Annotated in this window: 104 protein-coding genes (2 of these 104 running past the window's edge); 45 read left to right on the top strand and 59 right to left on the bottom strand. The window is 42.2% G+C overall.

Annotated features, from left to right (window positions below; all coding sequences use genetic code 11):
- On the top strand, nt 1-48 hold the final stretch of the coding sequence (lepB, locus tag BLU33_RS23290; RefSeq protein ID WP_091379138.1) for a signal peptidase I. The gene continues 1,062 nt to the left of window position 1, outside the view; only the last 48 of its 1,110 coding nucleotides appear in the window; the start codon falls outside the window, past its left edge; its stop codon occupies nt 46-48.
- A gap of 94 nt (nt 49-142) precedes the next feature.
- On the opposite strand, the gene BLU33_RS23285 is transcribed toward lepB, so the two are convergent.
- The 6 genes from BLU33_RS23285 to BLU33_RS23260 form a co-directional block, all read right to left on the bottom strand.
- Complete coding sequence (locus BLU33_RS23285) at nt 143-865, bottom strand: peptidoglycan DD-metalloendopeptidase family protein (RefSeq protein ID WP_091379135.1); 723 nt, start codon at nt 863-865, stop codon at nt 143-145.
- Nucleotides 866-878: 13 nt separating this feature from the next.
- On the bottom strand, nt 879-1,253 hold the full coding sequence (gene rbfA / locus BLU33_RS23280; protein ID WP_091379132.1) for a 30S ribosome-binding factor RbfA: 375 nt from the start codon (nt 1,251-1,253) through the stop codon (nt 879-881).
- 126 nt (nt 1,254-1,379) lie between these two features.
- The gene (locus BLU33_RS23275; RefSeq protein WP_091379130.1) at nt 1,380-2,606 is read right to left on the bottom strand and encodes an ABC transporter permease; all 1,227 of its coding nucleotides are present in this window, start codon (nt 2,604-2,606) and stop codon (nt 1,380-1,382) included.
- A 12-nt stretch (nt 2,607-2,618) separates the two neighbouring features.
- Nucleotides 2,619-3,248 carry an MBL fold metallo-hydrolase gene (locus BLU33_RS23270; protein WP_394331786.1) on the bottom strand — a complete coding sequence of 210 codons (630 nt, stop codon included), beginning with the start codon at nt 3,246-3,248 and terminating at the stop codon, nt 2,619-2,621.
- Nucleotides 3,249-3,538: 290 nt separating this feature from the next.
- On the bottom strand, nt 3,539-3,739 hold the full coding sequence (locus BLU33_RS23265) for a hypothetical protein (RefSeq protein ID WP_091379124.1): 201 nt from the start codon (nt 3,737-3,739) through the stop codon (nt 3,539-3,541).
- A 53-nt stretch (nt 3,740-3,792) separates the two neighbouring features.
- Nucleotides 3,793-5,268: a recombinase family protein gene (locus BLU33_RS23260; RefSeq protein ID WP_091379122.1), complete on the bottom strand. Its 1,476-nt coding sequence runs from the start codon at nt 5,266-5,268 to the stop codon at nt 3,793-3,795.
- A 181-nt stretch (nt 5,269-5,449) separates the two neighbouring features.
- Between BLU33_RS23260 and BLU33_RS23255 the strand changes: the two genes are divergently transcribed.
- The 3 genes from BLU33_RS23255 to BLU33_RS23250 all read left to right on the top strand — a co-directional run bounded on the left by BLU33_RS23255 (nt 5,450) and on the right by BLU33_RS23250 (nt 7,227).
- Nucleotides 5,450-6,067 carry a hypothetical protein gene (locus BLU33_RS23255; RefSeq protein ID WP_091379118.1) on the top strand — a complete coding sequence of 206 codons (618 nt, stop codon included), beginning with the start codon at nt 5,450-5,452 and terminating at the stop codon, nt 6,065-6,067.
- 98 nt (nt 6,068-6,165) lie between these two features.
- Nucleotides 6,166-6,345, top strand: a complete 180-nt coding sequence (locus tag BLU33_RS25245) for a hypothetical protein (protein WP_157682340.1) — start codon at nt 6,166-6,168, stop codon at nt 6,343-6,345.
- An 18-nt stretch (nt 6,346-6,363) separates the two neighbouring features.
- Nucleotides 6,364-7,227 (top strand): hypothetical protein, encoded by an 864-nt coding sequence (locus BLU33_RS23250; RefSeq protein ID WP_091379115.1) that lies wholly within the window; start codon nt 6,364-6,366, stop codon nt 7,225-7,227.
- Between the two features lie 198 nt (nt 7,228-7,425).
- On the opposite strand, the gene BLU33_RS23245 is transcribed toward BLU33_RS23250, so the two are convergent.
- The 5 genes from BLU33_RS23245 to BLU33_RS23225 form a co-directional block, all read right to left on the bottom strand.
- On the bottom strand, nt 7,426-8,487 hold the full coding sequence (locus tag BLU33_RS23245; RefSeq protein ID WP_091379113.1) for a serine/threonine-protein kinase: 1,062 nt from the start codon (nt 8,485-8,487) through the stop codon (nt 7,426-7,428).
- A gap of 3 nt (nt 8,488-8,490) precedes the next feature.
- Nucleotides 8,491-8,955 (bottom strand): hypothetical protein, encoded by a 465-nt coding sequence (locus tag BLU33_RS23240; protein ID WP_091379110.1) that lies wholly within the window; start codon nt 8,953-8,955, stop codon nt 8,491-8,493.
- A gap of 66 nt (nt 8,956-9,021) precedes the next feature.
- Nucleotides 9,022-10,353, bottom strand: a complete 1,332-nt coding sequence (locus tag BLU33_RS25435) for a HesA/MoeB/ThiF family protein (protein WP_197684535.1) — start codon at nt 10,351-10,353, stop codon at nt 9,022-9,024.
- Nucleotides 10,350-10,691 carry a hypothetical protein gene (locus BLU33_RS23230; RefSeq protein ID WP_091379108.1) on the bottom strand — a complete coding sequence of 114 codons (342 nt, stop codon included), beginning with the start codon at nt 10,689-10,691 and terminating at the stop codon, nt 10,350-10,352. The genes BLU33_RS25435 and BLU33_RS23230 overlap by 4 nt, the downstream gene beginning before the upstream one ends.
- Nucleotide 10,692: 1 nt before the next feature.
- Nucleotides 10,693-11,367 carry a multiubiquitin domain-containing protein gene (locus BLU33_RS23225; RefSeq protein ID WP_091379106.1) on the bottom strand — a complete coding sequence of 225 codons (675 nt, stop codon included), beginning with the start codon at nt 11,365-11,367 and terminating at the stop codon, nt 10,693-10,695.
- Nucleotides 11,368-11,559: 192 nt separating this feature from the next.
- Between BLU33_RS23225 and BLU33_RS23220 the strand changes: the two genes are divergently transcribed.
- Nucleotides 11,560-11,913: a helix-turn-helix domain-containing protein gene (locus tag BLU33_RS23220; protein WP_091379103.1), complete on the top strand. Its 354-nt coding sequence runs from the start codon at nt 11,560-11,562 to the stop codon at nt 11,911-11,913.
- Between the two features lie 255 nt (nt 11,914-12,168).
- Here the strand turns inward: BLU33_RS23220 and BLU33_RS23215 are convergent, their stop codons facing one another.
- The 3 genes from BLU33_RS23215 to BLU33_RS23205 form a co-directional block, all read right to left on the bottom strand.
- On the bottom strand, nt 12,169-12,738 hold the full coding sequence (locus BLU33_RS23215; RefSeq protein ID WP_157682338.1) for a TetR/AcrR family transcriptional regulator: 570 nt from the start codon (nt 12,736-12,738) through the stop codon (nt 12,169-12,171).
- A 485-nt stretch (nt 12,739-13,223) separates the two neighbouring features.
- Nucleotides 13,224-14,060, bottom strand: coding sequence for a hypothetical protein (locus tag BLU33_RS23210; protein ID WP_157682336.1), 837 nt, complete (start codon nt 14,058-14,060; stop codon nt 13,224-13,226).
- Between the two features lie 198 nt (nt 14,061-14,258).
- On the bottom strand, nt 14,259-16,169 hold the full coding sequence (locus tag BLU33_RS23205) for a thiol-activated cytolysin family protein (protein ID WP_157682334.1): 1,911 nt from the start codon (nt 16,167-16,169) through the stop codon (nt 14,259-14,261).
- 373 nt (nt 16,170-16,542) lie between these two features.
- Here BLU33_RS23205 and BLU33_RS23195 point away from each other — a divergent pair, with 373 nt between their 5' ends.
- A complete protein-coding gene (locus tag BLU33_RS23195) occupies nt 16,543-17,310 on the top strand; it encodes a TapB family protein (RefSeq protein WP_091379088.1) in 768 nt (255 codons plus the stop codon).
- Nucleotides 17,311-17,446: 136 nt separating this feature from the next.
- Entirely contained in the window at nt 17,447-18,103 is a 657-nt protein-coding gene (locus BLU33_RS23190; protein WP_091379086.1) for a TapB family protein, read from the top strand.
- Nucleotides 18,104-18,127: 24 nt separating this feature from the next.
- Here the strand turns inward: BLU33_RS23190 and BLU33_RS23185 are convergent, their stop codons facing one another.
- Both BLU33_RS23185 and BLU33_RS23180 read right to left on the bottom strand, forming a co-directional pair.
- Entirely contained in the window at nt 18,128-18,763 is a 636-nt protein-coding gene (locus BLU33_RS23185; protein ID WP_091379084.1) for a response regulator, read from the bottom strand.
- A gap of 114 nt (nt 18,764-18,877) precedes the next feature.
- A complete protein-coding gene (locus BLU33_RS23180; protein WP_091379081.1) occupies nt 18,878-21,952 on the bottom strand; it encodes a sensor histidine kinase in 3,075 nt (1,024 codons plus the stop codon).
- Between the two features lie 516 nt (nt 21,953-22,468).
- Between BLU33_RS23180 and BLU33_RS23175 the strand changes: the two genes are divergently transcribed.
- The 3 genes from BLU33_RS23175 to BLU33_RS23165 all read left to right on the top strand — a co-directional run bounded on the left by BLU33_RS23175 (nt 22,469) and on the right by BLU33_RS23165 (nt 25,575).
- Entirely contained in the window at nt 22,469-23,260 is a 792-nt protein-coding gene (locus BLU33_RS23175; RefSeq protein ID WP_091379078.1) for an AraC family transcriptional regulator, read from the top strand.
- 76 nt (nt 23,261-23,336) lie between these two features.
- Nucleotides 23,337-25,220, top strand: a complete 1,884-nt coding sequence (locus BLU33_RS23170; RefSeq protein WP_091379075.1) for a M3 family metallopeptidase — start codon at nt 23,337-23,339, stop codon at nt 25,218-25,220.
- 127 nt (nt 25,221-25,347) lie between these two features.
- Nucleotides 25,348-25,575: a BRO family protein gene (locus BLU33_RS23165; protein ID WP_091379073.1), complete on the top strand. Its 228-nt coding sequence runs from the start codon at nt 25,348-25,350 to the stop codon at nt 25,573-25,575.
- A 34-nt stretch (nt 25,576-25,609) separates the two neighbouring features.
- On the opposite strand, the gene BLU33_RS23160 is transcribed toward BLU33_RS23165, so the two are convergent.
- The gene (locus BLU33_RS23160; RefSeq protein ID WP_232009347.1) at nt 25,610-26,602 is read right to left on the bottom strand and encodes a polysaccharide deacetylase family protein; all 993 of its coding nucleotides are present in this window, start codon (nt 26,600-26,602) and stop codon (nt 25,610-25,612) included.
- Between the two features lie 369 nt (nt 26,603-26,971).
- On the opposite strand from BLU33_RS23160, the gene BLU33_RS23150 reads away from it, so the two are divergent.
- Nucleotides 26,972-27,688: a pyridoxine 5'-phosphate synthase gene (locus BLU33_RS23150; protein ID WP_091379068.1), complete on the top strand. Its 717-nt coding sequence runs from the start codon at nt 26,972-26,974 to the stop codon at nt 27,686-27,688.
- Between the two features lie 290 nt (nt 27,689-27,978).
- On the opposite strand, the gene BLU33_RS23145 is transcribed toward BLU33_RS23150, so the two are convergent.
- A complete protein-coding gene (locus BLU33_RS23145) occupies nt 27,979-31,389 on the bottom strand; it encodes a gliding motility-associated C-terminal domain-containing protein (RefSeq protein WP_091379065.1) in 3,411 nt (1,136 codons plus the stop codon).
- A gap of 158 nt (nt 31,390-31,547) precedes the next feature.
- On the opposite strand from BLU33_RS23145, the gene gcvP reads away from it, so the two are divergent.
- Entirely contained in the window at nt 31,548-34,457 is a 2,910-nt protein-coding gene (gene gcvP, locus BLU33_RS23140; RefSeq protein WP_091379062.1) for an aminomethyl-transferring glycine dehydrogenase, read from the top strand.
- Between the two features lie 383 nt (nt 34,458-34,840).
- Nucleotides 34,841-35,260, top strand: coding sequence for a response regulator (locus tag BLU33_RS23135; RefSeq protein ID WP_091379060.1), 420 nt, complete (start codon nt 34,841-34,843; stop codon nt 35,258-35,260).
- Here the strand turns inward: BLU33_RS23135 and BLU33_RS23130 are convergent.
- The gene (locus BLU33_RS23130) at nt 35,257-36,027 is read right to left on the bottom strand and encodes an MBL fold metallo-hydrolase (protein WP_091379057.1); all 771 of its coding nucleotides are present in this window, start codon (nt 36,025-36,027) and stop codon (nt 35,257-35,259) included. The two genes, BLU33_RS23135 and BLU33_RS23130, sit on opposite strands and share 4 nt — an antisense overlap.
- A gap of 502 nt (nt 36,028-36,529) precedes the next feature.
- On the opposite strand from BLU33_RS23130, the gene recJ reads away from it, so the two are divergent.
- The 3 genes from recJ to BLU33_RS23115 all read left to right on the top strand — a co-directional run bounded on the left by recJ (nt 36,530) and on the right by BLU33_RS23115 (nt 40,579).
- On the top strand, nt 36,530-38,227 hold the full coding sequence (recJ, locus tag BLU33_RS23125) for a single-stranded-DNA-specific exonuclease RecJ (protein WP_091379054.1): 1,698 nt from the start codon (nt 36,530-36,532) through the stop codon (nt 38,225-38,227).
- Between the two features lie 84 nt (nt 38,228-38,311).
- Nucleotides 38,312-39,052: an LPS export ABC transporter ATP-binding protein gene (lptB, locus tag BLU33_RS23120; protein ID WP_091379052.1), complete on the top strand. Its 741-nt coding sequence runs from the start codon at nt 38,312-38,314 to the stop codon at nt 39,050-39,052.
- Between the two features lie 6 nt (nt 39,053-39,058).
- Entirely contained in the window at nt 39,059-40,579 is a 1,521-nt protein-coding gene (locus tag BLU33_RS23115) for a GH3 auxin-responsive promoter family protein (protein WP_091379048.1), read from the top strand.
- A 219-nt stretch (nt 40,580-40,798) separates the two neighbouring features.
- Here the strand turns inward: BLU33_RS23115 and pfkA are convergent, their stop codons facing one another.
- The 5 genes from pfkA to BLU33_RS23090 all read right to left on the bottom strand — a co-directional run bounded on the left by pfkA (nt 40,799) and on the right by BLU33_RS23090 (nt 46,207).
- Nucleotides 40,799-41,776, bottom strand: coding sequence for a 6-phosphofructokinase (gene pfkA / locus BLU33_RS23110; protein WP_091379045.1), 978 nt, complete (start codon nt 41,774-41,776; stop codon nt 40,799-40,801).
- 329 nt (nt 41,777-42,105) lie between these two features.
- Nucleotides 42,106-42,702, bottom strand: a complete 597-nt coding sequence (locus BLU33_RS23105; RefSeq protein WP_091379044.1) for an HD domain-containing protein — start codon at nt 42,700-42,702, stop codon at nt 42,106-42,108.
- A gap of 454 nt (nt 42,703-43,156) precedes the next feature.
- Nucleotides 43,157-44,866 carry a protein-disulfide reductase DsbD family protein gene (locus BLU33_RS23100; RefSeq protein WP_091379041.1) on the bottom strand — a complete coding sequence of 570 codons (1,710 nt, stop codon included), beginning with the start codon at nt 44,864-44,866 and terminating at the stop codon, nt 43,157-43,159.
- A gap of 13 nt (nt 44,867-44,879) precedes the next feature.
- A complete protein-coding gene (locus BLU33_RS23095) occupies nt 44,880-45,332 on the bottom strand; it encodes a protein-disulfide reductase DsbD N-terminal domain-containing protein (protein ID WP_091380933.1) in 453 nt (150 codons plus the stop codon).
- A 194-nt stretch (nt 45,333-45,526) separates the two neighbouring features.
- Nucleotides 45,527-46,207, bottom strand: a complete 681-nt coding sequence (locus BLU33_RS23090; protein WP_232009346.1) for a biotin--[acetyl-CoA-carboxylase] ligase — start codon at nt 46,205-46,207, stop codon at nt 45,527-45,529.
- 141 nt (nt 46,208-46,348) lie between these two features.
- Here BLU33_RS23090 and rsfS point away from each other — a divergent pair, with 141 nt between their 5' ends.
- The 3 genes from rsfS (at nt 46,349) to BLU33_RS23075 (ending at nt 49,636) form a co-directional block, all read left to right on the top strand.
- Nucleotides 46,349-46,723: a ribosome silencing factor gene (gene rsfS, locus BLU33_RS23085; protein WP_091379036.1), complete on the top strand. Its 375-nt coding sequence runs from the start codon at nt 46,349-46,351 to the stop codon at nt 46,721-46,723.
- A 64-nt stretch (nt 46,724-46,787) separates the two neighbouring features.
- On the top strand, nt 46,788-48,908 hold the full coding sequence (ftsH, locus tag BLU33_RS23080; protein WP_091379034.1) for an ATP-dependent zinc metalloprotease FtsH: 2,121 nt from the start codon (nt 46,788-46,790) through the stop codon (nt 48,906-48,908).
- An 89-nt stretch (nt 48,909-48,997) separates the two neighbouring features.
- Nucleotides 48,998-49,636, top strand: a complete 639-nt coding sequence (locus BLU33_RS23075; protein WP_091379031.1) for a LutC/YkgG family protein — start codon at nt 48,998-49,000, stop codon at nt 49,634-49,636.
- Nucleotides 49,637-49,730: 94 nt separating this feature from the next.
- Here the strand turns inward: BLU33_RS23075 and BLU33_RS23070 are convergent, their stop codons facing one another.
- Nucleotides 49,731-50,168, bottom strand: coding sequence for a cupin domain-containing protein (locus BLU33_RS23070; RefSeq protein WP_091379029.1), 438 nt, complete (start codon nt 50,166-50,168; stop codon nt 49,731-49,733).
- Nucleotides 50,169-50,395: 227 nt separating this feature from the next.
- Here BLU33_RS23070 and BLU33_RS23065 point away from each other — a divergent pair, with 227 nt between their 5' ends.
- The 5 genes from BLU33_RS23065 (at nt 50,396) to BLU33_RS23040 (ending at nt 55,526) form a co-directional block, all read left to right on the top strand.
- Nucleotides 50,396-51,259: a hypothetical protein gene (locus BLU33_RS23065; RefSeq protein WP_091379026.1), complete on the top strand. Its 864-nt coding sequence runs from the start codon at nt 50,396-50,398 to the stop codon at nt 51,257-51,259.
- A gap of 158 nt (nt 51,260-51,417) precedes the next feature.
- On the top strand, nt 51,418-52,341 hold the full coding sequence (locus BLU33_RS23060; RefSeq protein WP_091379023.1) for a hypothetical protein: 924 nt from the start codon (nt 51,418-51,420) through the stop codon (nt 52,339-52,341).
- Nucleotides 52,342-52,993: 652 nt separating this feature from the next.
- Nucleotides 52,994-53,812, top strand: coding sequence for a sensor histidine kinase (locus BLU33_RS23050; protein WP_091379017.1), 819 nt, complete (start codon nt 52,994-52,996; stop codon nt 53,810-53,812).
- Nucleotides 53,784-54,425 carry a response regulator transcription factor gene (locus BLU33_RS23045; RefSeq protein ID WP_091379014.1) on the top strand — a complete coding sequence of 214 codons (642 nt, stop codon included), beginning with the start codon at nt 53,784-53,786 and terminating at the stop codon, nt 54,423-54,425. Before BLU33_RS23050 ends, BLU33_RS23045 begins: the two co-directional genes overlap by 29 nt.
- A 30-nt stretch (nt 54,426-54,455) precedes the next feature.
- Nucleotides 54,456-55,526, top strand: coding sequence for a PA0069 family radical SAM protein (locus BLU33_RS23040; RefSeq protein ID WP_172829288.1), 1,071 nt, complete (start codon nt 54,456-54,458; stop codon nt 55,524-55,526).
- 441 nt (nt 55,527-55,967) lie between these two features.
- Here BLU33_RS23040 and rpiB read toward each other — a convergent pair whose 3' ends face one another.
- The 10 genes from rpiB to BLU33_RS22990 form a co-directional block, all read right to left on the bottom strand.
- On the bottom strand, nt 55,968-56,405 hold the full coding sequence (gene rpiB, locus BLU33_RS23035) for a ribose 5-phosphate isomerase B (protein WP_091379008.1): 438 nt from the start codon (nt 56,403-56,405) through the stop codon (nt 55,968-55,970).
- Nucleotides 56,406-56,849: 444 nt separating this feature from the next.
- On the bottom strand, nt 56,850-57,719 hold the full coding sequence (tatC, locus tag BLU33_RS23030) for a twin-arginine translocase subunit TatC (protein WP_091379005.1): 870 nt from the start codon (nt 57,717-57,719) through the stop codon (nt 56,850-56,852).
- A gap of 62 nt (nt 57,720-57,781) precedes the next feature.
- The gene (gene accC, locus BLU33_RS23025; protein WP_091379004.1) at nt 57,782-59,122 is read right to left on the bottom strand and encodes an acetyl-CoA carboxylase biotin carboxylase subunit; all 1,341 of its coding nucleotides are present in this window, start codon (nt 59,120-59,122) and stop codon (nt 57,782-57,784) included.
- A 152-nt stretch (nt 59,123-59,274) separates the two neighbouring features.
- On the bottom strand, nt 59,275-59,745 hold the full coding sequence (accB, locus tag BLU33_RS23020) for an acetyl-CoA carboxylase biotin carboxyl carrier protein (RefSeq protein WP_091379001.1): 471 nt from the start codon (nt 59,743-59,745) through the stop codon (nt 59,275-59,277).
- A 203-nt stretch (nt 59,746-59,948) separates the two neighbouring features.
- Nucleotides 59,949-60,947, bottom strand: coding sequence for a beta-ketoacyl-ACP synthase III (locus tag BLU33_RS23015; protein WP_091378999.1), 999 nt, complete (start codon nt 60,945-60,947; stop codon nt 59,949-59,951).
- A 12-nt stretch (nt 60,948-60,959) separates the two neighbouring features.
- Nucleotides 60,960-61,895, bottom strand: a complete 936-nt coding sequence (plsX, locus tag BLU33_RS23010) for a phosphate acyltransferase PlsX (RefSeq protein ID WP_091378996.1) — start codon at nt 61,893-61,895, stop codon at nt 60,960-60,962.
- A gap of 14 nt (nt 61,896-61,909) precedes the next feature.
- Entirely contained in the window at nt 61,910-62,101 is a 192-nt protein-coding gene (gene rpmF, locus BLU33_RS23005) for a 50S ribosomal protein L32 (protein ID WP_091378993.1), read from the bottom strand.
- Between the two features lie 16 nt (nt 62,102-62,117).
- Nucleotides 62,118-62,636, bottom strand: a complete 519-nt coding sequence (locus BLU33_RS23000) for a YceD family protein (protein WP_091378991.1) — start codon at nt 62,634-62,636, stop codon at nt 62,118-62,120.
- Nucleotides 62,637-63,051: 415 nt separating this feature from the next.
- Nucleotides 63,052-63,678, bottom strand: a complete 627-nt coding sequence (locus tag BLU33_RS22995) for a hypothetical protein (protein WP_091378988.1) — start codon at nt 63,676-63,678, stop codon at nt 63,052-63,054.
- A 187-nt stretch (nt 63,679-63,865) separates the two neighbouring features.
- The gene (locus BLU33_RS22990) at nt 63,866-65,572 is read right to left on the bottom strand and encodes an NHL domain-containing protein (RefSeq protein WP_091378985.1); all 1,707 of its coding nucleotides are present in this window, start codon (nt 65,570-65,572) and stop codon (nt 63,866-63,868) included.
- Between the two features lie 462 nt (nt 65,573-66,034).
- Here BLU33_RS22990 and BLU33_RS22985 point away from each other — a divergent pair, with 462 nt between their 5' ends.
- Complete coding sequence (locus tag BLU33_RS22985) at nt 66,035-66,307, top strand: DUF4242 domain-containing protein (RefSeq protein WP_091378983.1); 273 nt, start codon at nt 66,035-66,037, stop codon at nt 66,305-66,307.
- A gap of 415 nt (nt 66,308-66,722) precedes the next feature.
- Here BLU33_RS22985 and pdxA read toward each other — a convergent pair whose 3' ends face one another.
- Entirely contained in the window at nt 66,723-67,778 is a 1,056-nt protein-coding gene (gene pdxA / locus BLU33_RS22980) for a 4-hydroxythreonine-4-phosphate dehydrogenase PdxA (protein ID WP_091378980.1), read from the bottom strand.
- A 186-nt stretch (nt 67,779-67,964) separates the two neighbouring features.
- Here pdxA and rsmA point away from each other — a divergent pair, with 186 nt between their 5' ends.
- The 4 genes from rsmA (at nt 67,965) to BLU33_RS22960 (ending at nt 72,438) form a co-directional block, all read left to right on the top strand.
- On the top strand, nt 67,965-68,744 hold the full coding sequence (gene rsmA, locus BLU33_RS22975) for a 16S rRNA (adenine(1518)-N(6)/adenine(1519)-N(6))-dimethyltransferase RsmA (RefSeq protein WP_091378977.1): 780 nt from the start codon (nt 67,965-67,967) through the stop codon (nt 68,742-68,744).
- Nucleotides 68,745-68,766: 22 nt separating this feature from the next.
- On the top strand, nt 68,767-69,309 hold the full coding sequence (locus tag BLU33_RS22970; RefSeq protein ID WP_091378974.1) for an SMI1/KNR4 family protein: 543 nt from the start codon (nt 68,767-68,769) through the stop codon (nt 69,307-69,309).
- 65 nt (nt 69,310-69,374) lie between these two features.
- Entirely contained in the window at nt 69,375-71,795 is a 2,421-nt protein-coding gene (locus BLU33_RS22965; RefSeq protein WP_091378973.1) for an ABC transporter permease, read from the top strand.
- 19 nt (nt 71,796-71,814) lie between these two features.
- Entirely contained in the window at nt 71,815-72,438 is a 624-nt protein-coding gene (locus tag BLU33_RS22960; RefSeq protein ID WP_091378970.1) for a hypothetical protein, read from the top strand.
- Nucleotides 72,439-72,679: 241 nt separating this feature from the next.
- Here the strand turns inward: BLU33_RS22960 and BLU33_RS22955 are convergent, their stop codons facing one another.
- Nucleotides 72,680-73,234 carry a hypothetical protein gene (locus BLU33_RS22955; RefSeq protein WP_091378968.1) on the bottom strand — a complete coding sequence of 185 codons (555 nt, stop codon included), beginning with the start codon at nt 73,232-73,234 and terminating at the stop codon, nt 72,680-72,682.
- 92 nt (nt 73,235-73,326) lie between these two features.
- Complete coding sequence (locus BLU33_RS22950; RefSeq protein WP_091378965.1) at nt 73,327-74,106, bottom strand: hypothetical protein; 780 nt, start codon at nt 74,104-74,106, stop codon at nt 73,327-73,329.
- A gap of 128 nt (nt 74,107-74,234) precedes the next feature.
- On the opposite strand from BLU33_RS22950, the gene BLU33_RS22945 reads away from it, so the two are divergent.
- The 4 genes from BLU33_RS22945 to BLU33_RS22930 all read left to right on the top strand — a co-directional run bounded on the left by BLU33_RS22945 (nt 74,235) and on the right by BLU33_RS22930 (nt 77,032).
- A complete protein-coding gene (locus BLU33_RS22945; RefSeq protein ID WP_091378962.1) occupies nt 74,235-75,164 on the top strand; it encodes an NAD(P)-dependent oxidoreductase in 930 nt (309 codons plus the stop codon).
- 302 nt (nt 75,165-75,466) lie between these two features.
- Nucleotides 75,467-75,940, top strand: coding sequence for a transcription elongation factor GreA (gene greA, locus BLU33_RS22940; RefSeq protein ID WP_091378960.1), 474 nt, complete (start codon nt 75,467-75,469; stop codon nt 75,938-75,940).
- A gap of 105 nt (nt 75,941-76,045) precedes the next feature.
- A complete protein-coding gene (locus BLU33_RS22935; RefSeq protein ID WP_091378957.1) occupies nt 76,046-76,447 on the top strand; it encodes an HIT family protein in 402 nt (133 codons plus the stop codon).
- A 93-nt stretch (nt 76,448-76,540) separates the two neighbouring features.
- The gene (locus BLU33_RS22930) at nt 76,541-77,032 is read left to right on the top strand and encodes a cytidine deaminase family protein (protein ID WP_091378954.1); all 492 of its coding nucleotides are present in this window, start codon (nt 76,541-76,543) and stop codon (nt 77,030-77,032) included.
- A gap of 209 nt (nt 77,033-77,241) precedes the next feature.
- Here the strand turns inward: BLU33_RS22930 and BLU33_RS22925 are convergent, their stop codons facing one another.
- From BLU33_RS22925 to tilS, 7 genes are all read right to left on the bottom strand, one after another.
- Nucleotides 77,242-78,549, bottom strand: coding sequence for a carbohydrate porin (locus tag BLU33_RS22925; RefSeq protein ID WP_091378951.1), 1,308 nt, complete (start codon nt 78,547-78,549; stop codon nt 77,242-77,244).
- A 19-nt stretch (nt 78,550-78,568) separates the two neighbouring features.
- On the bottom strand, nt 78,569-81,283 hold the full coding sequence (mgtA, locus tag BLU33_RS22920) for a magnesium-translocating P-type ATPase (RefSeq protein WP_091378949.1): 2,715 nt from the start codon (nt 81,281-81,283) through the stop codon (nt 78,569-78,571).
- 164 nt (nt 81,284-81,447) lie between these two features.
- Complete coding sequence (locus BLU33_RS22915; RefSeq protein ID WP_091378945.1) at nt 81,448-81,864, bottom strand: Fur family transcriptional regulator; 417 nt, start codon at nt 81,862-81,864, stop codon at nt 81,448-81,450.
- Between the two features lie 163 nt (nt 81,865-82,027).
- Nucleotides 82,028-82,666: an HD domain-containing protein gene (locus tag BLU33_RS22910; protein WP_394331800.1), complete on the bottom strand. Its 639-nt coding sequence runs from the start codon at nt 82,664-82,666 to the stop codon at nt 82,028-82,030.
- On the bottom strand, nt 82,662-82,967 hold the full coding sequence (locus BLU33_RS22905) for a helix-turn-helix domain-containing protein (protein WP_232009345.1): 306 nt from the start codon (nt 82,965-82,967) through the stop codon (nt 82,662-82,664). The genes BLU33_RS22910 and BLU33_RS22905 overlap by 5 nt, the downstream gene beginning before the upstream one ends.
- A 101-nt stretch (nt 82,968-83,068) precedes the next feature.
- Nucleotides 83,069-83,548, bottom strand: a complete 480-nt coding sequence (locus BLU33_RS22900) for a hypothetical protein (RefSeq protein ID WP_172829287.1) — start codon at nt 83,546-83,548, stop codon at nt 83,069-83,071.
- Nucleotides 83,549-83,638: 90 nt separating this feature from the next.
- Entirely contained in the window at nt 83,639-84,973 is a 1,335-nt protein-coding gene (tilS, locus tag BLU33_RS22895; RefSeq protein WP_091378938.1) for a tRNA lysidine(34) synthetase TilS, read from the bottom strand.
- Nucleotides 84,974-85,024: 51 nt separating this feature from the next.
- On the opposite strand from tilS, the gene BLU33_RS22890 reads away from it, so the two are divergent.
- On the top strand, nt 85,025-87,529 hold the full coding sequence (locus BLU33_RS22890) for an OstA-like protein (RefSeq protein ID WP_157682332.1): 2,505 nt from the start codon (nt 85,025-85,027) through the stop codon (nt 87,527-87,529).
- A 116-nt stretch (nt 87,530-87,645) separates the two neighbouring features.
- On the opposite strand, the gene BLU33_RS22885 is transcribed toward BLU33_RS22890, so the two are convergent.
- Nucleotides 87,646-88,224: a non-canonical purine NTP diphosphatase gene (locus BLU33_RS22885; RefSeq protein ID WP_091378930.1), complete on the bottom strand. Its 579-nt coding sequence runs from the start codon at nt 88,222-88,224 to the stop codon at nt 87,646-87,648.
- Between the two features lie 146 nt (nt 88,225-88,370).
- The gene (locus BLU33_RS22880; RefSeq protein WP_157682330.1) at nt 88,371-88,934 is read right to left on the bottom strand and encodes a hypothetical protein; all 564 of its coding nucleotides are present in this window, start codon (nt 88,932-88,934) and stop codon (nt 88,371-88,373) included.
- A gap of 177 nt (nt 88,935-89,111) precedes the next feature.
- On the opposite strand from BLU33_RS22880, the gene BLU33_RS22875 reads away from it, so the two are divergent.
- The 4 genes from BLU33_RS22875 to BLU33_RS22860 all read left to right on the top strand — a co-directional run bounded on the left by BLU33_RS22875 (nt 89,112) and on the right by BLU33_RS22860 (nt 94,803).
- Complete coding sequence (locus BLU33_RS22875) at nt 89,112-90,527, top strand: peptidylprolyl isomerase (protein WP_091378925.1); 1,416 nt, start codon at nt 89,112-89,114, stop codon at nt 90,525-90,527.
- 6 nt (nt 90,528-90,533) lie between these two features.
- Entirely contained in the window at nt 90,534-91,496 is a 963-nt protein-coding gene (locus BLU33_RS22870; RefSeq protein ID WP_091378922.1) for an AAA family ATPase, read from the top strand.
- 133 nt (nt 91,497-91,629) lie between these two features.
- Nucleotides 91,630-93,720 (top strand): S41 family peptidase, encoded by a 2,091-nt coding sequence (locus tag BLU33_RS22865; RefSeq protein ID WP_157682329.1) that lies wholly within the window; start codon nt 91,630-91,632, stop codon nt 93,718-93,720.
- A 24-nt stretch (nt 93,721-93,744) separates the two neighbouring features.
- Complete coding sequence (locus tag BLU33_RS22860; protein WP_091378915.1) at nt 93,745-94,803, top strand: LIC11966 family surface protein; 1,059 nt, start codon at nt 93,745-93,747, stop codon at nt 94,801-94,803.
- A gap of 92 nt (nt 94,804-94,895) precedes the next feature.
- Here the strand turns inward: BLU33_RS22860 and BLU33_RS22855 are convergent, their stop codons facing one another.
- The 6 genes from BLU33_RS22855 to mutL form a co-directional block, all read right to left on the bottom strand.
- Nucleotides 94,896-95,768, bottom strand: coding sequence for a nuclear transport factor 2 family protein (locus BLU33_RS22855; protein ID WP_091378912.1), 873 nt, complete (start codon nt 95,766-95,768; stop codon nt 94,896-94,898).
- An 85-nt stretch (nt 95,769-95,853) separates the two neighbouring features.
- Entirely contained in the window at nt 95,854-97,314 is a 1,461-nt protein-coding gene (gene cysS, locus BLU33_RS22850) for a cysteine--tRNA ligase (RefSeq protein WP_091378910.1), read from the bottom strand.
- Between the two features lie 195 nt (nt 97,315-97,509).
- A complete protein-coding gene (locus BLU33_RS22845; protein WP_091378908.1) occupies nt 97,510-98,625 on the bottom strand; it encodes an endonuclease/exonuclease/phosphatase family protein in 1,116 nt (371 codons plus the stop codon).
- Nucleotides 98,615-99,490, bottom strand: a complete 876-nt coding sequence (locus BLU33_RS22840) for a rhomboid family intramembrane serine protease (RefSeq protein ID WP_091378905.1) — start codon at nt 99,488-99,490, stop codon at nt 98,615-98,617. The genes BLU33_RS22845 and BLU33_RS22840 overlap by 11 nt, the downstream gene beginning before the upstream one ends.
- 13 nt (nt 99,491-99,503) lie before the next feature.
- Nucleotides 99,504-100,202, bottom strand: coding sequence for a rhomboid family intramembrane serine protease (locus BLU33_RS22835; protein ID WP_091378903.1), 699 nt, complete (start codon nt 100,200-100,202; stop codon nt 99,504-99,506).
- Between the two features lie 37 nt (nt 100,203-100,239).
- Nucleotides 100,240-102,096, bottom strand: coding sequence for a DNA mismatch repair endonuclease MutL (gene mutL, locus BLU33_RS22830; RefSeq protein WP_091378900.1), 1,857 nt, complete (start codon nt 102,094-102,096; stop codon nt 100,240-100,242).
- A 140-nt stretch (nt 102,097-102,236) separates the two neighbouring features.
- On the opposite strand from mutL, the gene BLU33_RS22825 reads away from it, so the two are divergent.
- The 4 genes from BLU33_RS22825 (at nt 102,237) to BLU33_RS22810 (ending at nt 107,553) form a co-directional block, all read left to right on the top strand.
- The gene (locus tag BLU33_RS22825) at nt 102,237-103,874 is read left to right on the top strand and encodes an amidohydrolase (RefSeq protein WP_091378897.1); all 1,638 of its coding nucleotides are present in this window, start codon (nt 102,237-102,239) and stop codon (nt 103,872-103,874) included.
- Nucleotides 103,861-105,684, top strand: coding sequence for a serine hydrolase domain-containing protein (locus BLU33_RS22820; RefSeq protein ID WP_091378895.1), 1,824 nt, complete (start codon nt 103,861-103,863; stop codon nt 105,682-105,684). The genes BLU33_RS22825 and BLU33_RS22820 overlap by 14 nt, the downstream gene beginning before the upstream one ends.
- Before the next feature lie 177 nt (nt 105,685-105,861).
- Complete coding sequence (gene bshA, locus BLU33_RS22815; protein WP_091378892.1) at nt 105,862-107,013, top strand: N-acetyl-alpha-D-glucosaminyl L-malate synthase BshA; 1,152 nt, start codon at nt 105,862-105,864, stop codon at nt 107,011-107,013.
- A 57-nt stretch (nt 107,014-107,070) separates the two neighbouring features.
- On the top strand, nt 107,071-107,553 hold the full coding sequence (locus tag BLU33_RS22810) for a lipocalin family protein (protein ID WP_091378888.1): 483 nt from the start codon (nt 107,071-107,073) through the stop codon (nt 107,551-107,553).
- A gap of 221 nt (nt 107,554-107,774) precedes the next feature.
- Here the strand turns inward: BLU33_RS22810 and hisS are convergent, their stop codons facing one another.
- Entirely contained in the window at nt 107,775-109,313 is a 1,539-nt protein-coding gene (gene hisS / locus BLU33_RS22805; RefSeq protein WP_091378885.1) for a histidine--tRNA ligase, read from the bottom strand.
- A 247-nt stretch (nt 109,314-109,560) separates the two neighbouring features.
- On the opposite strand from hisS, the gene BLU33_RS22800 reads away from it, so the two are divergent.
- Together BLU33_RS22800 and BLU33_RS22795 are read left to right on the top strand one after the other, a co-directional pair.
- Nucleotides 109,561-110,079 (top strand): GNAT family N-acetyltransferase, encoded by a 519-nt coding sequence (locus tag BLU33_RS22800; protein ID WP_091378881.1) that lies wholly within the window; start codon nt 109,561-109,563, stop codon nt 110,077-110,079.
- A gap of 729 nt (nt 110,080-110,808) precedes the next feature.
- Nucleotides 110,809-111,309: a GNAT family N-acetyltransferase gene (locus BLU33_RS22795; protein ID WP_157682327.1), complete on the top strand. Its 501-nt coding sequence runs from the start codon at nt 110,809-110,811 to the stop codon at nt 111,307-111,309.
- On the opposite strand, the gene BLU33_RS22790 is transcribed toward BLU33_RS22795, so the two are convergent.
- The 4 genes from BLU33_RS22790 to fumC all read right to left on the bottom strand — a co-directional run bounded on the left by BLU33_RS22790 (nt 111,290) and on the right by fumC (nt 114,630).
- Complete coding sequence (locus BLU33_RS22790; protein WP_091378873.1) at nt 111,290-111,727, bottom strand: low molecular weight protein-tyrosine-phosphatase; 438 nt, start codon at nt 111,725-111,727, stop codon at nt 111,290-111,292. The two genes, BLU33_RS22795 and BLU33_RS22790, sit on opposite strands and share 20 nt — an antisense overlap.
- 108 nt (nt 111,728-111,835) lie before the next feature.
- Nucleotides 111,836-112,630, bottom strand: a complete 795-nt coding sequence (locus BLU33_RS22785; RefSeq protein ID WP_091378870.1) for a S1/P1 nuclease — start codon at nt 112,628-112,630, stop codon at nt 111,836-111,838.
- 3 nt (nt 112,631-112,633) lie between these two features.
- On the bottom strand, nt 112,634-113,158 hold the full coding sequence (locus tag BLU33_RS22780) for a fumarate hydratase (protein ID WP_157682325.1): 525 nt from the start codon (nt 113,156-113,158) through the stop codon (nt 112,634-112,636).
- 74 nt (nt 113,159-113,232) lie between these two features.
- Nucleotides 113,233-114,630: a class II fumarate hydratase gene (gene fumC / locus BLU33_RS22775; protein WP_091378863.1), complete on the bottom strand. Its 1,398-nt coding sequence runs from the start codon at nt 114,628-114,630 to the stop codon at nt 113,233-113,235.
- Between the two features lie 125 nt (nt 114,631-114,755).
- On the opposite strand from fumC, the gene BLU33_RS22770 reads away from it, so the two are divergent.
- Nucleotides 114,756-114,989 (top strand): hypothetical protein, encoded by a 234-nt coding sequence (locus BLU33_RS22770; RefSeq protein ID WP_091378859.1) that lies wholly within the window; start codon nt 114,756-114,758, stop codon nt 114,987-114,989.
- A 64-nt stretch (nt 114,990-115,053) separates the two neighbouring features.
- Here BLU33_RS22770 and BLU33_RS22765 read toward each other — a convergent pair whose 3' ends face one another.
- Nucleotides 115,054-115,343 carry the 3' portion of a MarR family winged helix-turn-helix transcriptional regulator gene (locus tag BLU33_RS22765; RefSeq protein ID WP_091378857.1) on the bottom strand. 214 nt of this gene lie beyond the right edge of the window, so 290 of the gene's 504 nt are visible here — the last part of the coding sequence; the start codon falls outside the window, past its right edge; it ends in the stop codon at nt 115,054-115,056.

Genomic DNA, 115,343 nt, shown 5'->3' with positions numbered 1-115,343 from the left:
TTCTTACAAAATATCCGCTGGAACAGGATTTTCAGGGGGATAAATTAACCCGAATCCTCCTGATTGTCATCCTGAACGTAGTGAAGGAACTTCTGTGACTTGCATTTTCGCCATACAAGGCGAAGAAGATCCTTCACTACGTTCAGGATGACAAGGTGGTTAAAATAATTCCATTAGAGAATCTTAACAAAATATCCGGGTCAGGAATATTTTGCAGGTACTTATCTTTTTCTGATTTTTTACAGGCGCCGAAATAGTCACCGGCCTTACCCTCCATGTCCAACATGAGTTGAAAATGGAGATGTGGCGGCCAGTTACCATTCTCATGAACTTCACCTAAATTAGCAATCTGTTGCCCCGATTCAATTCGTTGCCCAACGGTTAATCCAACCAAATTAGTGCGACTCAGGTGCCCGTACAGGCTGTATAGCGTTAATCCGTCGAGGTTATGGGTGAGAATGATAGTCGGCCCATAATCACCGAAATTATCATTGTCCTGAAAACTGTGGATGGTGCCTGCTAGTGGTGCATAAACCGGCGTTCCTGCATCGCCCCAAATATCAACCCCTAAATGCAGGTTGCGGCGTTCTTCGCCGGTGGTATCAAATTGTGTACGGTTATCGTAAATGGTACGCAACTCCATATAACCGCCAATGCCATAGCGGCAATTATTGTCGGCCAGTTTTTGGTTTACCCAGGCACAAAACCTATCGGTATTATCAAGGATATCGATACTTAGTTCTTTGTTGGCTGATGTAAGTTCAAGCTTCAGCAGGCGGTCGGTATCGGTATCAATATCAACAACCTTGCTAATTGTTTGCGGGTGATCTTTAAGCCAGGCCGATAAACGGGCGGATGCATCCATAAAGCGGTATTAACTATTCCTCAACATCTTTCTGACGTTCCTCTTTGCTGATCTTATCGAAGATCTTATCCATACGCTCAACGTATTCGCTGGTATCATCAATAAAAAACTCCAGTTGAGGGATGATGCGTACCTGGTCTTTAATACGTGCGCCCAATTTATAGCGTATTTCTGAGGAATGCAGTTTTATGGTTTGTAAAGCCAGCTGGTTATTGGTACTGTTAAAAAAGCTCAGGAATATGCGTGCAATGGCCAGATCGGGTGTTACCCTAACTTTTGTGATGGTTACCATTGTATTGGGCAGGTAGTTGTTTCCTTCGCGCTGAAATATAGTTGCCAGGTCCTGTTGAATTACTCCGGCGAATTTTTGCTGACGTTTCGATTCCATGTTATTATTGGTTAAAGGCCAAAGGTAAATGTCAAAGGTAATAGTTTAAATCAACCTCCCTAAGATAATTATATTAAACGCTTTTTGTTTTATTCCGATGAATTTTTAGCCTTTCAGCTTTCACCTCTATAAATCATGCTTTATTTCATCAAGCCCTTTAATGCTTAGCCGGGCGCTAATGCCTGAAGCAATTACCGCTATAATACCGACGGTTAAAAATACCAGCCCAAAGTCCGATACCCTGATCTGTACCGGGTAAGCATCTATTACCTCCATTTGTCCGCCCATTTTTACGAAACCGTAATGCTGTTGTAAAAGGCAGAATATTAAACCCACAACAATACCCGTCACGCAGCCAATAACCGAGATCATCATCCCCTCAAAAAAGAAGATGCCCTGTATCAGCTTTTTACCTGCGCCTAAACTTGATAGTATGGCGATATCCTTACGCTTATCAATCACCAGCATGGTAAGCGAGCCAATGATGTTGAATATGGCTATGATGAGCACAAAAACCAGGATCATGAAGATGAACCAGCGCTCATAATTTAATGTTTTGTACAACTCGGTGTTTTGCTGTATGCGGTTTTTAACCGTGAAGTTTTTACCAATATGATCTATAATAGCCTGCTGTGCCGCGTCAACATCCCGTAGGTTTTTATAGTTGATCTCGATAGAAGATACATTCGTTGGCTGATCCAGCAGATCACGGGCAAAAACCATAGGGGTGACCATAATGTCGTCAAAATCCTGCTGAATACTAAACACGCCCGAGGGCATAATATCACGCACTATAAATTCGTTGAGCGGGTTGGTGCCGCCCATGCTATTGCGGTTGGGGGCGTATACCTGCAATGGCGTTTGCTCGTCATTAATATTTACCGACAGCGTGCCTGCTATAGTGCCACCAATAACGGCATAATTTTGCCCTTCAGCCTTTAGGGTGAAGGAGCCATCCTCAATAGTGCTATCGAGTTTGCGGTTCTTCAAAAAATCGTCGCTAACACCTTTTATAGTGCCGATAAACGTTTTGCTACCATATTTTAAAAGGGCCTTTTCCTGCAATACTTCGGTGTAGGAAAATATCTTAGGATCTTTTTTCAGCTCGTTAAAGTAGGCTGTGTTGGGGTTGAATGTTTTACCGAAGCGCGTTTCCACCTTAATCTCGGGCGTAAAATTGCTGTACAGGTTCAGGATCACCTTTTCAAAGCCATTGAATACCGACAGGATAATGATCAGCGCCGCACTGCCAATAAACACCCCCAGCATGGATATGCCCGAGATGATATTAATGGCGTTCATCTTTTTGCGCGAAAAGAGATACCGTTTGGCTATGTAAACAGAAGTATTCAAGTGGCTGCTAAGTTAGAAAAAGGGATTGGTTTCCTTCTCATAAGCGATCGTAGTTTCGGGGCCATGACCGGGGTATACCGTGCAGTCGCCCGGCAGGGTGAACAGCTTTTCCTCGATGTTTTTGATGAGCAGGGCATGGTTACCGCCCGGCAGGTCGCTGCGGCCAATGCTGCCGCGGAACAACACATCGCCACCCACCAGTATATTATCGGCACGATTATAAAAGCACAGGTGCGCAGGCGAATGGCCCGGAGCGAAGATCAGTTCCAGCGTGGTATTACCAAAGCTAACGGTACCTGTTTCGGGCAAATACACTTCGGGCAGAGGTGAAGGATCATAACGGAAACCCATTGCCGGGGCATAGGCCACAACCGCGTCCATAATCTCCTGCTCGCCGATGTTGAACTGCGGCTTAAGGCCATACTGATCGAACACAAACTTATTGCCCAGCACATGATCGATATGGCAATGCGTATTGAGCAGCAGCACAGGCGTAAGTTTATTATCGCGAATGAAATTCACCACCGCGTTTTGCTCCGCAGCCGTATACATCCCCGGGTCGATAATAGCGCACTCGCCGGTTTCATCGTATAGTATATAGGTATTCTCCTGGTATGGGTTGTTATTGAAAACTTGTAACATGCACAAAGCTACACAAAAGGGGTTAGTAGCCAAAGGAGGTTGTGAGCTGCGGTTTGGACGAGGGTTCGAATCCCTCCGGCTCCACTAGGGGAGATACTCAATCATGAGTATCTCCCTTTTTTGTCATCATAATTATCTGATTGAAAGTGCATTATCTTGTAAAGATAGCCAGAAAGAAGGTGTTCGATAATTTCTTTTAATATTGTTTCCAATTGCCAAAAACCACACTCTGGCTAGTTAAAAGAGATTTTGGTGTTCGATATCCCCTTAGGTGCGAATTTGTCAAAACGTCAAATCGCACTCTCAGCGGCTTCGTACTCGGCTACCTTGCTGTAAGTTCTTGCCAATAGGTAAAGAAAATCCAAAATAATCGCAGCTTGTTCTTCATTCACCTGAATCCCGTTTCGTCTTAATAAGTTGACAGCCTGATCTGGTGATACTTTCCTACTTGAAAAAACCGCTGGTAATCTTTTTTTATGTTGTTCCATCATATGTGTTAAATTTATTGGGAGAAGTAATTGGCCTCATTGATTAAGAGATATACTTACGAATTGTAAGTTTTATAGTCGAAAATTTTAGAAAGGGCTTTATTGATAATAATACTATCAATATTTCTTTCACTTAAATTTATGGAGGATGGCTTAAGAAGGTCGATCATAAATCGTTTGCCGTAAATGTCCTGATGTTTATAAGATTGAAAAACGTTTGAGGCTGTATACATCCATTCGGTTTGGTTACTATCACTCTCAGTTAATATTGCAGTAACTAGATTTAGCCGTTCATTTAAGCTATTTATATTTTGTTTATAATCCTGTTTTAAACAATCAAAATCCTCATCATCGATTTTTCCCGTAACCAGCAAATGCCTTGATTTTGCCAGCAACATCTCCTGCTTGTAAATATCGTCGGTGATTGCTTTACTACTATCCATGTGAGCCTTTCGCACTGAAAAGATATTTTCATCTTGCAGTATTAGGCTAAACAAATCATAGGTTTCAGAACGAAGATGAATTTTCTTCAAATGTTCTTCATATGCTTTATCTAATTTATCAGCTCTAAATCTACCTTTACACCTGGATGTTGAACAATGGTAATAACCATATTTTGAAGTTTTACCTTGAGAAAAGCTTCCTAAGAAACGCCGGCTGCAATATGGACATATCAAAAATCCACGTAATGGAAACAAATGATTTTGACTTATCTTTTTTGATCTATCCCGCTGCTTTATACTATTGAGACATTGAACTTTGCTGAATAGATTTTCAGAGATAAGAGGGGCATGAACGCCTTTAACCAATAGCATATCCTCAGTTTTATTTGCCGGTACTGTTACAATACCACAATACATTGGATTATGCAGAACTTTCCAAAAATTATTTCTGCTGCAATGAAAGCCGTTGTGGTTTGCCATTTTTCTAACCTGGTTCATGGTATAAATACCTTTCGCCATTTGCTCAAATGACCATTTAACATGACTGGCTTCCGGTTGCTTTGGAACAATAAATTTTCTTCCGTCAGGACCAGTAGTATTAATATAACCTACTGGTGCTTTACCAGGCCAACGGCCCATTTTCCTGGCTCTTCGCATACCATCAGAACAATTCTTTCCTCTCCTGCTATTCTCTGCCTCGGACATAGATAAATTTATTGCCAGCAAAACGATACTTTCCGGAATATCAATATCAATTGGCTGATTAATAGCCATAGCACGCACATTGAGCTTCTTCAAAATCCCAAGTGTTTGATAGGCGTATTCAATATTTCGACTAAAACGGTCCCAATTAAGAAACAAAATTTTTTCCGGAGGCCGTCGCTTGTTTTTCTTAATTGTCTTAATAAGTTTGGTCCATTCGGGCCGGTTAAAATCCTTGGCGGAGTAATCTTCCCGGAATATGCTTTTGACTTTGAGATGATTTATTTCACAATATTGGAGCAAACGCGCTTCCTGTTCAATAAGAGAATATCCCGTCTTTTTTTGTTCATCCGTACTAACGCGGACATATAAATAGGCTGATTGCATGATGGATAAGTTTTAATTTTATCCAATTTAACCATTTGAGATTATTTAGTCTTTAACTATGGATCCATAGTTAATGGAGTTTATAATTTATGCTTACTATATAAACTTCAAACATGATATCACTAGATATCGATGAAATTAATTTAAATAACTAACTTCATATACACTAAGCTTTATCACTATGCACTTTAAACTCACAGAAGAAATCATTAAACTAAGTGTTTCCAAATATTGGGAAATCGCAAAAAACGAATGGGATTTTGATTATGCTTACCAGAGTGAAGAATTTCAGACTTGTCTTTGTGGCCATTATCCGATTAAGAATATATGCGTAATTAAAAACGATAAAAATGGCAACGAGACTGAAGTGGGTAACTGCTGCATCAATAAATTTTTAGGAATAGAAAAAGGCAATAAAATATTTGATTCCATTAACCGGTTAAAAGATGATATTTCTAAAAGCCTTAGCGCAGAGGTTTTGGAATATCTTTTTGAAAAAAATGTGATTACGGAATTTGAATATGAATTTTATTCGGACACTTTGCGTAAAAGGGTTTTATCCGAAAAGCAAATGAGCATTCGTGAAAAGATCAACAAGAAATTCCTTGATTTCACCAGCTATGAAACAAATACATTTTTAAACAGGATCAATATGGTGTTGAAATGGTCGGAGGACAATAAGTGGTTTGACAGGAAGTTTGTCGATTCTTTAAAACGGGATTGTGAAAGAAAAGGAACTTTGTCGGAAAAACAATCTTCCGCTTTGGAAAATATTATTAAGAAAATGAAAATCCAGTAATTAGATTGTCAAATGCTAATTATATCAAACAAAAAATAGATTTCATGCTTGCTATATTTAGCATTTCTTTTTATATTTGATTTATAATTGGAGGGAACATGGAACCAATAATGAGTTTTGAGGGTTACCAGGTAATTGAAAACACAAAAAAATCTAATGATTTGCTAAATAGCTTTTACGAGCAACTTGGCTATACTGTGTCCGATCCTCACCAACAAAAGACCGCAGAAGTTAATTCCGTTCAGGAATCTCCTAAACCTGCATCGGGCAATCGTTAATCCCTTTTCTGCCGGTTAATGAATATAGCTTTAGGAGCGTTAATCATTTTATTGCTGCTGTTACCAGCTCTTTTTTTCCGAATTGGAATCACTTTTTGGAGGTTCTCAGATAAAACCAGCCAGGCTGCGTCAACATTTTCTGGTGAACTAGCCCGAAGAAACTTTATCAATATCCTGTCCAAGCTCAATTTTTCAGAAACGCTTTTCTTTTTTTCAATTGTGCCGCTAGTACAACATTTGATTTCTGTTTGTGTAATAGACTGGTGGGGCAGGGAAATTGATTTTAGATTGCTGCTGAATATCTTTTCCAGTCAAAAAGATATTATCAGCGATAATTCCCTCTTTGATAAGGAACTCACTTCTTTTCTCTGGTATATTCTTTGGGAAACGTTTTTTGGCTTTTTGGCCGGGCTTGTGGTAACCCAATGCTTTATCTGGTTTCCTTCCCTTAATTTTATGCTGATTGGGGAAAACATGTACCTCCGGTTATTTACAGGCCTGCTATTAGAACCTTCCAAACGTGCGCAGGTAGACCTTGTGCTGGTTGATGTGGTTTCTGAAACCAAAGAAGTTACTGTAATCTACTCCGGCATTCTTGAGAAATTCGATACCGTACCGGACAAAAATGAGCTGGCTTACATCACTTTGAGCGGTACAAGAAGAAGGGATCTGCGTAAAAACAGCCAGGTGATTGAATTGGCAAATAGTGGCGTTAAAACGACTACCTACGAAAATGACAGTGGTGATATGATAATTATTCCTGGCAAATACTTTACTATCCCTGGCAGTAAAATTGCTAATGTCAACGTTACCTATATTGACATTCAGACAACGACAGATCCTAATGGGGCTCCCGTGCAGGTATTGGTGCCGATCAACTGAAACAGCGGTTATTTTTTTTTCAGCTTAACGTAGCCATTCTTTTGGATTACCCTTTCAAATTTTTTCTCAAAGACATCCGGGCTGGTTTTATTTAGGTACACGCCATAATAATGACCGCTCAGCAAGTTTTCCGAACGATTCCTCGCGGACAAGCTATGGCCGGTTTTAGACGGTTGACGCTTCATCATTTATAATTAATTATAAATTCTTATCGTTAAGGGCTTGCTTTACTAACGCAAAAGCCTCGTCGTGGTTTATCTTTTTACGACAATAAGCGTTAATCTGTTGAGCTTTATTCAAGGTTTTTGTCGTTAAAACGCTTGAATTATCCAAATCTATACGACTTGTCTTCACTAAATAGAATTTGCCATCCTTTTCACATGTCCATTCTAACTCATGATCACTTGGGCTAAACTGCCAGTCATAGGGCACATCCAGCCCCGCCAAATCATTCAGGAAATCCAACACAGATTCGTAGCGGTTAGCAGGGTCGATCTCTAATGCTTTGCGAATATAATTTTTCAACCGCTGCGGTATATGCGGGTGATAATGAGTCCTGTCGGGAAATTTCCCTTTAAGCACGGCAGCTTTAAAAAGGTCATCCCCGAAAGCCCCCTCGATAATGAATGGCTTAAGCTGTCGCTTAAATTCCTGGTTCCCGTTGCACATCCGGTACACCGTCAGCCCCGCCTGGTAAATATCAGTTTGGTGAGTAATTTTTTCCGACCTGAAATTTTCCGGTGCCTGAGTCCAATAATAGAACATTTCCGCTGCGGCAAATCCCTGGAGATCCAGATATTTTGCTAGTCCAAAGTCGGTCAGCGTAGCATCATCTGATGTGGAAAGAAGTATATTATTGGGTTTAACATCGCAATGGACGAGGTTCTTAGAATGGATATGATGCAGCCCGCTTAAAAAATCAATGCTATAACGTATAATTTCGGTAAGGCTTAAAAATCTTTGATCAATCAGTTGGTTGATAGAGCCTTGCTCGTAATCGGGCATGGTTATATAAATATGATCATCATCCTGGCAGGCATATTGGATAGGAACAATGTTCGCATGAGCAGAGGCATATAATATTTTTGCTTCCTTGAAAAAATTATCCGGCCCCGCCAAGTCGGCTTTCTTTATCTTTTTAACAACGATCACGGCATCAAGCTGGTAATCATGCGCCCTGAAAACTTCAGAGTTCTTTCCCTGCTCGCTGATATTCATCAGTTTTTTAAAATGCAGGCTGGTATTGGTATAGTCAAGCATGGATCAATTATTAACAGCCAATGCCGTAAGTATACATTCCCTATGTTCTTTGCCGAGGGACTGCCAATCTATTATTCCTGGGTAGTTCTCATGCCCGTCTATCATCCGGGAAATTGTACCATCCGCCGAAATACCTAGCCGAGCCGCAATGGAAACCTTTGTCCCGGTAAAATATTTTTCAACCTTGCTACTGGCAAGCATCTCTTGTATAACCCCTTCAATCATTACCCTATTGATATCGGGCCCCTGGTAACCGGAATATTCCGTCAGTTTGATTCCCGCACGTACTATAGCATATTCACCTAAAATATCCAGGAAGGTTTTTCTAACATATTTGAGCTTTTGCGGAACGTTAAAAGAAACGGGGATGACCAAGTCCTGGTTAATGGTACTTATACTTCCTTCATTATCATCGACAATGGAATATAATACTTTGTGCGGCGTAACTCGGATGCCAATAAGGCGCATATTAAAAGCATTTAGGTAATAGGCGAACAATGATAATTAAAATCCAACATATTACCTAAATAAACTTTACAGGGATTGATAGGCGGGAACGCCGCTTTGACTGAGGGGAAAATGGTCGCATGCCTCCTCCGGCAAAAATTTTAAACGGTGGCTCGGCACCAGCGTTCCCTTGTCTCCGTCATAAGATAAATAATTATTTCCCATTCCCTGTGAAGTCCAGCCTGTTATTAACTCCACAACTATCCCGACGGCAGTCGATGCCAGGGTGCCGTTTGGCCAAACTACCTGCGGCCGGATGCCCGCCTGTCCGTATTTGGCTGCTTCTTTACCGAGTTTTTCCTCAGTCACAAACTGCAGGCAGCGCATACAAGGCCAGCCTGGAATTGAAGTAATCACCTGGCCCGAGATGTGGCTTTTACCCGCTTCATCCACATGTACATCCATACCTATATCGATATACGGGATCAGGTACCTTCTGCATTCCGCCTCCAACTCAGCCCTCGAGGCATAATCATCCACGCAGCCGACAACAATATCACAAGTTTGCATTGCTTCCGCATAATCCTGCCAACGGCCATCATAACATTCAACGGCCACACCGGGAAGTATCTTTTTAAAAAGCCGTTTGGCAATCCTGGTTTTTAGCGTGCGTCGCAAGATATCCATAAACCATGCGCCGATCAGCCTATTCAGGTTTGATTCTTCGGCGTGGTCCCCATCAAAAATAGCCGGGTTTAAAATTCCGATATGTGCAAACTGCTGGGCAACATGTGATCCGCCGCCACCAAGCCCTACGATTGCTACACGAACCTGGCCGAAAAGAAACTGAGATTCGGGCCCAAGAAACGATTGGCGGCTATATTTGTCACCAAATTTGTGTAACCTTTTTCCGGGGTAGTGAAAGACCATGGGCTTGCCGATTACGGAAATGCATTCAGGTGCTGTCACAAGCGAACCGCCCGGTAATTGTAAGCGGACGAAAAACGAGTTTTTACTCAGGATCAGGTAACCATGGGTCGCCGTTGGATTAGCATGGACGAGGCTTTGCACGACGCCGGGAATGCCGTTTTTATCTGCTTCGCTGGGTGCAGGCACCCCTTTGTGATTATGAAGGTGGACATATACACTCCCGGAGTTATGGGTTATCACTTGTTCCATGGCATCGCGGATCGCCGCCCCGCTAAAACGTGCCCCTACCGAACGATCATAGATATAGTGGTCGTCCTTAACGGGAGAATAGCTATTTATCCAGATTATCATTCGACCGCCTATAATCTTATGAGTGGTATAAAGAAATCCTACTCTTTCCCCGGCAAACTCATGAGGCCTTTTCAGGTCGGCAAGCACTTTTTCATAAAGTGGCCCGGGCATCTTTACATGGACTTTTAGTTTTTTCATTGTTTAAAAGCTTTAAGGTGTACCAGTAACATTTCTTTAAATTTCAAATCGGCCGGTGTCTGCCAGGAAATACCGTACCAGGTTCTGCCCAATATCCTAACCGTGGCATTCCAGTTCAGCCCTGCATTACATCCTGCCAACTTCTCTGATAAATAAAGCCTTGATTGGTACCCGTCCTTCAGCATCGGGCATAATAGCGCATCTACTTCAGATGGCTTACAATTAGCAGGCATCTGTAATTTTTCAATGAGGATATAAGAATAGCCCCCTTCATCCGCTGCGCGTAATGAAGGGGCTATTGTTTTCAATTCCTCAATATCTTGTGGTGCAAATTCCATATTATGATGAGGTACCGTCCTTTACCCGGCTTAAAAATTGTTCGCCGCCCTTGATACAAATTACCGCATCGTTTTTAAGTGGGACCGGTTTATTGCCAATAAGCTCATCCAGCTCGTAGCCGGGTGTTACCTCGCCTACTTTCTTTATTTCCGCTACTGTACGTTCACCCGGTTCGATCAGGCGGTCTATGCGGTCCACTTTAATAGTTACCAGTTGAACATGCTCCGTTTTTGTAAAGAAATGTTCTATTCCCGGCCGGGCAAGATCAACCAGGGTATCGTCGCCAACCAGTTCGTCTTCCCATGGTTTCTTAATAGCCAGGTACAATAAGCCATTGGTTCCGGTCATTGCCAGTTGACGTACTTCAGCACCTGTAATGTATTGTTTGTCCCATTCATATTCCTTGCCGTTAATAATTATGGGCAATACATACTTCAGGTAAAATTTTTCAATACCAGGCCTGGCCAGATCAATCCGGTCATCATCGGCTACCGGCTCGTCTTCCCACGGCTTTTCAATACCGAGAAAAACACGCGCCCCCTCACCGGCACCGACCAGTTTTTTCACCTGCAACCCGGTGACATACTGATCTGACCAGTCAAATTCTTTTCCCTCAATCTTGAGCGGAAGTTTGTTTTCGGCTGGTCGTTGACCCGCCCCTTCTAAATTTTCCATGTTGTGAATTATTAATTTTTTGACAAATATATATTGCTTTGCTAAATATATCAAGCATTGCTTATTATTTTGCTTGTTATTTTTAGCAAGTGCTTGATTTTTAAGCTAATTATTTTTAACTTTGCTTGATATCGTGCTAATTTCAATTAGCACTTGCATTATTATTTAAGATTATATTAACTTTGCAGTCATATGACAGAAAGCACAAAGACGCTCGGAGGCATCTTGCGAGAAGCAAGAGACCTCAAAAAATTATCCTTACGGGAAGTAGAAGTGCAGAGCGGCATTTCCAATGCTTACCTGAGTCAACTGGAAAATGACAAGATCAAAAAACCCTCTGCCAATACCCTTTACAAGCTTTCAGAGTTATTCCATATTACGTTCGATGACCTGATGGTGGCGGCCGGTATTGTGGAACAGGGTAAAGAGGAACGAAAACGGCCTGTGCACTACGCTTTTAACTCGGACGACCTGACTCCAGAGGAAGAGCAGGCACTGATCGATTATTTAAAATTTTTAAGATACCAGCAAAAGGATGCTAAATGACCAGAAAAAAAAGGAAATTGATAAAATTGCCTTTGATGCATTAAAAAAAAGCGGTGCCCTTGGGCTGTTACCTACACCGGTCGACAGGATAGTACAGTACGCAGAATTGCGGGTGAACTCCCATATTGACCTGAGTAACGTTCCCTCCCACTTCCTGGCCAAGTTTGGCTTGGCACTGCAACGCGCTGTTATAAAGGTAAGAGGCGCATTAGTCAGAAATGACCGTGTGATTCTGCTGGATAATGAACAAAGCACTCAGCGCAAAAATTTTGTAAAGCTACATGAAACCGGGCATGAGTCCAACATACCAGACACTTTCAACCCGGTCATGACCGTTTGCAAGTAAACGGCCAATTGAGTTGGATCGTTCACCGCAGGGATTTCATTTTGTTCCTGTGCCTTTTGGATAAGTTCTTTTAATATTGCGATCGTCCCTGCCCTCGCAGCAGTGACGAACTGGTTCAACCGGGGGCTGTTGTTAGCAAGCTCAGTAATGGAATTAACCACGAAGCAGCCACTTACCGGCATACCTGCCGCGCTATCTTCCTGTAACACGCACTCAAACAGTGCCCTGAGTGCCTTTAAGGCGGACGGCGAACTCTTTATATTTTGACCGAGTTTCGTCTGTTCAGTTTCCATGTAATATTGGAGCGTTTCAAAGAATAAAGACTCTTTACCGCCAAATGAATTATAGATACTCGATGTACCCAGCCCGGTAGCCTTTTCCAGGTCGCGGGTGGAGGTACCATTAAACCCTTTTTTCCAGAACAATTCCATCGCATTTTTCAATGCTTTTTCCTTATCAAATAATTGAACACGTGGCATAAAACTTGATTTAATGTAACAATCGCTACAAATATAAAAAACAAAATTTATATTTGGAGATACGAATGATACCCTCGATAGCATCAACAATTGTCCAGGTTTTCACTTATCACACCGGTTGATTACACTTAAAATAAAACACACGTCATAATTTCAGCGAGTGATGAATTATAACGTGCGTTTAATCGATGATCCTGGGGTTGTAACAAAACCGAACATTCTGTTGTTCGGTTTTGAGCAGATCAGAAAAAGCCCGGCAACATAATCCCTGATAAATATGTTTAATCCTCACCGGATGTTCACAAATTTTGCTTTTGAAAACTATAGCGCAGCCTTATTCCTGCCAAAAGTTTTAGGTCCTGTATAAATCCGTTCGTTCTGATTGGCTCCAAGTGTACAGGTAACATACCGTATGTACGGCTTTTTGGGACTATTGAAATACTAACGAATAAGGGCGTTTGGTCAATTTAAATATTGACAATAGATTAAAATGCCAAACTAATTTTCCCCTTCTCGGAACTTCCGACATTTTTTTCCGAAACAATGTCTTTGCAGGTAGAAAGCACCGCATTTAAAAGCTCATCAGTAGTGCCATAATGCACAACATCAATTGTGGATGTTCCCGACGAGTTGAATTTTTTATTGATACTTTTTATGCCGGACATGTTATTTATTTCAGTAGAAAGAGAATTAAAGCTTGAAAAGCCTATCCCTGTAATACTGATAGCGGTTTTCATGGTTTTACCTATATTGGCAAGCCCGCGGGCAGAAGAATCTGATTTGCTTTTAGCGCTGTCAGCAGCGCTTAAAGGATGCAGCCGGTGGTTGATATTTACCATAGTAACAGTTAGCATGGTATGTATATTTTTAAGGGATAGCTTCACCGCTTTTGTTGAGTTCCTTACCCTGATAAGTGCTGATGGAATCTTGAACGGGTGGCCTTTAAGATCTTTGGTAACATTTGCAGACATGTCAGAACTGGACGCTACCAGGGCCTGGCCATTAGTATTTAATGTGGTTAACTGAAGGTTGAAAGTGGTTAGCTGTTTCTCGATGCCGTTATTGTCCATATTTACTTTTTTAGTAACAATAACCTGCTGTTCAATAGCATTAAGCTGGGTTGATAACTGGTTTGTTTGGTCGTAAACATTATAACAGTTGGTAACATACGCATCTACTTCAGGAAGGCCCAGATCATCACTTGGCCGGGTTAGATTATTCGGGTCATTAGTTTTTACAATAGCTGGTGGCGTTATGGGCGATGTGGTAGCAGCAGTAACCGGCGGGGTAGTTTGCGAATAACCCTCGGTAATAAACAGCATAAAAATAAAAGTTAAATATAAAAAGCAGCAGGGCCTGGTTCTCATTTAAGTAAATGCTAAATTGGTGAAATACATCATCTATTGATAATATTCAGAGAAGCTGCCTTATTTATGTAAGGCGGCTTCTCTGGATCATTTTTTGTAAATAATGATCGGGATCAAACTTTTGTTATACTATGATCTACCAATATTATTTTTTTATTGTCGTGGTTTAAATGTACCATCAAAATAAAGGGTTCCCTCTGTACTGTCCTGGGTTAATACAAGCACATCCGGCCCCTTACCGCCCCAAGTGATCTTTTGTGTTAACCCGCCGGCAAAATTGAGTGTCAAAACAACTGTTGATATACCCCAGGTATCATGCCCATTGGGATAAATATGAAAATGGACCAATCCGCCATTTTTGACAAAGAAGTCCATTGTTGGGTTACCTTTTAAACCCAAAAAATTCGTTAAATAATTATTAAAGGTCAGCGGATCTTGATGGCTAACACCTCCATTAAAGGTTATATTGAGCGGCCCCGTTTTGTAGGCCAAAAGAAATGGTTCGCCATTATTTACTGTCTGGGGTGGATTGTTATCGTACCCATTATAGCCATTATTTGAACCTGCATTGCCCGAATATACAATTACATGATAGTGTGTGTCATCGTCTTTATTTTCTCCCGGTAATTGACTGGTTGTATAAGTTATATAGGCACTTTGTAGTATGGCAGCATTATCATTGGGCACACAGTTACGTTCGTGAAAATCGTCAGTGTTGCTGTACGACCCGAGCACATCATCAGCCATATCATAAAAAGAGTAAGAAATTGGCTGGGCGGTTTGCCAGGTAACATTTCTGAATACATTTTGGATCTCTTTTTCAAGATCTTTCCGGTTAAACTGCAACGTGGTTTTGCCCGGGCCGCCAACTACATAACAATTTATGGTACTTGAAACATTTTTATCAGACGATACTGCGTTAAGGTCAACATTTGCACTCGTGCCAAAACCGCTGTAACTTGCCTTGAAAGTTTCAGCGTCCTTTGAAGAATTCATAGTATAGGTAAAATTCGCTAAAACGCGTACGCCATAACTTACACGACCCATTACCATCAGGTTTTTTGTGTTCTCAACGTTGGGGTCAATAAAATAGCCGCTATCGGGCGGTACAACACGTATGGTATACAATATTTTAGTGGCATCAATGGTTACATTTACCGTATTCGACTCGCTGGAAGTGGCATAAGAGGCGCTTACTGTAACGCCCGCGTAGCTACCCCCTCCGCTGATCTGGAGAGCTGCAGCCGTAGCATCACTTGTTTCATAACTGGTTGAATTAAAGCTAAAAGTGCCCGCCGGCCCCTTTAATTCATTTTGAAGTTTATCAACAGCTGTATATACTTTTTCATAGTTAGGATTTGAAATATTTACAAACGGGTTATCGTTGGGTTTTAAGTTCGAATTATCTATCATTAATCCTAACACATGCTGCGCTCCTATAAAAGGTTTTGGGTTGCCGCTAAAAAAATCGTCGAACTTATAAAATGCCCCGGGATAAATGAGGCCTGCCATTGAGGCGGCATCGGCACTTAAAAAATTGGGGCTGTTGGCCGTAAGCGAAACTGTTGAAGATGCGCAATCCCATTCTCCCCCTTTTTTGTCGGTGCTCTTTTCTTTGTGTTCGCTTCCTTTTTTTGTATGCGCCTTATAGGTGGTCGGGGCATTGCCGCCAAATTTGGGGTTCTTCACAAGTTTAATTGTGATCCCGTTAATGTGCATTTTTGCAGTATCGTCAAATCCGTTATCATGTGAAGCCTTTCTTTTGGCATGTTTACTTGTACCCTCATAAGCGGGATCACCCAACCCAAGGGGCTTTACCGTAAGATGCTGTACATTTCCATATAGTACCGGCGTTGTTTTCTCGACAGGTTTTTTTGTAATAGCGGGTGCAGTTGTTTGGGTAGATGCCGGTACTGTTGTTATAACAGGCTTTGCTGCGGGCCTTTTTACCTGGGCATTTGCACAAAAGGTACAAACTAACAATGGTATCATCAGGTAATAAAATTGGGGGCGATGGCTGATATGAAAGCGATCGTGTTTGGTTTTGAGGTTCATGTTTTTCATTTTGATAAGTGATTTTCAAAGGTTTAATAGAAGCATCGTGCCCCGCTTTTTTTATTGCAAGGATATACGGGATGGTGCATGTTATTTATTAGTTAAATTTTACCTGATTAAAATTACTGCCGATAGCGCAGCCGGTCAATCACCAAATCGGGGGTTTTTAAATTCACAATATCAGCGCATTAAAATGAGGCCTGTGGATTGACGTTAAATCAAATAGTGTAATATAAAATGCTAAACAAACCTGTTGGTTACAGGCGATATGTTTCCCGTAATAAGATCAATTATTTCCATCTAAATAAAAACGCTTATCCCCCGATTGGGTGATTGACACAGATCGGCTTATGTAATAGTTTTGTTATATAAACAAAAAACCATGAAAAAATTTGTAGCTCTTTTTGCCTGCTTTTTAGTAACCGGCCAGTTGTTTGCCCAGGATTGTTCTCAATATATGTATATGCAAAAGAACAAGACCATTGAGATGACGGCCTTCAATAATAAAAATGAAATGACCTTTAGATCAGTTACAAAGGTTTCTGATGTGAGTACTGCAAACGGGGTAACTACTGCAAACGTTGCTGCAGAGGCATATGATAAAAATGGGGAATTGATCAACTCATCAAACGCGGTTTATAAATGCGATGGCGGGGTAATGATGATGGACATGAGCGTTAATACACAGCAGCAGTCTCAACAACCGGCCCAGCCAAATGCCAAAGTAAATTTTAAAGTAATTAACCAGGGCTATATGGAATATCCATCAGGGATGCAAGTTGGTGATCATTTAAAAGATGCCACCAGCCAAATGGAAATAGACATGAATAATGGTATGACAAGTGTTATGACCATTCAAATTACCGATAGGATAATTGCTGGAAAGGAAAATGTTACCACTCCCGCCGGAAGCTGGAATTGCTTTAAAATAACCTATAAAACTACATCTTCAACAACCTTTAAAGGCGCTCATGCCGACACTATTAATAATGCGATGAGCGCCTTTGCCAAACTAAAAGCCAAATTAGGGAACTTAGGACCAAAAATGGCTTCAAATACTTCTGAAACTACCGTATGGTATGCCCCCGGTTTTGGCCTGGTGAAAATGCAGAGCAAAACTTTTGTAATGGAACTCACGGCACTCAGGTAAATTTATCGCTTATAAAATTAGCTATGCCGCTTATCGGTAACGCTTTAGTTTGATGTTCAGCAAAAATTATATCCCCCGTTTGCGGTATTGACGGCTGTTGGAGTTTGTAATAGCTTTGTTATAAAAACCAAACCCCATGAAAAAAATTATATTCATCATCGCCCTACTTTTAATAACCTCAAGGATGCTGGCACAGGATTGTTCCCAGTATATGTATATGAAAAAAAACAAGGTTATTGAATCAACCTGTTATAACGAGAAAGGCGAAGTTTTACGGAAAGTGGTTTCAACGGTTGTTAACGTAACCACAATAAACGGGACAACCACTGCAAACGTTAGTACGAAATATTTTGATAAAAACGGAAAGCCCAACGGGGAAAAAAGTATTTCCTACAAATGTAATGGTGGTTCATTTATAATGGACATGGGTGATAATAGCCCCCAGCAGGGCAACGCTAATATTAAATTCACCGCCAGTTCCATGGAATATCCGTCAGGGATGAAGGTTGGCGACCGTTTAAAGAGTGTTACCTCACAAGTGGAAGAGAAAATTGGTGGTGTCTCAAGTGTTGCTACTTCTCAAATTGAAAGGACGGTTGTTGCTAAAGAAAACGTCACCACACCCGCCGGAACCTGGAATTGTTTTAAAATAGTTAATAAAACTACCACTACTATTAAAGGTTATAAAATGGCTCCGTTCACCGCTGAAACTACGGAGTGGTATGTCCCCAATTTTGGTATAGTAAAGGTTCAGGTTATTGGTTTGACAACGGAAATTACCGCTCTCAGGTAAGGTGAGGCTATAGTGGAATCAGCTTTAAACCACCCTGTTTTTTAAAGCTTTTGCAACGGCTTCTGATTGGTTATGCACATGAAGCTTCTCATAAATATTACGGATGTGGCTTTTTACAGTTTCAAAACTGATATTGAGTGATCCTGCTATCATTTTGTAGCTAAATCCCTTTACCAGGCCGTTCAGTATTTCTTTTTCACGTACCGTCAGATCATATTTTTCAATCGTGCCTGAACTGTTTTGAGCTAAATGCTCTAACAACATACGTGCAATATTAGCGCTTAATGGCGCTCCGCCTTCTAATGATTCCGCAATAGCGCCGAATAATTTCTCAAAGCAATGTTTTTTGAGTAAATATCCCGAGGCACCGGCGCAAATAGCCGCAATTACATTTTTATTATCGTCAAAAACGGTAAGCATAATTATCTTCACTTCTGTATCAACCTGCCTGATCAGTTGAACTGCTTCAATACCATTTCTCCCGGGCATATCAATATCCATCAAAATAACCTGCGGCTTTAAAGTTTGAAGATCGTTTATGACATTTGTACAATTTTGGAAGGCCCCGGCACAGGTATAATTATCAGATGTGTTAAGGAGTTGCACAAGCGCTTCGCATAAGTCCGTATTGTCCTCGTATATCAAAACGCCTGTTTTCATTAAATTTCTTTTTAGTATTTCGCCTTTTAATGAGGGCTGCTATCCAAACAATAATTAGGATAATCATGGGCGACCATAATAAGTTAAATGTAAACAGATTATTATTATTTACAGCTACCGAAATCGGGGGATATGGAAACTTAAAGACACCAGCGTTCCTTTGTTTTCGTCACTTTCAATATAAAGATCAGCTCCCATTTTTTTTGCCCGCTGCCCCATGTTATAAAGCCCATTACCCGACGAAACAGCATTTATATTAAACCCTTTGCCATTATCGCTGATGGTTAATTTGCAAACGCTCTTATGCCTTGTTAAACAAATTTGTATGAAGGTGCATCCGGAGTATTTTGAAGCATTGCAAATAGCTTCTTTAAAAATAAGATACAACTCTTTCCTTGAGACCATTCCTATTTTTAGATGTTCTATTTCCGGGTCAATACTGAAATCGTAAGGAATACACTGGGCCTCGAGCACTTCAGAGAGGTATTCACGGGCTTTCATTAAAAAATTATCCAGGCCATCGTTCCTGGTATTGATGGACCAGACAATATCTGATAAAGCATCCAGGGTTCTTTCCGATTTGTCGCTTATTTTTTGTAATAATTCACTACTGCTGCGCTTATCTGTACTTATTTTTTGTAATGCTATTTTACTGAATATGTTGATGCTGCTTAAAGTTGAACCAATATCATCATGCAGATCACGGGCTATATTATCACGTAATTGCAAACGCATTTTAAACTGGTTCATGTTATACCTGTAAATGATATATATTATACTTAAAACTAATACACAAAGTGATAAATAAAACCACCATCGATGCCAGAACGGAGGGTTTACAATTAATACAAGCTTAGTAGGTGTATTATTCCATATACCTTCGTTATTACATGCTTTTACATTAAATACATAGGTGCCTTCATCCAGATTAGCGTAAGAAACATAGCGGCGAGAACCGGCAATATTCCAACTTTTATCAAGCCCGTCCATTTTATAAGCATATTTATTAAGCCTTGACTGCGTATAATTAAGTGCTACATACTCAAAAGAAAAATAGTTTTGGTTGTAGTTAAGCCTAATGGTTTCCCCTTTGTGTATAGTGTAATCCTTATCAAAAATACGTAAGTCTGTTATTGATACTTCGGGCGGATGCGTATTTTTCACAAAGTTAGCCGGGTTAAAGCTATAAATGCAGCCCTTGGATGCTATTGATATATTGCTGTTATCGTCAATAACTATTGAAGTTAGCCCGTCCGGACTTTGAATGCCATCTTTTTTATTAAATTGAGTTATTTTTCTATCAGGTATATGAAATTTAACTGCTCCTGCATTGGTCAACAGCCAAAGGTTGTTTTGTTTATCGCCAACTATAGTTGAAACAGACATCGACGGCAGGCCATCATTAACAGTTATAATCTGTGGGTTTTTAAATTGTGTATTGGTTGCCCACAAGCCATAATAATCGGTACCTATCCATAAATCTTTATCTTTTTTATATAATTCATTAATAGTAAGGTCTGAAACAAGTTTGTTTATATTATTCCATGTGATTTTTTCAAAACGTCCCGTATTGGTATGTAATAAAATTAATCCTGTGTGCATGCCGCCTATTAACAGGCTGTCCTTTGATAATTCACAAAATGCACGTATCTCATTTATTTTAGACTCCGGCCCCATTGTATTATAATGATAAGAAATGAACTTTCTTGCTTCCGGGTCAAACCTGAAAATGCCATTGCTATGTGTTCCTATCCATATCCTGTTTTCATTATCGATGTATAAAATATAGATGCTGCTTTTAATATCAGGCGATTTAAATATCTCGGCTTGAAGGGGGTGATTTCTGTTATTAACATTTTCAGAAACCTTAACCAGCATATTTTTTACACTTAACCATGTTGCCCCACTTTTATCCTTGAGGATATTAAATACGGCAAAATTGGCTGGCAGCCCTAACACTTTACTGTAATCTTGTATAAAACCCTTTTTTTGATCGTACATGAACAACCCTTCATACATACCCATCCACCACAAACCATCTTTTTCTTTAAGCATGGTTAATGGTGCAAAGTGCGTGTATATAAGGCCTGTATCCGTTTTTAACTGGTATGTTGTTTTTGATAAATGAACATAGTGCGGATCATATTTAACTATCCCATTTTCTGTACCGATCCAAAAGGTACCCGACTTATCGCGAAATAAGGATATTACCGCACCGGATATTCTACTTTCACCTGCCCACTCAACCGGGTAATTGATAAACTTGTTTTTTGAAGGGCAAAAAATGGTAAGTCCGCCTTCCTTATTGGCGAGCCATATATTCCCATTTTCATCCTGAAGCAGGTCGGATATTATTTTATAAGGTAAGAAATGAAGATCATCTGTTTTATAAAACCAGGTTTTAATCTTCTCTGTTTTTGTATTAAACCGTAAAAGGCCGGCATCCCAGGTGCCTATCCAAAGATTACCCTGGTTATCCAGTAACGATTTGCTAAAGCTCAGTGGGGCGTTTTTATCCCCCTGCGGAAACGTTGGCAGGTCGGGACGATAATACTTACAAACTCCGGTTAATTTGGAATAACAATAGAATCCATTCCTTGTTGTTACATATAAATGGCCATTATGATCATCAGTTAATGAGTTAATAAACGTACTTTTTTCAAAGCCGGGGACTTTTGTCCAGTGGTAGTTGTTTTTGTTGAATTGAAATAAACCTGAAGCCGTTCCTACCCAAAAAATAGAATCATTTTTCTTTAGTATCGTATTTACCTTTAATCCGTAACAGTTAAAATTTTTTATATTTTGGGTATTGATATCAATCCTGCTCAGTCCTCCGTCTGATCCGATCCATAAATTATTTTTCTCGGGATAAAGACATTCGATCTGATTGCCTGTTAAGGTGGATGAATCTCCGGGGAAATTCCTGAACGCTTTAAAGCTGTAGCCATCATATCTAAAAAGCCCTTCCTTTGTCCCAAACCAAAGAAATCCATTACTGTCCTGGTTTATGCTTAATATGCAATCGTTGGTAAGCCCTTCTTCCTGTACCTTTTCTATATGCAGGTTACTAATGTCCTGCGCATTTAGCTGATGGGGTACAATAAACAGTAAAAAAATGATAATAATATAATGTAAGAAACAGGTTGTATTGTGATTTAATAAGGAATATCTTATTTCGCCCGTTTTCATTTGAGGGGTTTATTGAAACACAGCATGGCGAATATAACTATAATAGCTTATTAATGTGTAGTTTAATTCTATTCAGACAAACTAGACAGCCCGCATTTATCTGGGATTTTGTATTTAAAAAACAAAATCCGCGAAATTTCGGTGAAGTTTCGCAGATTTCGACGACTAATAGCAGCCCGTAGCGGAAATATTGATTTAAATTATTTAAAATTTACTCTGTCAAAAAATTCGAAAAGAGGTAAAAGGGGTGTGTATAAAGCATCATTCGCTCCACAAAATTATCCCGAATACGAGGCCCCTTTCGGAGACCATACAAGGACGTAAAGCGCCAACTTCACGTCAATCCGATGTAGATGATGAAAAACAGGATAAGAAATTAATCCGGAGCATTTTCTACAAAATCATTTTTATTATAGAAATTTAGAAAGCAAATTTCAGAACGGTGGTCCGCATTGCGAACTACAAAGAAATACGCTTATGCCGCAACGTTTATCGATCTTATATGTCTTTTAACATATGGAAAGATACTCAACATTTTTTGGCTTCAATCATTTCACTAAAGCAATAAACGGGTGCAATATATCACTGACTACTTATCCCGATAACAGCGAATATGAGGATTGGCATTCACACTCAAAATGCAGTATAGGTCTTTTAATTGAAGGCACTTACACGGAAGATTTACGTGACAGGCGATTAATAAGGAGACCGGGAGATATTAAATTCATTCATAAAGGCGAACAGCACAGGTGTTATGATTTTTCACCCGGCACAAAAAAAATAAATTTGGACCTTTCTGACGCTCAGTTGAAAGAAGTGGGTTTTAGCGAAGATAAATTGTGCAAGCTAATCCATTCATCGCCCTATTTTAAGTTCGTTCTTACACGCCTTTATCAGGAGGTGGTTAATAATAACCTCGAAACACCTGCATCTGCTTCAATTATCTTGCACAGCTTTTTTAACACAAAACAGTTATCAGTTGTCGAAAAACTTCCTCCAAAATGGATCAAGAGTTTAATTGAATTATTGCATGATGCACCACAAACAAACTTTACATTAAATGAGATGTCTCATATGCTGGGCGTACATCCTACCACAATTTCCAGGGCATTTTCCCAATATTTTTCCACCACTTTGAGCAGATACTTACAAATGATCAAGGTGGATAAAGCACTCGTGCTTGTAAGGTCTTCCCACCTATCCCTAACAGAGATCGCCTATGCATGTGGTTTCGCCGATCAAGCGCACTTTACAAGAACGTTCAAGGAGATGACAGGCATACTTCCAAAAAACTTTAGGAAAATTTGATGCTTACCGGAAATGCTAATCTCATTCAATTTTCAACGATCAGTTAAAAGTAGATTTGTGTTGCAAATAGTTTGTTATGAGGGGTTTTCCATTTAAAGGTGCCACATTAGTTTTAATTACTTTCTTATTGATAGGTGAAAGCTGTATGGCTCAAAATTTCGATCCATTTGAAGGAAAGTCCTCTCAGTACCAGCTGAATTTATTCAGGTACTTTACAACTCCTAAGGAAGAGTCAAATACCCTCAATGTTTTATTAGACAGTGTAAAGAAATTTGAAAACAATACCGCGTGGGATTTGCCTGTACTTGCTGAACGTTTAGATCAGTATGAACATTTTTCAATTGAGTTGACAAGGCACATGTTATATGAGAAGCTTTTATACTATGATAATAAAAATGATACCACTGCGCGAAAAAGAATGAATTATGATAATAGTGTCTCCAGTGAATTAAGAGCTACAGTTAACCTTGCTCTGACGCAAAAGGAATTGTCAACATTAACAGAAGCTGAGACAAATCAATTTCATCTGGATAAATTCAGCTACTTAATATCAACCATCCAAAAGAATGCAAGCCATACCATCCCGGCCACCAGCACAAAAATTATAAATGAACTTTCCGGGTCAGTTTTAGATAGATTAGATGACCGATATGATGCATTGATGGACAATATAAACAAAAATCTCGTTTTCGATTCAATAGGTAAAAAATTCAATCCGGGGACTGGGATCACTACAATGAGACATAGCAAGAATGCATATATCCGTGAAACGGGTGTCAAAGCTTTCCTGAATGCCTATGCACAGCATGAAGAAATATTTGCGGCAACGCTAATTGATATAGCAAATGAAGAAAATGCGTCAGCAAGATTATATAACTACCCGGACGCACCAGCAAGAATGTATGATAAACGTTTACAAGTAAGTGAAGACAACGTAAAGGGAATGCTTAACGAGTTGAACCTACATGCCGATGTATTAAAAACCTATCAACAGGCCCAGGCTGAACAAATCAAACACGTAACCGGTTTAAAGCAAATTCATAGCTGGGATATGGACCTCCCTTTGAATTACACGCCTCGGCCGCAAAATTTCGTATCAGCGCGAAAATCCATTCTACAGGCATTGCGGCCATTAGGTAAAGACTATGTAAGCCATTTTGCTGATTTGCTTGACCCTACTCAGGGTAAGTTAGATATTACAGGCGGTAAAAGCAGAGTAACAGATTTTACAGGATTGGGATATCCCGGGGTACCAATTACGCTATATATGAAATCATTTAACGGCGAAACCGGTAGTATCCGGGTCTTGATACATGAAGGCGGCCACAGCATTCATAGGTTATTAATGAGTGAAAATCACATTGTGCCAACTAATTCTTCAGGACCAAATTTTCTATTTGAATCGTTTGCCATTCTTAATGAATTTTTATTGTTAGATGAATTAACAAATTCAAGTAGAAGTTCCGATTCCAAGGCTTTCTATACCAAGACATTTATTGACGACCTCGCCGATCAGTTATTTACCTGCGCAGAGGAGGGCACTTTTGAGCAGGGAATTTATGATGGCGTTTCTGCAGGCAAAATAAAAAATCAAAAAGATATTGATAGCCTATATGCGGGGATTATGAGTAAATACGACTTATTTTTTAAAGATGAGCCTGAACGTCATGCAGAATGGATCAATAAACGCTTGATATACGATGATCCGATTTACAATGTGAATTATTTATATGCCTCGCTGGTCGCCTGTAAATTGTATGAATTATTGCACAAGGACCCGGAAAACTTCGCCATTCACTATAACGCGTTGCTCCGTAACGGTTTTAATGCATCTGCTGATGACCTTCTTCAAAAATTTATGAATTTCAGGATAGATGAAACGCAAATGGTTGAAGGCGCGATAGGATTAATGAGCAAAAAGACCACAGAATTGAAGCTGTTATATAATCAGCCAAAGTGAGGCCATAAGAAGTAATCTTGCCGTTTACTGTCCCGCTGGTTCTGGGGAGTTTTCTAATAAACACCTCGCTACTTTTCAACACCTATCACACATCTTTCAATTATAGTTATATTGCTTTTTTAAAAGCATGAAAAAAGAAGTCATATTAGAATTATTTGAAAAGTTTGAACAAGCATGCTATATCTACAATGATATTGAATGTTGGAGCGCCCGCGAAGTACAGGAAATATTGGGATATACAAAGTGGGTTAACTTTTTGAATGTAATTGATAAAGCAAAAAAAGCGTGCGAAAATGCCGGTTCCAGCGTTTCAGATCATTTTGCCGACGTCGGTAAAATGATCCTAAACATCTAAAATCATTTTCGTGATATCACGAAAATGATCAACCCTAATCCTTCCCCTCAAACTCATCATCCACACTTTCCCTTAAATCGTACAGCAGCCATTGCTTATTGGCAATTGCCTGTGTTTTTGAGCGGAGCAGGTTAATGAAATCGGTTACGCCTACGGGTTCATTGCCGTTGCCGTGGATGAGCACTATGCTGCCCGACTGTGGTTGCTGCCCTTTGGCCAGCCAGGCGTCCGTACCAATAGGTATCAGCCCGAAATCAGTTATGCGGAACACCAGTTGCTGGTCGCTCACCAGGCCGGGGAATCTGAAGAATACCGATGGCAGCAGACCGTTCTTCAGCATGGCTTTTTCGGTTTCCAGCACTTCGTAGTTAATGTCGGTGCCGGGTTCCAGTAAAAAGTTCTCTTTCAATGGCGCTTTCAGACTCACGCGATGGGTAAAGGAATGGTTTATCCAAGTGATGTAGATCTCGTGGTCGGCCTGTAGTTTTTTCAGCCATTCCAGGTCGTCGGGGTGCTGGCGCATCCATACCCCGGTGATAGACAACGCTATGGGCACAGGGTGCTCCACCTTTTTAAATTCGGCAATAATATCGGTAAATATGCGCCTGTCGAGCGGGCGGTGCGAGGGGCAAAGGTCGGCGGTGAGGCTGATGCCGGTTTCCTTGGGCATACCATTTTCGATGCCCGCATCCTGGATCATTACGCTTTGTTTTTCGGCTTTAGCCAAGGCATTTTGATAGGGCGTATTCTTAAAAAATGCCCGCGCCTGCAGCATGGTCATGGGGGTGATCTGGTAAAAACTACTTTCGTCCGTCTTGGTTTCCAGCGTTTGCGGGTTTACCAGCAGCACATAGTTTTTGTCGTAGTTATCAAACTGCCGCAATATCATCCACTCCTGCGGAAAGTGCTTGGCCACACCATAATAAACCTTGTAGTTCTCAATTTTGGTGTAATTGGCCTGCGCGTGGGCAGTAAACGTAAAGGCTGTTGAGCATAACAGCAGGAATAGCAGCTTAAAATATCGCATGTTTTGATTTCGGATTTCGGATGTTCGATTTCGGATTTGGTTGGTACGGCAATATTAACCAATATCGGGGGAAATTGATTTGGGGAAGTGAAGAATAATGGTTGAGTTTGTCACAGAGCCAACTCACCCGGTCCTCGCTCAGCCGCTCGACCTGCCCTCTCTTCCGCAAGCGGCAAAGAGGGCAAGCGCATTTTTTCTTCTTTCTTTTTCATTTCCCACCCCCTCTTTACGCTTTAGCGTAGAGAGGGGCGACCAGCGTAGCGTAGTCGGGGTGAGTCAACGGAGCGCGCAAAAGCCACAGCCTCAATCCCCACTTCTTTTACATTCCCAATACATTATACTTTCCCAAATGATGTTTAACTTTGGCTCATGACCCGTTTATCCGTCAACATCAATAAAATTGCAACCCTGCGTAATTCGCGCGGCGGCAACAACCCCGACCTGATACAGGTAGCTACCGATTGCGAACTATTCGGCGCGCAGGGCATCACCGTACACCCACGCCCCGACGAAAGGCATATCCGCTACCAGGATGTGTTCGATCTGAAGCAGATAGTAACCACTGAGTTTAACATAGAAGGCAATTGCCAGGAACAAAAATTTATCGACCTCGTGCTGGCCAACAAACCCGGGCAGGTAACCCTGGTGCCTGATATTCTGGGTCAGATCACCTCCAACCATGGCTGGGACACCATTGCCAACCGCGAATATTTAACCGGGATGATCTCCGTATTTAAGCAAGCCGGTATCCGCGTATCTATTTTTGTTGATCCCATTGCCGAAATGGTTGAAGGCGCCGCCAAAACCGGCACCGACCGCATTGAGCTGTACACCGAAGCCTACGCCACCCACTACCATCAAGACCGTGACCAAGCCATCGCCCCATACATTGCGGCTGCCGAACTGGCGCACGAGTTGGGCCTCGGCATCAACGCCGGGCATGACCTTGATCTCAATAACTTAAAATTCTTTGCTGATAATATCCCAGCCCTCGATGAAGTAAGCATAGGCCACGCCCTTATCAGCGATGCCTTGTATTTCGGGCTGGAGAACACGATACATATGTATTTGAGGCAGTTGGGTTAGTAAGGGATATATAAATAAGGTGGTTCCCCTCTTGAAAGGGGTTTAGGGGTGTGTTATAAAACAAACACCAATATCCGCGTCATGCCGAACTTGTTTCGGCACCTCACACGCTAAGTAATCACCGTGCAGGTCACTCGTCCTGTGGAATCCTGAAACAAGTTCAGGATGACGGTTGGGGATTTGGGCGTTGCCTGCGGCCGTGCTTTCCGCTCATACGCGCACATGGGCGTTAGGCGCCAGGCCGGTATCCGCTGCAATCACTAACGCACGCTTGTTATTTAGGGTGAGGCCTACCTTATCAGCGTTAAACTTCCCGAAAGTAAATTGCACTTAGCATTCAAATTAATAATATAATAATAAACCCCCGCAGCCAGTTTTTGCCCTTTATAAGTACCGTCGAAAGGTTTGGCATAACCCTTTGATTCGAACAGTAATTGCCCGTAGCGGTTAAACACCTGTATGGTGGCATTGGTATAATTATCAATGTTCTTTATCTGCCAGTAATCATTAATGCCATCGCCATTAGGGGTAAAGGCGTTCGCTATATCAGTAGATGATACACCTACGGTTACATCAATCTCGGCCCGGCTGCTTTCGCAGGTACCATCCACCTCGCTCACATAATAACTAACATTGCCCGGTACATTAATATTAAACCTGCCGCCTTTCTGCTCATCAAGTGGCTGGGTGGCGCTCTGGCTTGCATACAAACGATACGTAGTATTAGCCGAAGGGTTATTTACAGTTAACAGGCCATTGCCACTGCTGCATAATTGCACATTGGTAACAGACGGAGCCGGAGGGATATAAGTTTGTTCAGTTACCGTATATGTAATATCAACACTGCCGCAACCGTTGTCGTTTACGTGCAAAATATAAGTTCCCGCGGCCACGTTGGTTAATTGATTAGATGTCCCTAACGATTTATTGCTAGCATCACTCCATGCATAAGTATAGGGTGGTATACCGCCTGTAATGGTAGTAGGGCCAACACTGCCATTGTTCAACCCGCATTCATCGGCAGTAATAGTTGCATAATTGGCCACTGTAAATTCAGGGTATTGATCTATTGTGTAGCTGTTATATAATTTCTCGCAGCCATTATTGTCGGTTAAATAAAGCTGGTAAGTACCCGCCACAACATTACTTAGGCTTGAACCAGTCTCTACCGTTGTACCCTGTGCATCAACCCAGCGTGCCGATTTCACCGACCCATCCGTAGCCACCGAGACCCCACCGTTAGCCAATAAATTACAGGCTTGGGTATAAGTAGCGGTATAAACAGGATATGGAAACGATATCGGCTGCGTTATGATATAAACAGCACTGCTTTTACTGCAGCCATAACTATTTGTAGCGGTAAGTGTGTAACTGCCTGGCGCAAGTGCGCCAACATCGGGCGTTGTGGTTATTAAAGTATGGTTATTCGCATCTGTCCATTTATAACCGCTCGCACCGGTAACCTGTATACCAGTTATGGAGCCTGTACCGCCGCAAAGTGCATTGGTAATTTGCACTTTTGATTCATCCATAGTGATCCCGTTTACTTCAGGGATGATAATATCGGCGCTGTATACCGGGCCGCATTGAGTATCGTCAGTTACCTGGAGTTTGTATGTCCCGGCAGGCTGATTGATGAGATCGGCACTGCTGCCCACCTGCTGTTGCTGTGCGTTAAGCCATACGTATTTTAAAGTGCCGGTTCCGGTAACGGCTATATTGGTGATAGAGCCTGTTGATTGCCCGCAATTGGTTGGCTGGATGATTTGGTTGGCTTGATCGATGTTGGGGCCGGTGCTGTTTTTTATAGAGACAGGCCCGTAGGTTACCACACAGTTATCTGTGGTAACGACCGTGAAAGTATAATTACCTGCAGCAACATTATCCAAATTATATCCGCTACCTACATTATTTAAATTTCCATCGGTCCAGGTTGCTGATTTTATGGTATAGTTTGAAGTGTTGTCAATATATAACCCATCAATAGAACCATCGTCTTTCCCACATTGATTTTGGCTTATTTTCAAATTAGCATCATTAATATGAGGTGTTGCATCTATTAAAGTATATGAATTACTTTTAACATTGCAAAATGAGCCTAAATAAGCGGTAAAAGTATAGGTTCCGGGAGGCAGGTTGTTTATGTCTGGCGAGGTGCCAACTATTTTTCCGGTCTGATCTGTCCATTCCGTTTTGGTGCTGTTTACAACCGTTATCCCTTTAATACTTCCGTTGCTATTTCCACAGGAAGGATTTTTAATAATAGCGTTGTCAGCATTATATCCAACTTTAGTAAATAATGAAGTTCTGCCATTGATAGAAGCAGATGCTGAATATCCAGAAGATAAACCAGTTGCAGTGAACTTCCATGTACTGTCAGAATTAGCGGTAACCGAGCCTAAATAATGTGTCGGCTCACATAACTGGCACTCACTATCGCTAAATACCTCAACTTCAGACATCGGTGTTGCCTTTCCGCTTATTATATTACCGTTTACCGCGTTTATTGAAATAACAGGCAATTCTACCATCGATTCAGTCACAGAATAAACTCCGTAAGCTCCAGCTTTACAAGCTATACTATTCCTCTGAATAAGAATATCGTAACATTTATATGCAGAAATAGCTTGAGAATTTTGCCCATAAAAAATGCTGTTTATTATACTATTAGCATCGCTGGGATCCGGGCCGCCAATTATTGCCTTTTTAACTGAATTTAGTGCATATGGAGATATGATTGAAAAACTTTTCCCAGGATTAGGTGGATCTATATTACAACGATTCCCCCTTATTAAAACCTCTTCAGAAATGTTTGAAATAACTAATGAACTATTGTAATTAAGTATGTTCGACGTTATTTCTAAATGTTTAATATTTGATAAGCCGCCATAACAATAACTACCATTATCAGCATTATAACCTATAATATTATTTTTAAATATACAAGAATCAGAATCAAAAGAAGCCATTCCCGTTTGTGGATCAAGGCCTGAGACAGCAAATTGAGTACTATTCCTGCCATAAATAAACATATTGCCTTCTTTGGCGGTATTACCGCCTATTATGATTCCATTACTACAATAAACTTGCAGATTACATGTCCAGGCAGTGGCTTCTACTTCAGATGTGAATGGATCTATTCCAAACAGATTTGCCGAAACTTTACAATTATTGCAATAATATAAATAGACCGGTTCCTCTATAAGGGAAAATACATTGCCCTTATCTACTGCGCCTATAATAACGTTTGAAGAATGGGTAATATAAATTCCGGCACCATCATAATTACTTGACTCAAATAATGAAAAATAAAAGCCGTCTATTTCTATATTATTAACATCTTCGCCCTTGAAAGCATAACTTTCAGCTGGATATTGGCCAACGGTATTCTGAGTCAGCGTAATCTTAGCATCAGAAATCCCAAATTTGTTACCCGGTTGAGTACTACCGTCAATGATCAGGTTTGATGAAACATTTGGAAGTAATGATAACAGCGTTATCGTCCTCCCTGCCTCACTCAAATCCGGCAAATTAAAATTTATATAATCCTTCTCCGTACTCCCATTCGCAGCCGCCTGCGTTAAAGCATCCCGCAAGGTCCCCGGTCCCGAGTCTGCATTACTGGTTACCACAAATACGGCACAAAATCCGCGTAGGCAAAAAAACAGGAAAAACAGGCAGAGGAATAATTGTTTCGGCATTAGGGTAATCACGCAACCAAAATACTACTTTCCTGCACAATCAGCTAATTAAATTTGGGTTAACAGCTACTATAAAACCAATGTCAATATATGATTAGCTAATTGTTACTCACCGCCTAAAATTGTACCTTTGCACAAATTTAACTGCTCTCCATTACATGAAGCTGAACATAGACTACCAGGAAAAATTCCAGTCGAGGCATATAGCTCCTAATCAGGCTGATACTGCTCAAATGTTAAAGACCATCGGCGTTAATTCGCTTGATGAATTGATAGATCAAACTGTGCCTGCGGGCATCAGGTTGAAAGCACCGCTGAATTTACCGGTTGCAAAAAGCGAGTTCGATTACCTGAATACGCTTAAACAAACCGCGTCAAAAAACAAGGTATTCAAATCGTACATAGGTCAGGGTTATTATGATGTGATAGTACCCGGCGTAATACAGCGCAACATATTGGAGAACCCCGGATGGTATACCCAATACACCCCTTACCAGGCCGAGATAGCACAAGGCCGTTTACAGGCGCTGTTAAACTTCCAGACCATGGTTATCGACCTTACAGGAATGGAAATTGCCAACGCATCACTACTGGATGAAGGCACCGCGGCTGCAGAGGCTATGTTTATGCAGTACAGCCTGCGTAAAAACCAAAATGCAAATACTTTCTTCGTTTCGCAGGAGCTTTTCCCGCAAACTATTGATATTTTAAAAACCCGTTCTCAGCCTTACGGTATTGAACTGCAAATAGGCGACCACCGCACTGCTGAGCTAACCGACAATATGTTCGGCGCTATAGTGCAATATCCTGCCGGTGATGGCGAAGTTTATAACTATGCTGATTATGCTGCACAGGCACATGCAAAAGGCATTAAATTAACTGTTGTTGCCGACCTGATGAGCCTTGTTCTGTTAACCCCTCCGGGTGAATGGGGCGCTGATATAGTTGTTGGCACCAGTCAGCGTTTCGGCGTACCAATGGGCTTTGGCGGCCCGCACGCAGCATTTTTCGCTACTAAAGAGGAATACAAAAGATCTATCCCCGGCCGTATAATTGGTGTTACCATTGATAGCGCAGGCGATTATGCCTTACGTATGGCCTTGCAAACCCGTGAGCAGCACATCCGCCGCGATAAAGCAACCTCAAATATTTGTACTGCACAGGCATTACTGGCAATTATGGCTGGCATGTATGCCGTATACCATGGCCCGCAAGGCTTAAAGCTGATCGCAGAAAGGATCCACGGCTTATCCGTTTTATTATCAGATTCATTAACGCAATTAGGCTACGAGCAGCTTAACGATACTTATTTTGATACCGTTAAGTTTGACCTGGGCGTACTAGCCGGTCCGATCCACGCCGAAGCCCTTAACAACGAAATGAACTTTCACTATAAGGGTTCAGTTGCTACTATTTCTGTTGATGAAACAACTTCGGTAGAGGATATAAAAACAATGGTTCGCTTCTTCGCCAAAGTAAAGGGTAAAACATTGAACGATGTAAGCTTTGACGATCTGAAAGCTAACGTTAACTCAATCATCCCTGCTGAACTGCAACGCACATCAGCTTATTTAGCGCATAAATTATTTAACTCGCACCATTCAGAACATGAAATGCTGCGTTATATCAAATCGCTTGAGGCAAAAGACCTTTCGCTTTGCCACTCCATGATCGCCTTAGGCTCATGCACCATGAAACTGAACGCCACTACCGAAATGGTACCAGTTACCTGGGCGGAGTTCAGCAAAATGCACCCTTTTGCACCGGTTGACCAAACAGGTGGCTATATGCAGCTTTTTGATGAATTGAATAACTGGTTGAGCGAGATTACCGGTTTCGCGGCAATGAGCTTGCAGCCAAACGCAGGCGCTCAGGGCGAATACGCGGGTTTAATGGTTATCCGTGCTTATCATATGGATAGAGGCGAAGGCCACCGTAACATCGCTTTGATCCCCTCATCGGCACATGGTACCAACCCGGCATCAGCAGCTATGGCAGGTATGAAAATTGTTGTGGTTAAATGCGACGACAATGGCAATATTGATGTAGCCGACTTAAAGGCAAAAGCCGAGCAATATAAAAACGACCTGTCTTGTTTCATGGTTACCTACCCGTCAACACATGGTGTTTTCGAGGAGTCGATCATTGAGATCTGCGAGATCATCCACCAAAATGGCGGCCAGGTTTATATGGATGGCGCTAACATGAACGCGCAGGTTGGCCTAACCAGTCCGGCTAATATAGGCGCTGATGTTTGCCACCTGAATTTACACAAAACCTTCTGCATACCGCATGGCGGTGGCGGCCCGGGCATGGGCCCTATCGGCGTAGCCAAACACCTGGTTCCGTTTTTACCGGGCCATGCTGTGGTTGATATCGACAAAGGAAAATCTATCCACGCCGTATCAGCAGCACCATGGGGTTCAGCATCTATATTAATTATATCACACGCTTATATAGCCATGATGGGCGCCGACGGTTTAACCAACGCAACCCGTTACGCAATACTAAACGCTAACTATATTAAAGCCCGTTTGCACCACCATTACCCCGTATTATACACCGGCGTACATGGTCGCTGCGCGCATGAGATGATATTGGATTGCCGCTCCTTTAAACCTTTTGGCATCGAGGTTACCGATATTGCCAAACGCTTAATGGATTATGGTTTCCATGCGCCAACTGTATCCTTCCCGGTTGCGGGCACGGTAATGGTTGAGCCAACCGAATCAGAGCCAAAACATGAGCTTGATCGTTTTTGCGATGCCATGATAGCTATTCGCCACGAGATTGACGCGGTTGAAAAAGGCTTATCCGACAAAATAGACAACCCGTTAAAAAATGCACCGCATACGGCCGCTGTAATTACAGCCAATGAGTGGGAGCACCCGTATACCCGCCAAAAAGCGGCATATCCGCTGCCATATGTTGCGGCCTACAAGTTCTGGCCATCAGTTGGCCGTGTTAACGATACTTATGGCGATAGAACACTGATCTGCTCATGCCCGCCATTAACGGATTATGAGTTTGAAGAAAGCGAAGTAACTACCCCGGAATACGGAACATGATAAATTGAGTGGAGTACAGAAATGCAAATGAGTTTATTTGTATACCTATACTCCGCACTTGTCATCCTGAGGAACGAAGGATCTTTTAAGCGTTAACACGCGGAAAGATTCTTCACTCCGTTCAGCATGACAGAAAATAAGGCCGCCCAAAACAGCGCTAAATATGCGCGATCTTTTAGCCCAAAACTGGACCAGTGTAACTTTATAATTAATGGTTTTAAGGCTTGAAAAAACACGATTTTCACTCCCCTAACAGATAACTTATTAATTAAATATTTTTACACTATCTTTATACTGCCTATCATAAATGTTTTTTTCTAAAACTTTTAGGAATATAACTTTTATTTTAGAGCACCGTATAAAGGATACGAATACCTATACAAATGAATAGTAATAACCGGGACATTAGCATTTTGTTAGTTGACGACGATGAGATAAACAATTTCATCTCCATTAAACTAATAAAAAAAGCTTTATTGTCTACCGAAATTGTGGCTTGCTTAAATGGAAAATTTGCCATTGAGCAGCTTATTGAAATGCAGAAAAAGGGCCTAGACAAGCTACCGGATTATATTCTACTCGATATAAATATGCCCATCATGAATGGTTGGGAGTTTTTAGATGAATATCTGCGCTTAAATATCGACCCATTAGGTAAAACCAAGATATTTATCATTTCCTCATCCGTTTTCAGCAATGATATTAATAAAGCACGATCATACCCGCTGGTAAAAAGCTTTATTTCCAAACCCCTGAGTGTTGAGAAGATCCGGGAAATGTTCGAAATTGCGAACCAGGCCTAAACCGGGATAACGCTAAAATGCTCATCAGTATAAGTTACCTTTCCTACCGCTATCGATTTTGCATGATAAAACAAGCAGGTCCAGTCGTCCGCCGCGGCTTTTTCACCATATTCCTGCCTTAACTGCATGGCTTTATGGCCATCGTAATCATATTTAGCCACAAAACGCCTTAATAATTGCTCCGGCTCAGGCAATTCATCGCCTCCAAAGAAGCATTTTTCACCTTTATCCTCAATCAAAAAAACCTGGTGATAAGGGCAGTGGCCACCCGACAGCTCATAGGTAATACCCGCTTTCAATTCACCCGATCCCTCCACCAATGTAAGATCAACCTTACCTTGCAACGCTTCAAAAATTTCCTTATGGTAGGATGATGATTTGCCTGACAGCCCAAACTCCCACTCTCCCTTTTGCACCACATGCGTAGCATGCGGAAAGCTAGGTACCAGTTTGCCATTTCGTTCTACCACCAAACCGCCCGAATGGTCGTAATGAAGGTGCGACATCAAAACCAGCCTTACCTCATTGGGGTCGAAACCTGCGTTGCGGATATGCTGATGAAGATATAATTCATCGCGGGTATCTTTATAACCAAGCCCGGTATCAAATAATATCAGGTCGGTATCGGTTTTAACCAAAAACGGGTTAACGTGTATGAACAACGATCCCGGCCTGTCCTTAGCGTTATCAGTTTGCGGGTTAAAAGGAATAAATTTTTTAGAAGCATCTACCGAATATGATCCCTCACCTAGCGCGAAAATCTCCATTACTTATTATATAATTAATACATCATTATCATTTCTTACCCTCTTTCCCGCTTGCGGGAGAGAGGGTGGTCGAGCGCAGCAAAGACCGGGTGAGTCGGCGGAGCGCGTTGAAGCTATCTACACCATAGTTCCCCTCTTGAGAGGGGTTAGGGGTGTGTTGTACGTTTGCATTTGGGCGTTGCCGGCGGCCCGGGCTGTACGCTCATACTGCACAGGCATTAATCACGGCCTGCACTGAGGCTCTCGATTGGCCGGTATCCGCTGCCATCCCTAACGCATTTTACCCCCTCCGTCTCCTTCGTCGACACCTCCCCCTAAGTTTAGGGGGAGACCGGATGGGGTACACGCGCTCCGTTAACTCACCCCGACATTGTTTCACTCGTCGACCCTCTCTCCTGCAAGCGGGAAAGAGGATTAAAAACATCCTCAAATCATCTGTACATTTGCACACCCGCACATCTGCACATTTTCTTTATCTTTACTGTTCAATAAGCACAAAGATATGCAAAAACGGTGGGCGATACGGGAAAATACGGATGAAGAAGCAGTAAGCAATTTAGCCGCCGCATTAGCTATCAACCCCGTTTTAAGTAAACTGCTGGTACAAAGGGGCATTGATAATTTCGAGGATGCCCGTTACTTCTTCCGCCCCGACCATCGCCACCTGCACGATCCTTTCCTGATGAAGGATATGGACAAGGCTATTGACCGCATTGAGGAAGCCATAAAAACCAACGAAAAGATATTGGTTTATGGTGATTACGACGTGGATGGCACCACGGCGGTATCGGTAGTATATGGTTTCTTTAAAAAATATCACCGCCACCTGGAGTATTATATCCCCGATCGTTATAAGGAAGGCTATGGCATATCCACCCAGGGTATTGATTATGCTGCGGAGCATGAATTTTCGCTGATTATAGCGCTGGATTGCGGTATAAAATCGGTTGAAAAAATAGCCTATGCCAATGAGCTGGGAATTGATTTTATCATCTGCGATCACCATACACCAGGTGATGAACTACCGGAAGCTGTTGCAGTGCTGGATCCAAAACGTGCCGATTGCGAGTATCCTTATAAAGAACTCTCCGGTTGCGGCATAGGTTTTAAACTAATACAGGCTTTTGCCGAAAGGAATAACATCCCGTTTGAAGAAGTAAGCTGCTATTTCGACCTGGTAGCCATCAGTATTGCCTGCGATATTGTGCACATAACCGGCGAGAACCGGGTACTGGCTTATTATGGCTTATATAAACTGAATAACAATCCCTGTATCGGTGTAAAAACGCTGATGGAAGTGGCAGGCAAAACCAGCAATTACAGCATAGCCGATATTGTTTTCCTGCTCGGGCCGCGCATCAACGCCGCAGGCCGTATTGACGATGCCAAACATGCGGTTGAATTGCTGATAGCCTGTAATGAGGATAGCGCCAAAATAAAAGGTGACCTCATCAACATAAAAAATACCGAGCGCAAGGGGCACGACCTCTCCATAACCGATGCAGCGCTCAGCATGATAGATAATGATGCTATATTAATCGGCCGTAAATCAACCGTGGTATTTAATGAGAACTGGCATAAGGGCGTTATAGGTATTGTGGCCTCACGCCTTACCGAAAAATATTACCGCCCAACCGTAGTGCTCACCCGCTCTAACGGGCATGTGGCAGGTTCGGCACGTTCCGTTTTAGGTTATGATCTTTACGAGGCATTGTGCGGCTGCAGTGACCTGCTTATCCAGTTTGGAGGCCATAAATATGCAGCAGGATTAACCATGGCTCCCGAAAACGTGGAAGCTTTCATCAACCGTTTTGAGGAGGTAGTTAGTTCCACCATTACCGATGAGCAATTAGTACAACAGATACTGATAGATGCTGAACTGAATTTAACAGATATAGAATCGAAGTTTTTCCGCATCCTGCACCAGTTCTCGCCGTTTGGGCCCGAGAATATGTCGCCGGTGTTCATCAGCAAAAATGTGTATGTTAGCGGCAATGCCGGGTTGGTAGGGAGCAACCACATCAAGATGACGGTAATGCAACCCGGCTCGGCCATGTTTGATTGTATAGCCTTTAATCACGGCGAATACCTGAGCAAAATAAAAAAAGATACCCCTTTTGATATTTGTTATAGCATTGAGGAAAATATTTGGCGGGATAAACGTTCTATACAATTAAATATTAAAGGAATAAGGATGTAACATCAAAAGTCAAAAACTTTTGCGCGGAGATGCCCCGTAATTATTGAAGCTTTTTTGAATTTTGAATTTTTACTTTTGAATTAAATGAATCTAAGGGCAGATAATTTATTAAAGAAATATAAACAGCGTACAGTTGTAAATGATGTATCATTCAACGTTTCGCAGGGCGAGATAGTTGGTTTGCTTGGGCCGAATGGTGCTGGGAAAACCACTTCATTCTACATGATCGTAGGCCTGATAAAACCTAACGAAGGCACTATCCATTTAGATGACCAAAACATCACCGGCGACCCCATGTATCGCCGTGCACAAAAAGGTATTGGCTATTTAGCACAGGAAGCATCGGTTTTCCGCAAGCTATCTGTTGAAGATAACATTAAGGCCGTGCTTGAAATGGGTAAAATGCCCAAGGAACGCCAGCGGGATAAACTGGAAGAACTGATAGACGAATTCAGCTTGCATAAAGTGCGAAAAAACCGTGGCGACCTGCTTTCCGGTGGTGAACGCCGCCGTACCGAGATTGCCCGCGCCCTTGCCGCCGAACCTAACTTTATTTTGCTGGATGAGCCCTTTGCCGGAGTTGACCCGATAGCGGTGGAAGAGATCCAGGCTATGGTTTATAAGCTAAAACACCGCAACATCGGCATCCTCATCACCGACCACAACGTGCAGGAAACATTATCCATTACTGATCGTGCCTACCTGCTTTTTGAGGGAAAAATACTCGAATCGGGTGTACCGGAGATATTGGCTGCTAATGAAATGGTGAGAAAAGTTTATCTTGGTGCAAACTTTGTATTAAAAAGAAAAACGTTCGCTATATAACACCTTATGGCAATTTTTAACTCTGTTTTTACCTGGTTCATGAAAAAGCGTATCCACCAGATAGAGCTTTTTATGAAATACCCCAACGAGGTACAGGAGGAATGGTTTGAACAATTGATATCAGGTGCAGAACAAACCGAGTGGGGCAAGCTGTATCAGTATAAAAGCATCAGCAACCTTAGTCAGTTTAAACAGCGTGTACCCATCCAAAATTATGATACGCTAAAACCCTACATTGAGCGGATGCTCAAAGGCGAGCAGAATGTACTTTGGCATTCGGGTATCAGGTGGTTCGCCAAATCATCGGGTACTACCAGCGACAGGAGCAAATTCATCCCCGTTAGCGAGGAATCATTAGAGGAATGCCATTTAAAGGGTGGTAAAGATATGCTTACCCTCTACTTTAATAACCGACCCAACGCCCGCATTTTTACCGGTAAAAGTTTAACACTGGGTGGCAGCAACCAGATTAACCAGTTGCACCCCGATGCCTCTTTTGGCGATCTTTCGGCCGTGATCATGAAAAACCTCCCTCTCTGGGCCGAGTTTTACCGTACGCCACACCTGGATATCGCGCTAATAGAGGACTTTGAGGAAAAGATAGAAAAAATGGCGCATGCCACTATTGATGTTAATGTTACCAGCCTGAGTGGTGTACCTACCTGGAACCTGCTGCTTTTTAAGCGCATCCTCGAGATCACCGGCAAAAACAACCTGCTGGAAGTTTGGCCCAACCTCGAGCTTTATTTTCACGGCGCGGTAAACTTTACGCCTTACCGCGAGCAGTTCAGGAAGCTGATCCCTAATGATGACATGTACTACCTGGAAACCTATAATGCCTCCGAAGGCTTTTTTGGCATACAGGATAGCTTTGATTCCGGCGATATGCTGCTCATGCTGGATTATGGTATCTTCTACGAGTTTTTACCACTGGAACACCTGAATGACGATAACCCCAAAACATTAACATTGGATGAGGTAGTGCTAAACAAAAATTACGCGCTCATCATCAGCACCAATGCCGGTTTATGGCGGTATATGATAGGGGATACCGTGCGTTTTACCTCGCTTGCGCCATACCGCATACAGATAACCGGTCGCACAAAACATTTCATCAATGCCTTTGGCGAGGAGCTCATCATTGATAACGCCGAACGCGCCTTAGCAGAAGCCTGCAGCCAAACAGGTGCCATCATCCGTGATTATACTGCCGCCCCCGTATATTTTAATGGCAATGAATGCGGCGCCCATGAATGGGTAATTGAGTTTGAACAAAAACCCGCCGAGTTTGAGCGTTTTGTTGACCTCCTTGATGAAACTCTGCGCCGCATCAACTCCGATTATGATGCCAAGCGCTTTAAGGATATGGCCCTGCGCCGCCCTATAGTACGCAAAGCCCCACAAGGCACCTTCTTTAACTGGCTCAGGGAACGTGGCAAACTAGGCGGCCAAAACAAAGTACCCCGCCTTGCCAATAACCGTGAGTATATGGATAGTATTTTAAAGATGATGGAGTTGGTAGGGTAATACCTGCTCTCTTACTGTCATGCTGAGGTACGAAGCATCTATTTTACAAGCGACGTACATCGCGCATAGATCCTCCTCTATCGCTCAGGATGACTAATTCATTTTAAACAAAAAACCTCGTTACATACCATCTCAGCATGTAACGAGGCCTCATTTCCGCCAGCCAGCGGATCTTAATAATTTTATAAACCCGAAATCAAAATTCCGAATTCCGATATTCTATAGTGACAGTATCTCTACTATCTTCAAAAACTTAGCGTTTATTTCGTGGCTGTGTTTAATAGCATGATCAAACGGGGTATAGGAGATCTCGTTATGTATAACGCCTACCATTTCACCACTGCGGCCATCTCTCAATGCTTCAACCGCCGCCACACCCACACGGCTTGCCAGCACACGGTCCATACAAGTTGGCTTGCCGCCACGTTGTATGTGCCCCAATATAGATACGCGGGTATCATAATGCGGGAATTTCTCGGTTATAATGCGGCCTATTTCAAAAGCGCCACCGGCATCGTCGCCTTCAGCTGCTATAATAATTCTTGATGTTTTGTCCTTACGGCCATTCTCCAGCCTGTCGAACAAACCGGCCATGCCTGTCTTGTTCTCAGGTATCAAAATAGCCTCAGCACCAGCTGCAATACCGGTCCTTAAAGCAATAAGGCCCGAGTCGCGGCCCATAACCTCTACAATAAATAAACGGTCATGTGATTCTGCCGTATCGCGGATCTTATCAACAGCATCAACTACGGTATTTATAGCCGTATCATAACCTATGGTAAAATCAGTACCGGCAAGGTCATTATCAATAGTACCGGGTAAACCCAGTACAGGTATGTCAAATTCCTGCCCAAATATCTTTGCACCGGTGAATGTACCGTCGCCACCAATGGCTATAAGTGCGTCGATATTGTTTTTCTTTAAATTTTCGTAAGCTATTTTGCGGCCTTCAGCAGTTTTAAACTGTTCGCTGCGGGCGGTTTTTAAAATAGTGCCGCCACGTTGTACAATGTTCGATACTGATTTGCGGTGCATAGGCACAAAATCACCCCTTATCATGCCTTCATAGCCACGGATAATGCCCGTAACGGCTATATCATAATATAATGCTGTACGTACAACTGCCCTAATGGCAGCATTCATGCCCGGCGCATCGCCGCCTGAAGTATAAAGTCCGATATTTTTAATTTGCGTCATTTTTTTTGAAAGGCGCTTCTTGCGTTGTATAAATTGTACTTAAACGTTTGAGTAAAGTCAGTCAGGGATAATTAGCGCACCCTTTAATTTCCGCAAAAATACATTAATTTTTTATCCGAGTAAGGCTTTTTGCGTTTATTGTTAAAAACGTTCCCGATTAACTGACAGGTATACAGTTAAAGAAAAATATTTGCTTTAATGATAGCTTGCCCTCTTTACCGCTTGCGGAAGAGAGGGCGGTCGAGCGGCGGAGCGAGGACCGGGTGAGTCGGCGGAGCGCGAAAAGTAATCTACACCATAATCTCCTCTTGAGCGTGAGATACCCAATATTAATCAGCCACTGCTAATATACCATTCTTAACACTTTCGTCAATCAGTTCTTTCGCGAACGCCCAAAGATGTTCTGAGCCTTTGGCAATTACACCTTTCTTCTCCAATACTTTTTCATACCGCACATCAAATTCTTTCCAGGTACCACCTTTGTTTGATATATTTTGCAACAACGGTTCTAATCTATCCATAGCCCGGGCAAATTTTGCTTCCATTGTTTCACCTGATTCAAATTCCTCCCATATGGCGATCAATTCCTCTGCCTGCTCAGTAGGCAGCAAACCAAAAATACGTTCTGCAGCTTTTTGCTCTGCTGCTGTATTGGTATGGCTGATGTTTGTATCGTACAGAAATATATCACCGGCATCAATTTCAACTACATCATGTATGAGCAGCATTTTAACAACTTTCAAAACATCTACCGGCTCATTGGCATATTCTGCCAAAATAATAGCCATTACCGCCAGGTGCCAGCTATGCTCGGCATCATTTTCGTTTCGCTCGCTGTTAAAGAGTTTGGTTTTTCGCAAGATGTATTTAACCTTGTCGATCTCGTGGATGAAGGCCACTTGTTTAAGAAGATGCTCAAAATTCATAATTCTTATGTTTAAGCATTGCAAATATAATGATTATTACGGGAAGGGTATCTGCACCATAGTTCCCCTCTTGAGAGGGGTTAGGGGTGTGTTAGGCGTTATTTAGACAACTAATCACTGATCAGCCATTCTCTAATAACTAACATTTGGGCATTGCCTTCGGCCCGGGCTGTTCGCTCATACTACACTAGCCTTAGGCGCGAGGCCGGTATCCGCTGCCATCCCTAATGCATTTGCTTTTCACTCCGTCATCCTGAACTTGTTTCAGGATACCACAGGACATTTAGACCGCATGGTGGCTGCTTAGCGCGTGGGTTGCCGAAACAAGTTCGGGATGACATAGTATTGTGGTTATGGATTGCAGCGAGTTGACTCACCCCGACTACGCGCGTGTCTCATCCTCTCTCCCGCAAGCGGTAAAGAGGATGAGAAAAAAATAAAATATAAGTTATTGTTACTTCTTATATGCCGCTATACCGCTCTCCAAAAACTTCAGATAGCTGTCAACGTCATAATCAGCGGGCGATGGGTTTATTATTTGACCACTTTTGTCAGTCATTAAATTGCCGTCGCTGTCAAGCAATACATAGTAAGGCTGCGAGTTGGAGTTAAACCTTTTGGCTTCCAGGTCGCTCCATTTGTTGCCAAGGCTTACAATTTTCTTACCGCTGTAGTCTGATACTAACTGCTCGCTGGCAGGCAGCTCCGCCTTATCATCAACCACAAGCTGCAGCAATACAAAGTCGTTTTTCAGGTGATTGAACACCCTTGGGTCCGACCATACATTGGCTTCCATTTTACGGCAGTTAACACAGTTAAAGCCGGTAAAGTCGATCATGATAGGTTTGTGCAATTCTTTGGATACCTGTAAAGCCTGATCATAATCATACCATGCGTCAAGTCCGCGGGTTTTTATGCGATCATAGTTACCGGCGTATTTTTTAACTTTTATGGATGACTGAGGGCCTGTAGCCGGTGCCGAACCACCGGGGGCTTGCGACAAGTCGAAATCCTGCGTAGCTATCGGCGGTAAAAAAGCGCTGATAGATTTTAGCGGCGCTCCCCATAAGCCCGGGATCATGTAAACAACAAACGCGAATACGATGATGGACAAAAAAGTGCGCGGTATTGTCAAGTATAGCACATCGCTGTCATGCGAAAATTTGATCTTGCCTAACAGGTATAGGCCCATCATCAAACCAATGGCTATCCAAAGCGAAAGGAAAATCTCGCGATCGAACCAGTTCCAATGATAGGCTAAATCAACATTTGAAAGGAATTTTAGTGCAAAAGCCAGTTCTAAAAATCCTAATATCACTTTCACGCTGTTTAACCATCCACCCGATTTTGGCAGTGATTTTAAAGCCGACGGGAACAAAGCAAAAGCCGTAAATGGCAATGCCAACGCTAATGAAAAACCAAGCATACCTACTGCCGGGCCAAGCCTGTCGCCTTTTGAAGCAGCATCAACCAGTAAAGTACCAATGATAGGGCCTGTACAGGAGAACGACACCACAACCAATGTGGCTGCCATAAAGAAAATGCCACTTATACCACCTTTGTCTGAATTTGCATCCAGCTTATTAGCAAGCGAACTTGGCAGGGTAATTTCAAATGCCCCCAAAAATGAGATACCAAATACCACCAGCAATAAAAAGAAGAATATATTAAATATGCCATTGGTAGCTAGTTCATTCAACGCATCCGATCCAAACAGGATGGTGATCACCATCCCCAGCGCTACATAAATAACGATGATCGAAAGGCCGTATATTAATGATTGCGACACCCCCTTAGCGCGCGAACCTGCCTTTTTGGTGAAAAAGCTTACCGTTAATGGCAACAGCGGATATATACAAGGTAAAATCACCGCTGTAAAACCACCTAAAAGGCCTATTAAAAATATCTCCCAAAGGCTTTTAGGTGCTTCTTTGGCAACAGTGTTTACAATAGGTTTAGCTTTCTTAATCGAATCCTGTTTCTTCCTGAAGGCAGCTAAACTATCGGCCTTGGTAGGTATCGATGTAAACTGCACATCGGCTGAGGATGCGGTATCTGCTTTTTGGCCGGCACGGGCGTTAACCGGCAATGCCGATAACGCGGCAAATGCCAGGCAAAGGATCAATAAATAACGGGTCAAAAAACGTGGGGCTGTCAATTTCATTTTCTGTTAGGTATTACTTGCTTATCGTGACAGAAAAATCAACATCATCCGGTGGAAGGCATTTTTTATCGTTACAGGTCATGTATTCCAGCTGGCCTTTAACAACCGTTGCATTAGGTGTTTTAAGCTTTATTTTTTGCTGAAAAGTAACTGTTTTTTCAAAGTAGGTAACATCAATACCGAAAGTCTTTTCAAATTTGGTTACAGGAGTTGGTTCAGCAAGTTTGCCAGCTAAGGTGTAATCTTTTGATGGGGTAAAAGTGAATGACGTTTTTATCGGACCGCCATCTTTTTGGTATGCTGAGTAAATATGCCAATCATCATCAATAGTGGCTCTTAAAAATACAACCGCCTCTGTAGGGCTGATCCTCTTGGCAGCATAGGCCCATTTTACATGCGATTCAATTTGAGCATAAGCACCAGTACTTACCATAAATACTGCCATTAAAAACAATAACTTTTTCATCTGTTTGTTCATCAGTTTACTTGTTCATTCTGTTTGTTCATTCGTTCACTTGTTCATTGGTCTTTTATGTTGGCAAATATGACCCGATGGACTGGCTTACCTACGACGATATTAGCTCATTAACATCCTTTTGGGTAGTTCCTTTGCCGCCAATGCACCAATGAACAAATGAGCTAATGAACCAATGAACAATTTTATCTATTTAAAAATTCAATTTCTTTAAAGCTAAACTCCAATTCAGCTCCAATATTACTCTTTATTACTAATATGCCGTTATCTTTAACGGCTTTTATCTCCCCTTCAAAAACACTACCGTTTGATCGGAAAGCGTGTTGCTCGTTTAACCAGTATAGTCGGTTAAGATAGGCTTTCCTTACAAAATCAATTTTGCCTGCCTTTAACTGCAAATAGTACGCTTCAATATGGCTGCAAATTTCAGATAATAAAGCTCGCAAATCGTAATCCTGTTGTAAGATTTGCTTAACCGACACCGGGTTAGGCACCCAGTCGGGGAAAACATCCTGGTTAACGTTCAATCCTATGCCAATAACCGACTGCCTGATCTGGCCACCCTGCAGCAAATTCTCTATCAGTATGCCACCCAGCTTGCCATCGGCATAATAAACATCATTGGGCCATTTTATTTTTAGCTTATCGCCCAGCAGGGGTTCAAGCGCGTCATGTACACCCAGGCTTATTACCCTTGTAAGATCAAACTGATTGGCAACTGCCAAAAAAGTAGGGTTAAGGAGCAGGCTAAAAGTCAGGTTTTTTCCGGGGTCACTGTTCCATTTGTTCATTTGCTGGCCACGGCCAGCATACTGGCTTTCTGCCATAATGACCGTTCCTTCAGGCAATGGCTTGGAATTTGACAATGTATTCTTTAGGAATGTATTTGTTGAGTCAACTTCTTTTAGAGTTATCAAATTTTGTCCAACAAATAATCCTGAAAATATGTTATTTTGCAAAATAATAATAATTTGTAACTTAAATTCGTTCAAAACTAACTCTTTTTGATGGTAAAAAGTAAAGCGTTAAAGGAATCTACCTATATCTCTGAATTAGCCATACATGGCATGCAGGAAAAAAAGGGGAATGACATTGTCAGGTTAGACCTCCGTAATATATTCAGTTCAGTATCTGACTTCTTTGTGATCTGCCATGCCGATTCAACCACCCAAGTACGAGCAATTGCAAACAGTGTTGAGGACGAAATATTCAAAGCCACCCAAACTGAGCCCTGGCGCAAAGAAGGGCTTGAATACAGCGAATGGATAGTGCTGGATTATATTGATGTGGTAATACACATTTTCAGGACGGATAAACGTGAATTTTATGGCGTAGAGGATCTGTGGGGAGATGCAGAGATCAAGAACTACAGAAGCGCCTGATAACGACATTTCATGCCCCTTGTAAATGTTAAATTGTTAATTGTAAGTTTGTGCTTGTAAAGAAATGAAAGATAATAAATTGGAAAAACCAAAACCGATCCGGAAAATATCAAATAAAAAGGCCCCTAAACCACCCAGATTTAGCTTCATGTGGGTTTATGCCATTCTTATATTCGTATTCCTGATAGTAACCCTTGTATTAAACGATAGCGGCAGCAAGCCTATCAGCTTCCAGTATTTTGCTGATAATATGCTAAAGAAGGGTGATGTTGAAAGGATAGTGGCCTATAAAAACGGTGACTTTGTTACTGCTGATATCTATATTAAAAAAGACAGCTTAAAAAAGAAAACCCAGTTGTATGGCGATGTAGCCAAAGATCAGAATGCTTTAAGCAGCTGGCAATCAGCCAGCTCTCAGTACCAGATTACTGACGCATCGATGGAAAGCTTGAAGGCTTCTTTAGCTAATGCTGAAAAAGGCTTACCTGAGTCGGATCAGATAATGCCTGAATATAAACAAAACGAAAGCGTGTTCTCAAACCCGCTGGTACAGTTTATAATTATGGGCGTATTGCTGGTGGCTGTGTGGCTGTTTATTATGCGCCGCATGTCAGGCGGTTCGGGCGGTGGCCCGGGTGGTCAGATCTTCAACATTGGTAAATCAAAAGCTACCTTGTTTGATAAAGAAGCCCAGGTATCGGTAACATTTAATGATGTGGCCGGGCTTGAAGAAGCTAAGCAGGAAGTAATGGAAATTGTGGATTTCCTTAAAAATCCCAAAAAATACACCAACCTGGGTGGTAAAATACCTAAGGGTGCGCTTTTAGTAGGCTCACCGGGTACAGGTAAAACCTTATTAGCCAAAGCCGTTGCCGGCGAGGCGCAGGTACCTTTCTTCTCATTGTCAGGTTCTGACTTTGTGGAGATGTTTGTGGGTGTGGGTGCATCACGTGTACGTGACCTCTTCCGCCAGGCAAAGGATAAAGCGCCATGTATCATATTTATTGATGAGATTGATGCCATTGGCCGTGCCCGTGGTAAAAACAATATAGTAGGCGGTAATGATGAACGCGAAAACACCCTGAACCAGTTATTGGTTGAGATGGATGGTTTCGGCACCGATTCAGGTATCATCATATTGGCTGCAACTAACCGTCCTGACGTATTAGACTCGGCTTTATTACGCCCGGGCCGTTTCGACAGGCAGGTATCAATTGATAAACCGGATTTGAATGGCCGTGAGCAAATATTCAAGGTTCACTTAAAACCTGTTAAACTTGCTGCCGGTGTTGATGCTAAGAAACTATCGGCACAAACACCTGGGTTTGCTGGTGCTGAAATTGCCAACGTTTGTAACGAAGCCGCTTTGATAGCTGCCCGTAAAAACAAAGAGGCAGTTGATATGCAGGATTTTCAGGATGCTATTGACCGTGTAATAGGTGGTTTGGAAAAGAAGAACAAGATCATATCACCTGAAGAAAAACGCATCGTAGCTTACCACGAAGCTGGCCACGCTATTGCAGGCTGGTTCCTGGAGCATGCCGACCCCTTGGTTAAGGTATCTATTGTTCCGCGTGGTGTGGCAGCCTTAGGGTATGCACAATACCTGCCAAAAGAGCAATTTTTATACACTACCGAGCAACTGGAAGACGGCATGTGTATGACACTTGGTGGCCGTGTTGCCGAGGATATCGTTTTCGGTAAAATATCAACAGGCGCTCAAAACGATTTGGAACGCATTACCAAGCTTGCTTATGCCATGGTTACCATTTATGGTATGAATGAAAAAGTAGGTAACGTATCTTTCAACGATACTCAGGGCGAATACCAGTTTAACAAACCTTATTCTGAAAAAACATCGGAGTTAATTGATACTGAAGTACGTAACCAGATAAACACTGTTTATGCACGTACTAAACAATTGCTTACTGATAAGCGCGAAGGCCTGGAAAAACTAGCTAACAAGCTGATTGAAAAAGAAATATTGTTTCAGTCAGACCTGGAAGAGATATTGGGCAAGCGTCCGTTTGATCATCGTACCACCTATGATGAATTTGTAAACGGCACACCAGAATCAAACCAGGAACCTGCAGCTCAAAGTCTTATACATGACGGCGTGGGTGATCGTTCAGGAACATTCGAAAGAAACCCTGAAGAAAAAGAAGCAAGTTCAAGTAACGAATAATTTAAGTCGAAAGTCTTGAGTCAAAAGTCCGAAGTCATTAAGTGATTTTGGACTTTTGACTTTCGGCTTCAGACTAACAGACTTTCAACATGAGGGATATAACTACAGCAAAGGAAAAATTACTTAAAAAGATCCGCAAGGCGCTTCTGGAAAAGAGGGATAACCCATACCCTAACCTTGAAGAGATGCCTATGTATCCACCTGATGAGGAGATGCTGGAAGTAACTTTTGCTGAGCAGTTTACTGCAGTATCGGGCCAGTTTGTTTTTTGTGAGGATGAGCTCCAGTTTATTGAAAGCCTGCTCACCCTGGCCGAAGAACGCAAGTGGACCAAAATATACTGCTGGGAACCTGCCCTACAGGAAATATTAACCCAATACGAATACCCTTTTTATGAAACCGATAGGGACTTTGACCAGGCCCAGGTAGGTTTTACCCTTTGCGAGGCCTTAATTGCGCGTAATGGCAGTATAATGCTCTCTAACGCTAATATGGCAGGCCGTAGGCTCAGCATATATCCGCCGGTACATATTGTGCTGGCATACACCTCCCAGTTAGTGCCCGATCTTAAAGATGCCTTTAAGCTGATGAAACAAAAGTACGGCGCACAAATACCATCCATGCTCACCACCGTTACCGGCCCAAGCCGCACCGCCGATATTGAAAAAACACTAGTCCTTGGCGCCCATGGCCCCAAGGAGCTATTTGTGTTTTTGTTGGATGGATAGGAGATAAACGATTAATTTGCTGGAATATTAATATAAAAAAATCCAGTAAAATAGATTGGCTATATGATTTAATCTGTAATTGTTATAACAATTACTATGCACAACAACACTGATAACAGTAAAACATTGTTGCCCCCAATTTTCCAACAGTAAATGAATATTTAACACCTTTAGGAATATACATCCAATCACCGGCAGAAAGCACTTTCCCATTATATTCAATTGAGCCGCTAACAATATACCTAAGGCCATCGCCATCATTATGAGAATGTTCTGGAACAAATGCCCCTGAAATACCAGTGGATATATAAAACTGTGACCTGTCAAGATAAAATGGCAGTTGCCATTTTTTAAAATTGTCCGGTACGTTATCTACATACAGGCTTGTCAAAAGCTCCTGTATATCCGGATCTTTTGAGGTTGAAATTTTTTCTTTCAGAGACCTTTTAAAATTAGTTGCTACGATAGCATGATTTATTCGCTCAATGCCTCGCTCAAATGTGCAACTGTTTGGTTTGAATTTATCGTTCATGACACAAAAATTTTGCCTACTCTAATCCGTTTTCGGCTAACCAGCGGCAATCAACCATTGATTGCTTAAGCCAAATTTCAATATAGCAGAGTTCCTAAATAATGGGGCGAAAACGGTATTTAACCGGCTTTTTAACCAATAAAATACCGTTAAAACACGGGGTGTGGATGAGTGAAAAGTATACTATTTTAGTTTACAATTAATTTTCAACCATACCCTTATCCCTCATGAAAAAATCTTCACTTGTAATGTTTGCTGCTTTACTGGCAATAGCATCTTGCCAAAAAAATGAAAGCAAAGATCAAAAGGCTCAAAGTAAGCCTTCAACAATCGCTGTTACCTTAAATGGCATAGATAAAGCAACCGCTGTTAAAATGATGCAAAATTTTATAAATTTAAGAGGCAACGACAGCAATCCCGTAAAAACGAGTGTTTGGTTTGATAGTGCAACCATTCATAAGATGTACCGATTACTTAAATCAGAAGGTGCAGACGGGGTACGTATATACTTTATAAGCGATGGCACCGTAAATAACGATCATTTGGAAAACTCCATAGCTTTGGTAGCAACAAAATATAATGGCGAATATACTGCTGTTCCCTGGGGAATGAAGCACCTCGATTATTATGAGCATTCATCCAACGATGCGTTATTCAGTAACCTAAAGGCCATTAACGGGGTTGTAAACTACGGAGAAAAAGATGAAGCCGTTTTATATAAAACCTGTAATAGCTGTAAGCCTGAGATGCTTAGTAGCACTAATAATATTCATCATATTTCAAGGAGCGTCGCCGAACAAATGGTTCAACAATTTGGCAGTCATTATATCAATACCATAAGCGAATGGTTCGACCTCGACTTGTTCCGAAGCTTTGCCGAAGACAACGTTCATGATGGGATACGAATTTATTTCGCGGCCAAACCCCTGGATTCACCAGATGCAGGAAGAAATGGTTTTTTATTTACCAAAACTATACAAAGTACCGGGCTTGATACACATGTTGATGATATTCAGAATAAAATTGCTGGGCAAAAACAGATAACTGATGCCCAGGATAATGGTGAAGAATGTCCGAATAATTGCAATTAAACCTTAATTAAGCAATTAACAAAGACCTCCCATTTTTTAATCCAGAGTCATTCCAAAAATGCACGGCTTTTTACTGTTAAAATACCGTTAAAACACGGGGTACGTGTGATTGGGCTGGCTCGTAAATTAGATAAAAATTAACCTTAATCTCAATTATCATGAAAAAAGTAATAATGTTTATACCCTTTTTATTGCTAATAATTAAAGCAAGTGCTCAAAATTCTGATGAATTTATTTCATTAAATGGCATACAACAATCTGATGCTGGAAAAATGATTACCCAATATAATAGTTTAAAAAACCAAGACACACACCCTAACCGCCAAAGTGTATGGATCAATAAGGCGACTCTTGATTTAATGGTTGCATTGCTATTAAAAGAGCAACAAGCATTTGAAGATACTGTACATTGCACTGATGGCATACGAATATATTTTGCAAGCAGCTTATCTAAAAGTAGTGGCCGGTTAAATAACTCACTTATAATTGTCTCAACATATTTTTCTGCAATTGACACTAACGCGCCATCTGGAGCACATCATACCGATTACTATAATCATGATGGGCAAGATCCTCTTTTTAAAAATCTAAATGCTATAAAAGGTCGTGTATATAGGAAGACTTTTTATGGGCGTGGAGAGATATTATACGACACTTGCACAAATTGCGAAACTGATATCGATTGTAAGACCGATGATCCCCACTATATCACAAGTGGTAAAGCAAAAAAGATGGTAAGTAATTTTGGCCAAAAGGCAATGACAACAAACAGTGAGTGGTTTGACTTAGGCCTTTTGCAAGCTTTTGCTGATAATAAACAACTAGATGGGATACGCATGTATTTCTCAAGACATACTGTGGGCGATACTAGTCCTCATCAGGATGTAAGTGATAAAGATGCACTTATACTGGTACCTACTGAACCACATGGCATGTGGCCCTTTGCCGACCATAAAGATTTTTTTGATTGCAGCATAACAAACGACTATTTTAAGAAATATTATTCTAAACACCATTTATTCAATCTTGCTGGCGCAGGAGGAGAGGATAACGGTGAACTATGCCCAAGCAATTGTAATTAATAGTGGTTTAAATTAGTATTATGCTAAAATTCTTTACCATAAGCACATCCATTGAGCTTATTTGTTTTGTTATTGCAATGATTTGCCTAATAAAAGACCTCAACATTATTTGGAGAAGTCAAATTTTGTACCTTTTTATAACTTGTGTTACGGAGTTTTTGGGGATTTTTATTAGCAATCATAAATATAGCAATCATTGGTTATATAATATCTTTATACTATTTGAGGCGGCCTTTACTTATTTGATGTTCAACTATTTATTAAGTATATACACAAAAAGTAAGCCTATAATTTTGTGTGGGCTTGCTTTATTTCTTGTATTATATATTTACTGCATCATTGCTCATACGTTCTTCTTTTATACCTATTGGGCATATACTGTACTATCAATAGAGTTTGTACTATATGGCTTATATTATTATTACTTGCTACTTAAAGATGATAAATATATCAACCTGAAATATTCGCCTGAATTTTGGTGGATCGCTGGAACTTTATTCTTTTATTTTGCCAATACAACGTGTAACTTATTTTATGATAAATTATATACTGTTATGATTACTAGTTTTCATCAGCACTTAACCTATTTTATTTTTAAGGCATTAAACATCATTTTGTATAGCTGCTGGAGTTATTCATTTATTTGCAAAAAATGGTTATCAAAAACATCACAGAGCTAGTTATACTAACCACATTAATCTTCCTGATAGCGCCAACTTTTCTGCTGATCTATATATTCATCTACAACCAGCGTAAAAAAAGGCATATCGAAGAAAAGGAACGCCTGCGGTCTGAATTTCAGCAGGAATTGCTCAAAACGCAGATTGAGGTGCAGGAGCAAACGCTGACCAATATCAGCCGCGAGATACATGATAATATTACCCAGGTGCTGTCATTTGTAAAACTAAATCTGGCCCTGATCGATCCCGCTGATGAGTATTGCAAAAGCAAGATAAACGAAAGCCGTGAATTGGTTGCCCAAACTATAAACGACTTGCGTAACCTGTCGAAAAGCTTAAGTTTTGAGCATATTACCCGGCTTGGGCTCGTAAAAACGCTTGAAATTGAAACCGAGCGTATCAATAACAGCGGCCTAATAAACGCAGAGATTATAATTGAGGGTGAAATTTATTCGTTGGGCGAGCAGCGCGAACTGGTGCTGTTCCGCATTTTCCAGGAAGCGTTAAATAACACACTTAAACATTCGGGGGCTAAACATTTGAAAATCAACTTGCAATATTCTAAACTAATACTTAACTTAACACTCGAAGATGATGGCGTGGGTTTTTCGCCCGGTTTAATTGACGATAATTTAGGATCCGGACTAAAAAACATGCAGAGCAGGGCAGCCTTGATCGGTGCTGTTGCAACTATTGACAGTTTGCCGGATAAAGGTTGTTGTATTAAGGTTACCCTAAACCCTTTTGAACAATTATACGATAATGGTACCCCTACAAATAGTTTTGGTTGATGACCACCGGCTCTTCAGAAGCGGCATAGCATCACTTATAAACAAATTGCTCCCGCAATATAAAATCCTCTTTGAAGCATCCGATGGCGAAGAACTGATGCGTAAACTCACCCCCAAATTAAAGCCCGATATTGTACTGCTTGATATTAATATGCCTAAAAAGGATGGCATTGCTACCGCCCAATGGCTGCGCAGTACCTATCCCGATGTAAATATTATTGTGCTATCCATGTTTGAAGATGCTGAAAAAGTGCTCCAAATGGTAAAAATTGGCGTTAAGGGCTATCTGCTAAAGGATGCCGAACCGCATGAATTTGAACAGGCACTGCAAAAAGTAACGCAGGGCGAGGTTTATTATCCGGATTTTGTTACCCGCCATCTGCTCAACAATTTTAACCATCAGCAGGATCAACAAATAAAACTAAATACCCGCGAAATAGCATTCCTGAAACTCGCCGGCACTGAACTTACCTACAAAGAAATTGCCGACCAGATGTGTATCAGCGCACGTACCGTTGATGGCTACCGCGATCAATTGTTCGAAAAATTGCAGATAAAAAGCAGGGTTGGCCTGGTACTGTATGCCATAAAAAATAAATTAATCGATTTGTAATTTACTAAAATTATTAGCAAATTTGTTCGCATGTCACATGAGGATAATGCCGATTTTTTTAAGGGCCGGGGAGCGCAGGTAAATACACACAACAAGTTTTTAAAAAACAAATATGTGCTCGAGCATATTGAAGGGCTTGACGAAGCTTTGCTGGAGAATACCGCGACGCAGCTGTTTGAGGAGAACCCAAAGAAGATTGTAAGCGAATCCAACAGTCCGGACCTGAGCCATATGTTCTCTATAAACCCTTACCAGGGCTGCGAACATGGCTGCATTTACTGCTATGCCCGCAATACACACGAATACTATGGCTTTAGTGCCGGGCTCGACTTTGAACGCAAGATCATCGTGAAACGTAACGCTGCCGAACTATTGGAGCAATACTTCAACAAAAAAAATTATCAGCCCGTAGCCATCCTGTTATCGGGCAATACAGATTGCTATCAGCCTATTGAGCGCAAGCTAAAAATAACCCGCTCGCTATTGCAAATATTCCTGCAATACCGCAATCCTGTAAGCATTATCACCAAAAACAATGTGATCCTGCGTGATCTGGATATCCTAACCGAGCTCTCAGCCATGAACCTGGTGCATGTAAACGTGTCAATAACCTCGCTCAACGAACAATTAAGGCAAAAGCTTGAGCCACGTACCGTAACAGCCACAGGCAGGCTGGGGGTGATCCAAAAGCTGTCAGAGCTGGGTATCCCCGTAAGGGTGATGGCAGCGCCCATCATCCCAGGCCTTAATAGCCAGGAAGTGCCCAACATCATTAAAGCCGCTGCCGATAGGGGCGCCGTTGCAGCAGGTTTTACCATAGTGCGGCTCAACGGCAGTATCTCCGAAATATTTGCCGACTGGATACACAAAGCTTTCCCCGACAGGGCCGAAAAGGTGCTGAACATGATAAAATCCTGCCACGATGGCAAACTCAATGACAGCAATTTCGGCCGGCGCATGAGCGGCGATGGGCCAATAGCAACATCTATCCACCAAATGTACCGCATGGCCTGCAACCGCTTTTTAGCCGGAAGAGAAATCCCACCATTTGATTATACGCTGTTTGTGCCGAAGGGAGGGAAGCAAACGGAGATGTTTTGAGAGGGGGAACAGAAAGCTTTTATTTTTCACCGTCAGTAGAACAGCTTCGGGTGAAATCAGGCAAAACAATGGTGGCCTTGTGAGTGGCAGGGCATAGGAAATTTTTGCAGCGCATGGGGTGGTGAACGCAATATGGCCGCAAAAAGATTCCAGCCCAGGTTTTGCCTGATTTGCAGTGCAAGGCCAGTGCGGCCAAGAAGCCTAATCTACTGACTTGATTTATTCATCTATTATTTGTTTTTTAATGGTATTCATGAGCTCCCTCTGGTCGGGTTTTGCTACCTTTTGTATCAAGACAAAAGTAGTAGCCTCCGCGGCAATGAGCGGCTTCACGCGATATGTAAGCGACATGCTAATTCGCTCTGTACAGTCCGGGGATTGCTTCGTCGTTCCTCCTCGCAATGACGCGCGCGGAGGGGATGGTTGTTATCTTCTTCCTTTTTAGCAACTCATCTTATCCACCCTATCCGCATGCCTGCCGCCTTCAAAGTCAGCACTTAAAAAGGCTTCAACAATTGCTTTGGCTTCATCAAGCGAAATAAAGCGGGCGGGGATACAAACGACATTGGCGTTGTTGTGGCTGCGGGCTAAAACGGCAATTTCCTGGTTCCAGCATATGGCGGCGCGAATGCCTTGATGTTTGTTAGCAGTAATGGCTACCCCGTTTGCGCTGCCGCAAACCAAAATGCCGAAATCAAATTCGCCGCTTTCAACAGCTAGTGCTACGGGATGGGCAAAATCAGGATAATCAACAGATGCGGAAGAGTAGGTGCCGAAATCCCTTACTTCTGTAGCGGTAGTTAAATTTTCGGCCAGCGCAAGCTTGTAATCGAACCCGGCATGGTCGCTGCCGACAGCTATTTTTAATCCCTCTTTCATCACCTAAATTATAATGGTTTAACAAGGCCAAAGATAGATTATTTACGGAAAATAAATATTGGGTAAAGTTTAAAAAATTCCCATTAGCCCTCTTTATGCGCAGCATAGAGAGAGTGATCCAGCGAAGCGCAGATCGGGTGAGTTGGCGAAGCGCGTCGAAGTTTCGCGTTAGTGATAGCAGCGGATACCGGCCAATCGGGGGCCTCAGTGCAGGCCGAGCTTAAGGCCTGCGGGCGTATGAGCGAAAAGCACGGGCCGCAAGGTAACGCCCAAATTATCGCTTCAATAACACACCCCTAACCCCTCTCAAGAGGGGAACTTTGGCGGCTTAAAGCGCAGAGTTAAATCACTCCGACTTCGTTTCAATTTTAAGCCCTCTCAACCGCAAGCGGTAAAGAGGGCTTAAAAGAATTAAAATTTTTGATTTGATGTTTTAAGCTCAGTTTATGAAGCCATTAGCTCTTCATGTTTCTTTAACCTGCGTTTTTCAACTACTGAAGCCACCAGTATGCCTACCTCATATAATACCAATAAAGGGATAGTAGCAAGCGTAGTTGTTAAAATATCAGGCGATGGCGATACGATGGCACCTACTATCATGATGATAACAATAGCATAACGCCTGGTTTTACGCATAAAGGTACCTGTAAGTATACCAATGCTGGCAAGTATGTAAATAACTATCGGCAACTCAAATAATATGCCCGTTAACAGGGTTATGGTTGACACGATGGAAAGATAAGAGCTGATGGTGAATTGGTTGTTTATGGTATCGCTCACCGTATATCCGGCTAAAAAAGCTACCGACTCAGGTACCAGGATGTAGTAGCCGAAAAGTATCCCCACAATAAAAAGCATGGATGCATAAAATACAAACCCGCTGGCTGCTTTCCGTTCCTTTTCCAAAAGGGCTGGTTTGATGAACCTCCATATCTCCCATAAAATATAGGGGATGCCCAATATTACGCCAATCAGCAACGAAGTGTTGATCTGCAATAGAAACTGCCCGGCCATTTCGGTATTGATGATATGGCCGTTTATATGATCGATACAAAAACCCGAAAGATGAAACAGCGTACCCAAATAACACATCATCCTGAATGACCAGAATGTTGGGTGAAATGGCGCCATAATAATGGTATTGAACAAAAAATGAAAATTGCAGAAAGCTATAATACTGAACACAGCCACTGCAATAACCGACCGGATCAGGTGCCAACGAAGGGCCTCCAAATGATCGAAGAACGACATTTCAGCCTCGAGGTTATTACCTTTTTCCTTTATCGCTTTTACTAAATTCTTTTCGTTGCTCATGGCTGTGGTTGAATCCTTATACTGAATGCTATGTACGTTTTATTACAGTAATATGGTTTCAATTATTCTGAGTATTCAAACGTTTCCATAAACTTGGTGGTAAAATTACCGGCACGGAAATTAGGGTCCTGCAGTAATTTTAGGTGGAATGGTATGGTGGTTTTAACACCTTCAATCACAAACTCGCTCAGGGCACGTTCCATGGTGCTTAAAGCTTCATCGCGTGTTTGGGCAACGCAAATTACTTTAGCAATCATTGAATCGTAATTAGGCGGTATCACATAACCGGTGTACACATGCGTATCAATACGCACACCGTGGCCACCCGGCGAGTGGAAGTTAGTGATCTTACCCGGTGACGGGCGGAAGTTATTGAACGGATCCTCAGCATTAATACGGCACTCAATGGCATGCATGGTTGGCTCGTAGTTTTTACCTGAGATAGGTATGCCGGCGGCAACCTTTATTTGTTCTTTTATTAAATCGAAGTTGATTACTTCTTCTGTTACCGGATGCTCTACCTGTATACGGGTGTTCATTTCCATAAAGTAGAAGTTGCGGTCTTTGTCAACCAAAAACTCAACAGTTCCTGCTCCTTCGTATTTTACGGCTTTGGCGCCTTTTATAGCAGCCTCACCCATTTTTTTACGGAGTTTTTCGGTCATGAATGGTGAGGGAGCTTCCTCAACCAGTTTTTGGTGACGGCGTTGGATAGAGCAATCACGCTCCGACAGATGGCAAACTTTACCATACTGATCGCCTACTACCTGGATCTCGATATGGCGCGGGTCCTGAACATATTTCTCCAGGTACATGCCATCGTTACCAAACGCAGCGCCTGACTCAGCACGGGCTGAATCCCAGGCATTCTCAAACTCTTCGTCCTTCCACACTATACGCATACCACGGCCACCACCACCGGCGGTTGCTTTAAGTATTACAGGGTAGCCTATTTTTTTTGCTATCGCGATACCTTCTTTTACTCCGGTTAACAAACCGTCGGAGCCAGGCACTATAGGCACTCCGGCTTTTTTCATGGTTTCCTTAGCCGAGGCTTTATCACCCATTGAATTGATCTGCGCGGCGGTAGCGCCAATAAATTTTATACCATATTCGGCACAAATAGCCGAGAATTTTGCATTTTCAGATAAGAAACCATAGCCAGGATGGATAGCATCGGCATTGGTTAACTCAGCGGCTGAAATGATATTCGGGATATTTAAATAAGAATCTTTACTTGGAGGGGGGCCTATACAAACGGCTTCATCGGCAAAACGCACATGAAGGCTGTCGCGGTCGGCAGTAGAATATACAGCTACCGTTTTAATGCCCATTTCCTTACAGGTGCGAATAATACGCAAGGCAATTTCACCACGGTTAGCTATTAATATTTTTTTAAACATAGTTTTAATGTGCAAATATTTTAAATGTGCAGATGTGCAAATATGCAGATGTGCAGATTTTTTATGCGGGCTTAACCAGCATACTTTGTACTATTTTAAATGTCTTTTCTTTTCATCTGCACATATGCACATTCGCACATATGCACATCAAGTTACATCGGTTCTACCAAAAATAATGGCTGGTCGTACTCAACTGGTGATGCGTTATCAACCAATACTTTTACTACACGGCCTGATACTTCTGATTCGATCTCGTTAAACAACTTCATAGCCTCAATAATGCAAAGCACACTGCCGGTTGTTATTTCATCACCAACATTTACCATCATCGGTTTATCCGGACTTGCTGAACGGTAAAAAGTACCTATCATCGGCGATTTTATAGTGATATATTTTGATGTATCCTCAACAGCAGGAGCAGCTGAAGCTGCCGGGGCTATCTGTGCAATCTGCTCAGCAGGGGCATATGCAACAGGTTGTTGCGCCGGTACCGTAGCATTAACTATAGTTTGCGCCTGGTTGGTTTTGATCGTAATTTTAAAATCGTTTTGCTCTATCGCCACTTCGTTAACTCCTGATTTGGCTACGAAGCGAATAAGGTCCTGTATTTGTTTAATATCCATGCTTGGGGAATGAATTGATTTTGGATAAAGTTACATTATTAAATCAATGTGCAAATGTGCCTATATGCAAAAGTGCAGATTTTTAATGTTTAAATATTTTAATTGGTTAGTATTTTAACAAAACAAATTTTATAATGTTCTATTTTTTTAATGGATGTTTGATCATTTGCACATCTGCATATTTGCACACCTGCACATCAAAATCATTTGGCATCGTAAGCCCATTTTAAATAAATAGAGCCCCAGGTAAACCCACCGCCAAAAGCAGCAAATAACAGGTTATCTCCTTTTTTAAATTTATCTTCCCATTCCCATAAACAAAGCGGGATGGTTGCATTGGTAGTGTTACCGTAACGTTCAATATTTATGATCACCTTATCGGCGCTAACACCGGTACGGTTGGCAGTTGCATCAATTATACGTTTGTTGGCCTGGTGTGGTACCAACCATGCAATATCATCGGCTTTCAGGTCGTTACGCTCCATTACTTCGGCAGCAACATCGGCCATATTAGTAACCGCGAATTTAAATACAGCCTGACCTTCCTGATAAGCATAATGCTCGCGGGCATCAACCGTTTCGTGGCTGGCTGGCTTTACTGATCCACCTGCTTTTTGGTGCAGATAAGGGATACCGGCGCCATCGCTTTTCATAATAGAGTCGATAATACCAAACCCATCCTCATTAGGTTCAAGCAAGGCACAACCTGCGCCATCGCCAAAAATAATACAGGTAGCGCGGTCCTGGTAATCAACCATGGCCGACATTTTATCGGCACCCACTACTAATACTTTTTTATGTTTTCCGGTCTCAATAAACTGAGCGCCAACAGTTAAACCAAATAGAAAGCCTGAGCATGCAGCCTGAAGATCGAAACCCCAGGCGTTTTTAGCGCCTATTTTATGGCCTAATATATTTGCCGTAGCCGGGAAGGGCATATCGGGCGTTGTAGTGCAAAAAATAATAACATCGATCTCTTCGGCACTGATGCCGCGTTTTTTCAGCAGACCCTCAACGGCTGGTGCTGCCATATCAGAGGTGCCAAGGCCTTCGCCTTTTTGTATTCTACGCTCTTTAATACCTGTGCGGCTGGTGATCCACTCATCATTCGTATCAACCAATGTTTCCAGCTCTTTATTGGTTAAAATATACTCAGGTACATAACCATTTACAGCGGTAATAGCGGCATGAATTTTACTCATTTTATATGTTTTTTACTGAAAAGCCTGGGTGATCTGGTCAATCAGGCCGCTTTCAAGAATATCTTTTGATAAAAGAACCATGTTTTTAATAGCCTCGGGGTTTGATATACCGTGGCCAACCACAACAGGGGCATTAACACCCAAAATTGGGCTGCCACCATATTGTTCATAATTGAACCTATCGAAAAATTCGTCTTTGATTCCCTTTTTAAGGGCAATTTCGTAGAATGACTCGGAGAGTTTAATAATAATGTTTCCCGTGAAACCATCGGAAACCATTACATCGGCCATATCATCAAAAAGATGGCGGCTCTCCACATTACCCACAAAATTGAATAGGGTTGACGCTTTAAACAGCGGGAATGCAGCCTGGCTTAAAATATTGCCTTTCTCCTCTTCCTCGCCAATATTTACCAGCGCCACGCGTGGGTTTTTTATTTTATACACATACTCGGCCAATAACTTGCCAAGCATACCGAACTGCAAAAGCATTTCGGGTTTACAATCGGCATTGGCGCCAACATCAAGCAAAACACCTACACCACCAGCTACCTGGGGTACAATAGATGTGATGGCCGGGCGCTGTACACCCGGAATAGTCTTTACGCTAAACATTGACCCAACCAGCATAGCCCCGGTGTTACCAGCCGAGGAAAATGCCTGTATGGCGCCTTCTTTAAGAAGCCTGAAACCGACACTGATACTGGAGTCGGCTTTTTGAACGATTGCTTTTGTAGGATGTTCGCCCATGCCTATAACCTCGGTTGTATGTACAAACTCGAAGTTATCGGGGCTATAATTATTTTCCTGAAGTATTTTTACAGCTATATCTTTATCACCAATGAGCACCAGTTTTGGCCCGGATAAGGCTTTATGGGCCAAAATCGCGCCTAAAACGGCCGCTTCGGGGGCATAATCACCACCCATAATGTCTAAGCCGATCTTCATTTCAGAAAATTAACTTATGCTACAGCTGCTTTCTCAATCAGTAATTTACCATTGTAGTAAACGTTACCATCAACAGTATAAGCTCTGTGTGGCAAATGTACCGCACCGGTAGTTTTGCAAGTAGTTAATGTAGGCGCTACAGCCTTGTAGTGTGTTCTGCGTTTATCTCTTCTCGATTTGGATATCTTCCGCTTTGGATGTGGCATAACTTAATTTATTAAATCATTTAATTTTTTTGAGCGCGTCCCACCGTGGGTCCACTTGCTCATCCTGTTCATTATTTACTATAAGCTTGTTAAGGCTGTCCAGCATTTCCTTATCACAATAAGAGGTGTTACCCTCATCGTTACAAACCGCTATAAACGGCATTGCAACATTTATATATTCGTAGATCAGCCCTGCTATGTTGATCTCATGATCACTTTTCCCAAGGGTGATGATCTCTTCATCATCTATTTCTTCATCGCTAAACTTAGCGATCTGCTGCTCGCGGATATCAACCGGCTGCGGAAACTGTGACAGGCATCTGTCGCAATTTAAATCCATATGCCCGGTGATATGAAAATTCAGGATGATCATTGTCTCCTGTTTTTCCAACTCCACCACACACAGCAGCTTAGCCTTTTTTACCAGCGAATATTCAAATTCGTCGAAAAAGCTGTCTGTTATATCAAATTCAAACTGGTGCTTCCCCAGCTTTAAACCTGTATAAGGGATTGAATATGTTCTTAGCGATTTCAACGAGCAACAATTAGCCCGCAAATGTAAGGGAAATATTGGATATGTGGAAACGGTTTTTTTAAATAGAATTTTGGGTTGGGGAGGAGGGTTCGTGTGGCGAGGTTTGTGGGTTGGGGAGCGGGTTCGGGGAGCGGGATTCGTGTGGCGGGGCTGATAATCTAATTTGTCATTTCGAACGAGGTACGAGGAGAAAACTTCTGCGGGGTGCGTTTACGCTAGCACTACGGGTATGAGCATGATTGTAAATATTCGTAATATGCGAAAAACGAATATCTATTAATCCGCCAGACAATATTACACTAATTTTCTTTTGGGCGTTGCCTGCGGCCCGTGCTTTCCGCTCATACGCGCGCATGGCCTTAGGCGCTGGGCCGGTACCCGCTGCAATCACTAACGCGGGGCAAACAATTTAAAATCAGTCTGCTAAATCTTGATTTAATTCTTGATCAAATAAAAAGTCAGATATAATATCCAATCTATCTTTAATTATTTCAAAGCGAGAAATAAAATTTTCCAGATCTATCTCAACATTTCCAATCATATCAACATAAAAATGTTGCTCATATTTGTTGTTAAATGGATATCGAGAAAAATCCATATTATCCTTTTCCTTTGTTGCTTTTATTTTATCAAATAACTCTGCAATATATTCAGAAAGCTCTAAGGTACTTTTTTCAAACTCCTTTATACTAATAGAGCCTTTATATGCTTTTATTTTTGATTTCAAAGTCTGATAAATCTGTTTAATATTATGACTTCCTTCAATTTTTGCGTTTGAATTCATTATTATATTAAGAGTCCATGTTATAGCTTTTAAATACAATTCTATTCCATGGTTAGCATTTGTTAAAATTGGAAAAATTAATATATCAGCACTTTTATCGTTATTATAAATCAAGCAAAGCTTAGCTAATCTAATAGACGATGTCATAAAACCGTCAGCCAAATTCAGCATATTTCTAATATCATCATCTTGCCTGATACGCCAATTAAGAAACGCTATTTTGTCTATATCATCGTTCCTTGAAAATATTGGTTTCATATATTTGTAATTGAAAATATTCAAACATCGCACCTATTATAAATAAGTGCCACATAAAGATATAATAAATTATCAAGGCGCTGCCGCGAGTTTAGCGCAGCGTAACTCGCGGTAACAATTGTTCAAGCTTATTAGCTTGATCATCTTCAGCTGCCGTGCATGTTGGCCAGGTATGGTACAGAAGATTTTATCGTAAAAGCGTTATGCTTCCTGATTTTACCTTTACAGGTAAGCCCGAAAATTGATATTTAAGAACAAAATAATAAACACCTGCAGGGCAATATTTACGATTGTATTTACCATCCCAGGCAATACCAATATTATTTGATAAAAACAAAAGCACACCGTATCGATTGTAAATATTCATGGTGTAACTAACCGGCGAACCAGGAGATGTTGCTCCAAATTTATCATTTATACCATCGCCATTGGGTGAAAATGTATTTGGAATAGTCAAATCAATACCCGGGTCGGGGTTATTGCCAGTACCTGAATTTCCGCAATCAGTTATCTGAATTATTTGAGTATTTGTTGCACTCAGGCTACCGTTGTAAACGGTTACTGTAATTAAATAAGCGCCTGTAGTTTTAAAATTATGTTGCGGGTTAAAACTTTGCGAGGTATTATTTATTCCACTAGCCGGGTCACCAAAATCCCAGTTAACAGCATCGATATTATCTGTAGTTTTTAAATTAAATAAGGTTGAGCCTGTAGTACAGGCATTACTATAATTTATTACTGGTGAGGTGGGTGCTGTAGCTGTATTATTATTAATAATTTCTCTTACCCGGTAATTTCCCTCATCGGCGATGAACATATTGCCGAGGGCATCAAAAATGCTGGTAGTGGGGGACATTCCTGCTTTTAGCGGAGGACCGCCATCGCCACTGAAGGCAGGATTGCCATCACCTGCATATGCAGTTATAATTCCTGTAGCAATATTAACTTTACGAACATTATAACTACTTTGATTGTTATCCCCGCCACAAACATATAGGTTGCCCGAATCATCAATTGACAATCCCATAGGCATGTACATTTGGGCATTAACAGCCGGGCCATTATCACCTAAAAACCCATCCTCTCCGTTTCCTGCAACGGTGGTTATTATTCCGGTTTGGGCATCTATTTTACGGATACGGCTATTAACCATATCAGTAAAGTATATATCACCAGCCTTACTTATCACAATAGCTGATGGAGCAAACAATTTAGCGTTTATAGCAAGACCTCCATCGCCGCTAAAGCCACCATATCCTGGTGGATCGCTTCCAGCAACTTTTGTAATCACACCCGTTAATGCATCGATTTTACGGATACAATTATTATTAAAATCTGTAAAATATAAATTATCGGATTTATCAAAAGCAATACCCCATGGTTCAAATAGTAATGCATCTTTTGCCGGCCCGCCGTTGCCGGTATAGCCATTTAGCACCGCTCCATTACCTGCAATTGTGGTAATAATATTGCTAACAGCATCAACTCTACGGATACAATTATTCCAGTAATCGGCTATATATAAATTATCATGCGAATCAAAGGCAATACCTCTTGGTTCATTTAACTGTGCTAAGGTTGCATGCCCTCCATCACCGCTATAACCGCTTGTGGCATTACCAGCAACAGTAGTAATTATGCCGGTTTTAACATCTATTTTTCTAACCGTATAATAGGCTGCGCCCTGAGAGATATAAATATTATTCTTTGAATCGACACCTAAATACTGTGGGTTTATTTGAGCTTGAAGAGCTCCCCCCCCATCGCCACTATAAGTAGGAATGCCATTGTTACCAAACCCATTAAGACCGTTACCAGCGTAGGTTGAAATGGTTTGGGAATAAGATTTAACATTGAATAGAAAAAGAAAAATGAGAATGACTTTTTTCTTCATTAAAAATATGATGAAAACGTTATCGGTTTAAAGTCATTATACAGCGGTTTATTCATTGTGGATTCCTTGATCTAAATAAAATTACTTTGTTAAATTTTTTGTTAAATATGCCATACACAAATCTAATCTAATAATACTTCTGTGAAAACAGTAAGAAATGGAATTATGGTTGTTATTTTAAACACCAATGCTCACCTCCCGCTAGTAACTCGTGGTAACAATTGTTCAAGCTTATTAGCTTGATACTGCCTTTTTAAGCTGCAAGCTTTAGCCATGCCGCACCACGGGTTACGCTACGCTAAACCCGCGGCAGCAATCGATGGCGTTGAAAATCATTTCATTATATAAAATAAACTTTAAATTTGAGTAAGCATGTATACTGATATGGAGTCCGGCTACCATATTAAAAAACGGGACTACCGCCCCTTATAGTCAATATCAAATCAATAAACCATTTACATTATGCCAAAGTATGTAATTGAAAGGGAGATCCCCGGCGCGGGCCAAATTCCGCCAGACCAGTTGAAAGCTATTTCACAAACTTCATGCGGGGTGCTCAGCAACCTGGGGCCGCAGATTCAATGGGTACACAGCTACGTTACCGCCGATAAGATCTACTGCATTTATAATGCCCCTAACGAAGAAATGGTGCGCGAACATGCCAAACAAGGCGGTTTTCCGGCAAATTCGGTGAGCAGGGTAACATCTATTATTGATCCTACAACGGCGGAGTAACCCCCTAGCCCCCTGAAGGGGGAATGATTTGTATGGCGGTTTAGTCGGGTGTGCCACATTGTGCCGGGTGTGCCAAGTGTTTCATGTGTTCGGTGGCGCAGCTAGTGCTTGGGCCTTTACGCTCATGCTTCGACTATCGCTCAGCATGACACCTTACCCACACCAATGAATAATTTATAAATGCATTCACCCTCTTTGCGACTTGTCGCAGAGAGGGTGGTCGAGCGAAGCAAAGACCGGGTGAGTTGACGGAGCGCGTTGAAGCTTTGCGTTAGTGATTGCAGCGGATACCGGCCCAGCGCCTAAAGCCTGTGCGCGTATGAGCGAAAAGCACGGCCGAAGGCAACGCCCTGAACTGCATAGTTCGCGATTGCCACGTCGTTCCTCCTCGCAATGACATAGTGGGCTGACTCACTTAATCCCTATCCCTGCTCAGCTTGCTAAACGCCAGTGGGTTTTCGTTAAGTTCGGCGGTTTCGCGGCGGTGTTTGATGATGTGGATGGCGGTGAACAGGGCCTCGCGGAAGGATACTTCTGATGCTTTGTTCTTGCCCGCGATATCAAACGCGGTACCATGATCGGGAGAGGTACGGATGAAGCTTAGGCCAGCCGTAAAATTCACGCCCGATTCAAAGGCGATCTGCTTAAAGGGGATCAGGCCCTGGTCGTGGTACATGGCTAATACGGCATCAAACTGTAAATAAGTGCCGTTGGCAAAAAAGCCGTCGGCGGCGTATGGGCCCATGGCTAATATATCGTTAGCGCGAGCTTCCTCAATAGCGGGAGTAATAGTTTGTGCTTCTTCATTGCCGATAAGGCCGTTATCGCTGGCGTGGGGGTTAAGGCCCAGCACGGCAATCTTTGGTTTGCGGATCCAGAAATCCTTACGCAGGCTGGCATCCATCAGGCGCAGTTTGGATAATATGCCCTCGGTAGTAATACTTTCGGAGATCTTTGAAACCGGGATATGGCCGGTAACTACGCCAACGCGCAGGGTATCGCTCACCAAAAACATGAGTGAATCGGCACCGCCAGCGCGGTCCTGCAAATACTCGGTATGGCCGGGGAAGTTGAAGCTTTCGCTTTGTATCGTGTCTTTATTAATAGGTGCGGTAACCAGCGCGTCAATCTCACCTGCAAGCAAGTCGTTAGTAGCACGCTCAAGCGACATGAATGCATACTTGCCTATCTCCTTATTCACGGTACCGGGCTCAATTTTCACATCCTCCGTCCAGCAATTGATCATGTTGGGCTTGCGGGCTATTGCCTGCGAAGCGCTTGTGATCACATTAAAGTTAAACTCGTTAACATCAGATATTCGGCGGTAAAATGACGCTACTTTGGTATGGCCATAAACAATAGGGGTGCAGTAATCGTAAATTTTGCTGTCGGACAAGGTTTTGATAATGATCTCTAGTCCAATGCCATTAACATCGCCAATACTGATACCTATTTTTAATTTCTCGCTCATGTTTATATATGATTACACCGATTTGACTATGATTTCACAGGTTTTTAGCGTGATTTCACAGATACCATACCGGCGATGATTTTAGTTACGTTATGCCAAATTCTCTCGACTTACAAACGTAAATAAAAAGATTTGTTCCTCAATAAAGCACAAATATGTATAATTTGCGCAGATAATTGATTAGGAATGACATTGGTAAGGGCAAAAAAGCATTTAGGTCAGCATTTTCTTACTGATAAAAACATTGCAGCTAAGATAGTTGACAGTCTGCGCCCCGGCGATAAATACCACCATGTGCTGGAGGTTGGGCCGGGCATGGGTATCCTGTCTGATTTCCTGCTGCAAAAACCGGAGTATGATGTGCATTTGGTGGATATCGATACAGAATCATACCAGTTCCTGCAAAAGAAATACCCGCAACTGGGCAGCAAATTGCTTAATGCCGATTTTTTGGAGATGGATTTCGCGGCGCTATTTACCGGGCCATTAGCCATCATTGGCAACTTCCCTTACAACATATCATCACAAATATTATTCAAGGTACTGGATAACCGTCAGCAGGTGGTTGAGGTAGTGGGCATGTTCCAGAAGGAAGTAGCGGAGCGATGCTCATCCAAACCGGGTAGCAAGGAGTACGGCATCCTGAGTGTGTTCTTACAGGCTTATTATAAGGTAGAGTATTTGTTCACTGTAAAAGCGGGTGTGTTTAATCCACCACCAAAGGTGCTCTCCGCAGTGATCAGGCTTACCCGTAACGAGGTGGCCGAGTTAGGCTGCGATGAAAAGCTGTTTTGGCAGGTAGTAAAGGCAGGTTTTAATCAGCGACGCAAAACCCTGCGCAACGCGGTATCCTCCCTCATCAACAAAGAAAAAATGACCGACGAGCCCCTGCTTGAGCTGCGCGCCGAGCGTTTGAGTGTAGCGGATTTTGTTAGTTTGACGAATAAGATTTCGGCGGGGAGGTAGAAACCTATAAAAACTTAACGTTATGTTCTTTAAGAAACAAATCGATTATGAAAAAATACTTCTAAAGTATGTCGATTCTGATTTCTATTTAGTCGCGTGCGGGAAAGATGCACCCAGTTATGATACTTTAAAAATATTCGAAAAGAAACATAGCATAAAACTGCCAGAGGAGTTTAAAGCATTTTCCGTTTCGCCTTTAGGGGGAATTTACATTGATATTAAAGATGATATCTGGCCAAGACCTAAACCTTTAGAAGTAGGATCGTTTTGGTCTTTTCTATATGGATTTGCTGTTTTTGGATTTGCAATTGATATATCCGATTGGATGAATATTGAAAATCAGGCTAATAAATTCAAAGAACAAACGAATAATAACTATATACCATTCATGAAAGTTATTGGAGATTCGGATTTGTATTGTTTTGATGGGAAAGGATTAATTTATCAATGGGACCACGAACTTGATTTATTCAAAAAAATAGATAAGTCATTTAATGAACTATTAGAGTATGAAATATCTGAGTTAAAACTTCGAAAAGATAGAAAAGTAAAATCATCTTCATAAGCATACCAGATTACTTACATATAGTAGCTAACCTAATTATCCCCACAAATAATTATATTTAGCTCATGCTTAAGAACATCCTGCTCACCACCCGCCGCACCTTAGTTAAAAACAAAACGTATACGCTTATCAATATCGGCGGTTTAACGCTGGGCATTGCTGCTTATATACTCATCAGCGCCTATGTAAACTTTGAAAAAAGTTATGATACCTTTAACAAGGACTCCGGCAACATTTACCGTGTGGAAAGCAGCTTTTACAAAGGCGACAACCTGGTGAATGACTGGCCAACCAGCACCAACGGTTATGCCACCGCCATGAAGCAGAACTTCCCCGAGATCGCTTCCACAGTGCGTATCGACTGGCATGAATCGGAACGGGTAGTACGCTACAACAACACCAAATACCGCGAGGAGCATGTTGCCTTTGCCGATACCAATTTCTTTTCATTCTTTAATTACCCGCTTATACAGGGCGACCCTAAAAAGGCATTAAAGGAGGTTAATACCATGGTGATCTCTCAAGCAGCAGCACAAAAGTATTTTGGCAGTATCGATCCAATCGGCAAATTTCTGGAGGTAAGCACTCAAAATGGTATTTTGCATTGCATGGTTACCGGTGTGTTTAAGGATGTGCCTAAAAACTCCACCATGCAGTTCAATTACCTCATTTCATGGGCTACCTGCCCACAATTTGAAAGGGATTTCTGGTATCTGCATGAGAGCTATACCTTTTTAAAATTACAACCGGGCACCAGTCCGCATAGTGTTGAGGCTAAATTCCCGGCCCTTGCCGAGCGTTATAAAAACGGACCATCGCTTAAAGATCTTAAATGGGCTGTTACCCTGGTGCCCCTTACTGATATTCACCTTAACCCTGCCAAACAATATGAGCTTGAGGTAAAGGGCAACCGTACCGCCGTAAAATTCCTGGGCATTATAGCCTATGTTATTTTACTGATCGCCTGCGTTAACTACATCAACCTCTCAACCGCAAAGGCTATCGACCGCGCCCGTGAGGTCGGTATCCGCAAGGTGAACGGGGCCAGCTCGCTGCAATTACTGCTGCAGTTTTTGTTTGAATCACTTGTTATTAATGCTATCGCGCTGGTGCTGGGTATTGTTATAGTAGCCATAGCCGCGCAGCTATTGCCAAATTTATTGAACCATTCTGTATTATTCGGTTTGTTGTTTAATACCTCATTATACCTGCAAATAGCCGTAGTATTTGTAGGGAGCATATTATTATCGGGTTTGTACCCCGCTTTGCTGTTATCCCGCTTAAAACCGGTGAGTGTTTTAAAAGGCAAACACACCTTTTCCAAAACCGGCGTTATCCTGCGCAAGGGGATGGTGGCATTCCAGTTCGCGGCATCGCTGCTGCTAATCGCTGGCACCGTTGCTGTTTACCGGCAGATCGTTTTTATGAGCAAGCAGCAATTGGGGGTAAGTATCGATCAAACCATCGTATTAAAAGCGCCTGTAAATACACCGGGCTCAGCACAAAAATTAAACAGCTTTAAACAACTGTTATTGAATACACCCGGCGTAAAAGGTGTAACCGCGTCGGGCGCGGTGCCGGGTAAGGAAGTGGGCGAGTTTTTGGCCAACCGCAAATTTGGCGACTCAAAAACCGAAGAGCACCTCTATGAAATGCTAAAAGTGGATCATGATTTTATCAAAAACTATAACATTCAATTAGCTGCGGGCCGGGCATTTGACAAAAGTCGCCCGGCAGACTCCATTGGCCTGGTTTTAAATGAGGCCGCGGTAAAGCAATTGGGTTTTGCATCCAACGAGGACGCTATCGGCAAACTGGTATGGCTCGAAACCAGCGAGAAAAGGCCAAACCCTGTAATTGGCGTGGTAAAGGATTATCACCAGCGGTCGCTACAACAAAGTTATACCCCGGTTATTTTATTTATGGATCCCAAGTTTAGCTGGGTGCCGGTAAATTATTATTCGGTTAAATTCAGTAGCAATAACCCCGATCAGATCATCAGCAGCATAAAAAATACATGGAACAGCTATTTCCCTGAATCATCACTGGATTGGTTTTTCCTGGATGATTTTTATAACCGCCAATATCAGCAGGACTTGCAATTCGGCAACATCTTCCTGCTGTTCTCAGGCCTGGCCATCCTTATCGCCTGCATGGGCCTGTTTGGCTTAACCGCATATTCAACTGCCCGCAGAATTAAAGAAATTGGCGTACGCAAGGTATTAGGGGCATCAGTGGCACATATCATTTACATCCTTACTATGGATGCCGTTAAGCTGGTATTGTTTTCAAGCTTGCTGGCGCTGCCATTGGCCTATTTATTTATTGAACAATGGCTGCAGGGTTATGCCTTTAAGGTGGATCTAAGCTGGTGGGGTTTTGTTGCGCCGGTTGCAGGCCTGTTGTTTATAGCCATAGGGACCATCGGTTATATCACCTATAAAGCAGCGCTGGTAAACCCGGTAAAATCACTCCGTAACGAATAAACCTAAAGCTAACTGCTATATGCTGCACAATTTCCCCTTTGATACCTGCTCGCTCCGTGCTGATACCGTACAGGCGCTTGAGAATACTTACGCTGCCCTAAGCGCAAAATTCAATATCAGTGTGCCCGATGATATCAACCTGCACATCAACAAATTTGAGACCATAAACATTAACCCTGATATAAGCGTTGGCGGTGTTTTGCAGATCAACAATACCGCTAATGAATGTTACCTGGCTTTTGTTAAAATCCATAATTATTATCATAGTGTACGCTCAGGGGAGGATCAGGATTTTTACCAATACAAGGTTTGGGCTTTTATCACCCTTAAAAATGATTTTGGCCGGATACTTATCCGCAGGGAAACATTTACCGATAGGATAGTAAACCTCATCCACCCTGTTGAACTTAAATTCCCGGATGATAAAGTATTCAGCGGGAAGTTTTATGTAGTCACCAATGATGAACAAAAGGCATTACCGGCCATGAACTGGAATTTCAGGAACACAATAATGGATATGGACGATGACATTGAAATGGAAGCGCTTAACCACACGCTCATCATCAGCAATAATAAAAACATTGATGCAGAGCAAACCGTTCAGCTGGCGGAGTTGGCCAGTAAGATAGCGGGGATTAAATAATATTTATACCATAACAATAGGTTTCAAGCGATGGGTGTTCGAAAGATGGAAAGGGAGCATCGGCCTTGTGCGATTCCCGCCTTGGGGCGGGGAAGGGTGGGGTTTAACAGATAGGTTGGTGTATAAACCCCTCCCTGCCACTTCACATCCAACCACACCCCTCCCGTGAGGAGGGAATAAAAAACAAAATTCAATCTACCGAACACTCCGGGTTTCAAACCCATCGCTACAATTGAAATTCTTAATTCACCGTGATAATAATCGGCGTTATCTGTATTTTCCGTACCGATGTAGCCATCCGCTTTATGAACAGGTAATTAGCCGTCCCACCAATAGCAGCCCCAACTATAGGGACCATACGTTCAGCGGTGCGGGTGCCTAGTATCATTAACAACTTTTCGGCTATGCCTTCCATCATGGTTTTGGTGAGAGCTACACTGGCTTCCACTTTTAGCGATGTGGCTACCAATGTCATAAAATCATTAAAATCCAGCTCATAGGTGCCTTTATTGTAGTACATAATAGCCATCGTAACCCTGAATTGCTGGGTAATGAGGTTTATAAAATCAAAGGGGATACCCACCACCATGGTAAGCATACCGCCGCTGCCCGATATTACCCCGGAGCCCGCCGCCAGGTAGGCGCATTGCTCAATAAATTTTTCGAGACCCAGCCTGTCTACACCCTTTTTAATGTTGAGCTGGTCAATATGGTCGAAAACTTGTTTAAAGCCGTCGTGCGAAAGGTGGTCTGCATATATTTTTACGTTTGAACGTATCTTTCTAAATGGTTCCATAACTATAGCATTTTATTATAGTACAATTAAAACGCTGATAGGTTTAAGGTATTGTAATATCGCCCAATCCCCATTAAGGAAAAGGGCAAAGATCATCTTGCTGTATGGGTTGTAAATCCACTCAGCTCATTATTCCTTCCTAAATTATACCATCCGCCTTTTATGTAATAGTACGTTTCTTTGCCTAAAATAATTACGGGATAATTACCTTTAAGCTTTTCTTTGTAGTTTTTCTGCGTTGTGGGATAAACGGCAAAACTGTCGTATATATCCTCCTTTATGCTATAAAAAACATTCCGGCCTGCATCAAAACTCAAAACAGTTTGGTTGTTGTAATTATAATTTATTGCAGGTGTGGCCCTTGACTTAACACTATCATGAATACCTACATGCAGTTTATAGTTCTTTTTATCATCGCCGCTTAAGGTCATTGTTATCTTGTAAATATTCCGGTAAAGCTCCTTTTCGCCTTCCGATTCCGAGCTTACATGTTCTAAAACATGCATAGCTTCATACAGTCGACCACCGTTTATACATAAAACCATCACATTACTTAAACTGATATCCGATCCCCCTCTAACTGCATAACTGATCTTTATAAAATTTTTATTTAAAACAGTTACCTCCGCAGGTACGCCCCAGTAATCAAATATGGTTATTGTATCTTTTAAACAGCTTATTTTTAACAGGCGATTAAAGTAGTCGGGCATAACATGCACTTTCTGATCGTTGCCATCCAACGCTTTGATAGTACATATTTGCGTATCCTTTTTGCTGTCGCTATCCTCCGCAATCTTTAGCTGATCCTGGGCGAATGCACTTTTAAATAAGACTAGGAGAAGACAGGCAGTGATGACGATAGCTTTATTCATCGGTTGAAATTATACTATAAATTTAATTGAATTTGGTGGCTTAAATACAAATCATCCAGCTTAATAAATGAATTTATTACATCAAACAATACAATTTTCGCGCCGTATCAATATGTTTGTAGCTGAAAATGAAAAAGAATATACTTATTGTTGATGACATACACCCTGTATTCATTGAACAAGCAGAAGCATTGGATTATACCTGCGATTATCGGCCATTAATAAAAGCCAGCGAAGCCTTTGAAATAATCAGCGATTATGCCGGACTGGTGATCCGTTCAAAATTTAATGTAGATAGGTCTGTTATTGATGCAGCTACCAGCCTGCGCTTTGTTTGCCGTGCCGGGGCCGGTATGGATAACATTGATGAGGCTTACGCCGCTGAGAAAAACATCCAGCTAATAAATGCCCCTGAAGGCAACATGGATGCTGTTGGTGAGCATGCCGTAGGATTATTATTATCCCTGATGAACAACTTCCGCACATCCGATGCTGAAATCAGGACCGGCAGCTGGCTGCGCGAGGCTAACCGTGGTTATGAGCTTAAAGGCAAAACCGTAGGCATCATTGGTTATGGCTTTATGGGCAGCAGCTTTGCCAAGAAACTTTCCGGTTTTGGGGTTGATGTTATTGCTTATGATAAATACAAAACCGGTTTTAGCGACAGATATGCCCGCGAGGTAAGCATGGAGGAAATTGTTAAGCATAGCGATGTGCTGAGCCTGCATATACCCCTAACCAGCGAAACCAATGGTTTGGTAAACGATGAATATCTGTTCCATTTTAAAAAACCTATATTCTTCATCAATACCTCCCGCGGTAAAACTGCCAAAGTAAGTGCAATATTAAATGCCATTAAACAAGGCAGAATTATAGGAGCAGGGCTCGATGTATTAGAAGTGGAGAAATTCCCATCCCTTGCCGATCAGGAGTGGTATGATGAACTTCGTCAATCCGGCAAAGTGATCCTGACCCCGCATGTGGCCGGATGGACATTTGATTCGTATAGAAGGATAAGTGAGGTAATGGCAGCGAAGCTGGCGCTTCTCAGTGATTAGAGATTGGTGGTTAGAGCTTAGTAAAAGCATATGTCATTTGCGGCTTAATCCCTGTAAACCAATCTCAACTAATCACTAATCTCCAACCACTAATCACTATTTTAATATCCAAATTTTTGTTGCGGGGCAACAAAAATTTGGATATTAAAATTTAAATCACTTATCTTCGTTTAACACAAAGCAAGACTATGTAGGCGCTGCCCATATAGTCTTGTTTGTTTTTTATAACAATCGCGTCCTTCATAAAACAGGAGGGCGGTTTTTTTTGGTAACTAATAGAAAGTTAAATTAATTCGTGCGTTATGGCAGAGGTATCATACTATACCAAGGAAGGTTTAGAAAAATTAAAAGAGGAATTACAATATTTAAAAACAACCGTTCGCTCTAATATATCTAAAGCGATAGCGGAGGCGCGTGACAAAGGTGATTTATCCGAAAACGCGGAATATGACGCGGCTAAAGAAGCACAAGGCTTACATGAGGCTAAAATTTCGCAGATGCAGGAGTTATTGGCCAGCGCCCGTTTGCTTGATGAATCAAAAATTGATACATCAAAAGTACTGGCTCTATCCATCGTAAAAATAAAGAATGTGAAGAGCGGCGCCACTATGAGCTACCAACTGGTATCAGAAAGCGAAGCCGATCTTAAATCGGGCAAAATATCGGTGGCATCACCAATTGCCAAAGGTTTACTGGGCAAAAAAGTTGGTGACACCACCGAGATCACCGTACCTGCCGGTAAAATGGAATTTGAGATATTGGAGATAAGTCGTTAGTTGATTGGTTGATTAAGTGAGTGGTTGATTAGGTTAACTACTCACTTAATCAGCTTCAATAAAACTCAATCAACCACTCTCCCAAGCAACTTAATCAACCAAACAATGAGCACTATCTTTTCAAAAATCATATCCGGCGAAATACCTGCCTATACCGTGGCTGAAAGCGTTGAGTTTTTGGCTTTTTTAGATATTAACCCGCTTGCCGAAGGCCATGTGCTGGTGATCCCCAAAAAAGAAGTTGATTATATTTTTGATCTGGATGATGAAACATATACGGGCCTGCAGCTATTCGCCAAAATAGTGGCTACGGGTATAAAGGCTGCTATTCCCTGTAAAAAAGTAGGTGTAGCGGTTATAGGGCTCGAAGTTCCGCACGCCCATATCCACCTGATCCCCATGAACCGGGTTGATGATCTTAATTTCAGTCGCCCTAAAATGAAGTTCAGCCCTGAAGAACTACAGGCTACTTCTGAAAAAATAAGGGAAGCGCTGCGAAACAGCTAAAATCACTCCTGCATCAATAATACCGCGTTTTTATCATTGATAATTAAATTTTACTTATCTTGTATCCCCTGCTTTTTTACGCAGGATGAGGTAATGATAAATCACGAAATAAAAATTGCTTTCGAAGAGTACGATACTTTAAACGAGCTTAATAAAAACGACCATACTTTATGCCTTGAAGCTGTTAAGGCACTGGCCAATTCCCATTCACCCTATTCAAAATTTAAGGTTGGTGTGGCAATGCGGCTGCTTAGTGGCAAGATCATCTACGCCAGTAACCAGGAAAACGTTGCCTACCCCTCAGGCCTTTGCGCCGAGCGTGTGGCACTGTTCCACTGGGGAGCCAATCATCCGGATGACCCTATTGAATCAATGGCTATAACCGCCCATACTGATGAGTTTCCGTTACTGAAACCAGTAACATCATGTGGCTCATGCCTGCAGGTTTTGGCCGAATACGAGAAAAAGCAGCAGCAACAAATACGAGTGATCCTTTATTGCCAAAAAGGACCAATATGGGTGATAAAAGGTATTGAGAACCAATTGCCATTCTTGTTTTTTGAGGATAGGTTGATTACGCAGTGATTATTTAATGTAGCGCAATGGGTGTCACACAGGCACTCGAAGGGTGAGCGTAAAGACCTTTACGCATATGCTTCGAGTGACTCAGCATGACCGCTCCCTCCACCATGTCATTGCGAGGAGGAACGACGAAGCAACCCCGTCGCGTTCCATATGTATGCGAAGAGGTTGCCGCGCTATCGCTCGCAATGACATCTTTAAATAACCTCTCTTTAAAACTCCACATGCGCCCTTAACGAAAACACATTCACCGGACCACGGTCAGCATTATATGCTGGGTTAACTATAAACTGATAATCCGGTGTGATCCAGAATTTCTTTTGGAAAGCATTTATCTTGTAATACAGTTCCGCAACCAGCTCCGGACTGTAATTTAACCTGCCATCACCAATAATAAAGCCATAGCCACCTGCTGCCAAGTAAGCCTGATGCTCTGATGATAACCCGCTGCCAATAAAGGCTAGTCCAAGTTCATCATCCGGGCGTTTCCATGATGTGCCCTTTAATACACCCCCAAAACTTAGTGAGCGGTCAATTTCGGTAAAGAACCAGGTTTCGTTATGCCCATCATTATAGCCAAGCCTTGCAAACACGCCAAAATCTTTGGTCAGGTATTGGTCGGCGCTTATGCCGAAACCATATTTATGCCTGCCATAGGCCTGCGTGCTATCTACAACCGGGGCGGTTTTGTTGTTGGCTATCGCCAGATCATAATTACCAAACTTACCATTGTTGGTAAAGCCCAATATCCTGAACGAACCTTTTTGTCCGCCTATTTCATAGCGTTTTTCGTATTCTATAGTTTGGGTGTTGGCATGCAGTATTTTTGCATCCCATACAGACCCGTTTGCGGTTGTGGTAACCATGGTAAAGGCAAAGCGTAATGTCCAATCAGGCTGACCGAGTTCGGTATAAGCACCTAATACGTAACCACGGGTATTGGCAGGGTAATCCCAGGCTCCGTTATCCATCAGCGCCCAGTTCATGAATTGGGTACGTGGGTCGTGGCTAAATTCATTGTTATCGAAGTAATCGGCCATACCAAATTTACCCAGGCCAAAAGTAAAATAGCGTTTGCTTTTTAATCCGGCTAATTGATTCTGGTCATCCTGAATGGTATCTTTTTCCTTGCCCCACTCAAATGTTTGCCTGAAGAATAAGCGCGCTATATATATAGCCGGTGAAGCAGAACCCACCCTAAAGGTTTCTCCGTTAGGGAAAGCGGCTATACCTGTTGTTTTACTCAAGCCCGCACCGCCTGAGAGTTCGGGATCAAAAATAACATCGGCACCTTTCCATAAACGGGCATCGCCAAACAGGGTGGTGGTTATGGATGATTGTGTTTCCTGTGATGTGAGCAAGCTGTTTTGCCCGGTATACGGCGCACTGAATGCGGGTTTAAATTGCGTAATAGTAGTTTCCTGAAAATGAAAGCTAAACCGCTGTTGTTTTACAGTGTCCTGTGCAAAAGCTGTGGTAAACAGCAATAAACTTATTGATATTATTAAAAGTAGTTTCATATTTTATATTAGAAGAAGATTATAACCATTGATGGAATTTATTGATAAACCAGTTTTTTATGAGTTGTGTAAGCAGGCAGTAAGCCAGTAATATGCCAAACAACCATGGGAAATATGCCAAAGGCAAAGCCTCCAGCTTAAAAGCATTAGCAAGTGGCGAAAATGGCAACGCTATACCAATCAGCATAATAAATGAGGTAAGTGCCACTACCGGTGCAGCTGCCCAGCTTTGTATAAAAGGTATTTTGCGTGTACGGATCATGTGTACTATCAGTGTTTGTGACAGCAAGCCCTCTACAAACCAACCACTTTGAAACAAACCCTGGTGAGCCGGCGAATTAGCTTTAAACACAAACCACATTACCCCGAAGGTTGCATAATCAAATATGGAGCTAATTGGGCCGACGAACAGCATAAACCGGCTGATACCGCTGGCATTCCATTTCTGCGGCTTTTCAATAAAATCTTCATCCATAATATCCCATGGAATGGAGATCTGTGAAATATCATACAGCAAATTATTGATCAGTATCTGGATAGGCAGCATAGGCAAAAATGGCAACAAGGCGCTTGCCCCAAGCATGCTGAACATATTACCGAAGTTACTGCTTGCCGTCATCTTGATGTATTTGATAATGTTACCAAACGTTCTGCGCCCGTATATCACACCTTTGCGCAATACCATCAGGTCTTTTTCCAGCAAAATAATGTCGGCGCTTTCCTTGGCTATATCTACAGCAGTATCAACAGAAATGCCCACATCAGCATCGCGCAGGGCAGCAGCATCATTAATACCATCGCCCATAAAACCAACGGTATGACCCTTTGCCTGTAATACCTTAACCACCCTCGATTTTTGAATAGGGCTCAGCTTTGCCAGTATGCTGACATCGTCAATAATCGCAATCAACTCTTCGTCGGATATATTTTCAAGGTCCTTACCCAGCAGGATATTATTTACCGGGATACCTACATCCTTGCAAATCTTTTTGGTAACCACCTCATTATCGCCGGTGAGTACTTTTATGCTGATGCCCAGTTTGTGCAGCGCCTCAATAGCAGGTTTTGCTGATGGCTTGGCCGGATCAAGGAAACCGATAAACCCGGTCATGATCATATTGCTTTCATCGGCAACGCTATAGGTTAGCGGCCTTTCATCATACTCCTTAATTGCAACCAGTAATACCCTTAATCCTTCCTCGTTAAGCTTACGGGAGGTTTTAAGGATAGTATCGCGCATGCTTTTATCTATCGGAACAATAGAGTCCTTATTTATCTCTAACTGATTGTTCTCTCCCGGATCAAAAGCATTGGTACACAGGTCAAGCACTTCCTCAACCGCGCCTTTGCATATCAGCAGGTGTTTATGATTTTTTTCTTCCAGGATAACCGACATGCGCCTGCGCTGAAAATCAAAAGGGATCTCATCAACTTTTTGGTACGATTCACCTTCCTTTAAGCAGGCATGCAGGTCAACATGCTCCAAAACGGCCACATCCAGCAGGTTTTTAAGTCCGGTTTGGTGAAAGCTGTTCAGGTAGGCCCATTTCATTACCTCGTTATCCTCAAAGCCATAAACATTTAAATGGCGCTCCAGCACAATCTTGTCCATGGTAAGCGTACCTGTTTTATCGGTACACAAAATATCCATAGCGCCAATGTTTTGTATAGCGTTCAGGCGTTTAACTACAACCTTACGTTTCGACATATTTACCGCGCCCTTAGCCAGGTTAGCAGTAACTATCATTGGCAACATTTCAGGAGTTAAACCAACGGCTATTGAAATACCGAAGAGCAGGGCTTGCAGCCAATCATGCTTGGTAAGGCCGTTGATCAGGAAAACCAGCGGTACCATGATCAGCATAAAGCGGATCAGCAGCCAGCTTACGCTGTTTACGCCTTTATCAAAACTGGTTTCAGCACGTTTGCCTACTAATGATTTCGAAAGCGAACCGAAATAGGTATCACCACCGGTGTTTACCACTATTGCAAAGGCGGTACCGCTTACTATATTAGTACCCATAAAGCAGGTATTATCCAACTCTAATGGTGATTGTTTGCCTGCGTTAGCATTTGCCGCGTCAGTTTTTTCAACAGGTAACGCCTCGCCGGTTAATATTGCCTGGCTCACAAAAAGGTCCTTTGATTGCAACACCCGCACATCAGCCGGAATCATATCACCTGCCGATAGCTGGATCACATCGCCCGGAACCAGCTTTTTAATATCTATTTCACGTTTTTCCTCATTTAGCCTCAGCACCGTGGCCGTGGTTTTAACCATCGATTTGAGCTTTTCGGCTGCCTGATTGCTCCTGAACTCCTGTACAAAACGCAGCAAAGCGCTTAACATCACCATGGTACCAATAACAGCAACGGTGGTGTAATCCCTGTCGCCTGGTTTTTGGATGATAATATCAGTAATTGCCGAAATGATCACCAGTATGAGTAATACCGCAATAAACGGATTAACAAAAGCCTCGAAAAGCTGAACATACCATTTAGGCGCTTTTTCATGCGCAACCTCATTTAAGCCATAGGTTATTAAACGTTCCTTAACTTCGGCTGCTGACAGGCCCTGTTCCTGGCTTTCCAATATAAAAAGCACAGATGCCTTATCAAGAGCTGCTATCTGTTTAATTTTTAAAGCTGATGGGGTATCGAATTCTGAAGGGGAGTGGCCGTTAGTTTTACCTAAGGCTTTGTAAACTTTGCTGATTTTTTCTCTTTTAAGCATGATAATAAAAGTTTGCCCCGTTTACCGGGCGACTTAAAAGAAGGCGTACCGGCTAACAGGAAATTGTAAATTGCGGATGTGTTCTACTCGGACCGGTATCCATTTTATTTGATTTTTAATTTTTTTTGCAAAGTAAGCTGTTAATGGTATGCAATGGAATTGCATTAATTTTTGCATTTACTGCAAACACCTTTAACAACCAAGTTCATTTCTGTTGATGTAAAGTTATCAGGTAATGCTACCTCTGGTATTTTGCTGTTAGACAGGCAGAAAGTTTCCTTACACTCCGCACAATAAAAATGCACATGCAGATCGTGGTGCTGGTTTGCATCACAACTCTCAGCACATAAAGCATATTTAGGTGATCCTGTTCCATCATCTATAATATGGATCAGGCCTTTTTCCTCAAAGGTTTTTAAGGTACGGTATATGGTTATCCTGTCGGCCGTTTCAAGGCTTTTTTCAATATCGCTTAAACTAATAGCAGAATGTTGCTTTAATAATGAATCCAAAACCAATAGGCGCATAGCTGTTGGATTGATCTTTTTTTCCGTAAGCTTTTTTTCAGCAACCATGTTCATATCATGTGCAATTAATTGATCAATAATTGAATATATTCAAATACCCTATTTTACATTTAGACGCAAAAGTAAGCTTTCTGTTTAAACAGTATGTTAACATACTGTTTCGCCTTTAAATTTAAGCAAAGCTAACATTTTTTTTAGACAAGTCTAAAAAAAATGTTTATTTACACTCCATATAAAACTGCTCAAGGTAATTTGCCATAAACTCATGCCGCTGTTCAGCTAGTTTTTTGCCGGTAGTTGTATTCATTTTATCTTTGAGCAGCAGCAGCTTTTCGTAGAAATGATTAATGCTGGGCGCTGTTGAATTTTTATATTCTTCCTTACTCATATGCAGGTTAGGAGGTATTTCGGGGTTATAGATCTCCCTGTTTTTAAAGCCGCCGTAACTAAAAGTGCGCGCTATACCAATGGCGCCAATAGCATCGAGCCTGTCGGCATCCTGTACAATATGCAATTCTATGGATTGAAAACCCGGTTTATCAAAACCCGATTTAAATGAAATATTCCTGATGATCTGCTGCACGTGTTCAATGATGGGTTCATTTACATCAATGCTGCGCAAATAATTGCCTGCTGTGGTGGGGCCAATTTCTTCATCGCCGCCATGAAATTTGCTGTCGGCAATGTCATGCAAAAGCGCGGCAAGTTCAACGGTAAGTATATCGCAGTTTTCAGATGAGGCTATACGTTTGGCATTGGTCCAAACGCGGTAAATATGCCACCAGTCATGGCCGCCTTCGGCATCTTTTAGAGTATTACGTACAAAGTTTGTTGTGGCTTCAATAATTTTTTTAATATCCATAGCTTACAATAATATCCTGTAAAGATATTATTGTTGTCGCTAAACAGCCTTTGAAGTATGAATTATCAGGTTTTATGCTTAAAAGATCCGTAACATCATACTCCAATACATCAGCTATCTGAAAAAGACGCTCCACTGTAATTTTTGTGTAACCGAGTTCAATTTTGCTGTAAGCATTCTGTGAGATGTCCAACTTTGCTGCAAGGTACTCCTGTGTGTAGTTCCTGTGTTCTCTCTTGTTCCTGATATTGGCCGCAATAGCCTTTATCTTGAAATGCATCTTGTCGCTGTTCATAATTGGGGGGTTAAAACAGTACCTACGAGATAAATATGGACACGGATTTATTTTTTTTAATATTTTTTTCAGAAAGTATGATTTAGCTGTAAAAGCTACAATTATTTCTTCATTTCGGCCTGTATGGCTCTCAAAAATTCATTAGGATGCTGGGAGCCAATGATATAAACCAACCCATCACGATCAGTAAGGTGGATTGATTCCTTACCGCTGGTATAAAAGCGGATGGTCCCCTTTGTATGCAGGTTGTAAACGGGGTTATTAAATAGGTAGCGGCTATATTCACCTTTTTCAACCTTTACAATGCTGTTAAGGTCAATTTTCACCAGGCGGGTTGTCCACAAGCCATCAAGCATAATGCTCTTATTTTGTACCCTGGTTCTGAAATGCAGCAGGAAACCCATGATAATGGAGATGATGATAATAGCAAACCCCACAATCACCAGCAGGTCATTATTTTTTTCCTCAATATCTGTAAAAAAGTAAGCTGCAAAGCAGAACATGGCCATCACCAGGCGTATGGTAATGGGTATAAATTCCCTTCCAAGGTATTGCTTTTCAATAAAGGCAGGTTTCTCCATTTTTATATTGATGATTTGAGCATTTGAAGATCTGAAGATGAAAGTCCTGCTAATGTAAAGCAATTTTCAAATCCTCAAATCAACGAATCTTCAAATTTTTATCAGTTCGAATATAGTAACTTTTTTAGTGTTATCACTTACTTTATAACGTTCATTAAGCCGGTGGCCGCCTATCCACATAATATCGCCGTTGCCGTTTACCAGTAAAGGTATCCCGCTTTTTTCATGCAGGGGTATTTTTTGCTGGATGAAAAAGTCGCTCAACTTCTTGCGTGTTTTCATCCCCAGCGGGTAAAAATAGTCGCTTTGCTGCCAGGGGCGTATAGTTAACGGATATATCAGCAAATCAGTATCAATAGCCACCGCTAATGGGTTATCTTTTATAATCAGCGGACTATCATCATGCAGCAGCGTAACTTTATAACCGCCATAATCTACCCCATGTTCACCCTCAGCTATTTGTATTGCTGCATGTTGATGCATCGTTTTTTTAACCAGGATGATGTTTTCCCGGTCGAGGATCAGCTTAAAATTACTGCTTTCAAAAACCCGCCCGGAGTGTTTATCCAATACGGAAATCAAATCATCAATAGCGGTTTCATTAAACCCATATTCCTGCAAAAGCTTAAAAAGCAGCAGTCGTTTGGGGTTTAGTTTCTTTACTGCCGATATGGATAAATGGATCTCATAGCCCTGCTCAATCAGTAGATCCTGCCGTAACTCCACCAGGCGCAGCTCCAGCAGGGTTTCCATGTCCCTAAAATGCTGCAGGTTATTCTCAAAGGTGCTTTCCAAAGCCGGGTTCAGTTCCTTTAGTTTGGGAATAACCTCGTGCCTGAGTTTATTACGTGCATATTTAACAGATGCGTTTGAGCTATCCTCTACATATTTTAAATGCCCCTGCTGTACAATTACCTGTATATCATCCCGATTTAAAAAAAGCAGCGGGCGCACCAGGCTGCCATTCTTAGGTAAAATACCATGCAGGCCAGCAATGCCGGTGCCCCGGGTAAGGTTTAACAATATTGTTTCAATCGCATCGTTTTGGTGATGCGCAAGCGCGATAACATCATAGCTATGCTGCTGCCTTATCTGATCGAACCATTGATACCTGAGATCACGTGCCGCCATTTGGATGGATATTTTATGCTCGGCAGCGTAGGCTGATGTATCAAAATTAATAGTATGAAACTGAACCCGAAATTGCTGGGCCAGCTGATGGGAAAACTCCTGGTCGGCAATGGCTTCATCGTCCCTTAGCTGAAAATTACAATGAGCTATGCTAAAATTATACCCGGCCGCTTTTAACAGGTGGGCCATTACAACAGAATCCATACCACCGCTTACTGCCGCCAGCACTTTATTGCCGGGCGTAAACAAGCTGTTTTTTTCAATAAATTCCGTAAATTGTTTAACCGGCAGCATTCATCAAAATTATTAATTTAATAACCCCAACAAAAAACTAATTTTGCCATTGTGAGTAAATATGTCATAAGTTTTGTATTACTGCTGATTACGGCTACTGCTTTTTGCCAAAAAAAATCAAAAGTGAACCTGATTTCATCAACCCGGAGCCACGGTGATAAACGCAATGGCGTGGACATTATTAAGGTATACGATGGCGTATGGAAACAGGATTTCTCCATTATGCGGTCGGACAGTGCCTATTTTTACCCCTCGGCAAATGCTTTTGAAGCCTTTGGCCACGTAAATATAAACCAGGGCGATACGCTTAACATTTACTCCGATAAGCTTAACTATGATGGTAATACCAAAATAGCCGTATTAACCGACAATGTAGTAATGGTTGATAAAGATGCCACTTTAACTACCAACCACTTTAATTATAATACCGCCACCCGCATAGGCACTTATACCGATGGCGGTAAGCTGGTGAGCAAAACCAATACGCTTACCAGTAAAAATGGTTACTATTTCTCTTTTTCGCACGATGCTTATTTCAGGTACGATGTGGTAGGCAAAACTACCGACGCGCTCATTTATACCGATACCATGCGGTACAACTCACAATCAAAGATCAATTACTTTTACGGGCCCACCCGGATATATGGCACTAAGGATAAGGATACCCTGCTTACCGAAAATGGCACTTATGACACCAAGACCGAACAGGCCAATTTCATCAAAAAGAATTTATACAAACAAGGCACCAAAACATTAATTGGCGACACCTTGTTTTATGACCGGCTAGTGGGCTATGGCCGGGCAGTTAAGCATGTTACTTTTAATGATGAAGAGCAGAAAGTAACCATAAAAGGGGGCCTGGGTACTTATTTTAAAAAGAACGACCTGGCCATTGTTACCCGCGACCCTTACATTATTATGGTTACCGAAGAAGATGACACCACAAAAAAGCGTGACACTCCCAAAAAACCATTACTCACAAAGGCTCAAACAGACTCGCTTGCAAAGGCAGCCGCCGCGCAAGGCAAAAAAGGCAGTGTTAGCACGCAAAAACAGGGGCCATTAAGCATGGGCACGCTGCCTATTATGAATCCATCTGCGGCACAGATCAAGAAGATAGACACGCTGAAAGGGAAGTTGACTATGCCGATTATTGATTCCTTCAGCAGAAAACTACCGACGACGGATTCCTTAAAGAAACTGGCAGCAAACCAAATCAAAAGTATTGACAAAGGCACACAGGGCAAGGTAAACACTATCATTAAAGGGGCAAAGCCAGATACCAACAGCATTGTGTCCGGCAAACCTATCGCCCCTAAAAAAACAAAGGTAAAAACCGACTCTGTTTATATGTCGGCAGATACGATAGAAACGCAAATAGTAACATTTAAAGAACAGCGGGAGCTAAAAAGGCAGGACAGCATATCGCATATAGTAGATACCTCAAAGGTAAAAATTGAGCATATAATATATAAAGTGGCCCCGAAAACCATTACGCTTGTAGTACCCCGGCTGCCAAAAGATACCAGCTATTATCGCCGTGATTATTTTGGGCCACCAAAGCCAAAGCCCGTAAAAAAGAAAAGCACCATTGTATCATCTAAGCCTAAAAAGAACGTCAAGCCCGATTCAACATTTTATACCCCAAATATTGTGCTGAGTGATACGGCGCGCATACGTATTATAAAGGCTTTTCATAAGGCCAAAATATTTAAATCGGACCTCCAGGCTGTAGCTGATTCCATTTTTTACAGTAACAGCGATTCAACTATACGATGTTATGTGAAGCCGATGATTTGGGCCGAGGGCTCGCAGCTGTCGGGCGATACGGTTTACCTGCAATTGAAGAATAAAAAGATCGACAAAATGGACATGTTCCCCAACGCATTTATTGTGAATGTGGAAAAAGAGGATTCCAGCCACTTTAACCAGGTTGGGGGTAAAAAAATGCGGGCCTTTTTCAAAAACAGCAAGCTGAGCCGGGTATATGTTGATGGCAATGCCGAAACCATATATTTTGTGCGCGATAGCACAACTAAGCAAATAACCGATATGCAGCGCTCATTCAGTAGCAGGCTATGGGTGTATATGAAAAACAACGAGGTAACCGACCTGGGCTTTATCACCAAGCCCGAGAACAGGTATATCCCTATCCACGTAGTAAAGGAGGATGAAAAAATATTGAAAGGCTTTCTTTGGAAACCTAAAGACAGGCCGGTATCTAAAGAATCTATCCTGCCATCCTATAACCATAAGTCAGACACTACCACGGTTAAACCCAAACCCGGAGGCGGTTTAACCGGCCCTAAAAAGATAAATGGTAAACCTCCGGGTAAAATTACAACTCCGCCTGGTAAACCAGCCGGTATAAAAGCAGCACAGGATACTACCTTAAAAGCGCCTGCGATAAATGCGGGGAGAGATACTGCAAAAACAACAAGCCCTGCTGTTAAACCAGCTATAGGTGCTGGTAAGGATACAACAAAAGCTAAAGCACCTCCGGTATTGAGTCCGGCTGTGCAAACTAAAAAGGATAGTATAGGTGTGAAGCCATAATAAATAGATGTCATTGCGAGGAGGAACGACGAAGCAACCTCGTCGCGTTCAATATACATGCGACGAGGTTGCCACGCTATCGCTCGCAATGACATGATGTAGGGGTGAATGAAAAATTATACTCCCTGCAAAAACTCAATCAACTTCCCAACAGCTATTGCACGGTGACTGATGCTATTTTTCTCTACCATACTCATTTCGGCAAAAGTTATATCATAACCATCGGGTTGAAAAATCGGATCATAACCAAAGCCTGCAGCTCCGCTGAGTTCATGGCGGATGGTGCCGTTTACTGTTCCTTCAAAAAAATATTCCTTATCCTCCCAAATCAATGATATCACGGTGCGGAAACTTGCTGAACGGTCGGTTTTATCTTTCAATTTTTCCAGTACTTTATCCATATTAGCCTGGTGGTTGCCATGCTCGCCCGCATATCGTGCCGAATATACACCCGGCTCACCGTTTAAAGCGTCTATTTCCAGTCCGCTATCATCCCCAAAGCAATTCAGGTTATATTTTTGGTAGATGTAATAGCTTTTTATAGATGCATTAGCCTGAAAGGTAGTACCAGTTTCAGCAATATCATCATGGCAGCCAATATCATTTAAACTAAGCAGTTTAACTTTGCCGGCTACCTTATCGGCTACTTCTTCCAGCTTATGCGCGTTATTTGTGGCGAAAACTAATTGTTGCATGTTATAGAAGAGTCAAGAATTAAGAGTCAGGAATCAGGACAAGAAATTTATATTTTCCTCACCCTCTTTGCCGAAAGCTGCAGAGAGGGTCGACCAGCAAAGCGTAGTCAGGGTGAGTCAACGGAGCGCGAAAAAACTTACCGTGCTTACAACCCCTTCATCTGTTCCCAAAAAGCCTTTTTATAATCGTTATTATCCATCATTTCATCAAAGCTAAAGCTGTATAATGCGGCAAAGCCTGCTACCTGCTGCGGCACATTAAGCGCGAGCGGCACTATCCCCTGCGGTAATGCGCTTTTACCCAGTATCAGCATTTTTTGTGGCTTAAAATAAGTTGTCAGGGTTTCAAGGTTAACTGCATCATATTTGGCGATATTGAATATGGCCACATCCTGAAGCTCAAAACCTTTGCGTTTCAGTATATTATCCAGCGCGATTAAATGCGTTTCATGTATAAATTCCAGGGCGGGATAATGCACCAGCACCAAAAAATTCTTGTTGTTTTTGCCATGATATTTAAACTCAACAGGCTTTTCACTCGCAGCAATTTCAACAACCGGGGCAATCGCAACTGGCGGAACACTTACCGCCTGGGCAACGGGCACTTCATCAGCAACTACCTTGTTGTTGTACAGGTTTTTATCTGAATTTAAAAAAAACAGGTCGTCCTGCATAATAAAATGCAGTGCAGCGGGGTTCTCTATGTTCACTTTAACAAATTTTAACAAAAGTAGTTAAACAGTTTGAGGCTTTATCGGCATATTCGCATAATTATAGGTGGCCCATTTTCACATAATTATTTAAGCACCTTATAATTAATAAATTTTACCGAAATTTGATTTTTTTAGCGGATAAATCCGCGCTTATATTTAGTATAAAAACAGTACATGAGAAAGTTTGGGATAGCCATTTTAAGCATTTTTTTAACCATATCAGTTGCCAGCGCGCAGCAACATACAACTGATTCAGCAGCAATGGCCAATATGCCAAGGCATACACTCGATAAAATAGCCGGGGTGGTGGGCAACAGTATTATTTTGCAATCTGATATTGAATTATCATACGCCAACTACCTTGCACAGGGTGGCGCGCCAAATCCTGCTGTTAAATGCCAGATCATACAGGGGCTTATATCCCAAAAAATATTGGCCCAACAGGCAATCATCGATAGTATTGACGTTAAGGACGACGAAGTAGATAACGAAGTTGACCGCAGAATGCGTACCATGGAGCAACGCGCCGGTGGCCAGGATAAGCTGGAGCAGTTTTTAGGCCGCTCCGTAATACAGTACAAAGACGAGGTTCGCCCGGACATACGTGAAGGTATGGTTGCTGATAAAATGAAGCAAAAAATTACCGACAAGCTGAATGTAACCCCTGAAGATGTTGAAAAATATTTTAATGCTATGCCCAAAGACAGCTTGCCAACCTTTAACAAAGAGGTTGAAGTAGGTGAAATAGTATTTCAGCCAAAATTAACCAAGGAAGAAAAACAAGCCTACAAACAAAAAGCTGAAGATTTGCGCAACCGTGTAAAAAATGGTGAGGATTTTGGTACGCTGGCCCGCCTGTATTCACAGGATCCGGTTTCGGCGGCTGAAGGTGGCGATGTGGGCTTTGCTGATAGAAATACCTTTGTAAAAGAGTTTACGGCATGGGCGTTTAAATTAAAGGCCGGTGAGATTTCGCCTGTATTTGAAACTGATTATGGCTTTCACTTTTTGCAGGTAATTGAACGCAGGGGAGAGCAGGTGCACGTGCGCCACATTTTGGTTATACCTGCAGTTACCAGTGCAAGTTTAATACGCTCAAAAGCCCGGGCCGATAGTATTTATAACCTGATGGTTAAAAATAAATTGATAAACTTTTCAAGTGCGGCGGCCTATTATTCTGATAATAAAGACACCAAATACAATGGGGGTATGATGCTGAACGCCGAGAATGTGCAGAATAGGAGCACCTTTATACCAAGTGATAAGCTTGACCCGCAAGTTGCCCTTGTAATTGATACCATGAAGATAGGTGAGATATCGCAACCGCAAATATTCACCGGTCAGGATGGTAAAAAAACTTATAAGATCTTATACCTTAAATCTGTTACCGATGCGCACAAAGCTAACCTTGCGCAGGATTTCCCTAAAATAAAGGATGCGGCTTATAACGATAAGATAAACCGCACCATAAGCGAGTGGTTTGAAAAAAGAAGAAAAGAAACCTTTATTAAAATAGATCCTGAATACCAGAGCTGTCCTCAGGTAAAGGGATGGGCAACACCAGCGTTAGTAACAGCCGACGTAAAATAATTTAGAATGCAGCACCGATCTGATGTTGAAGCGGCTGATGCCTTAAAAAAGGTCTATGAGCAATTACGTTCCGAGATAGGAAAGGTTATTATAGGCCAGGACGAAGTTGTTAAATACGTACTCATATCTATTTTTAGCAACGGGCACTGCCTATTGGTAGGTGTGCCTGGCCTGGCAAAAACCTTGCTGGTGCAAACCGTAGCACAGGTGCTCGACCTGGATTTTAAACGCATACAATTCACGCCCGACCTGATGCCCTCGGACATTATCGGGTCTGAGATATTAGGCGAAGACAGAAATTTTAAATTTATCCCCGGCCCGGTTTTTTCAAACATCATCCTGGCCGATGAAATAAACCGTACACCACCCAAAACACAAGCCGCCCTGCTTGAAGCCATGCAGGAAAAAGCGGTTACTGCCGCAGGGGTTACGCATCAACTTTCAAAACCATTTTTTGTACTGGCTACACAAAACCCCATAGAGCAGGAGGGAACCTACCCATTACCGGAGGCCCAACTCGACCGCTTTATGTTTAATGTATCTTTAGATTACCCATCATTTAAAGAGGAGCTACAGGTAGTTAAAAATACAACCAGCACAGCGAAGGCCGATGTTAAACATATTTTAAACGCCGAGCAGATCATCTATTTTCAGCAATTGGTACGCAATATTCCTGTCGCCGATAATGTGTTGGAATATGCTGTAAAACTGGCATCAAAAACACGCCCTAACAGCGAGTTTGCTGGTCCGCAGGTTAAGCGCCTGCTGAACTGGGGAGCAGGTCCGCGTGCGTCGCAATATTTAGTTTTAGGCGCTAAATGCCATGCTGTTTTACATGGTAAATACTCGCCCGATATTGAGGATGTACGTGCCGTAGCAAAACCCATATTGCGCCACCGCATAGTACGTAGCTACCACGCGGAGGCTGATGGCCTGTCAACTGATGATATTATTGAACAGTTGTTTTAAGCCTTTGTCATCCTGAGCGATAGCGAAGGATCTTCAAAGCGTTTACCCTGAGGAAAGTTTCTTCGCTATCGCTCAGAATGACAGTTTAATAAACCAAATTATTTTCTTTATTTTCATGCGCCTAATTATTTGCATGAAAAGTTTAGCAACGCTAATTGCTCTTATCATTTTCCCGGTTTTATCCTATTGCCAAACAATTGATAAAACCGCTAATGATGCGTTTGTGCTCATCCGCATGGTAAATAAATTTCATGTGGAGCCAAGGGAAGTGAACAGCGCATTTTCTGTTGGCGTATTCAAAGGCATGCTACAAGCCACTGATCCCGGCAGGATCTATTTTACCAGCGGTGATATATACAAGCTCAGTCCGTATACCACAACGCTCAATTACGAGATCAAACACCGCCGAACAGCCTATTTAAGCCTGTTCATAAGCATTTACCAACAGCGCCTCAAACAGGCTGATTCACTTATCAGCATAATAGGCAAAACACCTTTCAATTTTTATACTGCCGAAAAGCTTACCGTACCCGAAGACACCTTGCATCCTCAATCGCTGGCTGCTATGCAGTTAAAATTGTATAAAAAAATAAAATCAGGTGTACTTGATGAGTTGATCGATGATATGCCCGACAATTTTAAGGCCCTCAGTCTGGTAAAACAAAAGAAATACGTCGACAGCGCCGAGGTGGTATTCCGTAAAAAAGTAGTTGCATCCTATAAAAGGAGGATAAACCATGTTTTGCAGAACCCTTATGGCATAACCCAATATGTGGGCGATATTTATTGCAGCACCATAGCAACCTGTTTCGATCCGCATACCCAGTTTTTCCCGCCCGAAGAAAAAGAAATGTTTGAAGGCGAACTCGGCAAACAACGCTTTATGTTTGGCTTTACCATAAAACCCGATAAAGCCGGCGGCGTATTAATTGATAAGCTGGAACCCGGCAGTCCGGCATTTAAAGGCGGCAAGCTTAACAAGGGCGATAAGTTTATGGCCCTGCAATGGGAGGGTAGCCCGCCTGTTGATGTATCCGACGCATCAATAAACGAGTTGAGCGCGCTCATGGCCGAAAGCAACCATAAGGCGGCACTGTTCACCATGAAAAAGGCAGATGGCAGCACTATACAGGTGTCCTTACAAAAAGAGCAGGTGGCAACCGATGATGATGAAGGCAAGGTAAAAAGCTTTATACTGAAAGGCAGCGGCAACACCGTTGGCTATATTTATTTGCCCGCCTTTTATCAGGATTGGGATACCAATAACGATGGCCTTAATGGCTGTGCAAATGATGTGGGCCGCGAAATTATAAAGCTGAAAAAAGAAAATATAAACGGCCTTATACTTGACCTGCGCTATAACGGTGGTGGCTCGGCAGGGGAAGCTACCGAGTTATCGGGCATTTTTATTGATGCCGGTCCGGTTGAACAGGTGAAAGAAAAAAACGCGAAAATATACACCATGAAAGATGTTGATCGCGGCACTATATATGATGGCCCGCTGGTGATATTGGTAAATGGGTATAGCGCATCGGCCTCTGAACTGGTTGCCGGCACCTTGCAGGATTATAACCGTGCCGTAATTATAGGCTCGCCGACTTATGGCAAGGCTACGGCGCAGGTTGTTTTCCCGATGGATACTACCGTTACATATGAAAGCATGCAGGTCCCGAGCACCAATTATTTAAAAATTACCATAAGCAGGCTGTACCGGGTTAACGGCACTACGGCGCAATTTAAAGGCGTACAGCCCGATATTGTTTTGCCTGATATATTGGATGCCTACATCACAAAAGAAGCTGACGAGCCCTTTGCTTTACGCCCGGGGACCATAGCTGCTAACAAGTACTATCAGCCATATCCTCCACAGCCTTTAAAAGCCCTGGCGGCAGGGGTACAAACAGAAATTGATACCAATAAATATTTCAATGCGGTAAAAAATTTCATCGCTTATTCAAAACAGCATAACGCCGTAAAGGATGTTTCGCTGAATTTAAAGGATGCGCTGGCTGATACTGCTCCAGGCATAAAAATGGAAGAGGATGCCGTTGCGCCGGGCAGCAGATCAAAAAAATTCAGCGTAAAAAACAACCAGTATGAACTGGCCCGTATGCAGGCTGATGGCAGTCTTAAAGAGCTGAACGAGGAGTTTAGCAAACAGTTAAGTTCCGACGCTTATGTCGGCATAGCATATGATGTACTCGCCAAATTAAAAACTCCATAAAAGATCAACCAAAAACCATTTTTCATGAAAAAACTATTTACACCTTTCATTTTGTTATTGATCATAACATGTGCGGCAATACATCCTGCAAAAGCACAGGATGCCAGCAGCGACCCCGGCGCTTATATGAACGTGATCAGCGATGCAGAAACCGGGATGAATAAATCCTATATGGCCTATATCAGCGCGTCGGCCCATAGCAGCCGTAAACGTAAGATAGATAAAATGCGCGAGCAGGCTATAGAGGCAATCCAAACCTGCCAAAACACTATCAATTATAACCTTGGGCCGTTTAAGGGCGATAATTCCTTACGGCAGGGCAGTTTGAATTACGTGGGTCTGTGCTATAAAATTTTTAATGATGATTATGCCCACATAGTAGATATGGATGATATTGCAGAGCGTAGTTATGACGAAATGCAGGCTTACTTATTATTACAGCAAGCTACTAATGATACGCTGCAGGCCGCCATAACCAGGGTGAACAAGGCCCAGGAAACATTTGCAGCCAAATACAATGTAACGCTCACCAATGACAGAACAGAGCTTGGTGATAAGATGAAGGAATCAAATAAACTGAGTGAATACCGCGATAAGGTGTACCTGATCTTCTATAAATGCAACTGGGAAGATAACCAGCTTACCAATGCTGTAAACGAAAAAAATGTAACCAAAATTGAACAAACCCGCAGCGCACTGGGCAAATATGCCATTGAGGGCCTTGCAACACTCGACAAAATGCTTGGATATGACGGCGACAATACGTTAATAGAAAGTGTTAAACAAGCCTTAAATTTTTATAAGGACGAAGCCCAGGTACAGATACCAAAGGTTACCGATTTCTTTTTAAAAGAAGAGAATTTTGAGAAGCTTAAAACTACCATGGAAGGAAAATCAGCCGACCAACGGACCAAGCAGGATATTGACACCTACAACAACGCCGTAAACGATATAAATGCCAGCGTTAAAACTTATAACGAAACAAACAACGATTTAAACAACGGCAGGAATGATATTAACAAAAACTACAACGACACCGAAAAAGCGTTTATAGATACGCATACGCCGTATTATAAGAAGTAGTGAGGTGGGTGAGTGGTTGGATTGGGTTGATTAGGTGAGTGGTGAAACTTATCAACCACTCACCTAATCAACCCAATCCAATCATTCACCAATTACTCATTCTCAACTGCCGAGAATACCTCCAGCAATATATCCCATTTGTGGTCTTTATCAATTTCCCAAATGCGCACGTAGTTGTAATTGCTCACTACATCGCCTTTTTTAATGCGGGCTGTGCCGTAGCTGTAAGCCAGGTCATTACTTGTAGATCGGCCGGCATTTACCGTCTCGGCGCTTATGGATATATCTTCGTTATCAATAAACTTCATGATCTTATCCTGCCCTACTATTGGCTCAAATCCGGGGAAATAATATCGGCCCTCCGGGCTCAAAAACTCTTTGTAGCTGGCCAGTGATGAGATAGATAATGAATGATTAAACAATTTATCGGTAGCAAGTATAATATTTTTACCATTAAAAGGGTCCTTGCTTGGCGCAATCAGTTTTGATGAATCCGGTTCGGTAAAATCAGTTACAGCATCCTGCTCAGGCTCGGGGTGCTGTATACCCAGGTCCATTAGTAATTTCATGTTATTACCTACATCGGCACGCCAGATGGATACATAATCGCCATAAACCTTGTCTGTATCGTTCTTACCGTTCTGGTAAATATATGGCCCTGCCGAAAATGCAAGGTCGCCATTAGCAGAGATACGCGCGAAGTTTGGTTTCCAGCTTAATGAGCCGGGTTGTTTATCAATATTGGTATAAAAATCAACTATTGAAACGGCCTGGGGCTTAAAAACGATTCCCTCAGGGTCTGCCACCTCTAAAAAAGCACTCTTTATTCCCTTGCGTGCAACCAGCTTATTAAAATTGTCTTCGGCTTTAATAACTTTATCTACTACCCCAAGTGCGGGCTTTTGTGCAAAGGCTAAACTGCTGAAAAAGCTTAATGTTAAAGCAGTTAATATTATTTTCTTCATTTTGTTTATTACTAGGTTGGTGCAAGAAATTTAGTGATTTACTTTTAACCAAAAGCACTAAACAACTCATCTTATTGTATGATTATTAAATTTTTGTCCAATTAGTTCCTTCTTTAGTATCTTTTAATTGAAAACCTATCTTTTGCAACCCATCCCTTATCTTATCAGAAGTAGCATAATCCTGGTTGGATTTTGCTTCGTTCCTAAGGTTTACAATAAAGTTTAATAACTGAGGCAGGTCATCACCCGCGGCCTGTTCATCTTTCAATCCTAAAACATCAAGTACAAAGCTTTTCATTAATTGTTTTAAAAGCTGCAAATTGTACTCGTCTATTTTCAGCTTTCCATCATAAACCGAATTGATGATACGCGATGCTTCAAAGAGCTCGGCTATTAATACCGGGCTATTAAAATCATCGTTCATAGCTTCATAACAACGATTTAATAAGGGTTTTATTTCAACATCTGTACTGTTTGATGCTTTTAAATCATCCAGCAAATCAAACGCGTTCATTAAGCGTTTAAAGCCTTTTTCAGATGCTTCCATGGCCTCGTTGCCAAAATCAAGCGTACTGCGGTAATGGGCCTGCAGCATAAAAAAGCGCACGGTCATTGGGCTGTAGGCCTTGTTCAGTATTGAATTATTTCCGGAGAACAATTCATGTGGCAGAAAACTATTGCCTAACGATTTCGACATCTTTTGCCCGTTAACCGTAAGCATATTGGTATGCAGCCAGTAATTAGCCGGCATTTTACCGCAGCTTGCCATGTTCTGCGCTATCTCATTGGTATGGTGCGTAGGCACAAGATCGAGGCCGCCGCCATGTATATCAAACTGGCCGCCTAAGTATTTGTTGCTCATAGCCGAGCACTCTAAATGCCAGCCCGGAAAGCCAACACTCCATGGCGATGGCCATTTCATTAAATGTTCAGGCTTGGCTTTTATCCAAAGGGCAAAATCCAATTTGCCTTTTTTGTCTTGCTGGCCCCCTAAATTCCTGGTATTGTTTAGTAGGTCTTCAAGGTTGCGGCCATTCAATATCCCGTAATCATGTGAGCTGCTATATTTTTCCACATCAAAATACACCGAGCCATCCACCTCATAAGCATAGCCCGATTTAAGTATCTCTTTTACCAGTTCTATTTGCTCGATAACATGGCCGGTGGCAGTGGGCTCAATACTGGGTGGCAGTATATTAAGCAGTTCCATTACCTCATGAAAACCTACAGTGTACTTTTGTACAATTTCCATAGGCTCCAGCTGGGCCAGTTTTGCCTTTTTTGAGATCTTATCTTCACCCTCATCAGCATCACCTTCCAAATGGCCCGCATCGGTAATATTACGTACATAACGTACTTTATAACCCAAATGATTAAGGTACCTGAAAATCAGGTCGAATGAAATATAAGTACGGCTGTTACCCATATGGGCATCACTATAAACTGTGGGGCCGCAAACGTACATGCCAACATGCGGCGGGTTAAGCGGTTTAAATTCTTCCTTTTTGCGTGTTAATGTATTGTAAACAAACAAATTTTGTTTCATAGGCGCAAACTTACGATTACTCTGTTGAATATTGAAATACAAGAGTCAGGATATAAGAGTCAAGAATCAAGATAAAAAACATTAGCACGTCATAAATTTACAACCAGCTCTTTCTTGATTCCTGGTTCTTGGTTCTTGGCTCTTGATTCTTAAATTTTTCCCTTCTTGATTCTTGACTCTTACATCTTGATTCTATTACTTCAACACCAGGTCGCTGCAAACCGGGTAATGGTCTGATAATCTTTTTTCGATGATCTGATAATCCATCACATCAAACACAGGGCTAGCCATAATATAATCTATCTGGTAGTTCGGAAAATCACCGTTATAGGTGCGCCCCAGGCCCGAGCCTTTTTCGCAGAAGGCGTTTTTCAGGCCCTTGCTCATCTGGTTTACGGCAAAAGAGCTTGGCGTATCATTAAAATCGCCGGAGATAATATAGGGATAAGGACAGGCTGAGGCGTGGTCTTTTATCTTAGCTACCTGCGCGCTCCTTTTTATAAAAGCTATTTTAAGTTTGCTGCCTAATCTTTTGGTTGAGCCCATATCGGCTTTACCCTGGCCCGATACCATGCTTAAATAACGATAATCCTCCGGATCAAACCGGATAGATTGCAGGTGAACGCTGTATACCCTGAATGTTTGCACGCCTTTTTTTACATCGATATAAAGACACTGGTTCCCGCTGGTTTTATCATCTGATAAGGAGATCAACCCATGTGCTACAATAGGGTATTTTGAAAATATGGCCATACCGATAGCCTCGGTACTATTATGCTCAAATTCCTCAAAATAATAGTTGGTAGTATGCAGAATTTGCTGAATAGAATCAACCATATCATACTGGCCGTGCCTGCGCGAATAAAACTCCTGGAAACCTATAATATCCGGCTGGTTCTCATTAATTATGGCCAATATCTCCTTTTTGGTTGATGCATCATTTTTTGCTCCATAGCGTTTAAAGTTATGTACATTATAGGTCATGATACGGATATCATTTGAAGGTGGTGGAGTTGTGGGTGTAGAACCGGAACGAAAACCGATATTTTTATTCAATACGCTCCAGCCAATAGCAATACAAATTACCGGCAACAGTACCCATATACTTTTACGCAGCAGCCAGTAGACTATAAAAATTACGCCCCCTACTAAAAACAAAGGGTAGGCCAGCCCGAAGAACGCGATGAGCCAGTATTTTGCGGGATCGGCTACCGGGGCCAGGTAACTCAACAATAAACATGCGCACAGGAAAAAATTTAACCAGAGGAATATCTTGTCAATAAAAGTTAGCTGCTTTTTTTTAGCTTTCATTTTTGCTGGCACGAAACAATATCTCCTTTTCCTCTTTGTTCAGGCTTTCATACCCGTTTGTTGATATTTTATCCAAAATACGGTCAACATCCTCTTGCCTTGGGCGCGAAGGACCTTTCTTTGCCGTATTACGTGCAACTACTTTAAGGTTTGATAATCTCGGGCCTGCTTTAAACAAATTGGTTATAGATGATATCCAGTCGTGCCCCTTTTGTAAGCGTTTTATATAAACGAAGCCTATTAAAGCCCCGCCCAAATGCGCTATCTCTCCACCCGAATTTGGGCCTGCAATACTTATAAAATCAAAAACAACATAGGCTATTGCTATCCATTTTAACTTTACCGGGCCAATAATAAACAGGGGTATGGTATAATCGGGTAGCAAAGTGGCCGTAGCAACAATTACCGCCATAACACTTGCCGAAGCGCCTACTGCAGTGCTTAATGGCAGGGCGGAAGCAAAAACCGGGAAAAAGTTATAGCTCAGTATATAAAAAAGCGCACCTGCAAAACCACCCATCAGGTACAAGCCAACGGTACGTTTGTAGCCGCTAAACTCTTCAAATATTTGTCCAATCCAGTAAAGCCATAACATGTTGAACAGGATGTGGAAAATACCGGCATGCATAAACATGTAGGTAAGGGGCGTCCAAAAACGCACCAGCAGTTTTGGCAAATAAGCAGGCAGCGCTAAATATTCGTTTGAATAATAGGTAATCACATCCATTGAGCCTGTAAACAGCCACTCAACAACCGCCGGGATATTTATCGCCAGATAAACAATAACATTTATGCCTATGAGCAGGTATAATTTACTACCCGACCTTAGCATTTTAGACGATATATTTTGCCAAAGCGTACTCATATTATTTAATTATTTAAGTTCTCTGTATGTTCCAGGCTTTTATCAATATAAAGCCTATCAATGCACCGCCCAAATGCGCAAAGTGAGCAACGTTATCGCCGCCAAATTGGCCCAATCCCAGGGTTAACTCAACCAGTACATAAAAAGGTATGATGTATTTAGCCTTAACCGGTACCGGTATAAACATGATCATCAGCTCCATGTTTGGGAAAAGCATGCCAAAAGCTATCAACAAGCCAAATATAGCACCTGATGCGCCAACCATTGAGCCATGGTAAATATCGTAAACTTTTTGCGCCATATCACCAAACTGGTAATAGCTGGCCTCAATTTCAGGATGTGAAATAGTGAAGCCGCCAGTAATGGAATGCACCTGTATAGCCTGAACCAGCATTTGTAAAAGCACAGCGCCAATACCGCAAATAAAATAGAAGTTAAAAAACCGTTTCGAGCCCAATGAATATTCCACTATCGGCCCAAATGAAAATAAGGCGAACATGTTGAACAGTATATGCCATATACTGCCATGTAAAAACATGTAAGTTATCAGCTGCCATGGGCGAAAGGCAGGCGAGTTAAAATAATATACCCCAAACATGGTGGAGAACGGGCCTCCCGGGTTACCATGATCTATAGTTAAAAAGGGGATAAAACAAATAATATTGATAATAAGCAGGTTTTTTACAACCGGTGGAATGTTTGAAAATTGCATTGTTCGTGTTAATATTTAAAATGTGCAGCTCCTTAAACTACTTTTCAAATCGTTCTAATAATTCATTTAATGTAAAGGTACTAATTACAGGCTTTCCATTTAATGCAACATTAGGCATTTGGCAGGCAAAAAGCTGATCAATCAGTAAATTCATCTCTTCGAGCGATAATTTTGTGCCCGATTTTATCGCCGCGTTGCGCGCCAGCGAGCGGGCCAGGTTATCGCGCTTATCCAGTTTCAGTATCGCCAGGTTATTTTTGAAGCCTTCCAGCAGCTGTTCAAGTAGCTGGTGCTCGCCAATATTGTTCAGGTCTGCCGGTATACCCTCAACAACCACCGTATTTTTACCAAACTCACGTATATCAAAGCCTAAAGCGCGTACATCAGGCAAAAGTTCCCTTAATAACTCAAAATCACTGCTGTTTAGTGTAACCGACTGCGGAAACAAACTTTGCTGGCTCACGCCTGAATGATTTTGCAATTGCTGTAAAAAACGCTCATACAATACCCGCTCATGCGCAGCCTGCTGACTGATCAGCATAAAGCCCGATTTTATTTGCGATAAAATGAACCGGTTATGGATCTGGAACAGTTGCCGCTCGCTCGATTTGCTTACTTCCTGCTCATCAACCGATATGTTCTTCTCCTCATGCATGGCATGCTGATAGTTCGGCTCTTTTTTGCTTATCTCATATAATGTATCCCAGTTTTTGGGGATAGGCGAACTGTTATAACTGTGGCTATCCCGCATGTAGGGCATTTCCCTGTCGGCTTTTTTCTCAGCCGCGAAGGGATTAAAATCCGGGTTGAAGGCGATGGTTGGCGCTACTATTTCCTCAAAAGGCTTTGGGGTTATCAAATGCTCAATGCTGTTCTCCTGGTCGAAATCAAGGCTGGGCGTAATGTTATACCGGCCAAGCGAGCGTTTTACCGCTGAACGGATAATGGCATAAATAGCCTTCTCATCCTGGTATTTTATTTCTGTTTTTGTGGGATGAACGTTGATATCAATTTTTGCGGGATCAATATCAATAAACAGCACATACATGGGGTAGGCCTCATCAGGCAACAGCTCATCAAAAGCAGTAAGCACCGCGTGGTTTAAGTATGCGTCACGTATAAAACGGTTATTTACAAAAAAGAACTGCTCGCCACGGGTTTTACGGGCAAACTCGGGCTTGCCTACAAAGCCGTGCAGTTTTATAATGGTGGTATCTTCCTCAACAGGCACCAGTCGCTGGTTGTAATTATTGCCGAACAAGTGTACGATACGTTGTTTCAGCATCGCCTCCGGCAAATGGTAAACCTCCTGCCCATCATGATGCATGGTGAAAAATATTTGCGGGTTAGCCAACGCCACACGCTGAAATTCGTCAATAATATGGCGCATCTCCACCGGGTTGCTCTTTAAAAAGTTGCGGCGGGCAGGCGTATTATAAAACAGGTTTTTAACCGATATGGATGTACCCGTATTTGCCGAACAGGCCTCCTGGCTTATCACTTCCGATCCTTCAATAAAAATACAGGTACCCAGTTCATCCTCATGGCGGCGGGTTTTCAGCTCTACCTGGGCAATAGCTGCAATTGATGCCATGGCCTCGCCCCTGAAACCCATGGTACGGATGGCAAACAGGTCATCGGCCTTGCGTATTTTTGATGTGGCATGGCGCTCAAAGCTCATGCGCGCGTCGGTAAGGCTCATGCCGCAGCCATTATCAATTACCTGTATCAGCGCCTTCCCGGCGTCTTTAAGTATCAGTTGTATTTTATCTGCACCCGCATCTATCGCGTTCTCAATCAGTTCTTTTACGGCTGATGCTGGTCGCTGAACCACTTCGCCCGCGGCTATCTGGTTGGCAACGGCATCCGGTAAAAGCTGTATAATATCTGGCATTTATCAAGTTTCCCTTCTCCGCCAATAGCAGCGGATTCATATTCGATGCTAAATTAAATATTTGATAGCATAACTTTTTTATCATTTGTGGGTTGTATTAAGTTTAATAGTTTTATTTTACTTTGCACTACACTTACCGGATGAAGAAATTATGGCCCCTGCTACTTATTTTTATAGTAGCGTGTAAACAAAAACAAAGAGAATACAATGCTGATCTGCTGGTTAAAAATGCGTTGGTTTACACTGTCGACAGTAATTTTACCACCGCCCAGGCTTTTGTTGTAAGTGCCGGCAAAATAATAGCAGTTGGCGATACCGATTCATTAGATAAAAAATATTTAGCGCGCGAAGTTGTTGACGCCGGCGGCCATGCCGTTTATCCAGGGTTTATTGATGCGCATTCCCATTTTTATGATTATGGCACAGGCCTGCAGCAAGCCGATTTGACCAATACCCATAGCTGGCAGGAAATTATTGATACCGTAAACGCTTACGCCCGCCGCAATACTGATGGCTGGGTGGTTGGCAATGGCTGGGACCAAAATCTTTGGAAAAACAAACAATTTCCGACCAAAGGTAAACTGGATTCGCTGTTCCCGGTGAGGCCGGTATTGTTGGAGCGTGTTGATGGCCATGCCGCCATTGCTAACCAGGCCGCCTTAAATATAGCCGGTGTAAAACCCGGCCAAACTATTAACGGTGGCGTAATTGAAACCGTAAAAGGTAAACTTACCGGCATGCTGGTTGATAACGCCGTGGGTATAGTTACCCGCAAAATACCACCACCCGATGGTGATGGCATACAAGCCGCATTGCTGGCCGCGCAAAAAAACTGTTTTGCCGATGGCTTAACCACTGTAGCCGATTGCGGCCAGCCTTATACCATCATCAGCACTATTGATGGCTTACAGCATAAAGGCGAATTAAAGATACGCCTGTTCGTAATGCTATCCGACAGGCCCGAGAATTACGACTATCTGTTTAAACACGGCATTTTTAAAACACCGGGCCTTGATGTGCGTGGCTTTAAAATGTTTGCCGATGGAGCCCTGGGCTCAAGAGGCGCATGCTTGTTACAGCCTTATGCCGATCAAAAAAACTGGCGCGGTTTTTTACTAAGCAGTCAGCAGCATTTCCAGGAAATTGCTCAAAAGGTGTATGAAAAGGGTTTTCAGCTATCAACTCATGCCATTGGCGACTCGGCTAACCGGGTGATATTAAAAATTTATGCCTCCGTTTTAAAAGGCAAAAACGACAGGCGCTGGCGGATTGAACACGCGCAGATCGTATCACCTGATGACATGAAGAGCTTTGGCGATTATAATATCATCCCATCGGTACAGCCTACACACGCTACATCTGACATGTACTGGGCGATAAAGCGCCTTGGCCCCGAGCGTATAAAAACAGCTTATGCTTATAAACAACTGTTGGATCAAAACGGCTGGCTCCCGCTGGGCACCGATTTCCCGGTTGAAAATATTAATCCTATCTATACCTTTTATGCAGCTGTTGAACGTAAAGACCTGAAAGGCTTTCCCTCAACTGGTTTTCAGCCCGAAAATGCGATAAGCCGCATTGAAGCGTTAAAGGGAATGACCATATGGGCAGCCAAGGCTCAGTTTGAAGAAAAGGAAAAAGGAAGCATTGAGCCCGGTAAATATGCCGACTTTGTAATACTGGATAATGATATTATGAAAATGAACGGCGCCGACCTGCCAAAGGTTAAGGTGCTGAAAACTTATGTTAATGGTGAAAAAGTATATGAGAAAAAATAAGTGGAATTGCGTTATCCCCGTATTATCGTTGTTTGTATTGTTTAATTCGGCCTGCGCGCAAAATCCACCTCTTGGTAAAGCCTATGTTGTTGAAGAGAACCTGGTACAAAACTCAACCGTATTACTCAATAATGCATCCTATCTTATCCCGCTGCAAAATCTCAATACTTTAAAAATTGCCAGTATCCATTTCACCAATCAATACGCAAGCGGGTTTGATAGCCTGCTCAATAAGTATAGCAAGGCTGATGTTTTCAACGGGAACGATTATACCACCGGCGCAGGCCCCAACAACATCAACACACTTTCGGCTGATTTAAAATGGTATAATACCATCGTCATACAGCTAAACAATAACGATGTAAACAACGCGCAGATTATCAATTTTATCACCCAGAATCAAAAATTAAAAAATGTGGTGATCGCGCTGTTTGGCAATGGTAGTTCTTTTACTAAGCTGAATGACGTTACAGCGCCCATCATCTGGAGCGAAAGGATCTCAGCAGTATCGGCATATTTTAGCGCACAGGCTATATTTGGCGGGGTTGCTATCACCCAAAAACTAAGCAGCACTTATGCGCCCCATTATGCCGCTAACATGGGGTTCACCACATCAAAGATCCGCCTGCAATACACTGTGCCCGAAGATGCAGGTATCAATTCAACCAATCTTTTAGCCATTGATGATATTGCCCGCGAGGCCATTGCTGCACATGCAACACCCGGCTGCGTAGTGCTGGTAGCCAAGGATGGCAAGGTGATCTTTAACAAAGCTTATGGCTATCACACCTATGATAATTTAGCTCCTGATAAGCTGACCGATATCTTTGACCTGGCATCCCTTACCAAAGTAACGGCTACCACAATGGAGGTAATGCGACTTACCGAACAGGGTAAGCTGAATATGGATTCTACTATCGGCACTTATTTGCCTATAGTTAAGGGCTCTAACAAAGCCGATATACTTTTGCATGAGTTAATGACCCACCAATCAGGTTTAGTAGCCGATATCCCAACCTATGAAAAACTGAAACCCAGCGATCATAGTATTGATTCATCCGCCGCCTATCCAACCAAAATAGTAGACAATTACTACCTGCGTAAAAATTATTTTAATGATGTGATGATGCCTGATATCCTGCATTCGCCATTAAAAACGCGTGGGCAATACGTTTATAGCGATGTGAGCATGGTGATGATGAAAGAAATTTCGGAAACCGTTACCTCAACGCCTTTAAATGATTATGTACTGCAGCAATTTTATTTGCCATTAGGTATGCAAACTGCAGGTTTTCATCCGTTGTACCGTTTCCCGGCTAAAAACATTATTCCAACAGAAGAGGACCAGGTATTTCGCCATACTTTATTGCTGGGTTATGTAGAGGATCAAACCGCGGCATTATGTGGCGGTGTATCGGGCAATGCCGGTTTATACGCCGATGCCAATGACCTGGCCATACTTTACCAAATGGTATTGAACAAAGGCATGTATGGCGGTGTACAATATTTTAAACCCGAAACGGTAGATACGTTCACCGCTAAATACTCGAATATTAGTCGCCGTGGCTTAGGTTTTGACCGCTGGGACCCTATCATCGACAGGCATTATCCATCGCAACTGGCATCACCACAAACTTATGGGCATACCGGCTATACCGGTACCTGTGTTTGGGTTGATCCAAAATCGAACCTGGTGTATATCTTTTTGTCGAACAGGGTAAACCCGCGTGTTAGTGATAAGCTATCGAGCCTGCGCATCCGCCCAAGGATACAGGACGCGGTGTATGATGCGATAGCGAAGGGGTTGTGATTTTGGATTTCGGACGTTCGATTTCGGAATTAAAAATCTGCTAGCTAAATCCGAAATCGAACATCCGAAATCCAAAATTAATTTACATCCGCTTAACAATATTCCAATAAATTGCTGTTAAACTTGTACTTGTCATCTGCGTATAAATAATACGAATTACAGATAGCTGATTTGTTAATGAAAATAGGAATAGTTTGTTATCCAACTTTTGGAGGAAGCGGGGTTGTAGCCACTGAGCTTGGCAAGGCCCTAGCCGATCGCGGTCACCAGGTACATTTTGTAACCTATAACCAACCCGCCCGGCTCGATTTCTTTTCTGCCAATCTTTTTTACCACGAGGTATCGGTATCTAACTACCCTTTATTTGATTATCCGCCCTATGAACTGGCTTTGGCCAGTCGCCTGGTTGATGTGGTTCGTTTTGAAAAACTGGATGTATTGCATGTTCATTACGCCATTCCGCATGCCTCGGCAGCATTTATGGCCAAGCAGATACTGCTTACCTATGGCATCTATATCCCGGTAGTAACAACGTTGCATGGTACCGATATTACTTTGGTAGGTAAGGATAGAACATTTAAGCCTGTGGTAACGTTCTCCATCAATAAATCCGATGGGGTTACGGCAGTTTCAGAGCATTTAAGGAATGATACCTATGAGTTTTTCGAGATTGAGAAAGACATAAAGGTGATTCCAAACTTTGTTGATCTTACCCGTTTCAGCCTTAAAGCTAAGGATCACTTTAAAAAAGCCATAGCGCCCGAGGGAGAAAAAATACTGGTGCATACTTCCAACTTCCGTTCGGTAAAACGCACTAATGATGTGGTTGAAATATTTGCCAAGGTTGTTAAGCAGATCCCCTCAAAATTATTGATGGTAGGCGATGGCAAGGAACGCGCCGATTGCGAACAATTAAGCCGCGACCTGGGCGTAAGTGACAATGTGCGTTTTTTAGGCAAGCAGGATGCCATTGAAGAAATACTTTCGGTAGCCGACCTGTTCATTATGCCTTCGCAATCAGAAAGCTTTGGCTTGGCCGCGCTTGAGGCCATGGCCTGCAAAGTACCGGTGATCAGCAGTAACGCGGGCGGTTTGCCTGAGTTAAATGTTGATGGCGTAACCGGTTTCCTGAAAAATGTAGGTGATGTAGATGGCATGGCCGAGAGAGCGATCTATATTTTAGAGGACGAAGCACGCTTGGCACAATTTAAAGACAATGCCCTTGCCCGCGCAAAGGAATTCGACCTTACTAATATCCTGCCCATATATGAAAATTTTTATGTGGAGGTTATTGAAAGTTGCAAATCTCGCGAAGACAGCCTTATATAAAAACAATATTAGCCGTACCTTGGTTATATTATTAATACTTACCTAATATATAATCACATGAAAAAAATATCCTTTGCTATTATTGCACTTTTAGCTGTTACCTTCCTTTTTACATCATGCGCCGCCAAAAAAAGCACGGTTAATAATAACATTGTTTCGCGCGGCAAGTTTGTTGGCACCTGGACATTAACCGCCGTTACTTATGATGGTTTGTTGCCAGCAGCTGTACAGGTTGTATTTAACCAGGGCCCGGCGCAGAGCTTTGTCAACAGCACCTGGAAGCTAACTAATAGCGGCAATGGCAGCTATACCTTAGGCGATGGTACTTCGCAAACCATTTTCTGGTCGGTTTTAAATGGCGATGGCATGGATACCATGTTCCAGTTCAAAAAATTATTTGAGGGCGATAAAGCACAAAAAGTTGATGATGGTTACCGCCTGGTAATCGGCAGCAATGATGGCTCAAGTATGGTATTGAAAACACCTGTTGCGGTAGGCGATAAAACGGGATATATTGTTTATTCTTTTAGTAAGAAATAATATTTATAACCTCTCTTTGTCATTTCGAACGAGGTACGAGTAGAAATCTTCTTCACTGTCCAAAGCGGCAATGCAAGTCGCAGAAGATTTCTCAAATCGTTCAAAATGACAAAGGCGGAAGTGCGCAAGGTGTCACACGGAGGCACTCGAAGTGTAAGCGCAGAGGCCTTTACCCGCATGCCTCGAGTGCCTCAGCATGACAGCCCCCTTTTTGATCTCGCCTATAAAAGAATTTTCGCAATCTCCTCAGCATTCAATTTCTCCTGCAGGCCGCTGGTCATATCCTTAAAGGTTAATAAACCGCTTTGCATTTCGTCGCTGCCGATAAGTATGGTGTAGGGGATTGCCTTATTATTGGCATACTCCATTTGTTTCTTGATCTTAGCACCTGCCGGGTAAAGTTCAGCGTTGATATTGTTTTTGCGTAAACTGTGTAATAAAGGCAGGGCATACGTTTCGCCCTCACTATCAAAACAGCAGATCAACACTTTTGTAGTTTGATTGGTGGTGGCCGGAAAAAGGTTTAGCTCTTCCATCACATCATAAATACGGTCGGCCCCAAAGGAGATACCTACACCGGTAAGGTCCTTTAACCCGAACATACCTGTCAAATCATCATAGCGGCCGCCACCACCGATGCTGCCCATGGCAACCTCATTCGTTTTTACCTCGAATATCGCACCGGTATAATAGTTTAAACCTCTTGCAAGGGTAATATCGAGCTCCAACGTTGCCGTTTGCAGCGGGCAATTGGTGATGTAATTGAATACGGTTTCCAGTTCATCGCAACCTTTTAACCCTATGGGTGAATCAGCCAAAGCATCGCGTAAGCTATGTAGTTTTACGCTGTTCGATCCATCCAGCAATATAACCGGCTTTAATTTCTCAATATCAGCCTCGGCAAAGCCTTTTTCAAGCAATTCCTTTATAACACCATCGAGGCCAATTTTGTCGAGCTTATCAATAGCTACAGTAAGGTCGATGATATTATCCGCCTTGCCTATAACTTCGGCTATGCCGGATAGTATTTTGCGGTTATTAATTTTTATAGTGAAATCCTTTAAACCTAGTTTACTCAACGCTTCATCGTAGATCATGATAAACTCCGCCTCGTTCAACAATGATGGCGAACCCACCACATCCGCATCGCACTGATAAAACTCACGGTAACGACCTCGTTGAGGCCTGTCGGCACGCCAAACCGGCTGCACCTGGAAACGCTTGAACGGGAAGGTGATCTCGTTCTGGTGCATTACCACGTAACGGGCGAAGGGTACGGTAAGGTCGTAACGGAGGGCTTTTTCGGAGATTTTAGGTGTAAGATTTTTTGAGTCTATATTAAAATCTTTAAAAGAAAAATTATGCGATAGAATATTTCTTAGATGTGTAGAAAAGCTTTTAATCTCAGTTTCAGATTTCAGATTTTCAAAATGGTCCGAAAAGTTTGAATAATGGATTTCCGTTGGAATTTTATATACCGATCCATATAATTCTTCTACTAATTCTGATAATGTCCTGCTAACCTTTACTTTCTCTAAATATTCGCCTGATTCTAAAACTTTAAATATAAGTTTATCTCCTTCATCACCATACTTACCCATCAAAGTAGAAGAGTTTTCCATCGTAGGCGTTTCTATCTGCTGATAGCCATATTTGCGGAATACACTTTTTATAGTATCAAAAATAAAATTACGTTTCACCATTTCAACAGGTGAAAAATCACGGGTTCCCTTTGGTACGGATGGTTTGATGGATGCCATGCGGCAAATGTACAAAAAAGAGGGTTATGCCGCCACTATAGCCTGAGCGCCATTGTGCAATATAACGGTGGGTATCATACTGAGGCCACTCGAAGTGGGGGTGTAAAGGCCTTACCCGCATGCTTCGAGTGCCTCAGCATGACCCCGCGCACCTTTGTCTTCGCAAAAGATCTTTCCTATGTAAAAAAGCTTGTTTAATAGATTCTTCGTTCCTCAGAATGACAATTAACCTTTAATTTTGAATACCATGACCACCATCCTCCAAACACCCCGCATACTTGTACGTGAGTTTTTACCTGATGAAGAAGAATTATTAGTTGATCTCTACCGCGATGAGCAGGTAACGCTCCATCTTTCCAATCGTACCGAGGAAGAAACCCGTGAAAAATTCAAAGGCACTATAGAAAACTATAAAAATGGCACCGGCCTGGGCAGATGGGGCGTATTTAATCCCGAAGATGGCGATTTTATAGGCGTTTGTATCCTGATGCAAAACGAAACTGACCATATACAAATTGAAACAGGTTATGTATTCCGTGCAAAATACTGGGGCAGGGGCCTGGCTACCGAGCTGGTAAAATCGCTGATATATTACGGCTTTAATGATAAAGGCCTAAAGGAAATATGTGCCTGCACCAATCCTGAAAATCTCGCTTCGCAAAATGTGCTGTTAAAAGCCGGGTTGAAACGCGATGGCAATGTATTCTGGCATAAACAGGAGCTGCCGTTTTTTAGAATTTTAGCACAAAACGTTATTATCTATTGAGTCGCGTGAAGCCGCTCATGGGCGCGGAGCCCTAGTGTCATGTCAACAGTCTTTAGTCGTAAGTCTAAAGCCATATTTCGTTCTTTTTGAATTTTGACTCAAGACTTTAGGCTCATGACTAGCGACATTTTATGATTGACACGACACTAGTTACTTTTTTCGTATTTGTTTGCTTTTTCAAGGCACTCAAGAGGGCTTCGCCGTTTGGCTTGATCAAAAAGTAACCAAAAGATCAAGACAAAAAGATCCTTCCCCCCACAGGCAAAACACCCAGGCCCGCGCTTTTTGTCGAGCCTTTGCCCGCTTTTAATTACGGTTCAATTAAGCCCTCTCCTTTGGAGAGTGTTGGGTGAGACTTCTTTTTCTTTCTCCCCGTCAGTAGAACAGCTTCGGGTGAAATCAGGCAAAACGATGGTGGCCTTGTGTAGTGGCAGGGCATAGCAGATTTTTACAGAAGCGCAAAGGCCAGGTGCGTAGCGACAGCCGGGTAAAAATATAGCAGCCCTGGTTTTGTATGATTTGCAGGGAATGGCCTTGTGCGTCAAAGAAGCCTAATCTACTGACTTGATTTTTTGGTTACTTTTTGTATCAAGACAAAAAGTGACTTCTTAGCGAAAAGCGATACCATGCTATAAGTAATCCAGTATGCATAACCGCCCTGTATAGTCGGGGATTGCTTCGTTCCTCGCAATGACGCTGGGAGAGAAAATTATTTCACTATTTTTGAGCATGCACACCATCCTCGAAACACCCCGCCTTATCATCCGCGAATTTTTACCCGACGAACAGGACATCTACCTAAATCATTTTACTGATGAAGAAGTATGCCGCCATATTCCAAAACGTACCACTGATGAGCGTATAAAGATCTTCCTTATCGCTACCGTGAACTATCAAACAAATAAAAAACTAGGCATCTGGGGTATGTTCAACAAAGCGAACGGTGTATTTATAGGCAGCTGCCTGCTGCGCCTTTTTGATGAACCGGATAAAATTGAGCTGGGTTATAGTATGGAACGTAAATACTGGGGCCAGGGTATTGCTACAGAGATGGCTGAAGCATTGATTGAGTATGCCTTTACAGATGCTGATGTTAACGAAGTTGTAGCAGTTACTACACTTGAGAATATCGCCTCACAACGGGTGCTTGAAAAAGCCGGACTGGTTAGAACAGATAATGTGATGCGAAATGAGGAAGAGCTGGCTTTTTTCAGGAAGTCGCGCGGTTAATAATTGCTTTGCAGCCGTGTTCTATCAGGTCAAAAACCGGCTCAAACTGATTGTTGTCATAGTAAGGATCAGGCACTTCCTTATCGCCCAGCAATAGTTTTACCTTTTTAGCGGCCTCTTCATTTGGTGCCATGGCGAGCACATCGCTTAGGTTCATTTTGTCCATCACAAAAATGTGGTCGAACTCTTCAAAATCAGCTTTGCTGAACTGACGACAAACCTGCTTGCTGATATCAATCCCGCGACCATGTGCAGTACGCGTTGACCGTTTATCGGGGCCTTCGCCCACATGCCAGCCGCCCGTACCTGCCGAATCTATTTGCCAGTCGAGGTCCTGCTCATCAGCCATATGCTGCATGATCCCCTCCGCCAGCGGCGAACGGCATATATTGCCCAGGCATACCATTAGGATTTTCATTATTTGGGTTGATTGAGTGAGTAGTTGATTAGGAGAGTGGTTATTGGATTGATTAAGTAGCAGATATAACCACTCTCCTAATCAACCCAATAAACTACTTAACCAATATTATCCAAAAATCTGATTTAAAATTCCCGCTAACCTTACACCCGCTTTAAGCAGCTGGCGGTTAAGGGTATCGATGTGTGAGAAATTGTATTTGTAGCTCAGGTTATCTTCGGGCTTAATATCGGTATAAAGTATCTCTGCGATCTGGTTCGATTCAAACAACCACTTGCTGATGGGGGCGCTTTGCCATTCAGTAACCTCGGCAGGGTTGGTGTGGTTAATAGCCGTAGCATATTCGGTATAGCTTAGTTGCTGAAAATCGATCAGCTGCGAATCCCAAACCGAGTGCAGGTTGGTTGGGTTATTAAACCAGGTTACTTTAAAATCATTCCCTCCTTTGTCGTCGGCGTGGGCCACGTGCATGGGCTGGTGCACATCCTCAATAATGTGGATCAGCATGTGTAAATAAAGTAACCTGTTCGGTTTTGAAATATCTTTCTTTTTTAGCTCGCCTATTAAAAAGTTAAGCTTGGTGTAAGCATCAACATTAGTGTCCTGGTTTAAAAAATCAACCAGCTCAGGGTAAGTATAAGCTTTATTAAGGTCGATATAGTGCCATGATGATAAATAGCTGTATGATGGATCGGATTTTATAAAATCGGCCCAGTTGCTGGCTATCGCTATTGACTCATGACCCAATATGGCATGAACAGCTTCGCGCGCTTTTGGCGTTAAATAACTTTCGGCAATCTGCCCGCAAATTCGGTGACCGGTTGTTCCCCATGCCATTGCCTGTACCGGCGCATAAAGGATAACAATACCCAATATCAGTTTTTTTAAAAAAGCGTTTTTCATATTTTAAAGTGGTTTTATATGACAGGTATTTCTTTTTATTAATCTAGCGTCGATGGGTATAACGCCCGTTGTACTTGAAAGCTGTACCAGCGAATCTGTTTTCTTGGTTACCTTAAAAAACTCTTCATAAACCCCAATCCTGAAACAGCCAGGATCTTCCTTTATGGTATAATCGAGATTACAGAACTGGCCCTTTAAAAACAGGGTATCGTTCCGCTGCTCGTAATGGCCACGGGTATATTCAGTCCAGTGGCCACCTTTCATGCAGCTATCAGCGCCATAATTTACTTTGCTGAACGATTTTATCGACACAAAAAACGAGTCGCAGGTAAACCTGAAATGATATAGCGAATAAGTAAGCAATTGTTTTTGCCCCGGTACCGAATCCTGCTGCCACTCGCCCTGCAAATAACTTTGCCCCGGAGTTTGCGTATTCGGGTTCATCCAGCAGGAACTGCATACCATTATAAAGACAAAAGCCGTTAAAAAGGTAAAAGCTGAGAGGCGAAAGCTGAAAGGTATTTGCATGTGGTCGTTAAAAATGCCCTCTCCGGAGAGAGGGACTTAGCTTCTATTGCTCCCCCTTCAGGGGCTGGGGGGCTTTATTTTAAGCTTCCTATCATATCCTCAGGCCTAACCCACTGGTCGAACTGCTCGCTGGTTAATAAACCCAGGTCCATTGCCGCTTCGCGCAGGGATTTGTTTTCCTTTAGCGCTTTTTTGGCAATTTTAGCGGCGTTCTCGTAACCTATATGTGGATTTAAAGCTGTTACCAGCATTAATGAGTTTTCCAGGTGCTTTTTAATCCCGTCGTAATTTGGTTCAATACCTTTTGCGCAATGATCGGTAAATGATACGCAGGCATCGCCAATTAACCTTGCTGATTGTAAAAAGTTAGCAGCCATAACAGGCTTAAACACGTTCAATTCGTAATGGCCGTTCGAGCCTGCGATAGATATTGTAACATCGTTACCCATAACCTGCGCGGCAACCATAGTAACCGCCTCATTTTGGGTTGGGTTAACCTTGCCCGGCATAATTGATGATCCCGGCTCATTATCCGGTATATGGATCTCGCCAATACCTGAACGCGGACCGGAGGCCAGCATCCTGATATCGTTAGCAATTTTCATTAACGAAACAGCGATCTGCTTTAACGCGCCATGTGTTTCAACAATAGCATCGTGCGCAGCCAAAGCCTCAAATTTATTTTCAGCGGTGCGGAATGGCAGATTGGTAAATTTGGCAATATATTCGGCTACCTTAACATCATAACCTTTTGGGGTGTTGATGCCGGTACCAACTGCAGTACCACCTAATGCCAGTTCGCCAAGGTGATCCAGTGTGTTTCTTAATGCTTTTAAGCCATGATCCAGTTGTGATACATAGCCTGAAAATTCCTGGCCCAATGTTAATGGCGTAGCATCCATCAGGTGGGTACGGCCAATTTTAACAACTGATTTAAACGCTTCTGATTTTGCTTTCAGCGTATCGCGCAGTTTTTCAACACCGGGGATAGTTATTTCGGTCACCATTTTATAGGCGGCGATGTGCATGGCGGTTGGGTAGGTATCGTTTGATGATTGCGATTTGTTTACATCATCATTGGCATGGATAAAGGTTGTTCCCTCGCCCAGTTTATTGCCTTGTAAAACATGTGAGCGGTTCGCAATCACCTCGTTCACGTTCATGTTTGATTGTGTGCCCGAGCCTGTTTGCCAAATTACCAGCGGAAACTCAGCAGCTAAGCTGCCTGTTAATATCTCATCACAAACCTGTGCTATCAGGTCGCGTTTTTCGGCAGGCAGTACGCCTAAATCAGTATTGGTATAGGCGGCAGCTTTTTTTAAGTAAGCAAAAGCGGCAATAATTTCCTTTGGCATTGATGCTTCCGGACCAATTTTAAAGTTATTGCGTGATCTTTCGGTTTGTGCTCCCCAGTATTTTTCGGCAGGTACCTGTACCTCGCCCATGGTATCATGTTCTGTTCTAAAACTCATCGGTGTTAAAATTTTGCAGGGCAAAGTTAGGGTTTTATATGGTGGATGTAAACGGTGCAGGGTAATCTTTTTACTACAAAACCATAACCGGCATAATGGTGTTGTACTGATATAATTCGCCTCCCATGCCAAAATACAACATCATATACATCTCACCTGCCGACAACCCCTATTTATGGAACGGCACAACACTTGATAAGCTGGAACATACCGGCCAGGAAATGCTGCTGTTCAGCGGAAAATCATTCCAGGATGGGGAGCTGAAAGAGGGTATAAAAGATTGCAAAACGGCGGCTAAGGCTATGTTTCCTGATGATACTGACCCGAAGATAAAGATGGTGGAGTTAAAGGTTTCCTAATTAACTCAAGTTTTTAGTTATACAATTTTATTTAAAGTAAAAGGGAAGATGAATAGTATGATTTTCAAAAGTTCCCCTCGCCTTTCAATTCATTAGCAGCCATAATAACCTTGGCGCGTTGGTAAAAGCTTTGCAGCTCCATTTGTTGTTCCACCTCTTCCAAGGCCTTCATCAGGTTGTTTTTGGTTTCAGTTAATTGTGTTGAGGCGGCTATCATTACTTGCCAAACAGGCTTCATCTGGGTTATGAGCGCCTGCCCTTTTTCAGTCAACTGCACCAGGCGCTTGCGCTCGTCGGTTTTATCCTTTCCTGATTTTATCAGTTTTTGTTTTTCCAGCTCCTTTAATAGGGTTA

The organism is Mucilaginibacter mallensis, assembly GCF_900105165.1.
Classification (GTDB): domain Bacteria; phylum Bacteroidota; class Bacteroidia; order Sphingobacteriales; family Sphingobacteriaceae; genus Mucilaginibacter; species Mucilaginibacter mallensis.
The sequence above is the reverse complement of the archived record's forward strand: the minus strand, read 5'-3'. Positions and strand labels throughout refer to the sequence as shown.

Bases quoted from the DNA above. Each gene is read 5' to 3' on its own strand.
- BLU33_RS23285 (WP_091379135.1), bottom strand. From the start codon at position 865: ATGGATGCATCCGCCCGTTTATCGGCCTGGCTTAAAGATCACCCGCAA.
- rbfA (WP_091379132.1), bottom strand. From the start codon at position 1,253: ATGGAATCGAAACGTCAGCAAAAATTCGCCGGAGTAATTCAACAGGAC.
- BLU33_RS23270 (WP_394331786.1), bottom strand. From the start codon at position 3,248: ATGTTACAAGTTTTCAATAACAACCCATACCAGGAGAATACCTATATA.
- BLU33_RS23265 (WP_091379124.1), bottom strand. From the start codon at position 3,739: ATGATGGAACAACATAAAAAAAGATTACCAGCGGTTTTTTCAAGTAGG.
- BLU33_RS23260 (WP_091379122.1), bottom strand. From the start codon at position 5,268: ATGCAATCAGCCTATTTATATGTCCGCGTTAGTACGGATGAACAAAAA.
- BLU33_RS23255 (WP_091379118.1), top strand. From the start codon at position 5,450: ATGCACTTTAAACTCACAGAAGAAATCATTAAACTAAGTGTTTCCAAA.
- BLU33_RS25245 (WP_157682340.1), top strand. From the start codon at position 6,166: ATGGAACCAATAATGAGTTTTGAGGGTTACCAGGTAATTGAAAACACA.
- BLU33_RS23250 (WP_091379115.1), top strand. From the start codon at position 6,364: ATGAATATAGCTTTAGGAGCGTTAATCATTTTATTGCTGCTGTTACCA.
- BLU33_RS23245 (WP_091379113.1), bottom strand. From the start codon at position 8,487: ATGCTTGACTATACCAATACCAGCCTGCATTTTAAAAAACTGATGAAT.
- BLU33_RS23240 (WP_091379110.1), bottom strand. From the start codon at position 8,955: ATGCGCCTTATTGGCATCCGAGTTACGCCGCACAAAGTATTATATTCC.
- BLU33_RS25435 (WP_197684535.1), bottom strand. From the start codon at position 10,353: ATGAAAAAACTAAAAGTCCATGTAAAGATGCCCGGGCCACTTTATGAA.
- BLU33_RS23230 (WP_091379108.1), bottom strand. From the start codon at position 10,691: ATGGAATTTGCACCACAAGATATTGAGGAATTGAAAACAATAGCCCCT.
- BLU33_RS23225 (WP_091379106.1), bottom strand. From the start codon at position 11,367: ATGGAAAATTTAGAAGGGGCGGGTCAACGACCAGCCGAAAACAAACTT.
- BLU33_RS23220 (WP_091379103.1), top strand. From the start codon at position 11,560: ATGACAGAAAGCACAAAGACGCTCGGAGGCATCTTGCGAGAAGCAAGA.
- BLU33_RS23215 (WP_157682338.1), bottom strand. From the start codon at position 12,738: ATGCCACGTGTTCAATTATTTGATAAGGAAAAAGCATTGAAAAATGCG.
- BLU33_RS23210 (WP_157682336.1), bottom strand. From the start codon at position 14,060: ATGCTGTTTATTACCGAGGGTTATTCGCAAACTACCCCGCCGGTTACT.
- BLU33_RS23205 (WP_157682334.1), bottom strand. From the start codon at position 16,169: ATGAAAAACATGAACCTCAAAACCAAACACGATCGCTTTCATATCAGC.
- BLU33_RS23195 (WP_091379088.1), top strand. From the start codon at position 16,543: ATGAAAAAATTTGTAGCTCTTTTTGCCTGCTTTTTAGTAACCGGCCAG.
- BLU33_RS23190 (WP_091379086.1), top strand. From the start codon at position 17,447: ATGAAAAAAATTATATTCATCATCGCCCTACTTTTAATAACCTCAAGG.
- BLU33_RS23185 (WP_091379084.1), bottom strand. From the start codon at position 18,763: ATGAAAACAGGCGTTTTGATATACGAGGACAATACGGACTTATGCGAA.
- BLU33_RS23180 (WP_091379081.1), bottom strand. From the start codon at position 21,952: ATGAAAACGGGCGAAATAAGATATTCCTTATTAAATCACAATACAACC.
- BLU33_RS23175 (WP_091379078.1), top strand. From the start codon at position 22,469: ATGGAAAGATACTCAACATTTTTTGGCTTCAATCATTTCACTAAAGCA.
- BLU33_RS23170 (WP_091379075.1), top strand. From the start codon at position 23,337: ATGAGGGGTTTTCCATTTAAAGGTGCCACATTAGTTTTAATTACTTTC.
- BLU33_RS23165 (WP_091379073.1), top strand. From the start codon at position 25,348: ATGAAAAAAGAAGTCATATTAGAATTATTTGAAAAGTTTGAACAAGCA.
- BLU33_RS23160 (WP_232009347.1), bottom strand. From the start codon at position 26,602: ATGCGATATTTTAAGCTGCTATTCCTGCTGTTATGCTCAACAGCCTTT.
- BLU33_RS23150 (WP_091379068.1), top strand. From the start codon at position 26,972: ATGACCCGTTTATCCGTCAACATCAATAAAATTGCAACCCTGCGTAAT.
- BLU33_RS23145 (WP_091379065.1), bottom strand. From the start codon at position 31,389: ATGCCGAAACAATTATTCCTCTGCCTGTTTTTCCTGTTTTTTTGCCTA.
- gcvP (WP_091379062.1), top strand. From the start codon at position 31,548: ATGAAGCTGAACATAGACTACCAGGAAAAATTCCAGTCGAGGCATATA.
- BLU33_RS23135 (WP_091379060.1), top strand. From the start codon at position 34,841: ATGAATAGTAATAACCGGGACATTAGCATTTTGTTAGTTGACGACGAT.
- BLU33_RS23130 (WP_091379057.1), bottom strand. From the start codon at position 36,027: ATGGAGATTTTCGCGCTAGGTGAGGGATCATATTCGGTAGATGCTTCT.
- recJ (WP_091379054.1), top strand. From the start codon at position 36,530: ATGCAAAAACGGTGGGCGATACGGGAAAATACGGATGAAGAAGCAGTA.
- lptB (WP_091379052.1), top strand. From the start codon at position 38,312: ATGAATCTAAGGGCAGATAATTTATTAAAGAAATATAAACAGCGTACA.
- BLU33_RS23115 (WP_091379048.1), top strand. From the start codon at position 39,059: ATGGCAATTTTTAACTCTGTTTTTACCTGGTTCATGAAAAAGCGTATC.
- pfkA (WP_091379045.1), bottom strand. From the start codon at position 41,776: ATGACGCAAATTAAAAATATCGGACTTTATACTTCAGGCGGCGATGCG.
- BLU33_RS23105 (WP_091379044.1), bottom strand. From the start codon at position 42,702: ATGAATTTTGAGCATCTTCTTAAACAAGTGGCCTTCATCCACGAGATC.
- BLU33_RS23100 (WP_091379041.1), bottom strand. From the start codon at position 44,866: ATGAAATTGACAGCCCCACGTTTTTTGACCCGTTATTTATTGATCCTT.
- BLU33_RS23095 (WP_091380933.1), bottom strand. From the start codon at position 45,332: ATGAAAAAGTTATTGTTTTTAATGGCAGTATTTATGGTAAGTACTGGT.
- rsfS (WP_091379036.1), top strand. From the start codon at position 46,349: ATGGTAAAAAGTAAAGCGTTAAAGGAATCTACCTATATCTCTGAATTA.
- ftsH (WP_091379034.1), top strand. From the start codon at position 46,788: ATGAAAGATAATAAATTGGAAAAACCAAAACCGATCCGGAAAATATCA.
- BLU33_RS23075 (WP_091379031.1), top strand. From the start codon at position 48,998: ATGAGGGATATAACTACAGCAAAGGAAAAATTACTTAAAAAGATCCGC.
- BLU33_RS23070 (WP_091379029.1), bottom strand. From the start codon at position 50,168: ATGAACGATAAATTCAAACCAAACAGTTGCACATTTGAGCGAGGCATT.
- BLU33_RS23065 (WP_091379026.1), top strand. From the start codon at position 50,396: ATGAAAAAATCTTCACTTGTAATGTTTGCTGCTTTACTGGCAATAGCA.
- BLU33_RS23060 (WP_091379023.1), top strand. From the start codon at position 51,418: ATGAAAAAAGTAATAATGTTTATACCCTTTTTATTGCTAATAATTAAA.
- BLU33_RS23050 (WP_091379017.1), top strand. From the start codon at position 52,994: ATGGTTATCAAAAACATCACAGAGCTAGTTATACTAACCACATTAATC.
- BLU33_RS23045 (WP_091379014.1), top strand. From the start codon at position 53,784: ATGGTACCCCTACAAATAGTTTTGGTTGATGACCACCGGCTCTTCAGA.
- BLU33_RS23040 (WP_172829288.1), top strand. From the start codon at position 54,456: ATGTCACATGAGGATAATGCCGATTTTTTTAAGGGCCGGGGAGCGCAG.
- rpiB (WP_091379008.1), bottom strand. From the start codon at position 56,405: ATGAAAGAGGGATTAAAAATAGCTGTCGGCAGCGACCATGCCGGGTTC.
- tatC (WP_091379005.1), bottom strand. From the start codon at position 57,719: ATGAGCAACGAAAAGAATTTAGTAAAAGCGATAAAGGAAAAAGGTAAT.
- accC (WP_091379004.1), bottom strand. From the start codon at position 59,122: ATGTTTAAAAAAATATTAATAGCTAACCGTGGTGAAATTGCCTTGCGT.
- accB (WP_091379001.1), bottom strand. From the start codon at position 59,745: ATGGATATTAAACAAATACAGGACCTTATTCGCTTCGTAGCCAAATCA.
- BLU33_RS23015 (WP_091378999.1), bottom strand. From the start codon at position 60,947: ATGAGTAAAATTCATGCCGCTATTACCGCTGTAAATGGTTATGTACCT.
- plsX (WP_091378996.1), bottom strand. From the start codon at position 61,895: ATGAAGATCGGCTTAGACATTATGGGTGGTGATTATGCCCCCGAAGCG.
- rpmF (WP_091378993.1), bottom strand. From the start codon at position 62,101: ATGCCACATCCAAAGCGGAAGATATCCAAATCGAGAAGAGATAAACGC.
- BLU33_RS22995 (WP_091378988.1), bottom strand. From the start codon at position 63,678: ATGAAACCAATATTTTCAAGGAACGATGATATAGACAAAATAGCGTTT.
- BLU33_RS22990 (WP_091378985.1), bottom strand. From the start codon at position 65,572: ATGAAGAAAAAAGTCATTCTCATTTTTCTTTTTCTATTCAATGTTAAA.
- BLU33_RS22985 (WP_091378983.1), top strand. From the start codon at position 66,035: ATGCCAAAGTATGTAATTGAAAGGGAGATCCCCGGCGCGGGCCAAATT.
- pdxA (WP_091378980.1), bottom strand. From the start codon at position 67,778: ATGAGCGAGAAATTAAAAATAGGTATCAGTATTGGCGATGTTAATGGC.
- rsmA (WP_091378977.1), top strand. From the start codon at position 67,965: ATGACATTGGTAAGGGCAAAAAAGCATTTAGGTCAGCATTTTCTTACT.
- BLU33_RS22970 (WP_091378974.1), top strand. From the start codon at position 68,767: ATGTTCTTTAAGAAACAAATCGATTATGAAAAAATACTTCTAAAGTAT.
- BLU33_RS22965 (WP_091378973.1), top strand. From the start codon at position 69,375: ATGCTTAAGAACATCCTGCTCACCACCCGCCGCACCTTAGTTAAAAAC.
- BLU33_RS22960 (WP_091378970.1), top strand. From the start codon at position 71,815: ATGCTGCACAATTTCCCCTTTGATACCTGCTCGCTCCGTGCTGATACC.
- BLU33_RS22955 (WP_091378968.1), bottom strand. From the start codon at position 73,234: ATGGAACCATTTAGAAAGATACGTTCAAACGTAAAAATATATGCAGAC.
- BLU33_RS22950 (WP_091378965.1), bottom strand. From the start codon at position 74,106: ATGAATAAAGCTATCGTCATCACTGCCTGTCTTCTCCTAGTCTTATTT.
- BLU33_RS22945 (WP_091378962.1), top strand. From the start codon at position 74,235: ATGAAAAAGAATATACTTATTGTTGATGACATACACCCTGTATTCATT.
- greA (WP_091378960.1), top strand. From the start codon at position 75,467: ATGGCAGAGGTATCATACTATACCAAGGAAGGTTTAGAAAAATTAAAA.
- BLU33_RS22935 (WP_091378957.1), top strand. From the start codon at position 76,046: ATGAGCACTATCTTTTCAAAAATCATATCCGGCGAAATACCTGCCTAT.
- BLU33_RS22930 (WP_091378954.1), top strand. From the start codon at position 76,541: ATGATAAATCACGAAATAAAAATTGCTTTCGAAGAGTACGATACTTTA.
- BLU33_RS22925 (WP_091378951.1), bottom strand. From the start codon at position 78,549: ATGAAACTACTTTTAATAATATCAATAAGTTTATTGCTGTTTACCACA.
- mgtA (WP_091378949.1), bottom strand. From the start codon at position 81,283: ATGCTTAAAAGAGAAAAAATCAGCAAAGTTTACAAAGCCTTAGGTAAA.
- BLU33_RS22915 (WP_091378945.1), bottom strand. From the start codon at position 81,864: ATGAACATGGTTGCTGAAAAAAAGCTTACGGAAAAAAAGATCAATCCA.
- BLU33_RS22905 (WP_232009345.1), bottom strand. From the start codon at position 82,967: ATGAACAGCGACAAGATGCATTTCAAGATAAAGGCTATTGCGGCCAAT.
- BLU33_RS22900 (WP_172829287.1), bottom strand. From the start codon at position 83,548: ATGGAGAAACCTGCCTTTATTGAAAAGCAATACCTTGGAAGGGAATTT.
- tilS (WP_091378938.1), bottom strand. From the start codon at position 84,973: ATGCTGCCGGTTAAACAATTTACGGAATTTATTGAAAAAAACAGCTTG.
- BLU33_RS22885 (WP_091378930.1), bottom strand. From the start codon at position 88,224: ATGCAACAATTAGTTTTCGCCACAAATAACGCGCATAAGCTGGAAGAA.
- BLU33_RS22875 (WP_091378925.1), top strand. From the start codon at position 89,112: ATGAGAAAGTTTGGGATAGCCATTTTAAGCATTTTTTTAACCATATCA.
- BLU33_RS22870 (WP_091378922.1), top strand. From the start codon at position 90,534: ATGCAGCACCGATCTGATGTTGAAGCGGCTGATGCCTTAAAAAAGGTC.
- BLU33_RS22865 (WP_157682329.1), top strand. From the start codon at position 91,630: ATGAAAAGTTTAGCAACGCTAATTGCTCTTATCATTTTCCCGGTTTTA.
- BLU33_RS22860 (WP_091378915.1), top strand. From the start codon at position 93,745: ATGAAAAAACTATTTACACCTTTCATTTTGTTATTGATCATAACATGT.
- BLU33_RS22855 (WP_091378912.1), bottom strand. From the start codon at position 95,768: ATGAAGAAAATAATATTAACTGCTTTAACATTAAGCTTTTTCAGCAGT.
- cysS (WP_091378910.1), bottom strand. From the start codon at position 97,314: ATGAAACAAAATTTGTTTGTTTACAATACATTAACACGCAAAAAGGAA.
- BLU33_RS22845 (WP_091378908.1), bottom strand. From the start codon at position 98,625: ATGAAAGCTAAAAAAAAGCAGCTAACTTTTATTGACAAGATATTCCTC.
- BLU33_RS22840 (WP_091378905.1), bottom strand. From the start codon at position 99,490: ATGAGTACGCTTTGGCAAAATATATCGTCTAAAATGCTAAGGTCGGGT.
- BLU33_RS22835 (WP_091378903.1), bottom strand. From the start codon at position 100,202: ATGCAATTTTCAAACATTCCACCGGTTGTAAAAAACCTGCTTATTATC.
- mutL (WP_091378900.1), bottom strand. From the start codon at position 102,096: ATGCCAGATATTATACAGCTTTTACCGGATGCCGTTGCCAACCAGATA.
- BLU33_RS22825 (WP_091378897.1), top strand. From the start codon at position 102,237: ATGAAGAAATTATGGCCCCTGCTACTTATTTTTATAGTAGCGTGTAAA.
- BLU33_RS22820 (WP_091378895.1), top strand. From the start codon at position 103,861: ATGAGAAAAAATAAGTGGAATTGCGTTATCCCCGTATTATCGTTGTTT.
- bshA (WP_091378892.1), top strand. From the start codon at position 105,862: ATGAAAATAGGAATAGTTTGTTATCCAACTTTTGGAGGAAGCGGGGTT.
- BLU33_RS22810 (WP_091378888.1), top strand. From the start codon at position 107,071: ATGAAAAAAATATCCTTTGCTATTATTGCACTTTTAGCTGTTACCTTC.
- hisS (WP_091378885.1), bottom strand. From the start codon at position 109,313: ATGGCATCCATCAAACCATCCGTACCAAAGGGAACCCGTGATTTTTCA.
- BLU33_RS22800 (WP_091378881.1), top strand. From the start codon at position 109,561: ATGACCACCATCCTCCAAACACCCCGCATACTTGTACGTGAGTTTTTA.
- BLU33_RS22795 (WP_157682327.1), top strand. From the start codon at position 110,809: ATGCACACCATCCTCGAAACACCCCGCCTTATCATCCGCGAATTTTTA.
- BLU33_RS22790 (WP_091378873.1), bottom strand. From the start codon at position 111,727: ATGAAAATCCTAATGGTATGCCTGGGCAATATATGCCGTTCGCCGCTG.
- BLU33_RS22785 (WP_091378870.1), bottom strand. From the start codon at position 112,630: ATGAAAAACGCTTTTTTAAAAAAACTGATATTGGGTATTGTTATCCTT.
- BLU33_RS22780 (WP_157682325.1), bottom strand. From the start codon at position 113,158: ATGCAAATACCTTTCAGCTTTCGCCTCTCAGCTTTTACCTTTTTAACG.
- fumC (WP_091378863.1), bottom strand. From the start codon at position 114,630: ATGAGTTTTAGAACAGAACATGATACCATGGGCGAGGTACAGGTACCT.
- BLU33_RS22770 (WP_091378859.1), top strand. From the start codon at position 114,756: ATGCCAAAATACAACATCATATACATCTCACCTGCCGACAACCCCTAT.